The sequence below is a fragment of the Corynebacterium sp. DNF00584 genome (assembly GCF_001552965.1).
In the GTDB taxonomy this organism is placed as follows: Bacteria; Actinomycetota; Actinomycetes; order Mycobacteriales; family Mycobacteriaceae; genus Corynebacterium; species Corynebacterium phoceense.
The window spans coordinates 57,672-152,318 of sequence record NZ_KQ959754.1; the positions used below are offsets into that span (position 1 = coordinate 57,672).

At 63.5% G+C, this 94,647-nt stretch carries 90 protein-coding genes and 1 tRNA gene (1 of these 91 cut by a window edge); 58 read left to right on the forward strand and 33 right to left on the reverse strand.

Annotated elements, in window-relative coordinates; genetic code table 11:
• The 4 genes from HMPREF0307_RS07590 to HMPREF0307_RS12960 form a co-directional block, all read left to right on the forward strand.
• Nucleotides 1-987, forward strand: the 3' end of a protein-coding gene (locus HMPREF0307_RS07590; RefSeq protein ID WP_066490737.1) for an AAA family ATPase. 1,731 nt of this gene lie to the left of the window's left edge; 987 of the gene's 2,718 nt are visible here — the last part of the coding sequence; the start codon falls outside the window, past its left edge; the stop codon is at nt 985-987.
• A 270-nt stretch (nt 988-1,257) separates the two neighbouring features.
• Nucleotides 1,258-1,755, forward strand: a complete 498-nt coding sequence (locus HMPREF0307_RS07595; protein ID WP_066490745.1) for a MarR family winged helix-turn-helix transcriptional regulator — start codon at nt 1,258-1,260, stop codon at nt 1,753-1,755.
• Nucleotides 1,756-1,874: 119 nt separating this feature from the next.
• Entirely contained in the window at nt 1,875-2,174 is a 300-nt protein-coding gene (locus HMPREF0307_RS07600; protein ID WP_066490747.1) for a molecular chaperone GrpE, read from the forward strand.
• A gap of 197 nt (nt 2,175-2,371) precedes the next feature.
• A complete protein-coding gene (locus HMPREF0307_RS12960; protein ID WP_154666904.1) occupies nt 2,372-2,539 on the forward strand; it encodes a hypothetical protein in 168 nt (55 codons plus the stop codon).
• 224 nt (nt 2,540-2,763) lie between these two features.
• Here the strand turns inward: HMPREF0307_RS12960 and HMPREF0307_RS07605 are convergent.
• The 6 genes from HMPREF0307_RS07605 to HMPREF0307_RS07630 form a co-directional block, all read right to left on the reverse strand.
• Nucleotides 2,764-2,837 (reverse strand) — tRNA-Arg (locus HMPREF0307_RS07605).
• Between the two features lie 119 nt (nt 2,838-2,956).
• Nucleotides 2,957-4,555, reverse strand: coding sequence for an alpha/beta hydrolase (locus tag HMPREF0307_RS07610; RefSeq protein ID WP_066490750.1), 1,599 nt, complete (start codon nt 4,553-4,555; stop codon nt 2,957-2,959).
• Between the two features lie 225 nt (nt 4,556-4,780).
• A complete protein-coding gene (locus HMPREF0307_RS07615; RefSeq protein ID WP_066490752.1) occupies nt 4,781-5,416 on the reverse strand; it encodes a LutC/YkgG family protein in 636 nt (211 codons plus the stop codon).
• Nucleotides 5,416-6,963: a LutB/LldF family L-lactate oxidation iron-sulfur protein gene (locus tag HMPREF0307_RS07620; protein ID WP_066490754.1), complete on the reverse strand. Its 1,548-nt coding sequence runs from the start codon at nt 6,961-6,963 to the stop codon at nt 5,416-5,418. The genes HMPREF0307_RS07615 and HMPREF0307_RS07620 overlap by 1 nt, the downstream gene beginning before the upstream one ends.
• Nucleotides 6,963-7,748, reverse strand: a complete 786-nt coding sequence (locus HMPREF0307_RS07625; protein WP_066490756.1) for a (Fe-S)-binding protein — start codon at nt 7,746-7,748, stop codon at nt 6,963-6,965. The genes HMPREF0307_RS07620 and HMPREF0307_RS07625 overlap by 1 nt, the downstream gene beginning before the upstream one ends.
• 405 nt (nt 7,749-8,153) lie before the next feature.
• The gene (locus tag HMPREF0307_RS07630; RefSeq protein ID WP_066490769.1) at nt 8,154-9,806 is read right to left on the reverse strand and encodes an L-lactate permease; all 1,653 of its coding nucleotides are present in this window, start codon (nt 9,804-9,806) and stop codon (nt 8,154-8,156) included.
• Between the two features lie 226 nt (nt 9,807-10,032).
• Here HMPREF0307_RS07630 and argS point away from each other — a divergent pair, with 226 nt between their 5' ends.
• From argS to thrB, 4 genes are all read left to right on the forward strand, one after another.
• Entirely contained in the window at nt 10,033-11,685 is a 1,653-nt protein-coding gene (gene argS, locus HMPREF0307_RS07635; RefSeq protein ID WP_066490772.1) for an arginine--tRNA ligase, read from the forward strand.
• A complete protein-coding gene (lysA, locus tag HMPREF0307_RS07640) occupies nt 11,686-13,029 on the forward strand; it encodes a diaminopimelate decarboxylase (protein ID WP_066490773.1) in 1,344 nt (447 codons plus the stop codon).
• 184 nt (nt 13,030-13,213) lie between these two features.
• Nucleotides 13,214-14,551 (forward strand): homoserine dehydrogenase, encoded by a 1,338-nt coding sequence (locus HMPREF0307_RS07645; protein ID WP_066490774.1) that lies wholly within the window; start codon nt 13,214-13,216, stop codon nt 14,549-14,551.
• Nucleotides 14,552-14,575: 24 nt separating this feature from the next.
• Nucleotides 14,576-15,505, forward strand: coding sequence for a homoserine kinase (thrB, locus tag HMPREF0307_RS07650; RefSeq protein WP_066490776.1), 930 nt, complete (start codon nt 14,576-14,578; stop codon nt 15,503-15,505).
• A gap of 99 nt (nt 15,506-15,604) precedes the next feature.
• On the opposite strand, the gene HMPREF0307_RS07655 is transcribed toward thrB, so the two are convergent.
• The 4 genes from HMPREF0307_RS07655 to HMPREF0307_RS07670 form a co-directional block, all read right to left on the reverse strand.
• Complete coding sequence (locus HMPREF0307_RS07655) at nt 15,605-16,354, reverse strand: helix-turn-helix transcriptional regulator (protein ID WP_068801654.1); 750 nt, start codon at nt 16,352-16,354, stop codon at nt 15,605-15,607.
• A gap of 163 nt (nt 16,355-16,517) precedes the next feature.
• Nucleotides 16,518-18,353, reverse strand: a complete 1,836-nt coding sequence (locus HMPREF0307_RS07660; RefSeq protein ID WP_066490778.1) for an ATP-binding cassette domain-containing protein — start codon at nt 18,351-18,353, stop codon at nt 16,518-16,520.
• 27 nt (nt 18,354-18,380) lie between these two features.
• Nucleotides 18,381-19,211, reverse strand: a complete 831-nt coding sequence (modA, locus tag HMPREF0307_RS07665) for a molybdate ABC transporter substrate-binding protein (protein ID WP_369799440.1) — start codon at nt 19,209-19,211, stop codon at nt 18,381-18,383.
• A 134-nt stretch (nt 19,212-19,345) separates the two neighbouring features.
• Nucleotides 19,346-19,606, reverse strand: a complete 261-nt coding sequence (locus tag HMPREF0307_RS07670) for a DUF2249 domain-containing protein (RefSeq protein WP_066490781.1) — start codon at nt 19,604-19,606, stop codon at nt 19,346-19,348.
• 64 nt (nt 19,607-19,670) lie between these two features.
• Between HMPREF0307_RS07670 and HMPREF0307_RS07675 the strand changes: the two genes are divergently transcribed.
• From HMPREF0307_RS07675 to HMPREF0307_RS07685, 3 genes are read left to right on the forward strand one after another with little or no spacing between them, the layout of a single operon-like run.
• The gene (locus HMPREF0307_RS07675) at nt 19,671-20,807 is read left to right on the forward strand and encodes a hypothetical protein (RefSeq protein ID WP_066491115.1); all 1,137 of its coding nucleotides are present in this window, start codon (nt 19,671-19,673) and stop codon (nt 20,805-20,807) included.
• Nucleotides 20,764-22,011 (forward strand): beta-carotene 15,15'-monooxygenase, encoded by a 1,248-nt coding sequence (locus HMPREF0307_RS07680; RefSeq protein WP_066490783.1) that lies wholly within the window; start codon nt 20,764-20,766, stop codon nt 22,009-22,011. The genes HMPREF0307_RS07675 and HMPREF0307_RS07680 overlap by 44 nt, the downstream gene beginning before the upstream one ends.
• Nucleotides 22,008-23,420 (forward strand): multicopper oxidase domain-containing protein, encoded by a 1,413-nt coding sequence (locus tag HMPREF0307_RS07685; protein ID WP_066490787.1) that lies wholly within the window; start codon nt 22,008-22,010, stop codon nt 23,418-23,420. The genes HMPREF0307_RS07680 and HMPREF0307_RS07685 overlap by 4 nt, the downstream gene beginning before the upstream one ends.
• 211 nt (nt 23,421-23,631) lie before the next feature.
• Here HMPREF0307_RS07685 and narI read toward each other — a convergent pair whose 3' ends face one another.
• The 5 genes from narI to HMPREF0307_RS07710 are packed head-to-tail and all read right to left on the reverse strand — an operon-like array spanning nt 23,632 to nt 31,916.
• On the reverse strand, nt 23,632-24,414 hold the full coding sequence (narI, locus tag HMPREF0307_RS07690) for a respiratory nitrate reductase subunit gamma (protein WP_066490788.1): 783 nt from the start codon (nt 24,412-24,414) through the stop codon (nt 23,632-23,634).
• A gap of 9 nt (nt 24,415-24,423) precedes the next feature.
• Nucleotides 24,424-25,230: a nitrate reductase molybdenum cofactor assembly chaperone gene (gene narJ / locus HMPREF0307_RS07695; RefSeq protein WP_066490793.1), complete on the reverse strand. Its 807-nt coding sequence runs from the start codon at nt 25,228-25,230 to the stop codon at nt 24,424-24,426.
• Entirely contained in the window at nt 25,231-26,826 is a 1,596-nt protein-coding gene (gene narH / locus HMPREF0307_RS07700; protein ID WP_066490795.1) for a nitrate reductase subunit beta, read from the reverse strand.
• Nucleotides 26,826-30,563 carry a nitrate reductase subunit alpha gene (locus HMPREF0307_RS07705; RefSeq protein ID WP_066490798.1) on the reverse strand — a complete coding sequence of 1,246 codons (3,738 nt, stop codon included), beginning with the start codon at nt 30,561-30,563 and terminating at the stop codon, nt 26,826-26,828. Before HMPREF0307_RS07705 ends, narH begins: the two co-directional genes overlap by 1 nt.
• Nucleotides 30,564-30,590: 27 nt before the next feature.
• Nucleotides 30,591-31,916, reverse strand: a complete 1,326-nt coding sequence (locus tag HMPREF0307_RS07710; RefSeq protein ID WP_066490801.1) for a nitrate/nitrite transporter — start codon at nt 31,914-31,916, stop codon at nt 30,591-30,593.
• Between the two features lie 235 nt (nt 31,917-32,151).
• On the opposite strand from HMPREF0307_RS07710, the gene HMPREF0307_RS07715 reads away from it, so the two are divergent.
• Entirely contained in the window at nt 32,152-32,628 is a 477-nt protein-coding gene (locus HMPREF0307_RS07715) for a MogA/MoaB family molybdenum cofactor biosynthesis protein (protein ID WP_066490803.1), read from the forward strand.
• Between the two features lie 43 nt (nt 32,629-32,671).
• Here HMPREF0307_RS07715 and HMPREF0307_RS07720 read toward each other — a convergent pair whose 3' ends face one another.
• The 5 genes from HMPREF0307_RS07720 to HMPREF0307_RS07740 all read right to left on the reverse strand — a co-directional run bounded on the left by HMPREF0307_RS07720 (nt 32,672) and on the right by HMPREF0307_RS07740 (nt 38,149).
• Entirely contained in the window at nt 32,672-33,238 is a 567-nt protein-coding gene (locus tag HMPREF0307_RS07720; RefSeq protein ID WP_066490805.1) for a molybdenum cofactor guanylyltransferase, read from the reverse strand.
• Entirely contained in the window at nt 33,238-33,738 is a 501-nt protein-coding gene (moaC, locus tag HMPREF0307_RS07725; RefSeq protein WP_066490814.1) for a cyclic pyranopterin monophosphate synthase MoaC, read from the reverse strand. The genes HMPREF0307_RS07720 and moaC overlap by 1 nt, the downstream gene beginning before the upstream one ends.
• A 30-nt stretch (nt 33,739-33,768) precedes the next feature.
• Nucleotides 33,769-34,995: a molybdopterin molybdotransferase MoeA gene (locus HMPREF0307_RS07730; protein WP_066490815.1), complete on the reverse strand. Its 1,227-nt coding sequence runs from the start codon at nt 34,993-34,995 to the stop codon at nt 33,769-33,771.
• Nucleotides 34,996-35,006: 11 nt separating this feature from the next.
• Nucleotides 35,007-36,125 (reverse strand): GTP 3',8-cyclase MoaA, encoded by a 1,119-nt coding sequence (gene moaA, locus HMPREF0307_RS07735; RefSeq protein WP_066490819.1) that lies wholly within the window; start codon nt 36,123-36,125, stop codon nt 35,007-35,009.
• Nucleotides 36,126-36,376: 251 nt separating this feature from the next.
• Nucleotides 36,377-38,149: a long-chain fatty-acid--CoA ligase gene (locus HMPREF0307_RS07740; protein ID WP_066490830.1), complete on the reverse strand. Its 1,773-nt coding sequence runs from the start codon at nt 38,147-38,149 to the stop codon at nt 36,377-36,379.
• A 358-nt stretch (nt 38,150-38,507) separates the two neighbouring features.
• Here HMPREF0307_RS07740 and rho point away from each other — a divergent pair, with 358 nt between their 5' ends.
• The 22 genes from rho (at nt 38,508) to HMPREF0307_RS07845 (ending at nt 60,225) form a co-directional block, all read left to right on the forward strand.
• Nucleotides 38,508-40,535 (forward strand): transcription termination factor Rho, encoded by a 2,028-nt coding sequence (rho, locus tag HMPREF0307_RS07745; RefSeq protein WP_066490832.1) that lies wholly within the window; start codon nt 38,508-38,510, stop codon nt 40,533-40,535.
• Nucleotides 40,535-41,611 (forward strand): peptide chain release factor 1, encoded by a 1,077-nt coding sequence (prfA, locus tag HMPREF0307_RS07750; protein ID WP_066490834.1) that lies wholly within the window; start codon nt 40,535-40,537, stop codon nt 41,609-41,611. Before rho ends, prfA begins: the two co-directional genes overlap by 1 nt.
• 3 nt (nt 41,612-41,614) lie before the next feature.
• Nucleotides 41,615-42,469 carry a peptide chain release factor N(5)-glutamine methyltransferase gene (gene prmC / locus HMPREF0307_RS07755; protein ID WP_066490837.1) on the forward strand — a complete coding sequence of 285 codons (855 nt, stop codon included), beginning with the start codon at nt 41,615-41,617 and terminating at the stop codon, nt 42,467-42,469.
• 73 nt (nt 42,470-42,542) lie between these two features.
• Entirely contained in the window at nt 42,543-43,205 is a 663-nt protein-coding gene (locus HMPREF0307_RS07760; protein WP_066490840.1) for an L-threonylcarbamoyladenylate synthase, read from the forward strand.
• Between the two features lie 93 nt (nt 43,206-43,298).
• Nucleotides 43,299-44,474, forward strand: a complete 1,176-nt coding sequence (locus tag HMPREF0307_RS07765; RefSeq protein ID WP_066490844.1) for an MraY family glycosyltransferase — start codon at nt 43,299-43,301, stop codon at nt 44,472-44,474.
• Nucleotides 44,475-44,523: 49 nt separating this feature from the next.
• A complete protein-coding gene (locus HMPREF0307_RS07770; protein WP_369799432.1) occupies nt 44,524-45,015 on the forward strand; it encodes a hypothetical protein in 492 nt (163 codons plus the stop codon).
• Nucleotides 45,016-45,545: 530 nt separating this feature from the next.
• A complete protein-coding gene (gene atpB, locus HMPREF0307_RS07775) occupies nt 45,546-46,319 on the forward strand; it encodes a F0F1 ATP synthase subunit A (protein ID WP_230384023.1) in 774 nt (257 codons plus the stop codon).
• A gap of 104 nt (nt 46,320-46,423) precedes the next feature.
• Nucleotides 46,424-46,663: an ATP synthase F0 subunit C gene (locus HMPREF0307_RS07780; RefSeq protein WP_066490849.1), complete on the forward strand. Its 240-nt coding sequence runs from the start codon at nt 46,424-46,426 to the stop codon at nt 46,661-46,663.
• A 44-nt stretch (nt 46,664-46,707) separates the two neighbouring features.
• Entirely contained in the window at nt 46,708-47,268 is a 561-nt protein-coding gene (locus tag HMPREF0307_RS07785; RefSeq protein WP_066490850.1) for a F0F1 ATP synthase subunit B, read from the forward strand.
• A gap of 6 nt (nt 47,269-47,274) precedes the next feature.
• Nucleotides 47,275-48,093 (forward strand): F0F1 ATP synthase subunit delta, encoded by an 819-nt coding sequence (locus tag HMPREF0307_RS07790; protein ID WP_066490852.1) that lies wholly within the window; start codon nt 47,275-47,277, stop codon nt 48,091-48,093.
• 85 nt (nt 48,094-48,178) lie between these two features.
• Nucleotides 48,179-49,819, forward strand: coding sequence for a F0F1 ATP synthase subunit alpha (gene atpA, locus HMPREF0307_RS07795; RefSeq protein ID WP_066490863.1), 1,641 nt, complete (start codon nt 48,179-48,181; stop codon nt 49,817-49,819).
• A gap of 56 nt (nt 49,820-49,875) precedes the next feature.
• A complete protein-coding gene (locus HMPREF0307_RS07800; RefSeq protein WP_066490870.1) occupies nt 49,876-50,850 on the forward strand; it encodes a F0F1 ATP synthase subunit gamma in 975 nt (324 codons plus the stop codon).
• Between the two features lie 3 nt (nt 50,851-50,853).
• Nucleotides 50,854-52,302, forward strand: a complete 1,449-nt coding sequence (gene atpD, locus HMPREF0307_RS07805) for a F0F1 ATP synthase subunit beta (protein WP_066490872.1) — start codon at nt 50,854-50,856, stop codon at nt 52,300-52,302.
• A gap of 10 nt (nt 52,303-52,312) precedes the next feature.
• Nucleotides 52,313-52,684, forward strand: coding sequence for a F0F1 ATP synthase subunit epsilon (locus tag HMPREF0307_RS07810; RefSeq protein ID WP_066490883.1), 372 nt, complete (start codon nt 52,313-52,315; stop codon nt 52,682-52,684).
• Nucleotides 52,685-52,954: 270 nt separating this feature from the next.
• The gene (locus HMPREF0307_RS07815; RefSeq protein ID WP_231725114.1) at nt 52,955-53,458 is read left to right on the forward strand and encodes a DUF2550 domain-containing protein; all 504 of its coding nucleotides are present in this window, start codon (nt 52,955-52,957) and stop codon (nt 53,456-53,458) included.
• An 81-nt stretch (nt 53,459-53,539) separates the two neighbouring features.
• Nucleotides 53,540-54,232, forward strand: coding sequence for an endonuclease NucS (gene nucS / locus HMPREF0307_RS07820; protein WP_066490892.1), 693 nt, complete (start codon nt 53,540-53,542; stop codon nt 54,230-54,232).
• Nucleotides 54,232-54,516, forward strand: coding sequence for a hypothetical protein (locus HMPREF0307_RS12575; protein ID WP_068801669.1), 285 nt, complete (start codon nt 54,232-54,234; stop codon nt 54,514-54,516). Before nucS ends, HMPREF0307_RS12575 begins: the two co-directional genes overlap by 1 nt.
• A 38-nt stretch (nt 54,517-54,554) precedes the next feature.
• Nucleotides 54,555-56,657, forward strand: coding sequence for a RecQ family ATP-dependent DNA helicase (locus HMPREF0307_RS07825; RefSeq protein WP_066490900.1), 2,103 nt, complete (start codon nt 54,555-54,557; stop codon nt 56,655-56,657).
• Nucleotides 56,658-56,725: 68 nt separating this feature from the next.
• Nucleotides 56,726-57,037 (forward strand): thiamine-binding protein, encoded by a 312-nt coding sequence (locus HMPREF0307_RS07830; protein WP_066490903.1) that lies wholly within the window; start codon nt 56,726-56,728, stop codon nt 57,035-57,037.
• Between the two features lie 3 nt (nt 57,038-57,040).
• A complete protein-coding gene (locus HMPREF0307_RS07835; protein WP_066490908.1) occupies nt 57,041-57,952 on the forward strand; it encodes a tetratricopeptide repeat protein in 912 nt (303 codons plus the stop codon).
• A gap of 320 nt (nt 57,953-58,272) precedes the next feature.
• A complete protein-coding gene (locus tag HMPREF0307_RS07840; protein WP_066490913.1) occupies nt 58,273-59,712 on the forward strand; it encodes a cation:dicarboxylate symporter family transporter in 1,440 nt (479 codons plus the stop codon).
• A 105-nt stretch (nt 59,713-59,817) separates the two neighbouring features.
• The gene (locus HMPREF0307_RS07845; RefSeq protein ID WP_066490914.1) at nt 59,818-60,225 is read left to right on the forward strand and encodes an arsenate-mycothiol transferase ArsC; all 408 of its coding nucleotides are present in this window, start codon (nt 59,818-59,820) and stop codon (nt 60,223-60,225) included.
• A 110-nt stretch (nt 60,226-60,335) separates the two neighbouring features.
• Here the strand turns inward: HMPREF0307_RS07845 and glgB are convergent, their stop codons facing one another.
• Both glgB and HMPREF0307_RS07855 read right to left on the reverse strand, forming a co-directional pair.
• Nucleotides 60,336-62,456, reverse strand: coding sequence for a 1,4-alpha-glucan branching protein GlgB (glgB, locus tag HMPREF0307_RS07850; protein ID WP_066490926.1), 2,121 nt, complete (start codon nt 62,454-62,456; stop codon nt 60,336-60,338).
• A 129-nt stretch (nt 62,457-62,585) separates the two neighbouring features.
• The gene (locus HMPREF0307_RS07855; RefSeq protein WP_066490928.1) at nt 62,586-64,631 is read right to left on the reverse strand and encodes a maltotransferase domain-containing protein; all 2,046 of its coding nucleotides are present in this window, start codon (nt 64,629-64,631) and stop codon (nt 62,586-62,588) included.
• Nucleotides 64,632-64,698: 67 nt separating this feature from the next.
• Between HMPREF0307_RS07855 and HMPREF0307_RS07860 the strand changes: the two genes are divergently transcribed.
• The 9 genes from HMPREF0307_RS07860 to HMPREF0307_RS07900 are packed head-to-tail and all read left to right on the forward strand — an operon-like array spanning nt 64,699 to nt 75,318.
• Nucleotides 64,699-65,526 carry an ABC transporter ATP-binding protein gene (locus HMPREF0307_RS07860; RefSeq protein WP_066490930.1) on the forward strand — a complete coding sequence of 276 codons (828 nt, stop codon included), beginning with the start codon at nt 64,699-64,701 and terminating at the stop codon, nt 65,524-65,526.
• 22 nt (nt 65,527-65,548) lie between these two features.
• Nucleotides 65,549-66,409 carry an NUDIX hydrolase gene (locus HMPREF0307_RS07865; RefSeq protein ID WP_066490937.1) on the forward strand — a complete coding sequence of 287 codons (861 nt, stop codon included), beginning with the start codon at nt 65,549-65,551 and terminating at the stop codon, nt 66,407-66,409.
• On the forward strand, nt 66,406-67,560 hold the full coding sequence (locus tag HMPREF0307_RS07870; protein WP_066490951.1) for a THUMP-like domain-containing protein: 1,155 nt from the start codon (nt 66,406-66,408) through the stop codon (nt 67,558-67,560). Before HMPREF0307_RS07865 ends, HMPREF0307_RS07870 begins: the two co-directional genes overlap by 4 nt.
• Nucleotides 67,561-67,602: 42 nt before the next feature.
• The gene (locus HMPREF0307_RS07875) at nt 67,603-68,391 is read left to right on the forward strand and encodes an electron transfer flavoprotein subunit beta/FixA family protein (RefSeq protein WP_066490956.1); all 789 of its coding nucleotides are present in this window, start codon (nt 67,603-67,605) and stop codon (nt 68,389-68,391) included.
• Between the two features lie 12 nt (nt 68,392-68,403).
• On the forward strand, nt 68,404-69,348 hold the full coding sequence (locus HMPREF0307_RS07880; RefSeq protein WP_066490961.1) for an electron transfer flavoprotein subunit alpha/FixB family protein: 945 nt from the start codon (nt 68,404-68,406) through the stop codon (nt 69,346-69,348).
• A complete protein-coding gene (locus HMPREF0307_RS07885; RefSeq protein WP_066490962.1) occupies nt 69,348-70,466 on the forward strand; it encodes a cysteine desulfurase family protein in 1,119 nt (372 codons plus the stop codon). Before HMPREF0307_RS07880 ends, HMPREF0307_RS07885 begins: the two co-directional genes overlap by 1 nt.
• A 60-nt stretch (nt 70,467-70,526) precedes the next feature.
• The gene (locus tag HMPREF0307_RS07890; protein ID WP_066490963.1) at nt 70,527-71,798 is read left to right on the forward strand and encodes an alpha/beta hydrolase; all 1,272 of its coding nucleotides are present in this window, start codon (nt 70,527-70,529) and stop codon (nt 71,796-71,798) included.
• Nucleotides 71,785-74,130 carry a bifunctional lysylphosphatidylglycerol flippase/synthetase MprF gene (locus HMPREF0307_RS07895; RefSeq protein WP_066490964.1) on the forward strand — a complete coding sequence of 782 codons (2,346 nt, stop codon included), beginning with the start codon at nt 71,785-71,787 and terminating at the stop codon, nt 74,128-74,130. The genes HMPREF0307_RS07890 and HMPREF0307_RS07895 overlap by 14 nt, the downstream gene beginning before the upstream one ends.
• A 48-nt stretch (nt 74,131-74,178) precedes the next feature.
• Complete coding sequence (locus HMPREF0307_RS07900) at nt 74,179-75,318, forward strand: glycoside hydrolase family 25 protein (RefSeq protein ID WP_066490973.1); 1,140 nt, start codon at nt 74,179-74,181, stop codon at nt 75,316-75,318.
• A gap of 90 nt (nt 75,319-75,408) precedes the next feature.
• Here the strand turns inward: HMPREF0307_RS07900 and HMPREF0307_RS07905 are convergent, their stop codons facing one another.
• Both HMPREF0307_RS07905 and HMPREF0307_RS07910 read right to left on the reverse strand, forming a co-directional pair.
• Entirely contained in the window at nt 75,409-76,272 is an 864-nt protein-coding gene (locus HMPREF0307_RS07905) for an endonuclease domain-containing protein (RefSeq protein WP_066490976.1), read from the reverse strand.
• A gap of 43 nt (nt 76,273-76,315) precedes the next feature.
• Nucleotides 76,316-77,149 (reverse strand): spermidine synthase, encoded by an 834-nt coding sequence (locus HMPREF0307_RS07910; protein ID WP_066490983.1) that lies wholly within the window; start codon nt 77,147-77,149, stop codon nt 76,316-76,318.
• Between the two features lie 94 nt (nt 77,150-77,243).
• Here HMPREF0307_RS07910 and HMPREF0307_RS07915 point away from each other — a divergent pair, with 94 nt between their 5' ends.
• Together HMPREF0307_RS07915 and mnmA are read left to right on the forward strand one after the other, a co-directional pair.
• On the forward strand, nt 77,244-77,756 hold the full coding sequence (locus tag HMPREF0307_RS07915) for a VIT1/CCC1 transporter family protein (RefSeq protein WP_066490987.1): 513 nt from the start codon (nt 77,244-77,246) through the stop codon (nt 77,754-77,756).
• Nucleotides 77,757-77,783: 27 nt separating this feature from the next.
• Complete coding sequence (mnmA, locus tag HMPREF0307_RS07920) at nt 77,784-78,869, forward strand: tRNA 2-thiouridine(34) synthase MnmA (RefSeq protein ID WP_066490989.1); 1,086 nt, start codon at nt 77,784-77,786, stop codon at nt 78,867-78,869.
• Here the strand turns inward: mnmA and HMPREF0307_RS07925 are convergent.
• Entirely contained in the window at nt 78,866-79,228 is a 363-nt protein-coding gene (locus tag HMPREF0307_RS07925; protein WP_066490995.1) for a PH domain-containing protein, read from the reverse strand. The two genes, mnmA and HMPREF0307_RS07925, sit on opposite strands and share 4 nt — an antisense overlap.
• A 31-nt stretch (nt 79,229-79,259) precedes the next feature.
• Between HMPREF0307_RS07925 and HMPREF0307_RS07930 the strand changes: the two genes are divergently transcribed.
• The gene (locus HMPREF0307_RS07930) at nt 79,260-80,183 is read left to right on the forward strand and encodes a uroporphyrinogen decarboxylase/cobalamine-independent methonine synthase family protein (protein WP_066490998.1); all 924 of its coding nucleotides are present in this window, start codon (nt 79,260-79,262) and stop codon (nt 80,181-80,183) included.
• Here the strand turns inward: HMPREF0307_RS07930 and HMPREF0307_RS07935 are convergent.
• From HMPREF0307_RS07935 to HMPREF0307_RS07950, 4 genes are all read right to left on the reverse strand, one after another.
• The gene (locus HMPREF0307_RS07935; RefSeq protein ID WP_141628778.1) at nt 80,126-80,416 is read right to left on the reverse strand and encodes a hypothetical protein; all 291 of its coding nucleotides are present in this window, start codon (nt 80,414-80,416) and stop codon (nt 80,126-80,128) included. The genes HMPREF0307_RS07930 and HMPREF0307_RS07935 overlap by 58 nt on opposite strands.
• Nucleotides 80,413-81,399 (reverse strand): serine hydrolase domain-containing protein, encoded by a 987-nt coding sequence (locus tag HMPREF0307_RS07940; RefSeq protein WP_066491004.1) that lies wholly within the window; start codon nt 81,397-81,399, stop codon nt 80,413-80,415. Before HMPREF0307_RS07940 ends, HMPREF0307_RS07935 begins: the two co-directional genes overlap by 4 nt.
• Entirely contained in the window at nt 81,399-81,896 is a 498-nt protein-coding gene (locus HMPREF0307_RS07945; protein WP_066491127.1) for an ArsR/SmtB family transcription factor, read from the reverse strand. Before HMPREF0307_RS07945 ends, HMPREF0307_RS07940 begins: the two co-directional genes overlap by 1 nt.
• Nucleotides 81,897-82,097: 201 nt before the next feature.
• The gene (locus HMPREF0307_RS07950; protein WP_066491007.1) at nt 82,098-82,766 is read right to left on the reverse strand and encodes a 3'-5' exonuclease; all 669 of its coding nucleotides are present in this window, start codon (nt 82,764-82,766) and stop codon (nt 82,098-82,100) included.
• A gap of 234 nt (nt 82,767-83,000) precedes the next feature.
• Between HMPREF0307_RS07950 and HMPREF0307_RS07955 the strand changes: the two genes are divergently transcribed.
• Nucleotides 83,001-83,237, forward strand: coding sequence for an alcohol dehydrogenase catalytic domain-containing protein (locus HMPREF0307_RS07955; RefSeq protein WP_309473687.1), 237 nt, complete (start codon nt 83,001-83,003; stop codon nt 83,235-83,237).
• On the forward strand, nt 83,238-83,420 hold the full coding sequence (locus HMPREF0307_RS07960; RefSeq protein WP_066491012.1) for a hypothetical protein: 183 nt from the start codon (nt 83,238-83,240) through the stop codon (nt 83,418-83,420). It abuts the gene before it with no gap.
• Nucleotides 83,421-83,432: 12 nt separating this feature from the next.
• Here the strand turns inward: HMPREF0307_RS07960 and HMPREF0307_RS07965 are convergent, their stop codons facing one another.
• Genes HMPREF0307_RS07965 through HMPREF0307_RS13550 form a run of 3 tightly spaced genes read right to left on the reverse strand, consistent with a single transcriptional unit; the run spans nt 83,433 to nt 84,565 of the window.
• Complete coding sequence (locus HMPREF0307_RS07965) at nt 83,433-83,696, reverse strand: Txe/YoeB family addiction module toxin (RefSeq protein WP_066491014.1); 264 nt, start codon at nt 83,694-83,696, stop codon at nt 83,433-83,435.
• 5 nt (nt 83,697-83,701) lie between these two features.
• Nucleotides 83,702-83,956 (reverse strand): type II toxin-antitoxin system Phd/YefM family antitoxin, encoded by a 255-nt coding sequence (locus tag HMPREF0307_RS07970; RefSeq protein ID WP_066491016.1) that lies wholly within the window; start codon nt 83,954-83,956, stop codon nt 83,702-83,704.
• A gap of 60 nt (nt 83,957-84,016) precedes the next feature.
• Nucleotides 84,017-84,565, reverse strand: a complete 549-nt coding sequence (locus HMPREF0307_RS13550) for a putative glycolipid-binding domain-containing protein (RefSeq protein ID WP_196131145.1) — start codon at nt 84,563-84,565, stop codon at nt 84,017-84,019.
• 150 nt (nt 84,566-84,715) lie between these two features.
• On the opposite strand from HMPREF0307_RS13550, the gene HMPREF0307_RS07975 reads away from it, so the two are divergent.
• The 5 genes from HMPREF0307_RS07975 to HMPREF0307_RS07990 all read left to right on the forward strand — a co-directional run bounded on the left by HMPREF0307_RS07975 (nt 84,716) and on the right by HMPREF0307_RS07990 (nt 89,662).
• Nucleotides 84,716-85,414 carry a helix-turn-helix domain-containing protein gene (locus HMPREF0307_RS07975; protein WP_082723281.1) on the forward strand — a complete coding sequence of 233 codons (699 nt, stop codon included), beginning with the start codon at nt 84,716-84,718 and terminating at the stop codon, nt 85,412-85,414.
• Nucleotides 85,411-86,160, forward strand: a complete 750-nt coding sequence (locus HMPREF0307_RS07980) for a hypothetical protein (RefSeq protein ID WP_066491022.1) — start codon at nt 85,411-85,413, stop codon at nt 86,158-86,160. Before HMPREF0307_RS07975 ends, HMPREF0307_RS07980 begins: the two co-directional genes overlap by 4 nt.
• A 226-nt stretch (nt 86,161-86,386) precedes the next feature.
• Complete coding sequence (locus tag HMPREF0307_RS12970) at nt 86,387-86,758, forward strand: hypothetical protein (protein ID WP_141759213.1); 372 nt, start codon at nt 86,387-86,389, stop codon at nt 86,756-86,758.
• Nucleotides 86,759-86,823: 65 nt separating this feature from the next.
• A complete protein-coding gene (gene ligA / locus HMPREF0307_RS07985; RefSeq protein ID WP_066491024.1) occupies nt 86,824-88,848 on the forward strand; it encodes an NAD-dependent DNA ligase LigA in 2,025 nt (674 codons plus the stop codon).
• A 19-nt stretch (nt 88,849-88,867) separates the two neighbouring features.
• Nucleotides 88,868-89,662: an HAD hydrolase family protein gene (locus HMPREF0307_RS07990; protein WP_070594229.1), complete on the forward strand. Its 795-nt coding sequence runs from the start codon at nt 88,868-88,870 to the stop codon at nt 89,660-89,662.
• Between the two features lie 100 nt (nt 89,663-89,762).
• Here HMPREF0307_RS07990 and HMPREF0307_RS07995 read toward each other — a convergent pair whose 3' ends face one another.
• A complete protein-coding gene (locus HMPREF0307_RS07995; RefSeq protein WP_066491031.1) occupies nt 89,763-90,515 on the reverse strand; it encodes a hypothetical protein in 753 nt (250 codons plus the stop codon).
• A 163-nt stretch (nt 90,516-90,678) separates the two neighbouring features.
• Here HMPREF0307_RS07995 and HMPREF0307_RS08000 point away from each other — a divergent pair, with 163 nt between their 5' ends.
• The 5 genes from HMPREF0307_RS08000 (at nt 90,679) to HMPREF0307_RS08020 (ending at nt 94,570) form a co-directional block, all read left to right on the forward strand.
• Complete coding sequence (locus tag HMPREF0307_RS08000) at nt 90,679-92,259, forward strand: ABC-F family ATP-binding cassette domain-containing protein (RefSeq protein ID WP_066491036.1); 1,581 nt, start codon at nt 90,679-90,681, stop codon at nt 92,257-92,259.
• Nucleotides 92,260-92,357: 98 nt separating this feature from the next.
• Nucleotides 92,358-92,765, forward strand: a complete 408-nt coding sequence (locus HMPREF0307_RS08005; RefSeq protein ID WP_141629304.1) for a hypothetical protein — start codon at nt 92,358-92,360, stop codon at nt 92,763-92,765.
• A 2-nt stretch (nt 92,766-92,767) separates the two neighbouring features.
• A complete protein-coding gene (locus tag HMPREF0307_RS08010; protein ID WP_066491053.1) occupies nt 92,768-93,712 on the forward strand; it encodes a hypothetical protein in 945 nt (314 codons plus the stop codon).
• 115 nt (nt 93,713-93,827) lie between these two features.
• On the forward strand, nt 93,828-94,274 hold the full coding sequence (locus HMPREF0307_RS08015) for a hypothetical protein (protein ID WP_066491057.1): 447 nt from the start codon (nt 93,828-93,830) through the stop codon (nt 94,272-94,274).
• Nucleotides 94,265-94,570 (forward strand): winged helix-turn-helix domain-containing protein, encoded by a 306-nt coding sequence (locus HMPREF0307_RS08020; RefSeq protein WP_066491060.1) that lies wholly within the window; start codon nt 94,265-94,267, stop codon nt 94,568-94,570. The genes HMPREF0307_RS08015 and HMPREF0307_RS08020 overlap by 10 nt, the downstream gene beginning before the upstream one ends.
• Nucleotides 94,571-94,647: the final 77 nt, after the last annotated feature.

The following is a 94,647-nucleotide window of genomic DNA, read 5'->3' on the forward strand; positions in this document are numbered from 1 at the left end:
GCCCGCAAGGAAACACACGACGCATTTGAGACCGCTGACGCCGAGGTCGACAAGGCCGCGGCCCGCCTTGAACCGCTGCAACGCCGCCAGGCGCAGGCGGAACTTATCGCGGTGCAACAGAACGAAAAGGCAGTCCGCGAAAACGTTGAGCGTGCGCAGAAAGCCGTGGCTGCAGCCGCAGAGGCCGGCAGCGTCAAGGATCTGCAGGCGGCGGCGGAGGCCGCGAAGACGGCGCTGAGTGAACTGGAGGAACAGCTGGAGACGGTTGAGCGCGAGCTTGCAGACAACGACCCGACGCTGGCACAGAAGCTGGTGGTGGGCGCACAGACGCGCGTCGAGACTCTGGAGAACACCATCAGCACCGCCGAGAAGGAGATGCTCAGGATGGAGTCTTATATCTCGGCAGCCTCCGGCGCGGCAGAAGAACTTGAGCTTGCCCTTGCTGCTGAAGAGCTGGCGCAGCAAAAGCTCGCGGCCGTGCAGCGTCGCGCTGCTGCCGCGCGTCGTCTCTACGAAGTGCTCCAGGAGCACCAGACGGCCGCACGCCAGCGGTACGCGGCACCGTTTGCTGACCGCCTGGGACAGCTCGCGCGTTCCCTTTTCGGCGGCGACATCACATTCGACCTGGATGAGGAACTGCGCATTGCCAGCCGCACACGCGGCGGCGTCACGGTCGACCTCGACGCGTTGTCCGGTGGTGCGAAAGAGCAGCTGGGCATTCTCACGCGTCTGGCTATCGCCGACATGGTGGGCGATGACGCGGAGGGTGGGGGAGAGTCGAATGCTGGTGTGCCTGTCATCATTGACGACGCATTGGGTTCCACGGACTCGCAGCGCCTAGAACTCATGTCCACCATCTTCGCGGATGCCGGGCGTCACAGCCAGGTCATTGTGCTCACGTGTATGCCTGAGCGTTATGAGTGGATCCCTGGTCGCGTCGAGTTCGACATCGAAGATTTGAAACGTGTTCCACTTGCGGGTCGGTAATTCTTTGACGCCCCACCCTGGCATGCACGGCCGGCAGGGTGGGGCGAATGGTTGAATAGCACAACGAAACCTTAGATAGTCCTTAGTGAACAACTGTTTACGGTGTCACTATTGTACTCCGCGGCGACTTCATTAATTACGTTGTTATGATATGTTTTCTGAATTTAAGGTAAAAACTCGTTATATGAATCCGCTAAAGTCGCAGGTAGACCACAAAAGAAACTCATTTATTGGTTTGTTAAAGTGCGTTGAAGTGCTACCCTTGTTGAGGTGACTACAGAACCTCGATGGCTTAACGCGGAAGAGCAGGAGCTCTGGCGCGATATTCTCGGCACCATTCGTAAAATCAACCGCGGCATGGATGAGGCGCTCATGGCGCGTGGCGATCTCTCCGTGTCGGAGTTCTCTGTTCTTGTTTCGCTGTCTGAGGCTCCCGAGCAGCAGCTGCGTCTGCGCGAGCTGTGCGCGGATCTGGACTGGGACCGCTCCCGCACCTCGCACCAGGTCACGCGCATGGAGCGTCGCGGTCTCGTGCAGAAGATGAAGTCCGTGGGTGACGCTCGCGGTGTCGTTGTGCGCATCACCGACGCTGGCCTGGAACGCCTTGAGGCGGCTGCCCCGGATCACGTTGAGTCCGTGCGCCAGCTGGTCTTTGACCCAATGGACATGGCTGACGTCGAGGTGTTGAAGAAGTACTTCGCCGCAGTGGTGGACCATCCGGTGGACTTCTCCTCCGGCGTTCACGTGCCGGCCCAGGGCGAAGCTTAAGTTACCGCGCGACATTGGCAAGTAGGAGCGTTCTGTAGCGCCCTGATACCCCGCGGCACCGTTTTAAAGAATAGGTAACGCGAGGTCTTCTTTTGTCTGTGTGCCATAGAATGGCGGACATGATGGGTCAAGAATTATTTGAGCACCCCCTGCGCCAGTACGCGGAGTACGGCGTGACAGAGTTGCGCGAGGAGTCGCCGCGGCTCGGGGATCCGGCGTCTTTTGAAGATGATACGGCTACCGAGGAGCAGCTCGACCTCATGGAGGAGGTCTTCGCGCGCCACGCGGAGGACGCCGTGACCTTCGACGAAGAATCTGGGCTGTGGATTGTCGGTCCCGAGGAAGATATTGAGCGCATGTTCGCGGACCGTGAGGCGTTCCTTGACGCGCTGGAAGCGGGCGAAGATCCGGGCGTGTAGGCGCTCGAACTTTCTGTCTACCCCGTAAGGGGGTTGTTAGCACTAGGTAACCGTATGGTAACGAAATATCTCCGGATCGATAGGGAGATATGGGGCGCCACCTGCTACTCTAATAAGGGTTATTAAGAGACCAGAACGTCATCGAAGTGCCGTTGCGGCCTTCCTGGTCTTAAAGGATGAACGAAAGGAATGACGACATGAGCACTCGTCTGGAAACCGAAAAGCAAGAAGCTGCCGCCCGCGAAGCTGACAACGGCATCGCGAAGGAATTCCTTTTTGCCATCCCGATGTTCATCCTCTCGGCCATCGTGTGGATGGCCGCTCTCATGGGTATGCACTACATTGAGATGGGTTCCCTCTTCTAATTAACCTTGAGCTTTAGCGCGTCGGCTCCGGCACTTGCCGGGGCCGTTCGTTGTCTTGGCGCACTTCTCTTTCGTCCCTGAACCCCTACATGACACAGCTGCATAGCGAGCAGCGTTGAGCGGTTGCTCGCTGGCCGCGTGATAGTGGCGAGGGGCCGAACGTTGAGACGTGCAAACAAAATCCCGTTGGCCAACATTTCTGCTGGTCAACGGGATTTTTATTGTGCCCCCGACAGGGATCGAACCTGCGACCTTCGGTACCGGAAACCGATGCTCTAATCCGCTGAGCTACGGAGGCATGTGCTGTGCGCAGCACCGCCGGGCACTGCGCACGCAACGAGGAATAGTCTAACTCACGCCCTTCCCGGATCAGGAATTGCCCCGGGGGTGGCGTGGTGGTTGGACTGAGCGGAAGTCCTAGTGCAGGCCCGGTGCCGAGGTAGCGGCGGTATGACCGGTGCGCAGGTAGTCCACCACGATGTCATCCACGGCCTTGTTGCCGAGAGCAAAGTGGCCGTGGCCCGGACCGTTGACGGTGACCTGGTGGGCGCCCATGGCGTCACGGATTTCGCCTTGGTAGCGGTACGGCGTCTGCGGGTCGCGGGTGCCGGAGAGCATGAGCGGGCGGGTCGCCAGGTGTGCGCCGCTGAGCTTGACCGGGGTGGCTACCGGGCCGCGGCCGCTGCAGGCGGTGCCAGAGCCCCACAGCGCCGGAAAAACGTCATTGAAGTCGCCCGTCACGAAGTTGGACCAGACGAGCAGCGGCAGCTGCGTGGGGTCGCCAGGAACGGTGTTCTCGTTGCACATGATGAGCGCCTGCATATTTTGCGCTTGCATGGTCGCGTCCACCAATTTCTGTTGGTCCTGCTCGCTGAGGCCGTCGATACCTTCCGCGGCCATGTCGCGCTGTCCTGCGAGGTGTTCGGCGAACTTCTCCCACGTCTCGGGGCGCGGGCCGACCTCGCGTGTGATCGCGAAGGTCGTAGACGTCACGGGCACGGAATTGGGATGCGTCACCTTGTCTGCAAGGAAATTGGCGTTGGCGCGCAGCGCGCCCGTGGCCGTCATGAGATCGGCGCCGGGCTGGCCCACGACCTCAAGACCGGGCGGTAGGTCGCCAATCTTCGCGTTCGGCGGGAGCGTGGTGGGGCGCACGCCGGATTCGCGCTGGATGCGAGCAGCCCAGCGCTCGTAGACCGCCAGAGGTGTCGTGCCGAGGTGGAAGCGTGCGTCGTTGGCCGCGATGTACGCGAAGAGATCGTGGTAGGCGCCCTCATAGCCAGCACGCTGTGCGGGCAGGAGGCCGTTCCACGTGAGGCTCGTTCCCATGGCGGAGTCGAGCACGACGCGGTCCGTGTGCTGCGGGAAGAGCGTGGCATACGTCGAGCCCAGGAACGTGCCGTAGCTGAGGCCTGCGATGGAGATGCGGTCCTCGCCCAGGGCCTTGCGCACTTCCTCCCAGTCACGCGCGGTATTTTCCGTGGTGAGCGAGTTCGTGTAGCCCGGCGTACCCTTCTCACAGGCGTCACGCACTAGCTTGCCGTAGGCAAGGAAAACGTCAGCTTCGCTGCCTCCTGCTTCCTCACAGCGCACTGGCGTGGAGCCGGGCAGGCCGCGGGGCTGGACGCCGATGACGTCCCACTCGTCGCGCACGGCCTGTGGCCACGCAATTGCGTCATTGCCAGCCCACCCGTAGGCGTCGCCGCCCGGGCCGCCCGGGTTGGTAAAGAGCGCACCACGGCGTGCAGAAGGATTGGCCGCGGGCACCTTGACGAAGCCGACGGAAATCGTGCCGCGATCTGGGTGACCGTAATACGTGGGGACCGTGACACGGCCACACTGCGCGCGGTCGATAGTGACCTCAGCGGGGCAGTCTTCCCACGCGATGGCTGGCCGATTCTCAGCCTGGGGTTGAGCCTGTGCGGCAGGTTGAGCGACCATGCTCGGGGAAAGCAGCGTCGCGGCTGCCGCCAGAGTGGCGAGCAGGCCGCGGAGAGGACGGGGACTAGTAGACACACAACTCCTTGCAAGACGGACCGTTCCCGCCGCGGGCGTTGTGGTGGCCCGGGAGACGGGACGACAGAGACTATTGGAACTACTTTTTACTGTAACAAAGCTGGCTACATGGCGCAGCTGACCCGTGCCGTGCGGGGCGCCGCGCGACAGCACAACGCCCCGCCGGCGGCATCGGAAAGATGCGCGAGCGGGGCGTGGTGACCCGTGGCGGGTCGCGGAGGCGTTTTACTTCACGAGCAGCACGATGAGGTCACGCGGGCCGTGGACGCCCTCCACGCGGGAGAGCTCGATGTCCGAGGTGGCCGACGGGCCGGAAATCCACGTGGCTGGGTAATCCGGGTTGATACGGGAGACCATCTCCGGCACGCCGTAGACAACCTGGTCCGGGCGCACGATGACGAGGTGGCGGTCCGGCACGAGCGAGAGAGCACGGCGGCCGCAGAGCGGGCCTGCCTCGAGCACGATGGTGCCGGTCTGCGCGGAAGAGACGTGGGACTCGGTGACGACGGCATCGACGTCGTTGAGCTCACGCGGGTCGGATTCGCGGGAGTCCGGAGTAGCGTGGCCGCCCGCGGCATTGAAGGCCTCGAGCAGGGAAGCGTCCATGCCCTCGGCGTAGCGCACGTCGGAGCAGCCGCGCTGCTGGAGGATCTCTGCGATCTTCTGCGGCAGCTCAGACTCGGCGGCCTCGTGCACGTCCGCCTTGTAGTCTACGAGGCGGTCGATGAGCATCTCATGCAGCTCCTGCGCGTTGAGCGTGCCCTTGGTCTGGTACTCGCGGGGGATCTCTACGTGGTCGGGGAGACCTGCCTGCTTCTGGGCGGTGCGGATGCGCTGCAGGATCTCAGTCTTGGCGTCCATTACTTGTCTTCGCCTTTCTGGGGAGCGTTCGAGAGGGCATTGGTGGGCAGGCCCTCGGCACGCGCCTGGGCGAGCAGGTCCTTGGCGTCCTCGGTTTCAAACCATTGACGGAAGGACTTCTTTGGCGGCACCGCGGTGTCGCGGCCTGCGGACCAGCCGGATAGGAACAGCGGCAGGGATTCCATGACGCCGTTGAAGCCGCCGAGCACGCGGCCCAGAGCGACGACGCGGGTAACTTTGTCCCACAGCTGCGGGTGGTTCCAGAGCAGGCCCACGGCGCCGAAGAGCTTGGGCTCGATGGGCGGGGCGGCGTGCTCAACCTTCTGGTGGCGGTTTTCGAGGATGACCTCGGTGAGCGGAATCTTCACCGGACAGACTTCGTCACAACGACCACACAGCGAGCAAGCGTACGGCAGGGAGGCCGACGGATCGTGGTGGTCCTTGATGCCGGTGAGCTGCGGGGTAAGCGAGATGCCGATGGGGCCCGGGTAGACGGAGCCGTAGGCGTGGCCGCCGGCGCGCTCGTAGACCGGGCAGACGTTGAGGCACGCGGAGCAGCGGATGCACTTGAGGGCCTGGTGGCCGATGGGGCTCGACAGGGCGGCGGTACGGCCGTTGTCGAGGAGCACGATGTGGAAGTTTTTCGGGCCGTCGCCTTCCGTCACACCCGCCCACATGGAGGTGTAGGGGTTCATGCGCTCTGCCGTAGACGAACGCGGCAGCAGCTGGAGGAAGACCTCGAGATCCTGGAACTTCGGCACGAGCTTCTCAATACCCATGACGGTGATGAGGGTCTCCGGAAGGGTGAGGCACATGCGGCCGTTGCCCTCGGACTCCACGATGTTGATGGTGCCGGTCTCCGCCACACCGAAGTTAGCGCCGGAGATGGCGACCTTCGCCTTCATGAACTGCTCGCGCAGGAAGAGACGGGAGGCCTCGGCCAGCTCGGACGGCTCGGCCTTGAGTTCGTCCGTGGTGTTCGGCATCTTGTTGACGAAGATATCGCGAATCTCGGCGCGGTTGCGGTGGATGGCCGGAACCAGAATGTGCGACGGCTTGTCGTCACCCAGCTGGACGATGAGCTCGGCGAGGTCGGTCTCCTGGGCGTGGATGCCCTCGGCTTCGAGGTGCTCGTTTAGACCGATTTCCTGGGTCGCCATGGACTTGATCTTCACGACATCCTGGACGTCCTCGGCGCGGATGAGGGAGGTGATGATCTCATTGGCTTCCTTGTTATCGCGTGCCCAGTGGACGTGGCCACCGCGCTTGGTGACCTGCTCCTCAAACTGGAGGAGGAGTTCCGGCATGCGAGCTGCGACGTCTTCCTTGAGGGCGGAGCCAGCGTCGCGCAGCTGCTGCCAGTCCGGGGTCTCATCGACCGCGTGCTGGCGCTTGTTACGAATGGTGGTGGTGGCGTGCTGGAGGTTGCGGCGCTGCGTGGCGTTGTTGAGGCCATCGTGCGCGGCAGGGACGAAGCCGCGGTCACCGCGGAGGTTGCCCACGCCCTCAGGGGAGCGCGGCGGAGTGGTGTCGAGGAACGTGGTCATTAGAGCATCTTCTCCTTGGAGTAGGCGGCCGACTTCGGGGTCCACGGGTGCTCCTTGGTGGACGCCAGAATTTCCGCCATGTGGACGGCGCGGATGCCGGAGCGCTGACGGGACAGGGTACCGGCGATGTTCATGAGGCAGGAAGAGTCGCCGCCGGTGACGTATTCAGCCTCCGTCTCCTTGATGTGGCGAGCCTTGTCGAAGGACATGGACTGGGAGACCTCGGGGTTCTTCAGCGAGAAGGTACCGCCGAAGCCACAGCACTCTTCCGCGTTCTGCAGCGGGACGAGGTCGATGCCTTCGACCTGCTCGAGCAGCTGGTACGGGCGGTCGCCCAGTTTGAGGAAGCGTAGGCCGTGGCAGGAGGAGTGGTACGTCACGCGGTGCGGGAAGAAGGCACCGACGTTGGTGACACCTGCGATGTCCACGAGGAACTCCGGGAGGTCATACGTCTTGCCCGCGGCCTTCTTCGCGCCGTCCACGTCCGCGGCGGTGCCGTGGCGGTCTGCGAGCTGCACGTGCTTCTCACGTACGGCGCCCACGCAGGAGCCGGAGGCGGCGACGACGTAGTCGATGGACGGGTCTGCGAAGGCATCCGCGTAAGAGCGGATCATGCCCAGCGACTCCTTCTGGTAACCGGTGTTGAAGTGCATCTGGCCGCAGCAGGTCTGTTCCTCCGGGAAGACAACCTCGTGGCCGAGGCGCGAGAGGATGAGGGCCGTGGCCTTGTGAGCATCTGGGAACAGGGCGTCGCCGATGCACGTGGAAAACAGTGCAATACGCATGTATGCGCTCCTTTGGGTTCCAGCAGTACTGCCTGTTGTCTCGATGAGGGCTGAAGCCAGCATTTTCCACGGAAACGGACACTGACCGCTGGGTTGTACGTGTTATGGGGTTATGTATGAAATAGTACCGCGCATGGTGTGTAAATTCGACGCAAAAATAGGCTTCTAGCTGCGCTTATTCCGCAACATTAGTGTTGCGGAATTCGCTACCTGCGCGCCCGCTATTAAAAGACGGGCCGGGAAGCCGGATTTCCGAACGGGCGTGAGGATTTCATCACAAGAAAACGGGGGTAATTCGGGAGGGCAATCCATAGTATGGTCGTCTTGGAACCGCCAAGAACGCACAAAGCCCGCCCGCGCTGGCTGAAGGAAAGCCAGTGTGGGCGGGGCGTGCGGAAAGTGCTTTTAGGGAACCAGGAAGCCGAGCGCGTTCGTCATGAGGAAGACAATAACGCAGACCACCACGAGGAAGAGCGCGGAGTAGCCCACGACGGCCTTGAGGATCTTGGACTCCTGGCCTTCCATTTGGACGGCGGTCGCGGCAATGGCGAGCGACTGCGGGGAGATCATCTTGCCCACGACGCCGCCGGCGGTATTCGAGGCGAGCATGAGGTCCGGGTTCACGCCAATATTGTTGGCGGCGGTGACCTGGAGGTTGGCGAAGAGGGCGTTGGCGGAGGTATCTGAGCCTGTCACGGCGGTACCGATCCAACCGAGGACAGGGGAGAAGAGGGCGAAGATGCCGCCGGCCGAGGCCACGAACTCGCCAATCGCGATGGTCTGGCCCGAGTAGTTCATGGTGTAGGCGAGCGCTAGGACCAGGATGATGGTGAGGGCCGACCATTTCATGCGGTTGGCCACGTCGCCAAACTTCGTGACGGGGTCCGAAGCCTTGAGCGTGTAGCGGCCGTTTTCGTTGAAGAACATGTAAATGACCGCCACGATGATGCCAGCAATAAGTAGCAGCGAGCCCGGGTTGCCAAAGACGTTGAAGCTAAACGCGGTGTCCATGGGCTTGCCGTCCGTGGCGAGCACGGTGCCATCGAGCAGCGGCCAGGCGAACTTCACCTTGAGGAAGCCGAAGAGAGCCGGTACGGCGGTGGCCAGGCCGAAGACGGCGGTGACGACGGCATAGGGAAGCAAGGCCATCCAGATGCGGGAGCCGGTGAGGTCCGTGGAGGTCTCCTGCGCCGGCAGACCCATGCGCTCACGCAGGGCGTCGACGTTCTTGGGCTTCCACACGCGCAGGAATGCAAACGCACAGCCGAGCGAGACGATGCAGGCGATGACGTTGGTGAGCTGGTAGGCAAAGAAATTCGCCGCGAGCCACTGCGCGATGGCGAAGGAGATGCCCACGACGCCGGCGGCCGGAGCAGCTTCCTTCACGCCGCGCCAGCCATCAAGGATGAAGAGAATGAAGAACGGCACGGCGGCTGCGATGAGGAAGACGATGGAGGAGATGAGGCCTGCGATGTCCGCGGTCTGTTCGACGGTGCGGCCGCCCACCTCACCGGCGGTGGTGACGGGAATGCCCACGGCGCCGAAGGCCACCGGAGCGGTGTTTGCGATGAGCACGACGGTGGCGGCCTTGAGCGGCTTGACACCGAGCGCCAGAATCATCGTCGCGGTAATAGCGACCGGAGCGCCGAAGCCGGCGAGGGCCTCGAGCAGTCCGCCAAAGCAGAAGGCGATGAGGATGGCTTGGATGCGGATATCGCCGTCGCCGAGAAGGTCGAAGGTCTTGCGCAGATCCTCAAAGCGTCCCGAGGCGACGGTGATCTCGTAGAACCAGATGGCGGTGACGATGACCCAGACGATGGGCAGTAAGCCAAAGAGCCCGCCGCGCACGGCGGAAGAGACGGCCATGCCGAAGGACATGTCGAAGCCGAAGATGGCGATGAGAAGCGCCACGAGCAACGCGACGGCGCCAGAGGTGTGCGCGCGGGCCTTAATACCCAGCAGCATGATGAAGAAGGCGACGAGCGGCAAGATGGACACCAGCGCGGTGAGCGCCGGCGAGCCAGCTATGGCATCTGTCGTGATCTGAAAGGTGTTCATACGAACTCGCTTTCCCTAGGCAGAACAGGACACGGTGGCCCTGCTCGATCGATAAAGAGGATGGGTTGGTCTTTCTTAGACTAAACCGGGGTTAGCGATTTATTCCACATTTGTCGGTTCTATGACATCTACCTCACGCCAGACGGGGGCAGCTGCGTGCAACCTGCCGCGGTCCAGCAGGGACTAATGGTGCCCCGGCCGTGCATGACCTATAGAATTTGTCCCTATGAATCCTGCAGATCTTTCCGTGCTCATTCGCGACACCGCCGCGACCGTCATGGCCGCGCACGATCTGGACGCCTCCGTCCTGCCCGAGTCCGTGACCGTCGAGCGCCCCCGCAACCCGGAACACGGCGACTACGCCACCAACCTCGCCCTTCAGGTCGCTAAGAAGGCCGGCGCCAACCCGCGCGAGCTTGCTACCTGGCTTGCCGATGCCCTCTCGGCCGACGCCGCCATCGACTCCGCCGAGGTCGCCGGTCCCGGCTTCCTTAATATCCGCTTGGCCGCCGCCGCGCAGGGCGCCATCGTTGCTCAAGTCCGCGAGGCTGGCGCTGCGTTCGGCTCCAACGAGGAATACGCGGGCAAGAAGATAAACCTCGAGTTCGTCTCCGCGAACCCTACCGGCCCCATCCACCTGGGCGGCACCCGCTGGGCCGCCGTGGGCGACTCCCTCGGCCGCGTGCTCGAGGCCTCCGGCGCCGCCGTGACCCGCGAGTACTACTTCAACGATCACGGCCGCCAGATCGACCGCTTCTCTAACTCCCTCGTTGCCGCCGCAAAGGGTGAGCCGACCCCGGAGGATGGCTACGGCGGAGACTATATCCAGGAGATCGCGGCCAAGGTCATGGAGCAGGTTCCGGACGCCCTGGAGGGCACCGAGGACGAGATCCGCGAGAAGTTCCGCGCCTCGGGCGTGGAGATGATGTTCGCGCACATCAAGGACTCCCTCCACGAGTTCGGCGTCGACTTTGACGTCTACTTCCATGAGAACTCCCTCTTCGAGTCTGGCGCGGTGGAGAAGGCCGTCGCTCACTTGAAGGACAATGGCAAGCTCTACTTCGAGGACGGCGCCTGGTGGCTGAAATCCACCGACTACGGCGACGACAAGGACCGCGTGGTTATCAAATCCGACGGCGACGCCGCCTACATCGCGGGCGATATCGCCTACGTCGCGGATAAGTTTGACCGCGGCCACGACCTCGCCATCTACATGCTCGGCGCGGACCACCACGGCTACATCGCGCGCCTGCGCGCGGCCGCCGCGGCCATGGGCTACGACCCGAACCAGGTCGAGGTCCTCATTGGCCAGATGGTCAACCTGCTGCGCGATGGTGTCGCCGTGAAGATGTCCAAGCGCGCCGGCACCGTCATTACCCTCGATGACTTGGTCGAGGCCATCGGCGTCGACGGCGCTCGCTACTCGCTGGTGCGTTCCTCCGTCGACTCTTCGCTCGATATCGACCTGGGGCTGTGGACCTCGCAGTCCTCGGACAACCCGGTCTACTACGTGCAGTATGGCCACGCTCGTATCTGCTCCATCCTGCGCAAGGCGTCTGAGATCGGCGTGTCCGCAGAGGGCGCGGACCTCGCGCTGCTCACGCACGACAAGGAGGGTGACCTCATCCGTACCCTCGGCGAGTTCCCGGAGGTCGTTAAGGCCGCCGCGAACTTCCGCGAGCCGCACCGCATCGCGCGTTACGCTGAGGAGCTGGCCAGCGTCTTCCACCGTTTCTACGACCAGTGCCAGGTCCTGCCCAAGGCTGGCGAGGAAGCCGAGCCGATCCACTCCGCGCGCCTCGCGCTGGCCGATGCCGCCCGTCAGGTCCTCGCCAACGCCCTTACCATGGTGGGCGTGTCCACGCCGGAGAAGATGTAAGTGAGCACGACGGACTTCAACACGCTGCCGGCGCACGTGTGGCCGCGCAACGCCCGCCGCGAGGAGGACGGCGTCGTCACCATTGCCGGCGTCCCGCTGCCGGAGCTCGCCGAGCAGTTCGGCACGCCGCTCTACGTCTTCGACGAAGACGACTTCCGTGCGCGCTGCCGAGAGATGGCGGACGCCTTCGGAGGCCCGGACCACATCCACTACGCGTCCAAGGCGTTTATCACCAAGCGCGTGGTCAATTGGGTCAACGAGGAAGGCCTGTGCCTTGACGTCGCTTCGCTCAACGAGTGCAAGATCGCGCTCGCCGCGAACTTCCCGCCGTCGCGCATGACCGCGCACGGCAATAACAAGGAAAAGGAGTACCTCGAGCTCTGCGTCGACAACGGCGTGGCTCACGTCGTGCTGGACAACGAGGGCGAGCTGGCGCAGCTCAACGAGATTGCCGCCGCGGCGGGTCGCGTCCAGAACGTCATGATCCGCGTGAAGCCCGGTGTCGACGCCCACACGCACGAGTTCATCGCCACCTCGCACGAGGACCAGAAGTTCGGAATCTCGCTCGCTACCGGCGCCGCCTTCGACGCAGCCCGCGCGTGCCTCGAGGCCTCCAACCTCAACCTCGTGGGCTTGCACTGCCATGTCGGCTCGTCCGTCTTCAACGCGGAGGGCTTCAAGCTTGCCGCCGAGCGCGTGCTCGCGCTCTACAAGCGTATCCACACCGAGCTCGGCGTCGCCTTGCCCGAGCTCGATCTCGGCGGCGGCTTTGGCATTCCCTACATGGAATACGAGCAAGCCCTCGATGTCGCGTCGCTCGCCGCGGATCTGCTGGCCGCCGTAGACCGCACGGCCCAGGAGCTCGGCATCGCCGCACCCTTCGTCCTCGTCGAGCCCGGCCGCTCCCTCGTGGGCGCGTCTGCGGTCACGCTCTACCGCATCGGTACCGTCAAGGACGTGGAAACCGGCAAGGCCGAGCTGCCCATCCGCCGCTATCTGTCCGTTGACGGCGGCATGTCGGACAATATCCGTCCGGCTCTCTACGGCTCCGAGTACGACGTACGTCTCGTCGGCCGCGAGACCGAGGCCACGTCCGTCGACTCCCGCGTCGTGGGCTTCCACTGCGAGTCCGGCGATATTCTCATCGACGAGCGCACGCTCCCCGGCGACATCACGACGGGCGACCTCGTCGCTTTTGCTACGACGGGCGCGTACCAGTACATGATGTCCTCGCGTTACAACGGTGCGCTGCGTCCAGCCATCGTGTCCGTGCGCAATGGCGATGCCAGCCTCATGCTGCGCCGCGAAACCGTCGCGGATCTGCTCGCTCTCGAGGCCGACTAAAGCCCACCGCACGCAATATTTATTCACGCCCCGCAGCCTGGAATTCCCAGTTCAGCGGGGCGTCGGACGTTTTCTCCTACTGATGTGCCGCCCATCGGCGGGGGACTAGTGCGCGAGTAGACCGAGGGGTCTGTATTATGAGCGGAAGCAATTATTACACCCACTATTTTCAAGGGGACACCTCATGGCGAATAACCAGGCAGCAACCACCTATGGCCACGGCAAGGGTATCGGCGCGACCGTCGGCATCGCGCTGTTGGGTATGGGTACCGTTGGTGCCGAGGTGTTCCGACTCATCAACGAAAATGCCAACGACTTTGAGCAGCGCATCGGCGGCCCCGTCGCCGTTCGCGGCATCGCTGTCTCGGACACCTCCAAGGAGCGCCCGGGCGTTCCTGCGGAGCTGCTCACCACGGATGCTCATGCGCTCATCAACCGCGACGACGTCGACGTCGTCGTCGAGGTCATCGGTGGCATCGACTACCCGCGCGAGCTCGTCCTCGCTGCGCTCAGGGCCGGCAAGTCTGTCGTGACCGCCAACAAGGCGCTCGTAGCCGCGCACGCGGATGAGCTCGCCGCCGCCGCTAACGCCGCAGGCGTCGACCTCTTCTTCGAGGCCGCCGTCGCCGCCGCCATCCCGGTCGTGGGCATGCTGCGCCGCTCGCTGGCGGGCGACAAGATCCAGCGCATCTCCGGCATCGTCAACGGCACCACGAACTTCATCCTCGACGCGATGGAGACCACCGGCGCCTCCTACGAGGACGCGCTCGCCGAAGCCACCCGGCTGGGCTACGCTGAGGCAGACCCCACCGCCGACGTCGAGGGGCATGACGCCGCCTCCAAGGCAGCCATCCTCGCCTCCCTCGGCTTCTACACGCGCGTGACATTCGACGACGTCCACTGCGAGGGCATCTCCAAGATCACCGCCGAGGACATCGAAGCCGCCGACCGGGCTGGCTACTCCATCAAGCTCCTCGCTATCTGCGAGCGTCTCACCGCTGCGGACGGCACCGAGTCCGTCAACGCCCGCGTCCACCCGACCCTCGTGCCGAAGGACCACCCGCTGGCGTCGGTCAACAAGTCCTACAACGCGATCTTCGTCGAGGCCGAGGCCGCAGGCTCCCTCATGTTCTACGGCAACGGTGCGGGCGGTAACCCGACCGCCTCGGCCGTCCTCGGTGACCTCGTCGGTGCCTCGCGTAACAAGGTCCACGGCGGCCGCGCTCCGGAGGACAACACCTACGCGCACCTGCCCATCGCCAGCTTTGGCGAGGTTGAGACTCGCTACCACATCGACATGGAGGTCGCGGACCGCACCGGCGTGCTCGCAGCTATCTCCAACGTCTTCGCCGAGTTCGGCGTCTCGCTGCGTACCGTGCGCCAGGAGGACCGCGGCGAGACCGCCCGCCTCATCGTCGTCACGCATGCTGCGCGCGAATCTGTCCTCGCGGACATTGTCGAGCACCTCTCTGGCCTTGACGACGTCCACGCGGTCAACTCCGTGATCCGCCTCGACAACTAGTCCGCTCGACTAAGGTAATTCTTCATGAGCATTGACATTGAAGTCGGCACGACCGCCACGGTGAAGGTTCCGGCCTCCTCGGCGAACCTGGGCCCCGGTTACGACACACTCGGCATTGCGCTGAGCCTCTACGACACCGTTGAGGTCGAGGTCACCGCCTCCGGCCTCGAGGTGGAGATCTTCGGCGAGGGCGCGGACGAGCTCCCGCACGATGGCTCCCACCTGGTGGTCAAGGCCATCCGTGCGGCGCTCACCGCCGCGGACGCGCACGCCCCGGGCCTGCGCGTGGTCTGCCATAACACCATCCCGCAGTCGCGGGGGCTTGGCTCCTCGGCTTCCGCCGCCGTCGCGGGCGTCGCCGCTGGCAACGGCCTGGCGGGCTCACCGCTCACCAATGAGCAGCTGGTGCAGCTTTCTGCGGCTTTCGAGGGTCATCCGGATAACTCGTCTGCGTCTGTCCTTGGCCAGGCCGTCGTCTCGTGGACCACCGTCCCCGTCGACGGCCGCACCGCGCCGGAGTACAAGGCCGCAACCCTTGACGTTCACCCGGACATCAAGGTCACTGCGCTCATCCCGGACTTCCACGCGTCGACGCAGGCTGTGCGCCGCGTGCTGCCGTCGCACGTCACGCATTCCGATGCCGCGTTCAACGTGTCGCGTACCGCCGTCCAGGTCGCAGCGCTTCAGCACTACCCGGAGCTGCTCTGGGAAGGCACGCGCGACCGCCTGCACCAGCCGTACCGTTCGGACGTCCTGCCGGTGACCGCAGAGTGGGTCAACCGCCTGCGCAACCGCGGTTACGCCGCGTACCTCTCCGGCGCGGGCCCGACCTGTGCGGTCCTGCACACTGAGCCTATCGATGCCGCCATTCTCGACGACGCCCGCGCCGCTGGCCTGCGCGTCCTCGAGCTCGAGGTCGCAGGCCCCGTCGAGGTCACCGTCTCCCGGGCCTAGACACCGGACAGAGACGCACGACAAAAGCTCCCCTTGCCAACGGCAAGGGGAGCTGTCGTCGTGGGGCGCGAGCCGCAGCACGCCGCTCGGGCTTTAGTCTTACGCTGCGCTGCCTGCAGTCGTCATCGCAGGCTCAGCAGCGGCGGGCTCAGCCGCCTCAACGCGCTCGATGTGAACCTGGCAGATGCGGTTTCCGGACTTCGGAATGAGCTTGAGGTGCAGGCGTCCCTTGAGGTCGCGGCGCGAGAGCTCGTCGAGGTAGCCGTCGTGGACTGCACACACGAAGGGAGAGGGCTGGACGCCCGCCGCGACGAACGGGCAGGCATGCAGCTCCATCGCGGAGACGCCGGTGGAATTAAGTTCCTGGGCGTCGATGGTGGGATCGAAGCCCATGTCGCGCATCTTGCGGTAGAGCGGGGAGAGCGGATCGTCACCGTCGCGCCCGCAGTCTGTCATGGTCTGTGCCCACCGGCGGCCAATCTCGCGGGCCTGCTCGGACTGGAAATCGTCAAGGCTGTCTTTGTCCGCGAGCATCTCCGCCATGAGGCTGATGAGCGCGACGTATTCCTCGGCGATGGAGCGGTTGTCCGGAATGCGCACCTGGAAGATGAGCGACGGTCGTCCGCGGCCTTTGGCGGGCGCGGTAATCACACGCACGGCACCAGCGGCGACGAGTTCGTCGAGGTGGCCGCGGGCGGTGTTGACATGCATGTCGAGCTCGTCTGCGATCTCCGCGGCGCGTGCGCCTTGCGGGAAATCTTGCAGCGTGGTGAGAACTTCGCGCTGCTTAGGAGACAGGCGCAGGGCCTCGGGAAAGAGCTCAGTGGATGAGCGCGGCGTAGAAGGCATACTCACATCCTTGATGACAAGCGCTTGAACAGAGCGCGAAAACGTTCACTCGAAGAGATAACAGCTTTGAGATTACTCCGCGTAGAGCGGCGTACCCATTCTTCTGCGATGTTGTAATAAACATCACGAACCCCGTAAATATTACACCACCCCGAAAGTAAGGCTACGACGCTGCAGCGTAGACCTTGAGCTCTGAGGCCGGAATATGGCAGCGCACGCTCATGCCCGGAGTGAGGGCATCCGCGGTGGCAGCATCGATGGGCACGTCCACGACGCCCGCGCCGAGGTCGACGCTCGCCGTCGCATCCGCCAGTGTCGTCGCCGTGACCGCGATGACCTTGCCCGCCAGGCCGTCGTCTGAGTCCACGATGTTGGCCGCCGTCGGTCGGAACGTGGCCAACGCGGCGGCGCCTTCCGGCAGGCCATCGGTGTCGACGCGCAGTCGCGTGCCAGCGCACACGACCTCGTCGGTGCTGGTGACCGTCACATGGAGCATCCCGAGTCCCGCCAGTCCCGCGACGAACGGCGTGGGCGGCGTGCGCAGCAGCGTGTCCGTGGGGCCCGCGGTGACAACCTGGCCGCCCTCGAGTACGGCCGCGAAGGAGGAGAGTCCCGCGACGTCGAGCGCGTTGTGAGTGACCATGAGTGTCGTACGGTCGTGCGCGGTGGCATGGAGAAAGCGGCGCCACCGCGCGGCTGAGGCGACGTCCACGGCGGCGAGTGGCTCGTCAAGGATGAGCACCGCCGGACGCGCAGCGAGCGCGCGGACCAGGGCGACCTGCGCGGCCTGGCCGCCGGAGAGCGTGGGCACGCGGGCGTCGGCGACATCGGCGAGTCCGGCGGCATCGAGCATCTGTGCTGCCTTCTCGCGGCCGACGACCATAGCGACGGCTCCCAACGCCGTCGTCGTGGGCGGCAGGCCCGGCCGCTGCGTGAGCATGACCACGCGTCCGCCGCCAGCGTCCACTGTGACGTCCGCGCGCACGCGGCCGGCGATGATATTCATGAGCGTCGTCTTACCGGCGCCGTTTTCGCCGATGATGGCGGAGATCGTGCCGGCCGGGAAGACCGTCGTGTGGTCGCCGTGGGACACCGTGACCGCGGCCGCTGAGTCCGGTGCGGTGAGCTCGCGCAGGCGCGCGGAATCGAGACACCCCAGCTCGCGGGCGCGCTGGCGCGGAGTCTTGCGGACCAGCGTCGGCAGGCCAGCCACCGCGAGCGAGACGATGGCGAGCGCGATGAGGATGGCTGAGAGCACGTAGGCGTTTTCGGTGCTTACTTCGCGCTCGAGGTAGATGCCCAGCGGCATCGTGCGCGTAATTCCAGGCATGGAACCGGCGAAGGTGATCGTCGTACCGAACTCACCCAGGGACCGTGCGAAGGCGAGCGCGGCGCCCGTGAGGATGGCTGGGGCCGTCATGGGTGCGGTGATTTTGCCCAGAATCTGCCACTGCGTGAGCCCAATGCCGCGCGCCGAGGCGAGGATCTCCCCGTCGATTTGGCGCAGTGCCGTGTCGACGGCGACCACAACGAAAGGCAGCGCGACAAAGATATGCGCCAACACGACGCCGGAGAAGTCGAAGGCGAATTGGATGCCGAGGGCGTCGAGTATCGGGGCGAGCAGTCCGCGGCGCCCGAAAGCTGCGGTCAACGCGAGGCCTGCGACGACCGGAGGCATGGCCAGTGGCACGTAGACAAGCAGGCGTACGATGGATGCGCCGCGGCGCAGGTTGTGCAGCCACACGGCCAGCCCCACACCGAGTGCTACCGCGATGACTGTTGCTTGTGCGGCTGCCGCGAGCGTGATGATGAGCATCTCGCGGGTCTCGGCACGCGCGGCAATCTCGACGAAGCGTCCCCACGGCACGCGCAGGCCCAAGGCGATGATGGGCCCTACGATATACGCCACTGCCGCGATACCCAGCACGGTGAAGACGACCGGTGTCGCTACTGGAGCGCGGCGCAGGCGAAGCGGGGATTCGAGGTCAGTGGCGTTCATGTAAACAGCAGGTGGGGTATCCGGGAACTAATCAGCCGGGGTGAAACCGAACTCCGTCCACGTGGAATCGAAGTCATCGGCGAGCGTATTCAACAGCTTAGTCGCCGCGTCCTTGTGCTCGGAATCCTTGACGGTGGCGCCCAGGATGGAGTTGGTGAACTTCTCGGCTCCCGGAATCTCGATGACCTCGACGGCATCACCGGCGGCTGCGGCGTCCGTGGAGTAGACCCAGCCTGCGTCGGCCTCGCCGGAGGTGACCTTGCCCAGCACGTCCGCGACCTGGCTCTCGAGCGAGTCTGCCTTGAGGTCGAGGCCCTTGTCGTCCATGATCTTCGTCGAGACGTCGCCGCACGGCACGGTGGGGTCGCAGAGCACGAAGGTCGTGTCCTCGGTCAGGTCATCAAGGGACGTGATTCCCGCCGGGTTGCCCTTGGGCACGACCATGACCATGACGTTTTCGGCTAGCGTCTGCGGCTCGTCTACGGTGCCGTCCGCGACCGCTTGGTCCATCGTCTTCTTCGATGCCGTGAGCAACAGGTCCGCCGGAGCGCCCTCCTTGATCTGCTGGACGAGCGCAGCCGAACCACCGTTGTTGAAGGTGAGCGTGGCCGGGATGTCTGCCGCGGCCTTCTCCATGGCCTCGTTGAGGACGCGCGTCGAGGACGCGGCGAAGAGAGCCAGCTGCACGGATTCGGCGGCATCGGAAGCCGGGGTGTTAGAGGCCCCGGAATTATCGGACGACGCAGACGCGGCTGTGTCGGCCGAGCCGGTGCTCGAGTCCTTCTGCTGAGTCGGGGAGCAGGCGCTCAAGGTGACGGCGGTGGCAGAGGCTGCAAGGACGGCGAGAAGCGGACGGATAAGACGCATGAGTGAACTTTCTGCAGAGGCGAGTAATGGGTTCAAGTTTAGTGGGTGCAAATACAAATATCTGATGAAAAACGCACCATCGCCCCGCACTGTGGGGCGGGGCGATGGTGCGAAGGCAGAGGAGTTTACGCGGTGCGCGTGAACTTGATGTGCACCTCCTGCGGCTCCTTCTTGAGGTACTCGAGCTCGAAGTCCTCCTCGCGGGCCTCGATCTCGCGCAGCAGCGGGATTGGGTCATGCGGGGCGACGAGCACCATGGACTCACCCACGTTGAGGGTGCCCAGCGCACCATGAATGGCGCCGTGGCGCACGGCGTGCGGAATCGTGGTGGCGTCGAGGGTCGGGATGTCGTTGCCCTTGTGGGCGTCAGAGATGGGCAGCTGCATGGCTATGGTCCTTTCGGTTGATGTTCGCTTTTATCTTAGGCTCAATATTAGTACGATAAAACTCGTGAAAAATAATCGAGCCACGCAGAGCGTCGCGCACCGGATGGCGTTCCTTGCCGTCGCGGGCGCGTCGCTCCTCGTCGGTCTCGCCGCCGGCGCCTCGTTGCTCGGCTTGACGTGGGGGCCTGCGGGTGCGGCGGCCTCCATCGCGCGCGACCATGGGCCGCTTATGGTCTTTGGCTTCGTGGGCGGCGCCATCGGCCTGGAGCGCGCCGTCGCCGTGCGCACGTCCTGGGCGTGGGCGGGACCGGCGTTCCACGTCCTGGGCGTCGTGACGTTGCTCGCGGGCCTGCCGCGTGCCGTGCCCGCAGCCGCCTTTGCCGCTTCGTTCCTCGTCCTCGGCGCGATATACACCGAGATTTACCGCCACCGTCAGCCCATGCTCGCCGTGCTCGTGCAGGCCGTCGGCGTGCTCGGCGGAGTCTCCGCGGCCGTCCAGTGGGCCACCACCGGCGGATTCGCCGCCGCGATGCCGCTCGCGGTGCTCTACGCCGTGGCGACCATCCTGGGTGAACGCATGGAGCTCGCGCGGCTTACCATGTCCGGCGCCCGCGCCGGAGGTTCGCTCGCCGCACTCGTGTTGGCACTCGCCGCCGCGGCGGTGCTCTTCCTCGCCAACCCGGCCATTGGCTACCGCGTCATGGGGCTCACCCTCGTCGCGTGTGCGGCCCGCGCGGCCCAGCTCGACGTCGCGAAGAACCTCGTGCGGTCCACCGGCCTGCCGCGCTATACGGCCATCGCGATGCTCGCCGGCTACGGCTGGCTCGCCCTTGGCGGCGTGTTCTGGCTGGCCTTCGGGCCGGACGTGACGGGCTTTGCCTACGATGCATCCATCCACGCGGTCTTCCTGGGCTTCGTCATCTCCATGATCTTCGCCCACGCGCCGACCATTTTGACCTCGGTCATCCGGCGCAAGCTCCCGTATCACCCGGCGCTCTACGTGCCGCTCATCCTGTTGCACCTGGGACTGGCCCTGCGCATCTACGCGGATCTGCGCCAGTACGCCGGGGCCTATCAATCGGGCGGGCTCGCGACCATCCTCGCGGTGCTCGTGTTCTTAGTTACCGGCATAATTCTTACCTGGAAGGAGGCGCGTCATGGAGATAGGACTCGGCCCCAGCGCACCGCAACCACGGCTTAAAGCGCAGGCCGCGCCGTTGAGCGACGTCTCGCTCGCAGGCCGCCGCCGCTGGCACACGCTGGCCTTCGCGGTCATCGCGCTGTGGATTTTTATTGGCATGGGCTACGTCATCGCCCGCCAATTCGGCGCACCTGTCATCTGGTGGGAGCTCATCCACCCGTTTACCATCGGCGCGCTCACCACGGCGATCATCGTCTATTCCACGCACTTCGCCGAGGCGCTCACCCGCACCGCGACACAGGATTACCGCGCCGTTGCCGCGCGCGTGGCGCTCGTCCAGGTGGGACTCCTCCTCCTACTCATCGACCGCGCGGGCTATGACTGGGGCCCGCTTGCCGATGCCGCCTCGCTCCTCATCATTGCCTCCCTCGCGTGGCACATCTGGGCCATCGCGCGCGCCCTGCGCGGTTCGCTCGCCGGGTCCTTCGCCGTCACCGTGCCCTTTTACATCGCGGCCGCCGCCTTCATGATCGTCGCCGTCGTCTGCGCCGTGCTCGCCGGGCGGGGAGTGGGCAACTATTCCTCGCTCATCGCGGCCCACCAACGCGCGGCGGTCTGGGGCTTTGCCTTGCTCACCATCGTCGGCACCGTGGTGACGCTGCTGCCCACCCTCTCCAGCACGAAGATTTCGCCCACCGCCCGCGCCCGCTGCCTGCGTGCGCTCACGGTGCATTGCAGTGGGCTTTCGGCCGCCGTCGTGTGCTACGCGCTCGGCCTGCCCGTGCCCGCGGGCATTGCGCAGCTGCTCACTGTGCTCGCCAGTGCGCTCGTTATCGCCCCGGTCGTGTCGGGCGTGCTGGGCGGGGCGCCGCAGGTAACGGCGGCATCGGCAAGCGTGCTGGCCGGAGTGTTCTGGATGGTGGCGCTCAACGCTGCCGATGCCGCCTCAGTCCTGGCCGGAGCCTTCCCCCGGGCAGTCACCCTCGTGCTCATGCCGGCCTTCGTGGGCGGCGGGCTGCTCCAACTCGTTACGGGCGTGCTCACGCACCTGCTGCCCACGCTGCGCGGTGGTGGGCGTGAGGCCGTTTACGAAGGGCGTCGACGCGGCACGTTCGCGGCGCCCGCGCGTGTGGTGCTGGTCAACCTTGGCGCGCTCATTACGCTTACCGGCCCAGCACTGGCCGGGATTATCATGATGGGGTTAGGCCTCATCGGTCACGTGGCGACTATCTGCTGGTCGCTGAAAGTTAGGAAGTCCGCATGACGAATCTTATGTCCCCGCAACCCTCCCAACCGTCCCAGCCGGCTCAACCGGCGAAGTCGAACGCCAACGGCTGGGCCGCCTGGCTGCTCATTGGCCTCGCCATCGCGGCCGTGGTCGTGCTCGCCGTGGTGAACACGACGGCAACGAACAAGGCCTCATCGCCGGCGGCTCCGGTCGCGGCATCTGGAGACGATGTCGTTGTCGATGTCACCGTGGACGGCATGGCCTTCGTGCCGAATTCCGTGGACGTGCCCGCGGGCTCGCGCCTCATCGTGAACTTTACGAACACCGGCGACAAGGTCCACGACTTGAAGATCGGCGATAACGAGACCGGCCGCATCGAGCCGGGCAAGTCCGCGCAGCTCGACGTGGGCGTCATCACGGAGGACATCAAGGGCATCTGCACGATTGCTGGCCACGAGATGCAGGGCATGACGTTCATGGTGCATGCGACGGGTGCGAACTCCGAAGCCTCAACTGGTGAGCACAACCATGCCGTCGCCGGTGCCTCCAACCCGTTTGTCACCGTGCCGTCTGCCGCGGACCGCACGAAGAAGCGCGACGATTTCCAGGCGCGCGACGCCGCTCTGGCACCGTCGACGGGCACGGTCCACGAGGAGACGTGGGAGATGACCGAGGAAGTCCGCGAGGTCGCGCCGGGCGTGAAACAAGTGCAGTGGCTCTTTAACGGCCAAGCCCCGGGTCCGACGCTTCACGGTAAGGTGGGTGACACGTTCAAGATCACGCTTGTCAACAACGGCACCATGGGCCATTCCGTCGACTTCCACGCCGGCGAGGTCAACCCCGACACCACCATGGCGACCATCGAGCCCGGCGAGGAGCTCACCTACGAGTTCACCGCCAACCGCTCGGGAATCTGGATGTATCACTGCTCGACCGACCCGATGAGCCTCCACATCGCCAACGGCATGATGGGCGCGGTCATCATCGACCCGGTCGGCGACGACGCCCTGAGCGACGTTGACGGCGAGTACACGTTCGTGGCCTCCGACGTCTTCCTCGGCGACCAAGCCATCGGTGCCAACCCCGACCGCGTCGCGAACGGTGACTTCGACCTCATGGCGTTTAACGGCTACCCCAACCAGTACGACCTCGAGCCGCTGCACGCCAAGGTCGGCGAGACCGTCCGCCTGTGGGTCCTTAACGTCGGCCCGGACCAGCCGCTGAGCTTCCACGTCGTGGGCGAGCAGTTTGACACCGTCTACAAGGAGGGCACGTACCTCATCCGCGACGAGAAGCGGACCGGCTCGCAGGCCCTCGATCTCCTGCCTGCCCAAGGCGGCTTCGTGGAGATGACCTTCAACGAGCCCGGCACGTACAGCTTCGTCAACCACATCATGACGAACGCCGAGAAGGGCCAGCACGGCAAGATCATCGTCACCGAGTAGACCGCAGCCACCTGGCACCCGAGACACCGCGCCCCGGTTCGAGGCGCGGTGTCTTTGTGTCTTCCTATCAAGGGGCGGAAGTTGTGGCCGCCGACGGTGCCCAAGAGCGGCACATGTAGGGACTTAGACGGCGTAAAGACACAGGGCAGGGATCGGGAAACGCCCGCGCTCCTGTGCGAGGAGAGCGGGCGTTGGTGGGGCAGGGCGCCGGTTAGGCGCCGTGCGAAGGTGTCTCGGACTTGTCGAGCTGGGAGTGGTGGTTGCGCACCGGCTCCCAGGCGACGTGGCGGCGCATGTCCGTCGCGCGGGAATCGCGGGAGCGGTAGACCACATACGGGCGCGTGACGTAGCCGACCGGTGCGGAGAACGCGTGGACCAGGCGGGTGTACGGCCACACGGCGATGATGGTGAAGCCAGCGAGGACGTGGAGCTTGAACTGCCAGGGGACGTCAACCATCGTCTCCGGGTGGATATTGAACACGATGAGGTCGCGCAGCCACGGCGAGATGGTCTCACGGTAGTCGTAGCCTTGCGGGCCGCCGAAGACCTGGGTGGAGAACGTCGCGATGGTGCCCGAGAGCAGCGCCAGACCCAGGAAGACGTACATCACCTTGTCCGACTTCGAGGTGGACAGGAAAACGGAGCGGTTGACGATGCGGCGGTAGAGCAGGCCACAGAAGCCGAGGACCACGGCGACGGCGGCGATGGAGCCGGGGATCGTCGCGATGAGGTGGTAGGCGTGGTCGCTGATGCCGACGGCACGGGTCCAGGACTTGGGCATTGCCAGGCCCATGAGGTGGCCGATGACGACGAAGACCATGCCCCAGTGGAAGAGCGGGGAGGACAGACGCAGCAGCTTGGATTCGTAAATCTGGGACGAGTGCGTGGTCCAGCCGAACTGGTCGGTGCGCCAGCGCCAGAAGATGCCCACGAAGAAGGCGGCGATAGCGAGCCACGGGAACGCACCCCAGAGGAAGTTATTGAAATGTTCCATGGTGGATCCTTAATGAATGTCGGGTTGAGCGGTGGGGAAGGGAAGATCGGCGATACCCACCATCTCAGCGGGCGGGCCGGTGCGGATAAGGTCAACGTATTTCTGCGCGGTCTCCTCGTCGACGTCGGGCAGGGCCTTGCATAGCGCGACGATGAGGTGCGAATACGGCGAGCCAAGCTGCTCCAGCGCGGCGCGGAGCACCTCGATGCCTTCACGATAGCTGGCGAGCATCTCCACCGCGCGGGCATGCGGCTCGCCCTCGGTGTAGGCGAGTGCCTCGAGCATGACGCAGAGGTGGTCTGGCATCTCATCGGAGTCGAGCTCAAAGCCCAAAGACTTGAGCTGCTCACCGATGGACAAGATGGCCATGCCACGCTGACGCGTATCGCCCACCGCGTAGTAGGTGAGGAAGAGCGAGCAACGGCGGCGCTGGTCGAAGATCTCGACGTAGTGCTCCTCGAGCCCACGCAGGCCGGTCGAGCGCGCCCAGTCCGCAAAGGTCATGAAGTCAGTCGCAATCGCCATGGGCAGCTCACCAAGCTGCTCCTGGACGATGTCGAGGCGCTCGAGGTAATCCTCGCCCGGGTAACGCAGCAGCACGGAGGCGGCCATGGCGACGAGGCGCCGCTGGTCATCGGTGACCTCGACGGGCGCGACGAGTGTTGCTGGAACCTTACCGGTATGCGTGCGCACGGTGCGCTTGACGTCGGCGGCGCCGCCCATGCTGCCGATGCCGGCGGGCGTGCCGAAGCCTGCGGGGGCATCGTCAGGCTGGGGCACCGGCATGCGCGCGGCGAGCTTTTCGAAGATACCCATTTAGCGCTCCGGGAACATGGAGTCCGGGCGGTCGCCCGTCCAGCTGAGCAAGGAGACCTTGCCTTCCGATGCCGCCGCACCCTCGGTGTGGCAGGCTTCCGGAGCGCCCATGCCGAGGTCATGGAAGACATCGTCGCTGGCGCGGGACGGGTCGACGTTGCCGAAGGGATCGAGCGAGGCGATGCCGCGCGGGGTCTCCGGGGACGCAGTCGGGATGACGTAGCGGTCATCGTACTTCGCGATGGACAGCAGACGGTACATGGAGAGCATGTCCTCGCCGGTCATGCCGACGGCCTGTGCGATCTCTTCCTGCGGTTCGTTGCCCAGGTTGATATCACGCATGTAGGAACGCATGGCGACGAGGCGGCGCAGGGACTTCTCGACGGGCACCGTGTCGCCGGCCGTGAACAGGCCTGCGAGGTACTCGAGCGGGATGCGCATATTCGACAAGGCGGAGAAGAGGATCTTGTGGTCCTCGCCGTCGTTGCCGGACTTGGTCACCTGGTCGACGATGGGGGACAGTGGCGGGATGTACCAGACCATGGGCAGCGTGCGGTACTCCGGGTGGAGCGGCAGTGCCAGACCGTACTTGAAGATGAGGTCGTAGATGGGCGAGTTCTGCGCGGCATCGATCCAGGAGTGCGGGATGCCCGCAGCCTGGGCGGCCTTGACGACCTCCGGGTCGTGCGGGTCGAGCATGATGGACTTCTGTGCCTCGAAGAGGTCCTTCTCGTCCGGGACGGATGCGGCCTCGGCGACGCGGTCAGCGTCGTAGAGGATGACGCCGAGGTAGCGCAGGCGGCCCACGCAGGTCTCGGAGCAGACGGTCGGCTGGCCGACCTCAAGGCGCGGGTAGCAGAGAGTACATTTCTCAGCCTTGCCGGTCTTGTGGTTGAAGTAAACCTTCTTGTAGGGGCAGCCGGAGACGCACATACGCCAGCCGCGGCACTGGTCCTGGTCAACGAGGACGATGCCGTCCTCGGCGCGCTTGTACATGGCGCCGGACGGGCAGGAGGACACGCAGGTGGGGTTCATGCAGTGCTCGCAGATGCGCGGCAGGTAGAACATGAAGGAATCCTCGATCTCCTTCTTCACGGAGAGATTCATCTTGTGCAGCGTGGGGTCCGCGTCCATCGTGGTGGTGGAGCCGCCGAGGTTATCGTCCCAGTTGGAGGACCACTCAATCTTATTGATCTCGCGACCGTCGATCTGGGAGACCGGCTTGGCGGTGGGCTGGGTCTTCTGCCCGGCCTTGGCACCCATGAGGTCCTCGTACTGGTAGCTCCACGGCTCGTAGTAGTCCTGGATGGTGGGCAGGTTCGGATTGTGGAAGATGGTGGCGAGCTTCTTCAAGCGTCCGCCCGCCTTGGGCTTGAGCTTGCCGGAGGAGGTGAGCTCCCAGCCGCCCTTCCACTTCTCCTGGTCCTCCCAGGTGCGCGGGTAGCCCAGACCCGGACGGGTCTCGACGTTGTTGAACCAGATGTACTCGGTGCCTTCGCGGTTGGTCCATGCCTGCTTACAGGTGACTGAACACGTGTGGCAACCGATGCACTTGTCCAGGTTCATAATCATGGAGATTTGGGCCATGACCTTCATTAGTAGGTAACCTCCTGGGAACGACGGCGCACGCGCGTGACCTCGTCACGGTTGTTGCCGGTTGGGCCGATGTAGTTGAAGTGGTAGGTGAGCTGGCCGTAGCCGCCCGCGATGTGAACCGGCTTGATGGAAATACGCGTGAGCGAGTTGTGCGTACCGCCGCGGCGGCCAGTGTGCTCGTTGAGCGGCGTACCCACTGTGCGCTCCTGGGCGTGGTTCATAATCATCGTGCCCTCCGGGATGCGGTGGGAGACGATGGCGCGGGCGGAGACGACGCCGTTGCGGTTGTAGACCTCGACCCATTCGTTGTCCGCGACGCCAATCTTCTTGGCGTCCTTGTCGGACATCCACACGACCTGGCCACCGCGGGAGATGGACAGCACGTGCAGGTTATCGAAGTACTGCGAGTGGATGGACCACTTGTTGTGCGTGGTGAGGTAACGCAGGGTCACCTCGGCCTCGCCGCGCTCGTTGGTCAGCTGCTGACCCGGCTCAAATTCGCCGTGCATGCGGAGGTGGTCGAGCGGCGGGCGGAAGACCGGCAGCGACTCGCCGTAGTCCATGAACCAGTCATGGTCGATGTAGTAGTGCATGCGGCCAGTGATAGTGTGCCACGGCTTGTCGAATTCGACGTTGATGCTAAACGCCGTGTAGCGACGGCCATTGCGCTTATCTGCGGTCCACTCCGGGGAGGTGATGATCTCGGTCGGACGCTCCTTGATGGAGTCCCATGTGATGCGCACATCCTCGTCAGCGGTGCCGAGCGGGGTGAGGTCCTTGCCGGTACGCGACGAGAGGAACTCGAAGCCCTGCTTGGCGAGCTCGCCGTTGGAGACGCCGGACAGATGCAGGATGGCGTCGATGACCTTGGTGTCCTTCGTGAGATCCACGAGCTCGCCCATGGAGGTCTTCTCGGTGCCGCAGATGAGCTTAAGCTCTTCGACCTGCTTCTCCACGTTGAATTTCGTGCCGTGGACGCCGGTGCCGGCCTTGGCCGACAGCGGGCCCAAGTGGGTCCACTTCTCGTAGATCTTCGTGTAGTCGCGCTCGATGGTGGCGATCTTCGGCATGGTCAGCCCCGGGACGAGGCCGACTTCCTTGATATCGGGGACGATTCCGCGGGCCATGCCCATCTCATCCGGGGTGTCGTGGTGGCTCGGCTGCGTGACCACGTCGGTTTGCGTGCCCAGCCACTTCACAGCCATCGCGGACAGCGAGGCAGCGAGGTCACGGAAGACCTCGAAGTCCGTGCGTGCCTCCCACGGCGGGTTAATCGCCGCGTTGAAGGAGTGCAGGTACGGGTGCATATCCGTCGAGGACATGTCGTGCTTCTCATACCAGGTGGCGGCTGGGAGCACGATGTCGGAGACGAGCGTCGTGGATGTGTTGCGGAAATCCGTGGTCAGCATGAGGTCGAGCTTGCCCTCAGGCGCGTCGTCGACCCAGGTGATGGACTTCGGGCGCTCCTCCGGGGAGAGCTCGGCCGCGGTGGCGTCCGAGTCCACGCCCAGCAGATGGCGCAGGAAGAATTCCGTGCCCTTGGCGGAAGAACCCAGCAGGTTCGTGCGCCAGTTGAGCAGGATGCGCGGCCAGTTTTCCTTGGCCGACGGGTTGTTGTAGGAGAACTCGAGGTCGCCGGATTCCAGCTGGTTGACAACGTAATCCTTGATGTCCTGGCCAGCGGCCTTGGCCTCGTCCGCGAGGAGCAGCGAGTTCTTGTTGAACTGCGGGTAGGAGGGCATCCAGCCGCGGGTCATGGCCTCGACCATCGTGTCGGCGACCATCTTGTCTTCGATGGAGCCGTGGCTAGCCAGCGGCGAGCCCAGGTGCGAGGCGTGCGAGTTGTCGTAGCGGTACTGCTCCGTGGCGAAGTAGTAGAAGCCGGTGGAAATCATGTGGCGCGGCGGACGTTGCCAGTCCGTGCCCATGGCCCACTGGGTCCAGCCGTTGATGGCGCGCAGCTTCTCCTGGCCCACGTAGTGAGCCCAGCCGCCGCCGTTAACACCCTGCGTGCCACACATGGAGGTGAGCGTCAGGAATGTGCGGTAGATAGTGTCCGCGTGGAAGTAGTGGTTGACGCCGGCGCCCATGATGATCTGGGAGCGGCCCTGTGAATCTGCGGCGTTCTGCGCGAACTCGCGGCCGATGCGGATGCAGGTCTCAGCGGCGACGCCGGTGAGCTCTTCCTGCCAAGCCGGGGTGCCGACCTCGGAGGCATCGTAGAAGTCCTTGGGCCAGGACCCCGGGAGATTGAGCTCCTCGCGGTTGACGCCATAGTGGGCGAGCAACACGTCGAAGACGGTGGTCACGAGCTGGCCGTCGACCTCGCGGACCGGGACGCCACGGTGGACAACGCCGGCGCCGATCGGCTTATCGGTGCCCACATCGCTCGGGTCAGCATCGAGGTCGAAGCGCGGGAAGAGCACCTCGGCGGTGGAGTAGGAGTCGGTCTCCGCGATGGACATGACCGGATCGGCGTTGCCCAATGAGAGGTTCCACTTGGAGGATTCCATGTCCCAGCGGTCTGCCATCGTGCCGCCCGGGTCGACGACCTTGCCGTCTTCTTCCATGACGAGCGTGCGGTAGGCGGCATTGGGGGAGCCGTTGAGGGAGGCATCGGAAAGCTGGGCAGCGGTGAGGAACTTTCCTGGGGTGTACGTGCCATCCCCGCGGTCCTCGAGGGTGATCAGGAACGGTGAGTCCGTGAACTTACGCATGTAGTTCATGAAATACGGTTCCTGGCGCTCGACGTGGAACTTCTTGAGAATGACGTGGCCCATGGCGAACGCGAGGGCGGCGTCGGTGCCCGGGTTGATCTGCGCCCACTCGTCGGCGAACTTCGTGTTATCTGCGAAGTCCGGGGAGACAACAACGACCTTGGTGCCGCGGTAGCGGGACTCGACCATGAAGTGGGAGTCCGGCGTACGGGTAACCGGAATGTTGGAGCCCCACATCATGAGGTAGGACGAGTTGTACCAGTCGCCTGACTCCGGGACGTCCGTTTGGTCGCCGAAAGTCTGCGGGGAGGCCGGCGGAAGGTCGGCGTACCAGTCATAGAAGGAGAGTGCTACGCCGCCGATGTGCTGAAGGAAGCGCGAACCAGCACCGTAGGAGACCTGCGACATGGCCGGAATAACGGTGAAGCCGAAGATGCGGTCTGGGCCGTGCTCACGAATGGTGTAGACGTGTGCCGCGGCGGCCATCTCGATGGCCTCCTCGTAGGTAATGCGGATGAGTCCGCCCTTGCCGCGCTGCGAGATATAGGCCGTGCGCTTGTCCGGGTCTTCCTGGATGGCGCGCCAGGCGAGGACCGGGTCTCCGGTCTTCTTCTTTTCCTCGCGGTACATGTCGACGAGCACGCCACGGGCGTACGGGTAGCGCACGCGGGTGGGCGAGTAGGTGTACCAGGAGAAGGATGCACCACGCGGGCAGCCGCGCGGTTCGTATTCCGGCATGTCATTGCCGGTGGTGGGGTAGTCCACTGCCTGGGACTCCCAGGTGATGACGCCGTCTTTGACATAGACCTTCCACGAGCAGGAACCGGTGCAGTTCACGCCGTGGGTGGAACGGACCATTTTGTCGAAGGCCCAGCGGTTGCGGTAGAAGACATCAGCCTGGCGGCCGCCCTGGAGGAACAGCTGCTGGCCGGAGTCGCTGGCCTCGCCGTGGCGCAGGTAGGCACCCAGCTTGAACAGCGGGTTGAGTTTGCCATTCTGGGGCTCAACGTGAGTAGTCATGGGTGAAAATACTCCTAGGAAGTTGGTTTAGCCGGGGAACGGAGCGTTGGGGCGGGCGTAGTAGATCCACACGAGCGCCGTGGTGATGATGAAGTAGACCACGCAGCCCCAGAAGAACGTAGCCGCAGGCATGGCGGAAAGCAGCACACCCACGACGAACGGGCCGAAGGCACCAATGGCACCGGTCCAGCCGATGACGCCGCCAGCCTGGCGGGCCGGGAGGATCATAGGCATCTGCTTGAAGGTGCCGGCGTTAGCGAGACCCGTGAAGAAGAACATGATGAGCATGCAGGTGAGGAACCACTTGAACTCGCTCGGGTCGCTCGGGTTGAGGAAGAGCGCGGAGGCTGCGGTGAAGACCGTCATGCCGAGGCAGCCGATGAAAGTCCAGATGGCGCCGCCGAACTTATCGCACAGTGGGCCCCAGAGTGCGCGGACGAGTGCGCCGATGAGTGGGCCGAGGAAGGCGTAGGTCGCGCCCTTGGGCAGGTTCTCGAAGGTGCCTGCGAAAGAGGAGTTAGCGCCGTAGATGTTGTTGATGAGCAGTGCCATCTGAGCCGCGAAGCCGGAGAACGCACCGAAAGTCATGAGGTAGACGATGGTGAGGATCCACGTGTTCTTATTGCCGAAGATGTCGATCTGCTGGCGGAAGTTGGCCTTGATCGGCACGTCCTTGAGCATGGTCCACGCGAGGATAGCTCCGACGAGGGCCCACGGCACGAGGAAGATAGCCGGGTTGTGCACGAAGATATCGCCCTCATCCGTGCGCTGCGGCGCCACGAAGCCGATGCCCAGGAGCGTAAAGCCCATGAGCCACGGCGCGACGAGCTGAATGAAGGAGATACCGAAGTTACCGATACCGGCCTGGATGCCCAGCGCGGTGCCCGACATGCGCTTGGGGAAGAAGTAGCCGGTAGACGGCATAAAACCGGAAAAGACGCCGCCGCCGACGCCGGAGAGGAAGGCCAGCACCATGAACCACCAGAACGGGGTCGAGGTGCTTTGCACGGCGAAGAACCAGCCGAGCATCGGGATGATAAACAGCAGGGAGGACAGCGTCACGAGCTTGCGCGTGCCGATGATCGGCGGCAGGAACATGAACAGCAGTCGGAACAGGCCGCAGGCGAGGCCCGAGATGGAGGTGAGCCAGTACAGCTGGCTCTTCGACAGATCAAAGCCGATCTGGTTGAGCATCGGCGCGATGGCGGATACCAAGTACCACGTGGCGAAGCCGATGATGAGGATAAAAGTGGAGAGCCAGAGGGTCTTCCACGCGATCTTGGAATCCCAGTGGTCTGGATCTTCCGGGTTCCATCCCTGAATGGTAGAACCGGAGGTATCGAGGGCGGTCATTATTTTCCTTGCCATATCTCGTAGAAAAGGGTTCCTTCCCAATTTATCGTGGTTTATGCTGGAGCATGACCTTTTTCACGGGTTCTTCCGTGTTTAATTACGGCATGAAAATGTTGCGAAAATAATTCACTCGCGCCCGGTGCAGGTTAACTTGAAGAAGGTCACCCTAAGTTTTGTTTACGTTTGAATGTGTTGAATTTGTCACACATTGTGTACGGAATTGAAGGAGTCAGATATGACGCCCACCACGGCCGCCATCATCGTTACCGCCGACAGGATTCTCAGCGGCGAAAAGCCCAATACGGCGGGTGAACTCGCGGCGTCGCTTATGGTAGATGCGGGCTTCGAAGTGGGCTCCCACGTCGTGATCGCGGAAGGCTACGCCCGTGTTGCGGAGGCGCTGCGCGCCGAGGTGCGCGCTGGCACGCACGTTATCGTCGTCATCGGCGGCACGGGCGTAGGCACCACGAATTACACGCCAGAAGTCACCGCGGAGTTCGTCACCGCGCGGCTTACCGGCCTGGAGACCCAAGTCTTGCTCAAGGGGCTGGAGTCCTCGCACAAGGCGGGGCTGTCGCGTGGAATCATCGGCATGACGGATCGCGGCGGTGGATCACTCATCATCAACTCGGCGTCCTCGCGCGGCGCGGTCGCTGACACGCTTGGTGTGGTGCTGCCACTCGTGGGGGATATCTTCCGGGACGCCCGTTAGGCCTTCAGTATTAGGTCTTCAGTGTTAGGCCTTCAGCCTTCGACTAGGTTGAGGCGCGGGCAGCCCAGGCACACAATTCGGCGGGGGTGTCGTAGTCGACTTCGGCACCAGTGCCGGGCACGCGGACAAGGGCGCCGGGGGCGGCGCGCAGGAGACGGCGCGCGGATGTATTGTGCGGCGAACCTAGCGCCGCCAGCGCGGCCGCAAGCGCGTCCGCGTTCCACAGCGCGATGAGCGGCTGGATGCGTGAGCCGGTCGTGGCGACGGCTGCCGATGCCCCCGGTGCGGCGTCGAGGGCCGCTACCAGGCGGGGAAGCATGCGCGGGGAATCGGGCGCATCGACGGAGAGCACCGCGACCCGCGGGGTGTCGAGCGCGTGGAAGCCGGTGGCGATGCCGGCGACGGGACCGCCAAAGAGCGGAGACTCGCAGACTTGCGGCAGACCCAGCGGGTACGGCGAGACCACTGCGGTGGGCGTGCCGTAGGGCAGCGCGGCGAGCACGTGGTCAATAAGGCGCGCGCCGCGCGCGGTGACGGAGCCTTTATCCACGCCGCCCATGCGTGTGCCGCGTCCGCCGGCGAGGACGATGACTCCGGTTGTGGGGCGCATTACTCAGCGGCCGGGATTTCGGCGAGCTCCGGCAGCTCGCGAGACCAATCGCCGGAGCGGCCGCCGGACTTGGCGACGATGCCCGTACGGCGAATGTAGGCGGCGCGGTCGACGCCCTTGACCATGTCGATGACGGCGAGCGCCGCGACGGAGACGGCGGTGAGTGCTTCCATCTCTACGCCCGTGCGGTCTGCGGTGCGCACGGTGGCTTCAATGAAGACGCAGTCCTCGCGCAGCTCAAGGTCGACCGCAGCGCCGTGGACGCCGATAGTGTGGGCGAGAGGAAGGAGCTCCGGAACCTTTTTCGCCGCGGCGATGCCGGCCACGCGGGCGACGGCGAGGACGTCGCCCTTGGGCACCGTGCCGTCGCGCAGCGCGGCAAGGACCTCCGGCGAGCAGTAGACCTCGCCGCAGGCGGTGGCCGTGCGCACGGTGGGCTTCTTTTCCGTGACGTCGACCATGTAGGCGGCGCCGGCGTCGTTGAGGTGAGTGAACTTCATGAGGGCTCCAATCAGTGGGAAATCTGGGGGTTAGTAAAAGTAGACGTCGACGGATGCGCCGTCTGGGAGCGTGGACTCGAGGACAGCGTAGCCGTGTGTGCCGGCGAGCGAGCCGACGAGGTGACTGCCCACGTGGCGGCCGCTAAAGGGCGTGGCTCGCGGCGGCGAGACGGTGAAGTCCAGGCGCACGGGCACTATGAGGACGCGGTCGCGTACGCGCGGGAATTCAGCGTCGGGCTGGGCGACAACGCGCGGGGCAGGGGCGTTGGGCAGACCGCGCAGGCGCCGCAGGACCGGCGCACCGTAGAGATGGAAGGACACGAAAGCCGCCACGGGATTGCCCGGGAAGGAGAGTACGGGCACGCCACGCCACGTCGAGGCACCCTGTGGCGCGCCGGGTTTCTGGCAGACCTCGCCGAACCAGGCGTCAGGCGAGGCGCCGAGGACCTCGTGAACAACGTCGAAGGCACCGGCGGACACGCCACCGGAGGTGATGATGAGATCGACCCCGGCAGCGGCGAGCGAATCGAGCTCCGCCGCGAGCGCCTCGGGTGAGTCCACGACGTGACGGTACGTGACCTCACTGGCGCCAGCAACGCGGGCGAGCTCAGCGAGCATGGGGCCATTGGAATTGGGAAGCGCCCCAGCCGGGAGCGAGGAGAGCGCCGCGGCGTCGGTCGCCGTGAGCAGCTCGGAGCCGGACGTCACGACGGCGACGGACGGCGCCGGGTAGGCAGAAACCGAGGCGACGCCTGCCGACACGAGCGCGGCGAGGGTGGGCGCATCCGCAGGCGTGCCAGCAGTCGCCGCGGGGTGGCCGGGCTGGAGGCTATCGCCCGCGCGCCGGATATGCGAGCGCTCGCCCAGCCTAAAAACAGTGACCGACTCTGGCAGCGGGTGCGGGCCGGACGGAATGTTGGTGTCCTCGACCGGGATGACGGCAAGTCCGGAAGGATCTCCGGTGGGTGCGCCCGTCATAATGCGCACGGCGTGGCCAGCAGGCACGGACAGCGGCGCGGAGCCCGCGGGGACATCGCCTGCGACGGGCAGCGTCCACGGGCCTTTGCCCTTGAGATCGGCACGGCGGACGAGGAAGCCATCCATTGCCGAGTTATCGAAAGGCGGGACGGGGAAACGTGCAGGAGCGTCAGCAGCGAGAACGCGGCCAGGCAGCTCCGCGAGCGGTGTGTCGACGGGCATGGCCGGATGTGCTAGCGCGAGGACGCGCGCGCGGTGCGCAGCGATGGTAACGGACATAGATGTCTACGTTAGCCGCCAATGGCGGACATAGGACGATCTGGTTGCAAGAAGCCTTCGTCGTTGACGCCGTGGCCCGGCAGCTTGGCCCACATCTCGCCGGCCCAGGCGGTCATGAGCTCCTCGTCGGTGGCACCCGCACGCATGAGGTCGCGCAGGGACGTCTCCGAGTTGCCGAAGAGGCAGTTGCGCACCGCGCCATCCGTGGTAAGCCGCGTGCGGTCGCAGTCGCCGCAGAAAGGATGCGTCACCGAGGCGATGATGCCGATCGTGCCGTGGAGGGTGCCATCGTGGGAGGTTACCTCCCACAGCTCGGCCGGGGCGGAGCCGCGCGGCTCGCGGGCCGGGGTAAGTTCCAAGTCTTCGCGCAGGTAATCGAGGATTTGGTCCGCCGTGACGAGCTGGTCGCGGCGCCACTTCTCACGCGGACCCAGCGGCATCTGTTCGATGAAGCGCAGCTGCGCGCCGTGCTCGAGGCAGAAGCGGGCGAGCGGGACGATGCCGTCCTCATTAACGCCCGGCATGACCACGGCGTTGACCTTGACGGGGTGAAGGCCCGCTTCGCTCGCGGCAGCGATGGCCTTGAAGACATCCTTGATACGGTCGCGGCGGGTGAGCTGCGCGTAGAGCTCGCGGTCGATGGTGTCGAGCGAGATGTTCACGCGGTCGAGGCCCGCCTCCTTGAGCGCTTTAATGCGGCGGGGTAGGCCTAGACCGTTGGTGGTGAGCGCGATGGTGGGCGCGACACCTTCGTCAGTGCGCAGCTGCTTGGTTGCCGCGATGATTTTCTCCAGGGACTTGCGCAGTAGCGGCTCGCCGCCGGTAAAACGCACCTGGCGAATACCGAGACGTTCGACGCCCAAGCGGATAAGGCGGATGGTCTCCTCGTCGGAGAGGGTGTGTTCCGTGGGCATCCAATCGAGGCCCTCGGCGGGCATGCAGTACGTGCAGCGCAGATTGCAGCGGTCAGTCAGGGAGACGCGCAGGTCGCGCGCGACGCGGCCGTAGCGGTCGATGAGCGCGCGCGAACCGTCCGCATGAGCTGCGGGCATATCCGCGGGTGGCGTGGGAGCGCCGCCGATGCGCGGCAGCGGAAGTGCGACGCGGGTGAGTTGAGACGGGGAAGTCATAGGGTTTCCACCATAGCTTGGACGTGGGCACGGGTATAAACAATATAACGCGGGTTTGTTCGTGTTTATTCCCTGGGCGTGTCGAGCTGCCGTAAGTAGTGCTGACCCACCGAGAGTGCTCTCCCCGCAATAACGGGATTTCGCGGAAACGGCGGCGCAGCATCCAGGCCGTCACGGCGAGCGTGGTGAGCACGGAGCCGGTGATGATGCTCAGCGTCGCCCCGTTAATGCCGGAAGCGGCGACGGCCAGCCTAGAATTCCTCCGCTTCGAACTCGTCGAACTCGGGACGGTGGGTCTCGCCCGGACCGGAGAGGCGAATGATGTTGTACTCACCTTCGGCCAGGTGCATGCGCAGGTCCTTCTTATCGAATTTATCCACGGAGGTCTTATCAATGGACTTCACGAAGGTCCAGTATTCCGGCAGCATCCAGCTGGGTAGCTCCTTGCGCATCGCGTCGCGCAGGGACTCAGCCGTCTCAATGGTGGGGGAAGTCTGCGGGTCGAGCACGGTGACGGCGAGCGGACGTTCGCCCCACTGCTTATCCGGGTAGCCGATGACGGCGGCCTCGATAACGCGCGGGTCAGACATGATGAGGTTTTCCAGCTGGACCGAGTAGATCCACTCGCCGCCGGAGCGAATGACGTCGCGGGCGCGGTCCTCGATGGTGAGGAAGCCGTCGTGTGTGACGGAGCCAACGTCGCCGGTGCGCAGCCAGCCATCTGCGGTGAACTTGGAGGCGGCGTTCTCCACAGCCTTGCCGCGGAACTCGCTGGCCGGGCCACCCGAAGAAGCCGTGGGGGAGTCGTAGTAGGACGCGGTGACGAGGTTGCCCCGCACCTGAATCTCGCCGGAGTTGCGGTCCGTCTTGGGCACGACTTGGCCGTCGTTGACCACGCGGTACTGTAACGAGGCGGGAATGCGCCCCTGGGAGATGCGGTAGGCCCAGCGCGCCGGGCCGTTGACGCCCTGCGGTGGGCGGGCGACGGAGCCCACGGTGGAGGTTTCCACCATTCCCCACACGTGGATGACGTCCACGCCGTAGCGTTCCTCCCAGACCTTGATGAGCTGCGGCGGCACCGGCGAGCCGCCCGCGTAGATCTCAGTGAGCGACATGCGCTCCGGCGGGTTTTGCATGTAGTGGACGATGAGCTGGAGCCAAATAGTGGGCGCGCCGTGCGCCACGCGCGGGTGGGTCGCAGCGATGAGCTTGGACAGCGTGGGTGCCGAGACATCCGAGTCCGGAAGAACCAACGGGGTGCCCGTCATAAACGCTGCAAAGGGTACGCCCCAGCTGAGCACGTGATAGATGGGGATGCAGCATAAGAAGGTCTCGCCGTGCGTGACGCACAGCGAATCCGAGGAACGCAGCTGCATGGCCTCCAAGTAAATGGAGCGGTGGGAGTAGACCACGCCCTTGGGCGCGCCGGTCGTACCCGTGGAGTAGCACAGCGCCGCCGCAGTGCGCTCATCGAGCTCCGGCCAGCGGTAGCGCGAGGACTTGCCGTCGAGGAGCTGCTCGTAGGAGTACGTCGCGACGCTGCGGGGCATGTGGAGGGCGGCATCGGCAAGCCCGACCGAGCCAGTAAAGACCACGGACTCGACCTCCGGCGCGCCGCTTAAGATACGCTTCAGCTGCACGGCCAAGCGCGGGTCCGCAACGATGACCTTCGCCTGCGAGTGGTTGATGATGTGGCGAATCTGGTCATTCATGAGCTGCTTATTAAGCGGCACGAAGACCGCGCCCTTACACGCTGTGCCGAAGAGAATCTCCAGGTGCTCCGCGCAATTCCACATTAGCGTGGCCACGCGCTCGTCGCCGGTAACCCCCAGGTCTTCGTGCAACGCATGCGCCCACGCCGCCGCACGCGCTCCGATATCGGCAAACGTTGCGACCTCTTGTGGCTCCTCGCCCGCGGCCGTGTCCCCACGCCACGTGGTCACCGGGGTGGCCCCGTGGACCGTGGACCCGTAGTCCAAGATGCGTGAGATATTCAGCGGCACGTCCTGCATCGTCGAAAGCATGCCCTTTATGGTAGCCGCACACCTGCCACGCGTGGGTGCCTGTTGCGACATGGGGCGAGCGGTGATCTATACTGGGTGGCGACTGTGCGGATTGTGACGGTCGCCCCCTTTGACGCGCTGCACTCGGCGTGCTCGGCTCGAAGACTCGTGGCGCCGCTGTCCCCGCGAATTTCATTCCACCAGTCACCCGATTTCTACTCATGGCCGCGTGTGTCTTCACTCACGGGTAACGCGTTTCGCACCGTGATTGCGTCCATGGGCATTCATAGACATTGTTTGAAGATGGCTCCCTGGGCCTTATCGCACGTGCGTGCGCGGCGATCCCACCCATGGCCCGGGGAGAAACGAAAGGATATCCGTGAGCACTACGGACACCACCGCAGCCGCTGACCTTGCGTCGATGAAGCTGCCGGAACTGCGCAAGCTCGCCGCCGAGCGCGGCCTCAAGGGCATTTCGGGCCTGCGCAAGGGGGAACTCATTGAGGCGTTGACCACGGGCACCGCGCCGAAGCGCGCTAAGGCTGCCAAGGCTGCCGATGCCCCCGCGACCTCCGCGCCCAAGCGCAACGTCCTAGGCGGCGACAGCCCGCGCCGCGTCCCGCGCAAGGCTGCCTCCGAAAGCGCTTCTGTCTCTGCAGCCGTAGAAAATGCCGCTGAGCAGGAGCCGCAGGAGCAGGGCAACCAGGGTGAGAAGCAGGACGGCGGCGATAACCGCACCTACGAGTCCCGCTCTCAGGCCCGCCGCGCCCGCCGCAATCGTGCGCGCCGCGAGGCCCGCAACGAGCAGGGGCAAAACGGTGCGCAGGATGATGACTCGAAGAAGTCCCTGCGCGAGCGCAGCCGCGTCGGCGACGACGAGGCTGCACAGGACTCCTCTGCCGACTCCAACGCGGGCGACAACGCTGAGCGTTCTTCCGAAGACCAGCACAACCACGACGAGCAGCGTGGCCGCGGCGAGCGCGGCAACCGCCGCGGCCGTCACGGCGACCGCAACAATGATCGCGGTAACGACCGAACTAACGATCGTGGCGAGAAGAACGACAACGACGGCCAGAACGACAAGAACGGCCGCAACCGCCACAACAACGACGACGAGGGCAACGGCCGCCGCGGTCGCCGCGGCCGTCGCAATCGCCGCAATCGCGGTGGCAACGACGGTCAGGGTGGCAACAATCACGGCGGCAACGGCGATCTGCAGGTCCGCGAGGGCGACGAGCTGCAGGCTGTGGGCGGCATCCTTGAGGTCGTCGACAACAACGTGGCCTTCCTGCGCACGACCGGCTACCACGCCGCGGGCAGCGACGTCTTCGTCAACAACAACTTGGTGCGCCGCTTGGGTCTGCGCTCCGGCGACGCTGTGACCGGCCAGGTCAAGGTCGGAGCTGGTACTAAGACGCTGGGCAACGGCCGTAACCGCCGCAAGTACAACCAGCTCGTGCAGGTCGACTCCGTCAACGGCCTCGACCCGCAGACGGCGAAGGATCGCCCAGAGTTTAGCAAGCTCACGCCGCTCTACCCGAACCAGCGCCTGCGCCTAGAGACGGATCCCAAGATCCTCACCACGCGCGTCATCGACCTCATCATGCCGATTGGTAAGGGACAGCGCGCGCTCATCGTCTCCCCGCCGAAGGCTGGTAAGACGACCATTCTGCAGAACATCGCGAACGCGATTTCCACGAATAACCCGGAGTGTTACCTCATGGTCGTCCTCGTTGACGAGCGTCCTGAGGAAGTCACGGATATGCAGCGCAGCGTCAAAGGCGAGGTCATTGCCTCGACCTTCGACCGTCCGCCGTCAGAGCACACCGCCGTCGCGGAGCTGGCCATCGAGCGCGCCAAGCGCCTCGTGGAGCAGGGCAAGGACGTCGTCGTCCTCCTCGACTCCATTACCCGTCTGGGCCGCGCGTACAACAACTCGTCCCCGGCCTCGGGCCGCATCCTTTCCGGTGGTGTGGACTCCAACGCGCTCTACCCGCCGAAGCGCTTCCTGGGTGCTGCGCGCAACATCGAAAACGGCGGCTCGCTCACCATCATCGCCACCGCGATGGTGGAGACCGGCTCCACGGGTGACACGGTCATCTTCGAGGAGTTCAAGGGCACCGGTAACGCGGAGCTCAAGCTGGACCGCGCGATTTCCGAGCGCCGCATCTTCCCGGCCGTCGACGTTAACCCGTCCGGCACCCGTAAGGACGAGCTCCTGCTCGTCCCAGAGGAGGCGCGGATCATGACGAAGCTGCGTCGCATCCTCTCTGGCCTCGACTCGTTCGCGGCCATTGACCTGCTTATCAAGCAGCTCAAGAAGACCAAATCGAATGGCGAGTTCCTCATGCAGATCGCCAGCTCCGCGCCCATGGTCGCGGACAAGGATGTGGAGGATTACGTCTAATGGCTAGCCAAGTTTCCCTCGTTGACGACATCGTCTCCGAGTACCAAGGCATCGAAATGCAGATGGCCGACCCTGAGGTGGCCGGTGATCAAAAGATGTTCCGCAAGCTGTCCAAACGCTATGCGGAGCTTCGTCCCATCGTGAGCATCAACAATGAGCTCGTACAGGCTCGCGAGGATCTCGCGGACGCCAAGGAGATGGCCTACGAGGACCACGACTTCCAGGCGGAGGTCGACCGCCTCGAGCCGCTCGTGGTCGAGCTCGAAGAAAAGCTCGCTGACTTGCTCGCGCCCCGCGACGAGCACGATGGCGACGACATCATTATGGAGATCAAGGCTGGCGCCGGTGGCGAAGAGGCCGCCCTCTTCGCTGGCGACCTAGCCCGCATGTACGAGCGCTTCGCCGATAAGGCCGGCTTCGCGTGGGAGGTCCTCGGCCTCAACGAATCCGACCTGGGCGGCGTGAAGGACATGTCCATCTCCTTCAAGTCCAAGACCCCGTCGCGCGACGGCGCCTGGTCCGTCTTCAAATTCGAGGGCGGCGTACACCGCGTCCAGCGCGTGCCGGTTACCGAATCCCAGGGCCGCATCCAGACCTCCGCGGCCGGCGTGCTCGTCTACCCGGAGCCGGACGAGATCGAGTCTGTCAGCATCGACGAGAAGGATATCCGCGTCGACGTCTACCGTTCTTCCGGTAAGGGCGGCCAGGGTGTTAACACGACCGACTCGGCCGTGCGTATCACCCACCTGCCCACCGGCCTGGTTGTGACCTGTCAAAAGGAACGCTCCCAGATCCAGAACAAGGCGCGTGCCCTGCAGGTTCTGCAGGCCCGACTGGACCAGATGGAGCGCGAGGCCCGCGAGGCCGAGGCTGGCGAGCAGCGCGCCTCCCAGGTGCGCACCATGGACCGTTCCGAGCGCATTCGCACCTACAACTGGCCGGAGAACCGCATCACGGATCACCGCATTGGCTATAAGGCCAATAATCTGGACCACGTGTTGAACGGCGATATGCAGGATCTCATCACGGCTCTGCAGACCCAGGAGCGCGCCGAGCGCCTCGAGGCCGAGGGCTAAACGGTGCCCCATACCTACGGACAGGCGCTTCGCAGTGCTGCGGAGCGCCTTCGCGCGTCTGGTGTGTCCAGCCCCGAGTGGGACGCGAGACTCATGGCCGCGTATCTCATACACACCGGACACATGGATATTCCTCTCCATGAGGAACCCATGCCCGGCTTCGACGTCGCCTATGAGGCACTCGTCGCCCGCCGCGAACGCCGCGAGCCGCTTCAGCACGTCCTTGGCGTTGCGTGGTTCGGACCCCTAGAACTCGAGGTCGGCCCCGGTGTGTTCATCCCGCGTCCAGAGACCGAGGTCCTCGCGGAGTGGGCGGTGCGCTCGCTCCGCACCGCGCGCGCAGCGAGCGGGACGCCGCTGGTGGTGGACTTGTGCACCGGCTCCGGAGCTTTGGCAGCGTATATCGCGCACGAGGTCCCGAACACCCGGGTTTATGCCGTCGAGCTTTCCGATGCCGCCTTCTCCTACGCCCAACGCAACCTCGCCGACTCCGGCGTGACGCTCATCCAAGGCGATGTCACGGATCCCGAAATCCTGGCGGAGCTTAATGGTAGCGTCGACCTCATCGTGACGAACCCGCCCTACGTTCCAGAGACCGATGACCTGGAGCCGGAGGTCTACGCCGACCCGCACGAGGCGGTCTTCTCCGGTGCAGACGGCATGACGCTCATTCGACAGATAGTGCCGGCGGTGTCCCGCTTGCTGAAACCGTGCGGCCGCGTGGGCATCGAACACGACGATACGACCAGTTCCTTGGTCCAGGCCGCGCTGCATGACGCCGGGGGATTTGCAGCAATTAAACCCCTCAAGGATCTCACGGGCACACCACGCTTCGTGACTGCCCTACGAGACGAGTAAGCTAGTCCGGGTTAACAGGAACGCACCCCATTAACCGTCCCCACACACCGTCAAGGCTGGAGAATCCTTAGACATGCAAGGAAAGATTTATAACTGCGCCGATGAGGCCACCCGTGCCGAGGGCATCGCTGAAGCCGTCAAGGCCGCGAAGTCTGGGCGCCTGGTCGTCATGCCGACGGATACCCTCTACGGCATCGGCTGCGATGCCTTTGACAACGACGCCGTAGCGAGCCTGCTCGCTGCGAAACACCGCGGTCCGGATATGCCGGTGCCGGTGCTCGTCGGTTCCTGGGATACGTACAAGGGGCTCGTCGCGTCGATGACGGACACCATGCAGCTGCTCGTCGAGGCATTCTGGCCGGGCGGACTGTCCATCGTCGTTCCGCAGGCTCCCAGCCTGCCGTGGAACCTGGGCGATACCCGCGGCACTGTGATGCTGCGCATGCCCTTGCAGCCCGTAGCTATCGAGCTGCTCCGCGAGGTCGGTCCTATGGCCGTTTCCTCTGCCAACATCTCGGGACACACTCCGCCGACCACGGCCATCGCCGCCAAGCAGCAGTTGGGTAAGGCCGTGTCCGTGTACCTTGACGGGGGAGAGGCCGCCATCGGCAAGCCGTCGACCATCGTCGACCTGTCCCAGGCGCACCCGTACCTCCTGCGCGAAGGCGCGATCTCTGCCGAGCAGATTTCTGAGGTCATCGGTGTTCCTGTGGAGACTCTGCGCACGCGTCCGTAACTGGCCGTCCGCGAATAACCATTCAGAACTGATACTGCCCGGCGCCGATCTCCCCGTGGAGTAGAGCGCGACATGACGAAGGAAGAAGGATAGATGGCTGGAACCGGCGTACCGCTGCGTGAGCTTGGTCTTGTGCTGCTCGTCGCCGCCGCCATCACGTACTTGTGCACCGGCGCGGTGCGCTCGTTGCTTGTCCGCACCGGACGCGTGGCGGAGATCCGCCAGCGCGACGCACACTCGCAACCTACCCCGCAGCTGGGCGGTGTGGCGATGTTTACCGGTTTCATCGCGGCCATCTTTCTTGCCCAACAGCTTCCAGCCTTGACGCGCGGGTTTATGCCCGTCACCCCGGAGATGACCGCGGTCCTCTGGTCGGCCGCCGCCATCGTCCTGGTCGGCATCATCGATGACCTCTACGAACTGTCTGCCATGGTCAAGCTCGTGGGACAGGTGGTCGCCGCCGGCGTCATGAGTGTGCTGGGGCTGAGCTGGACTCTCTTCTTCGTCCCGGCAGGCGATGGAACGACCATTGTCCTCGACCAAGTCCAGTCCACACTCTTTACTGTGTTCATTACGGTGTTGCTCATCAACGCGATCAACTTCGTCGATGGCCTGGATGGGCTGGCTGCGGGCCTGGGCATGATCGCAGGGGCCGCAATCCTCATCTTCTCCTTGACCGTCCTGCATGACCAAGGTGGCGCGGTCTCGGCGTACCCGCCGGCCATCATCGCGGCGGCGCTCGTGGGCATTTGTTCCGGAATCCTTCCGCACAACTTTGAGCCTTCCCGCATCTTCATGGGAGATACCGGCGCCATGCTCATCGGCTTGCTGCTCGCCGCTGCGTCGACCTCGGCCTCGGGCAAGATCAACATGTCGCTCTATGGCGGCGTGGACATGGTGGCTCTCATGAGCCCCTTAATCGTGGTGGCGGCCGCAGTCTTTGTGCCCGTGCTCGACCTCGTGTGGGCCGTCGTACGCCGCGTCTCGCACGGCAAATCCCCGTTCGCAGCGGACAAGCTCCATATCCACCACCGCCTGCTCTCCCTGGGACACACACATCGCCGAACGGTGCTCGTGCTCTACATGTGGGTCTCTGCTGTGGCGTTTGGTGCAGTGAGTTTCTCTATCGTGCCGCCGGCGGCTGCGGTGACTTTTACCATCGTCGCGCTAGTCCTCGCTTTCGTTGCGACGCTCATTCCGCTGCGACAAGGCAAGATCGGTCGAAAGCGTCGACCGACAACGGTCGTGGAGCACGTCCATCCGGCCTAAGCGACTTAAGCATTGGGGGAGTGCGAAGGGTGCGGTATTATCGTCTCCCGTGTCTGAATCCACCGCTTCCCACAACGACAACTCCGCGGACAATTCCGCGGACACTTCCGCGCAGCTGCCTCCGCTCAACAGTGTTGAGGGCATTGATGACCCGCGCCGTCCGCTTCAGCGTGCCGTGAGCTTTGGCTGGAAAGGCCTTGTAGCTATCACGATTGTGTCGCTCGCTATCTGGGGCGGCGTAGCTGGGCTGCCGGGTATCTGGGGAGTGCTCATCGGAGCGGCCATCGGCGGCGCATTCGTCTTGATGACGGCAGCGTCGGTGCTTTTTACCTCCAATACGACGCCTAATACGACCCTTGCTGTCGTATTCGGTGGCTGGTTGCTCAAGCTTGTGCTCTTGATTATTGTCATGGCGGCTATTCGTGATCTCGAGTTCTACCATCACGTGGCCTTGTTCATCACCGTGGTCGCCGTTCTCGTGGTTGTCCTGGCCTCCGAGGTGTGGGGAGTTATGACTTCGCAGATGTCGAATGTCTTCTAAAAATTAGCTCAGCACTGGTCCACGCCCGTCCCCGAAGAAGTGGGGGCGGGCATTCGGTGTTGATACGTGCTTTAAGAGTTTAATCCCCCGGTTAGGGGCGGGTTGAATAAGTGCAGCTACCCCCATTTACTGCGGGATCATCTCCTTTGTGACGCATCTTACTTATGTCAGGTGAGCAGGGTAAATCGCGTGCTCAGTGACACGGGTTTGTGATAAAAGTCGCTATGCGTTGTCAGGCGAAACAAAAGCGCGCCCCCGCGGGCGAAAACCCCTTACCAACCTGATATTATTTAGCGCGGGTTACCGCAGATTCGACATTTTCACCGCATAACCTGCGAGGATGACGGATCTTGGTTGGTAAGTCCCTGCCACAACGTGTGATGTGCGACGGAGTCCAAGGTTGTGGCAGAGAGCTTGAGACGTCCATCGCACCGTGCGTGAGTTTTCACGAACTACGTACGGCCCAAACACGGGAGAGAACGCTGAGCGTTACAACTTTGGCCCTAAGTGGCCACTTCCACGAGCCCAACTTGGGTGAGGAATTCTTCCCGGGGCAAATTAATCCTTCTGAGCTGTTCCTTCGGGACTTTGCTGGCGGCGCGTTTGCGTTCGACCGCCTTATGTTCGTTCGCGTTTTGATGACGCTCGTTCTGGTGGTCCTTTTCGCGCTGGCTTTCAAGAACCCGAAGCTGGTTCCTAAGGGTCTGCAGAATGTCGGCGAGCACGCGGTCGATTTCGTCCGCATCTATATTGCTGAAGACATTCTGGGTAAGAAGGAGGCGAAGCGATTCCTTCCGATTATCGCGACCATCTTCTTCGCGGTCCTTTTTATGAACGTACCGACCATTATTCCGGGATTGAACATCTCTCCTAATGGTCGTATCGGCATGCCTATCGTGCTCGCCGCTGTTGCGTACATCGCCATGATTTACGCAGGCGCAAAGCGCTACGGCTTTGGCAAGTTCATCAAGTCGTCGGTGGTTATTCCTAACCTACCTCCGGCCCTGCACTTGCTCGTTGTGCCGATCGAGTTCTTCTCGACCTTCATTCTTCGACCGGTCACTCTTGCCATTCGTCTCATGGCGAACTTCCTGGCTGGACACATCATTCTGGTCCTGCTGTTCTCTGCTTCGAACTTCTTCTTCTGGCAGCTGAATGGTTGGACGGCTCTCTCGGGTGTCACCATCATCCTGGGTATTGCTTTCAGCTTGTTCGAAATCATCGTCATCTTCCTGCAGGCGTACATCTTCGCTCTGCTGACGGCGGTGTACATCGAGCTGTCCCTCCACGCGGATTCGCACTAGGGCGAAGGTCGGCTACACGACCTAAGAATTCTTTCAACTCCATCAACATCTTCATCCCGGACTGATACACAGGCCGGGGAACACGAAAGGGAACGACTTTCACCATGAACGAAATCATCCTGGCTGCTGACGCTGCTACCAAGTTCACTGGCTTCGGCACCATCGGCTACGGCCTTGCTGCTATCGGCCCGGGCATCGGCATCGGCATCGTCGCCGGCAAGACCGTCGAGGCAATGGCTCGCCAGCCCGAAATGGCCGGCCAGCTGCGTACCACCATGTTCCTGGGTATCGCCTTCACCGAGGCCCTCGCCCTCATCGGCCTGGTCGCCGGCTTCCTGTTCTAAAAAGTTCGCGTTAACCACACCAACCTTTTTAAGACTGGAGACCAATGAACAACGTCTTTTATTTGGCTGCGGCCGAAGAAGGGAACGAGGACTCGTTCTCGGTTCTTCTCCCCGCGACTTATGACATCGTCTGGTCTTTGATCTGTTTCGTAGTCATCTTGCTCCTGTTCTGGAAGTTCGTTCTTCCGGCGTACAACAAGATGCTCCAGGCACGCGAAGACCAGATCGAGGGCGGCCTGAAGCGCGCCGAGGCTCAGCAGGCTGAGGCCAAGGCTGCACTCGAGAAGTACAACGCTCAGCTGGCTGATGCCCGTGCCGAGGCTGCCGAGATCCGTGAGCAGGCGCGTGAGCGCGGCAAGCAGATCGAGACCGAGGCAAAGGCTCAGGCTGAAGAAGAGTCCCGCCGCATTGTCGCCGCTGGCGAGAAGCAGCTGGAAGCTTCCCGTGCACAGGTCGTTACCGAGCTGCGTTCCGAAATCGGTCAGAACTCCATCAACCTCGCAGAGAAGCTGCTGGGCGGCGAACTTTCGGACGCCACCCGCAAGTCCTCCACGATTGATGCTTTCCTGTCCGAGCTCGACACTGTGGCACCGGCCGGAAAGTAGGCAGACATGAAGGCAGCTAGCCGCGAAGCACTCGCGACCTCGCAGACCACCTTGGACTCTGTCCTTTACGGTGGCGACGCGGTCGCAGACTTTGCACGCACCGGCCTCGATCTGTTTGAGGTTGTCGAGGTTCTCGATGGCGACCGCGAGCTGCGCGGCGCCCTCAAGGACCCGGCTGCTTCTGCAGATGCTCGCAAGGCGCTCGTGAACACCCTGTTTGGTTCCAAGGTTTCGGACCGCGCTCTGCGCGTGCTCGAGGACGTTGTGACCCACCAGTGGTCGTCCGCTCGCGACCTCGTGAATGGCTTGGTTAATCTCGGCCGTCGCGCTCTTCTGCGCGGTGCCGAGGCTCAGGGCCAGTTGGGCCAGGTTGAAGACGAGCTCTTCCGCCTGTCGCGCATTCTGGACCGTGAGGGCGAGCTGACCCAGCTGCTTACCGATCGCACTGCTGAGTCTGCGCGTAAGCGCGGACTGCTGGCGAACGTGCTCTATGGCAAGGTCACGATGTTCACTGAGGCGCTTGCGCTTCAGACCATCGCTCGCCCCGAGCACAACCCGATTGATGACATTGCCGGTTTGGCATCCCAGGCAGCTGAGCTGCAGGGCCGCTCCATCGCCTATGTCACCTCCGCGGGCGCACTGAATGACAATCAGCAGCAAGCACTCGCCGACAAGCTGGGCAAGATTTACGGTCGTGCGATGTCCATTCACTCCGAGGTTGACGAAAGCATCCTTGGCGGAATGATCATCCGCGTCGGCGACGAGGTCATCGACGGTTCCACTGCGGGCAAGATTGCTCGTATGCGTACCGCGATGTCGAAGTAAAGGCTTTAGCCTTTCCTTCAGCTCGTCTTCGATGACGACACAACTTTAGAAATTATTGGACGATACTACCGAGAGTAGGAACAACATGGCGGAGCTGACGATCTCCTCCGATGAGATCCGTAGCGCGATTGCGAACTACACCTCGAGCTACTCCGCGGAGGCCTCCCGTGAGGAGACCGGCGTGGTGATTTCGGCAGCCGACGGTATTGCGCAGGTTTCTGGCCTGCCTTCCGTTATGGCTAACGAACTTCTCGAGTTCCCCGGCGGCGTGATTGGCGTCGCACAGAACCTCGACACCAACTCGATTGGCGTCGTTGTCCTGGGCAACTTCGAGTCCCTTACTGAGGGCGACGAGGTCAAGAGGACCGGCGAGGTTCTCTCCATTCCTGTGGGCGAGGCATTCCTCGGCCGCGTTATCAACCCCCTGGGCCAGCCGATTGACGGCCTTGGCCCGATTGAAGCCGAAGAGGACCGCGTCCTCGAGCTGCAGGCACCTTCCGTTCTCCAGCGTCAGCCGGTGGAAGAGCCGATGCAGACCGGCATCAAGGCTATCGATGCAATGACCCCGATTGGCCGTGGCCAGCGTCAGCTGATCATTGGCGACCGCAAGACCGGTAAGACCGCAGTCTGCATCGACACCATCCTGAACCAGAAGGCTAACTGGGAGTCCGGCGACAAGAGCAAGCAGGTTCGCTGCATCTACGTCGCTATCGGCCAGAAGGGTTCCACCATTGCTGGCGTGCGCCACACGCTCGAGCAGCACGGTGCCCTGGAGTACACCACCATCGTGGCTGCTCCGGCTTCTGACTCCGCAGGTTTCAAGTGGCTGGCACCGTTCTCCGGTGCTGCTCTTGGCCAGCACTGGATGTACCAGGGCGACCACGTCTTGATCATTTACGATGATCTGACCAAGCAGGCTGAGGCCTACCGTGCGATTTCCCTTCTGCTGCGTCGTCCGCCGGGACGCGAAGCATACCCGGGCGACGTCTTCTACCTGCACTCCCGTCTGCTGGAGCGTGCTGCAAAGCTCTCCGACGACATGGGTGCTGGTTCTATGACGGCTCTCCCGATCATCGAGACCAAGGCGAACGACGTCTCCGCCTTCATCCCGACCAACGTTATTTCCATTACCGACGGCCAGGTCTTCCTGGAGTCCGACCTGTTCAACCAGGGCGTCCGTCCGGCAATTAACGTCGGTGTGTCGGTGTCTCGTGTCGGTGGTGCCGCTCAGACCAAGGGTATGAAGAAGGTTGCCGGTAACCTGCGTCTGGACCTCGCGTCCTACCGCGACCTGCAGGCCTTCGCCGCGTTCGCGTCGGACCTTGACTCTGCTTCCAAGGCTCAGCTGGAGCGCGGTGAGCGCCTTGTCGAGCTGCTGAAGCAGTCCGAGTCCTCCCCGCAGCCGGTTGAATACCAGATGGTGTCCATCTTCTTGGCCGACGCCGGCATCTTCGACGTCGTTCCCGTCGAGGACGTTCGCCGCTTCGAGCGCGATGTGCAGGAGTACCTGCGTTCCAACGCGCCGCAGGTCTTCGAGCAGATTGCTGGCGGCCAGGCTCTGACCGACGAGTCCAAGGAAGCGCTTCTCGCTGGTGCAAAGGACTTCACTCCGACCTTCCAGACGACCGAGGGCCACAACCTCGGCACCGAGGCTCCGGTGGAGCCGCTGGCAGAGGCGGAGCACAAGAAGACCGAGCTCAACGTCTCCCGCAAGACGGCCAAGTAAGTCACACATCCAACGACTTTTAACCGTCTAGATTAAAGAAGGGAGGAGCGAACACCATGGCAAATCTTCGCGAATTGCGCGACCGTATCCGGTCCGTGAACTCGACCAAGAAGATCACCAAGGCTCAGGAGCTCATTGCTACCTCGCGCATTACCAAGGCGCAGGCTCGCGTGGAAGCGTCCCAGCCGTATGCACAAGAGTTGAACAACGTTATGAATCGACTCGCTGCGGCTAGCTCGCTCGACCACCCGATGCTTACGCCGCGTGAAGACACGCGTGTAGCTGCCATTCTCGTGGTCTCCTCGGACCGCGGTATGTGCGGTGGCTACAACAACAACGTCTTCAAGAAGGCGGCCGAGCTGGAAGCGGCGCTCAAGCAGCGCGGCCTCGAGGTCGTTCGTTACGTCACCGGCAACAAGGGCGTGGGCTTTTACAAGTTCCGCGAAGATCCGGTTGCAGGTGCCTGGACCGGTTTCTCTCAGGATCCGTCCTGGGAGGCAACCCACAACGTGCGCCGTCACATTATTGATGGCTTCCTCGCGGGTTCGAATGGTACGGCCAAGTCGCGTGAAGGCGTCAACGAGGGCCAGCCGGTCCGCGGTTTCGACGAGGTTCACGTTGTGTTCACGGAGTTTGAGTCCATGCTGTCTCAGACTGCGCGTGCGCAGCAGCTGCTGCCAGTCGTTCCGGTCATCCAGGAAGAGGATTTGCAGCTTCCGGAGTCCGCCACTGCGGCGACGACGGAAGAGGTTACTGCAGACTACGAGTTCGAGCCGGACGCAGACACTCTCATGAATGCCCTGCTTCCGCAGTATGTCTCGCGTACGCTGTTCTCCATGTTCTTGGAGTCTTCGGCGTCCGAGTCCGCTTCCCGACGCAACGCTATGAAGTCTGCAACTGATAACGCGACGGCCCTGGTCAAGGACCTGTCGCGTGTGGCCAACCAGGCCCGTCAGGCACAGATTACCCAGGAAATTACAGAGATTGTCGGTGGCGCTGGCGCGCTATCTGACAGCGCAGAAAGTGACTAGATTATGACTACAGCTCTGCAAGAGCAGAATGCACAGGATTCGGCGGTTGCCGGTCGCGTCGTGCGCGTCATCGGTCCGGTCGTCGACGTGGAATTCCCGCGCGGCGCACTGCCGGCACTGTACAACGCACTGCACGTCGAGATCTCCCTCGAAGCTGTTGCAAAGACTGTCACCCTCGAGGTCGCTCAGCACCTCGGTGACAACCTCGTCCGTGCCGTGTCCATGGCACCGACTGACGGCCTCGTTCGCGGTGCCGTCGTAACCGACACCGGCAAGCCGATTTCGGTTCCCGTCGGTGACATCGTCAAGGGCCATGTGTTCAACGCCCTCGGCGACTGCCTCGACCAGCCGGGTCTGGGCCGTGACGGCGAGCAGTGGGGCATCCACCGCGAGCCGCCGGCATTCGACCAGCTCGAGGGTAAGACCGAAATCCTTGAGACGGGTATTAAGGTCATCGACCTTCTGACCCCGTACGTCAAGGGCGGCAAGATTGGCCTCTTCGGCGGCGCAGGTGTGGGTAAGACCGTTCTTATCCAGGAGATGATTACTCGTATCGCACGCGAGTTCTCCGGTACCTCCGTTTTCGCCGGCGTCGGCGAGCGTACCCGTGAGGGCACCGACCTCTTCCTCGAAATGGAAGAGATGGGCGTTCTGCAGGATACGGCCCTTGTGTTCGGCCAGATGGACGAGCCGCCGGGAGTTCGTATGCGCGTGGCCCTGTCCGGCCTGACCATGGCGGAGTACTTCCGCGATGTCCAGAACCAGGACGTGCTGCTGTTCATCGATAACATCTTCCGTTTCACCCAGGCCGGTTCTGAGGTGTCGACCCTTCTGGGTCGTATGCCTTCTGCCGTGGGTTACCAGCCGACCCTGGCTGATGAGATGGGTGTTCTGCAGGAGCGCATTACCTCCACCAAGGGTAAGTCGATTACCTCCCTGCAGGCCGTCTACGTCCCGGCGGATGACTACACTGACCCGGCACCGGCGACGACCTTCGCCCACCTTGACGCCACGACCGAGCTTGACCGTGGTATCGCGTCCAAGGGTATTTACCCGGCCGTGAACCCGCTGACCTCGACGTCTCGTATCCTCGAGCCGTCCATCGTCGGCGAGCGCCACTACGCAGTTGCGCAACGCGTCATCGGTATTCTGCAGAAGAACAAGGAACTCCAGGACATTATCGCCATCCTTGGTATGGACGAGCTGTCTGAAGAGGACAAGATCACCGTTCAGCGTGCACGTCGTATCGAGCGCTTCCTGGGCCAGAACTTCTTCGTCGCAGAGAAGTTCACCGGCCTGCCGGGCTCCTACGTCCCGCTGTCCGAGACGATCGACGCTTTCGAGCGCATCTGCAATGGCGAGTTCGACGCTTACCCGGAGCAGGCTTTCAACGGCCTGGGTGGCTTGGACGACGTCGAGGCTGCGTACAAGAAGCTGACCGAGAAGAAGTAGGGAGACGCACATGGCTGACATCACCGTGGAACTGGTTTCCGTCGAACGCATGCTGTGGACTGGCAAGGCCACCATCGTCACGGCTGAGACCACCGAGGGTGAGATCGGCGTGCTTCCTGGCCACGAGCCCATGATCGGCCAGCTGGTCGAGAACGGCGTCGTGACCATCCGTCCGGTCGACGGCGACCGTCGCGTCGCCGCCGTGTCGGGTGGCTTCCTCTCCATCAACGCAGACAAGGTGACCGTCCTTGCCGATTGGGCCGTGTGGTCCGACGAATACGGCAAGGACACCACCGTGGGCAACGAGCACACCAGCGAATGGCTGGAGAATGCTCGTAAGACCGCCGGTGAGCGCGCCGTCCGTCGTGCCCAGGAGTCTTAAGACTCTGCGGCTGGAGAGATGACAAGGGCAGCAAGGCCCTTCCTGCTCTCGCTTGAGTCGCATCCCGCCTGTCCTTCCTTCGGGAAGGGGAGGCGGGATTCGTCGTTTTGGCAGTCGGACCGGGTGCGTCTCTCGGCGCAACGAAATGCCCCGTGCCCACCACAAACGGGCCAGTACGCGTGTGATCCTTGACCCGCATTCGGTCATTTTTTAGCGCAAGGGAATGCGAACGCGCTAGAGTTGCCTCTAACCCCAATTTAGATTTATCTCTTGCATGGAGGTGGCACCGCCGTGGAGACCGTGATGACCATTCTGGGCTGGCTTGTTCTGCTCATCGTCGTCGTTGTGGTGCTGCTCGCCGCCGTGCGCTTCTTTGCTCTGCGTTCCAACGGCACCCAGGTGCTTCTGCGCACCGTGCCGGCCAAGGATACGCACAATTGGCGCCACGGCCTGCTGCGCTACCGTGGTGAGCTCATGGAGTTCTACAAGCTGCGTTCCGTATGGCCGGCCGCCGATCTTACGCTAGGTCGCCTCGACATCGAATTGTTGGGTTCTCGCACCCTCGACGATGACGAGGCTTCTTTTATGACGGAGGCCACCGAGGCCGTTCATTTCCAGGCCGCCGGCCAGGAGTACGAACTTGCCACGGATCTCCATGGGGCGATGGCGCTCAACGCTTGGGTTGAGTCGGCGCCGTCCAAGCGGCTTGAGCGCGTGGACATTAAGAAGCTGCGCGAGCGCGTGCAGCGGGATAAGCGCCAGCAGGGACGCTAAGCCAGCCTGCATGGCTGGGCACAAGGGGGCATCGGAAAGCCGATTGCAAGGGCGCGCGCCGTCCGCGCTAGGGTAGTCAGCATGCGTTTAGTCATCGCCCGTTGCTCCGTGGATTATGTTGGCCGTCTCGATGCACACCTGCCGCTCGCAGACCGCCTGCTCATCGTGAAGAAGGACGGCTCCGTGTCCGTCCACGCGGACGATCGCGCTTATAAGCCGCTCAACTGGATGCAGCCGCCGTGCACGCTCGAGGAGTCGCCCATTACGGACCTCGACGGCGAGGACACGGGCGAGATTCTGTGGCTCGTAGAAAATCCCAAGGGGGAGCAGCTGCGCATCACTATCCAGGAAATCCTCCACGAGTTCGCCTATGACCTCGGCGAGGACCCAGGCTTGGTGAAGGACGGTGTCGAGTCCCACCTGCAGGAGCTGCTCGCCGAGCACATCACGACCCTCGGTGAGGGCTATACCCTCGTGCGTCGCGAGTACCCCACGGCCATCGGACCCGTGGACATCATGGCGCGCGACGCTGAGGGCCACCACGTGGCCGTGGAGATCAAGCGCCGCGGGGGCATCGATGGCGTGGAACAGCTCACGCGCTACCTCGACCTGCTCAACCGCGACGCGCTGCTGGGTAAGGTCCAGGGCGTATTCGCTGCCCAAGAGATTAAGCCACAGGCTCGCACCCTCGCCGAAGACCGTGGCATCCGCTGCGTCGTGCTTGACTACCAGGATCTGCGCGGCATTGAGAGCAACGAGCTGCGCCTGTTCTAATGCCACGTCGCAATAGAAGAATCAAGACCGAACCACGCTACCTGCCTGCCGATGGCTCTTCCTTCTTCGGTTCCCAGACCGTCGAGGGGCCCAGCTGGACTCACGGCGAGCCCTACATTATGCGACACATCGGCTCGGCTGCTGCGAAGAAGTTCTATATCTGCCCCGGCTGCAACCAGAACATTCCGCCCGGCGTCGCGCACATCGTGGCATGGCCACGCGATACCGGCGGGCGCGCGGATGACCGCCGCCACTGGCACCGGCATTGCTGGGAACGCCGCTAGGGCGTGACGCTTCGCGCACGCCGATAGACTTGGAAGGCATGAACCCCGCAACCCGTGAAGAAGCCGACGTCCTCCTCCAAGGCATCGCCGGATCCGAGGCCCATCTGCGTGACGACCAGTGGACCGCCATCGACTCGCTCGTCAATCAGCGCCGCCGCATGCTCGTGGTGCAGCGCACTGGTTGGGGCAAGTCAGCCGTGTATTTCATCGCGGCCAAGTTGCTGCGTACCCGTGGCTTTGGGGCCTCGGTCATCATTTCGCCGCTGTTGGCGCTCATGCGCAATCAGGTGGAGGCCGCCGCCCGCGCGGGCATCCGCGCGGTGACCATTAACAGCGCGAACATGACGCAGTGGGATGATCTCCACGCCGCGATTGCTGCGGGGGAGGCTGACCTCGTGCTCATCTCTCCCGAGCGCCTCAATAATCCGTCCTTCCGCACCGCGGTGTTGCCCCAGCTTAGCCGTGCCGCCGGCATGCTCGTCGTTGACGAGGCGCACTGCATCTCCGATTGGGGCCACGACTTCCGCCCGGACTACCGGCGCATCAAGGATCTGCTCGCTGGCCTGCGCCCAGATACGCCGGTGCTGGCCACGACAGCGACGGCGAATGACCGTGTCGTCGCGGATGTTCAGGCACAGCTGGGGGAGAACACCGGCGTGCTGCGCGGCGGGCTCGACCGTGAGTCGCTCTACCCGGCGGTGCTGCGCCTCGAGGATACGACGCAGCGCCCGGCCTGGCTCGCGACGCACCTGAATGAGTTGCCCGGCTCGGGCATTATTTACTGCCTTACCGTCGCCGCGGCGGAGGACCTCGCGGAGGTGCTGCGCGGTGCCGGCTTTGAGGTCGCCGCCTACACCGGTCGCACAGAGGCCGAGGAACGCGAGCGCCTTGAGCAGGCACTCATCCACAATGAGCTCAAGGCGCTTGTAGCGACGTCCGCGCTGGGCATGGGCTTCGACAAGCCGGACCTGGGCTTCGTCATCCACGTCGGTGCACCCGGCTCGCCGGTGTCTTATTACCAGCAGATCGGCCGCGCGGGCCGCGGCACCGATCACGCGGAAGTCCTCCTTTTGCCCGGCGTTGAGGACCAGGACATCTGGGGCTATTTCGCGTCGCTTACCTTCCCTCCCGAGCCGGTCGTGCGCCAGCTCCTCGAGGTCCTCGCGAACACGGACGGCCCGTTGTCCACGGCGAAGATTGAGCCGCACGTGGACCTTAACCGTTCGCGTCTGGAACAGGCGCTCAAGGTCCTCGATGTCGACGGCGCCGTCCAGCGTGTGCAAGGCGGCTGGCAGTCCACCGGGCAGCCGTGGTCTTATGACTCGGCCCGCTACGAAGGTCTCGCCGCCGCGCGCACAGCGGAGCAGCAGGCCATGCTTGACTACGAGGCGACGACGGAATGCCGCATGCTCTTCCTACGCCACCAGCTCGATGACGCCACCGCGACCGACCCCTGCGGTCGCTGCGACAACTGTACGGGCAGACGCTGGGATCCGAGCGTCGACGCCGCCGTCGGCCAGTTCGTTAGGGCGCAACTTACCGCGCCCGGCGTCGCACTCGCACATCGTAAGATGTGGCCGACGGGTATCACCCGGCCCGTCGCGGTCAAGGGCCGTATCAAGGGCGTGGGTGAAGGCAAGGCGCTCGGACGTCTCAATGACATTGGGCGTGGCCCGGCGCTTACCACGCTCGTCACGGAGCGTGCCTGGGTGCCCAGCCAGCCGTGGCAGCAGGACCCGTGGTTGCCGCAGGTCGTCGAGGTCCTCGCCGGCTGGGACTGGCAGACGCGTCCCACCTCCGTCGTCGCACTGGGCAACGTGGACCCGGAGACCACGGCGTTCGTCGAGCGCCTCGCCCAGGCGGTCGCAGGACTGGGACGCATGCAGTTCGCCGGCACCCTGCGCACCGCGCCCGGCGTCACGGAGGTCACCGCGCAGAACTCCGCCTACCGCGTCATGGGGCTGCTACAGCACTATGACTTTGCGAGCATCAATCAGGACGTCCTCACCGCGGCGGGCGGACCGGTGCTTCTCGTGACCGATCTCGTGGACACGGCGTGGTCCGTCACCGTCGCGGGCAGCGGCATTTTCACAACAACGGGGGCAGAAGTCCTGCCCTTTGCACTCGCGGCTCGGGGGTGATCACAGGGCTGATCGTTGAGTGCGATCCACCCGGCGGTGGGGTGGCTCGCGCGCGTAGAATCGCACGCATGATTGTCGCTTTTTCTGTCGCGCCCACGATTGTGGAGTCGCCCACCGCAGAGATGTCCGAGGCCGTCGCCGCCGCCGTGAAGGTCGTGCGCGAATCCGGCCTTCCCAACGAGACGAACGCCATGTTCACGCTCCTGGAAGGGGAGTGGGACGAGGTCTTCGCCGTCATTAAGAAGGCCACGGACGCCGTACGCGCGGTTTCGCCGCGTACGGGTCTTGTGATTAAGGCCGATATTCGCGAGGGCGTGACGGGCCAGCTCACCAGCAAGGTCGAGGCCGTCGAGCGCCACCTGAAGAATGGGGAGGTTTAAGCCATGACTATTCCGAATCGTTTCGTCGGCGGTGCCCTGGATCTGGGCGAGCTTAAAGCACGCAATGACGCGCGCGCCAAGGCGGCATCTGCCCCGCAGCCAGGTGGCTCGTCTGCCGGCGTCCAGCCCTTCTTCCAGGTGACCGAGGCCAACTTCGAAGAAGACGTCGCGCGCCGCAGCGCCCAGGTGCCCGTTGTCGTCCTCGTGGGCACGGCGCGCTCGCCGCAGTCGGAGCAACTGAAGGCCGATTTCGCGGAGCTCGCCGCGGCTGGCGGCCTGAAGTTCGTGGTCGGCTACGTCGACGCGGATGCCACCCCGCAGGTCGCGCAGGTCTTCGGCGTACAAAACCTGCCTACCGTCATTGCGCTCGCCGCGGGCAAGCCCATCACCCACTTCGAGGGGGGCCAGCCGCGCGAGAGCCTCGAGCAGTGGGTCGCCGCCCTCGTCCAGCAGGTCGGCGCCCAACTGTCGGGCATCCCGGACGCGGGGGATACGCCCCAGGAACCGGAGCTCGATCCGCGCGTGACGCAGGCCGAGGACGCGCTCAACGCGGGCGACTTCGACGCAGCCATCGCGGTCTACGACTCGATCCTCGCGGACGACCCGAAGGCAACGGACATCAAGCAGGCGCGCGACACCACGAAGCTGCTCAAGCGTATCTCCGGCGTCGAAGACCCCATCGCCGAGGCAGAGACCGACCCTTCGCCGGCCGCGCAGATGCATGCTGCGGACGCCGAGGTCGTCGCCGGCGTGCCGGAAAAGGCCTTTGACCGCCTTATTAACACGATGAAGGTCACGGCGGGTGACGAGAAGGCTGCGTTGCGCGACCGCCTGCTCGAGCTCTTCGGACTCTTCGACGCGGGCGACCCGCGTGTCCTCGCGGCACGTACCAAGCTGGCGAGCGCCCTGTACTAGGCGAGTGTGACCAGCTGCACGCTGCGGCGCGTCCAACAGCCACGATAACGACCTGGCTGTCGGGCTATCCCCCGCACGGGTGAGAGAAATGCTCACCCGTGCGGGGCTTTGTGTTCGCTTGGCGAATTTCGCGGACACCCCTTTCCTAGCCCCGGGGTTAAAACCACATTAACCCTGTACTTCCTAGGTTTCGCGACAGAAAAGAGCGGGTCTAGTATCCCTATATCACCCGTACGTGAGCCGCTTCACGTTTGGTGCAGAAGACGATACATAACTCTGTGCGCTATCGAGCGGCTCACACTTTCAAGAAAGGGACGGCTATGGTTTCGCCAGTTACCACCACCCCAAAAATTGCTCAGGCGAAGGGTCCGAAGAAAGACCGCACGCACTGGCTCTACATTGCTGTCATCGTCGCGGTCGTCGGTGGCGTGGTTTTCGGCCTCGTCGCGCCGGAGGCCGCCGCGCCGTTTAAGATCCTCGGCACGATGTTCGTGAGCCTCATCAAGATGATCATTGCCCCGGTCATCTTCTGCACCATCGTGCTCGGCATTGGCTCCGTGCGTGCCGCAGCCTCGGTGGGCAAGGCCGGCGGCATCGCCCTGGCGTACTTCATCATCATGTCGACCTTCGCGCTCGGCGTGGGCCTCCTCGTCGGTAACTACATCGAGCCGGGCACCGGTTTGGACATCTCTGCTTCGCAAGGCGCTGCGGATTCCTTTATTGCTCAGGCAGAAGAGAGCCACGAGGGCCTCACGGGCTTCATTGCGTCTATCATCCCGGACACGCTGTTCTCGTCCTTTACGTCGGGCTCGGTGCTCCAGGTTCTCTTCGTCGCGCTACTCTGCGGCTTCGCCGTGCAGTCCATGGGCCCGTCGGGTGAGCCCATCCTCGCGTTCATTGCGCACCTCCAGCGCCTCGTGTTTAAGCTGCTGTCGATGATCCTCTGGGTCGCGCCCATCGGCGCGTTCGGCGCGATGGCCGGCGTGGTTGGCGCCACCGGCTTCGATGCCGTGAAGTCGCTCGCCATCCTCATGCTGGCGTTCTACATCACGTGTTTCCTCTTCGTTTTCCTCGTACTCGGTACCATCGCCCGCGTCTTCGGCGGCATCTCCATGTGGAAGCTGTGCAAGTACCTGGGCCGTGAGTTCCTCCTCATCCTCGCGACCTCGTCCTCCGAGTCCGCGCTTCCGAACCTCATGCGCAAGATGGAGCACCTCGGCGTGGAAAAGCCCACCGTCGGCATCGTGGTCCCGACTGGTTACTCCTTCAACCTTGACGGCACCGCCATCTACCTCACGCTGTCTTCCATCTTCATCTCGGAGGCCATGCACATGCCCATGAACCTGGGCGAGCAGATCGGCCTGTTGGTCTTCATGATCATCGCCTCCAAGGGCGCGGCCGGTGTCTCCGGCGCCGGCATCGCGACGCTGGCCGCGGGCCTGCAATCGCACCGCCCGGAGCTCCTGCACGGCGTGGACATCATCGTCGGTATTGACCGCTTCATGTCCGAGGCCCGCGCGCTGACCAACTTCGCGGGCAACGCCCTGGCCACGGTCCTGATCGGCCGCTGGACGCACTCTGTCGACATGAACCGCGTTCACCAGGTGCTCGACGGCCAGCTGCCTTATAAGGAGACCGACCTCGACAGCGACGTCGACCTCAAGCTGCCGGACGTCGTCAACCCCGCCAACGAGACGCTGCAGCCTACGCAGCAGATTGACCTGGACAACTACGAGAAGGGCTCGGGCATCTACAAGTAAGAGCTCAACCCCACCCGCCCGCGCTGCCATTCAACCGGCCGTGCGGGCGTTGTCATGTCTACAATGACCCACATCAACCGTGTTCTGTACTGAAAGGTGACCACCATGCTCTCCGTTTACTTCCTGTGCAATAGCAACCGTGGCAAGTCCCAGATGGCCGAGGCGCTGGCGCGTAAGCACGCTCCGGAGTGGGAGACGTACTCCGCGGGCGTGAAGGTCACGAAGTCGGGTGCCGAGGGTGAGGTTAACCAGGAGTCCGTCGAGGCGCTCGCCGAGGTCGGCGCGGACATGACCCACGGCCGAGTCGAGGCCGTGGACCCACAGTTGCTGCGCAGCGTCGACCACGTGGTCATCGTGGGTGGCGCGGAGCTGGACTGGCCGGAGGACGCGACTGGAAAGCTGGAGCGCTGGGAGGTATCCGAACCCGTCGATCAGGACATCCACGGCATGGAACGCATGCGGATTATCCGCGACGAGATTGACGCGCACGTGCGCGGGCTCGTGGGGAAGTAGTCCGGAGATCTGAAAATGACCACAACGTCCGAATAAGCCTGAAAAGTTGTGATTTTTGGGACCTTATTCGGGCGTTGTGGTCATTGCGTCTCAGGGCGAGACTGGAAGAACTAGCCGCGGTAGACGTACCACTGCGCCGAGTTGGCGGGCAGGTGCAGCCAGGCACCGTCGTCGCCCGCGGTGAACTCGGAGGGCAGGTTGTTGCCCGCGCCCTCGTAGCTGGAGTCATCCGTGTTGAGGACGAGCTCCCAGCAGCCCGGACGGGTGGGGTGGAGCTGGTAATGAGTGTGGGAGGAACCGGAGAGGTTGATGACCGCGAGCAGCGCGGAGCCGTCCTCGCCGTAGCGCTCGTAGGCGAGCACGCTGCCGTTGGCATCATCGCCCACGACCCAGTGGAAGCCAGAGGGATCGAAATCGCGCGTGTAGAGCGCCGGAGTGTTCTTGTATAGAGCACCGAGGTCGCGCGAGAGCTTCTTGATGCCCTGGTGCCACTCGTGGCCCCAGCCTTCCAGGTTGGACCAATCGACGGAAGAAGACTCGTTCCACTCGGTGGTCTGGCCGAATTCCTGGCCCATGAACAGCAGGTTCTTGCCGGGGTGGGAGTACATGTAGGCATACAACGCGCGCACGCCGGCCGCCTTGTTCCAGTCATCGCCAGGCTGGCGGCCCCAGATGGTGCCCTTGCCGTGGACGACTTCGTCATGGCTAAACGGCAGGATGTAGTGCTCGGAGTAGGCGTAGACCATGGAGAAGGTGAGCTCACCGTGGTGGTAGGAGCGGTGGACCGGCTCGCGCTTGAAGTACTCGAGCGTGTCGTTCATCCAGCCCATGTTCCACTTAAAGTCGAAGCCCAGGCCGCCGTCGGAGGTGGGGCGGGTAACACCATCCCAGGAGGTGGACTCCTCAGCGATGGTCCACACGCCCGGGTGGGCGCGGTGGAGCGTCCCGTTGGTTTCCTGGAGGAACTGGACAGCCTCGAGGTTCTCGCGGCCGCCGTACTGGTTGGGCAGCCACTCCTCGCGGGAGTAGTCGAGGTAAAGCATGGAGGCCACGGCGTCGACGCGCAGGCCGTCGACGTGGTATTCCTCGGCCCAGTACAGAGCGTTGGCGACCAGGAAGTTGCGAACCTCGTTGCGACCGAAGTCGAAGACGTAGGTACCCCAGTCGGACTGCTCGCCACGTCGGGGGTCCGGGTGCTCGTAGAGGGCTTGGCCGTCGAAGCGGCCGAGCGCGAACTCGTCCTTGGGGAAGTGCGCGGGGACCCAGTCGATGATGACGCCAATGCCCGCCTGGTGGAGGGCATCGATTAGCGCCTTGAGATCCTCTGGCGAGCCCCAGCGCGCGGAGGGCGCGTAGTAGCCGGAGACCTGGTAGCCCCAGGAGCCGCCGAAGGGGTGCTCGGCGACGGGCATCAACTCGACATGCGTGTAGTTGTGCTCCAAGAGGTAGGGGATGAGCTCCTCACGCAGCACGTTGTAATTCGAACCGATCTTCCAGGAACCGACGTGGACCTCATAGATATTGACCGGCACGTTGATATCGCCGGTGCGTGCGTCGATCCATTTGTGGTCGTTCCACTTGTAGGTGGAGCGGGCGACGACGGAGTCCGTCGCCGGCGGGGCAACGGTGGCCTTGGCGAGCGGGTCGGCCTTGTCGATGCGGCCGGAGTGCTTGGTCTGGATGGCAAACTTGTAGCGCTCGCCCACGCCGATGCCAGGGACGAAGACTTCCCAGATGCCCGTGGAGCCTAGCGAGCGCATGGGGTATTGGGTGGGGTTCCATCCGCAGAAGTCGCCGACGACGGCGACGCCCACGGCGTTGGGGGCCCACACGGCGAAGGCGACGCCCTCGACGACGCCGAGATCCGTCTCATAGGACTTGAGGTTCGCGCCGAGCACCTCCCACAGGCGCTCGTGGCGGCCCTCCCCGATAAGGTGCAGGTCAAAGGTACCGAGCGTAGGGAGGAAGTGGTAGCCGTCGGCCACCTCGCGGGCGGGCTGGCCCGGATAGGTCACGCGCAGGCGGTAATCGGCCTCGCGAACCAAGCAGGCTTCCCAGATGTCATTGCCCACGTTCGTCATGGCAATGGTTTTCTCGGCCGTGACGAGCTCGACCGACTCGGCACCCGGCTTGCGGGTGCGCACGACGCCGTCGTGCCAGCCATAGAAATCGTGCGGCGCCCAGTGGCGGCAGGAGTTGAGGAGATCGAGGTCAGACTGCGGGATGCTCATAGAGTCAAAAGTACCTTTATAGAGGGGTGCGTGCAGGCGATGTGAGTTTTCTCTTGATCGGCACCGAGCGGTTGATATTGTGCCCGCGGACCCTGCTCACTCGAACGGGCGTGCAGGGCCTGGCTGGCACTAGGCGCGGTAGGTGTCCTGCGGACGCCAGGCCAGCTGCGTGCGGCGGTCCTCGGCGACGGTGGGCAGCACGAGGACGTGGGCGACGTCGCCCTGCGGGGCGAGGCGCACGAAGTTGTGCGGCCCCCACGTGAATGTCTTGCCCGAGATTTTGTCGTGGACCTCAAAGCTTGCGCCTTCGTCCTGGCCGATGGCCGCGTAATTGATGTGGACGGTGGCTTCCTGGGTATTGCGCGGGTCGAGGTTGACCACGGTGAGCACGACGTTGCCCGTGGCGGCGTCCGCCTTGGAGTAGGCCATGACGTTGTCATTGTCTACCTCGTGGAAGGTGAGCGCGCGCAGCTGCTGCAAGGCCGGGTTTTCGCGGCGGATGCGGTTGAGCATCCCGATGTAGGGCTCGAGCGAGTCGCCGGAGTTGAGCGCCGCCTGGAAGTCGCGCGGGCGCAGCTCGTACTTTTCGGAGTCGAGGTATTCCTCACTGCCGGGCTTGACGGCCTCGTGCTCGTAGAGCTCGAAGCCGGAGTACACGCCCCATAGCGGGGAGAGCGTCGCGGCGAGCGTGGCGCGGATGGCGAACATGGCGCGTCCGCCGGTCTGCAAGGACTCGTGCAGGATGTCTGGGGTGTTGACAAACATATTGGGGCGGCAGATATCGGCCTGCTCCAGGTGGTGCTGAACGAACTCCGTGAGGTCGTACTTGGAGGTCTGCCACGTGAAGTAGGAGTAGGACTGCGAAAAGCCCGCCTTGGCCAGGCCCAGCAGGCGCGGGGCGCGCGTGAACGCCTCGGCGAGAAAGATGATGTCTGGGTGCGTGGCATGCACCTTGGCGATGAGCCACGCCCAGAAGTTGGCAGGCTTGGTATGCGGGTTGTCCACGCGGAAGGTCTTTACACCGGCGTTCACCCAGATCATGACCATGTCGTAGATGGCCTCGTAGATGCCGTCTGGGTCGTTGTCGAAGTTGAGCGGGTAGATGTCCTGGTACTTCTTGGGTGGGTTCTCTGCATACGCGATGGTGCCGTCGTCGAGCACCGTGAAGAACTCCGGGTTGGACTGCGCCCATGGGTGGTCCGGTGCGCACTGGAGGGCCAGATCGAGGGCGACCTCGAGGCCGAGCGACTCGGCGTAGGAGAGGAGGTCCTTGAAGTCCTCCATCGTGCCCAGCTCCGGGTGCGTGGTCGTGTGGTCCTGGATGGCCCACGGGGAACCCACGTCGCCCGGCTGTGCCGTCACCGCATTGTTGCGGCCCTTGCGGTGCACCTCGCCGATGGGATGAATGGGCGGGAAGTAGACGGTGTCAAAACCCATCTCCGCCACGCGGGGCAGCGCGCGCTTCGTGGTCTCAAAGGTGCCGTGGACGGGGTTGCCATCTGCGTCCCAACCGCCGGTGGAGCGGGGGAAGAGCTCGTACCAGGAGCTGTAGCGGGCCTTGGCACGCTCGACGTCGACTTCGTAAATCTCGCTTTCGGTGATGAGCTCGCGCAGCGGGTGGTGCTCGAGAATTTCGGTGACCTCGGGGGAGAAGGCGGGGGCGACGCGCTCGGTGAAGGGGGCATCGGAAGCAAGTGCCTTGGCCGCAGCGAAGAGCGGGCCCGCCTGGTCCGTGGGGGTCTGGAGTGCGGCGCGGGTAAAGAGGTCGGCGCCGTGGGAGAGATCGTTGGCGAGCTCCTGCTCGGATTGGCCGGCGTCCATCTTCTTCGTCACGGCGTTGCGCCACGTGGCCATGACATCGCTCCACGCGTCGACGCGGAAGAACCAGCGGCCCGGGGTGGCGGGGGTAAAGACGGCATGGACGCGATCCGGGTTGACGGGGTCGAAGTCCATGGTCGTCGAGGAGACCGTGGAGGCCTCCGCATTCCACACAGACAGCGTGGCGGCGATGGCGTCGTGGCCTTCGCGCCAGACCAAGGCCGTGACGGGGATGACCTCCCCAACGGTGCCCTTGGAGGGCAGCTTCCCGCCGGAGATGACGGGGCGGACATCGTCAATGCCCAGGCGGCCGAAAGCGTGGCCGTATATGCGCGGGGAGGAGGTGGGAGAAGTCATGCCTTTCAGCCTAACCTAGCTGTGTCACTTTCACCGGGGAAGTGGAACGTAAGGCACTATAGAGGGCATGACTGCGCAAGAGATCGCCGAACCTGAATACGTGGCTGACCCCGACCTTCTGATCGACTTCCACGGCGTGGAGCTGCGCCGCGGTGGACGCACCCTTGTAGGTCCCATCGATTGGCAGGTAGAGCTCGACGAACGATGGGTCATTATCGGCCCCAATGGCGCGGGCAAGACCTCCCTTGTCCGCATGGCCGCGGCGGAGGAATTCCCGTCCAAGGGCACGGCGTTCTTAATGGGCGAGCGCATCGGCAAGACGGACATGCGCGACTTGCGCGCGCTCATCGGCATTTCCTCGGCCGCCGTGCAGCACCGCATCCCGGACAATGAGCGGGTCGACGATCTGGTCATCTCCGCCGGCTACGCCGTGCTCGGACGCTGGCGTGAGGAATACCAGGATATGGATTTCGGCCGCGTCGAGGAAATTCTCGCCCAGGTGGGGGCGACCCACCTGGCCAAGCGCACGTGGGGCACCTTGTCCGAGGGTGAGAAGAAGCGCGTCATCTTGGCCCGCGCCCTCATGGTCAACCCGGAGCTGCTCATCCTCGACGAGCCCTCCGCGGGCATGGACTTGGGCGGCCGCGAGGACCTCGTGGGTTACCTGGGGGATTTGGCGCTCGATCCGGACGCCCCGGCGATCGTGATGATTACCCACCACGTCGAGGAGATCCCGTACGGCTTTACTCACGCGATGATCCTCGACGAGGGCAAGGTCGTGGACATGGGCCTTATCAATAGCGTGCTGACTTCTGAGAACCTCTCCACGGCGTTCCATCAGCCTATTCAGGTTGACCGCATTGGAGAGCGCTATTTCGCCCGCCGCGTGCGCTAGGTTGCGGTAATCTGGCTTCACTATGCCAACCTATCGGGACCCTAACCGGACTTATTTCCGTGATGGCGTCGGTGAGCACGACGCCATCGACCACGCGGACCATACCGGTTTCAACGGCGGCAAGCTGGCTGCCACCGTCCTTATCGTTCGCGATGGCGAGGACGGACTCGAGGTCTGGGTACAAGAACGCGTGTCCACCATGCGCAATTATCCGGGGCATGTCGTATTCCCCGGCGGCGGCGTCGACCCCCGCGACTTCCCGCCGCGCACGTGGGATTCCGGCGAGCTGTGGTCCGGCGCGTCCACCATTTCCATGGCCCGCAAGATGGGCGTGACCCGCTACAAGACGCACGCCCTCGTCTTCGCCGCTGCCCGCGAGCTCTTTGAGGAGGCCGGCACGCTTCTGGTGCGCGGCCTGTCCGGCGAGGTTCTCGAGGATGCGCGCCGCTATCACGACGAGCGCCTTGAGCTCGAAAACCACACCATCTCCTTTACAGAGTTCCTCTCGCGCCGCCGCTTCAAGCTCGACGCAGATATGCTGCGCCCCTGGGCGCGCTGGGCGGGCGTCGATAAAGGCCAGTGGTTCGACACGTTCTTCTTTATCGCGACGCTGCCTCCGGGCCAGGAGCCGGACGCCACGACCTTTGAAGCCGCTGACGCCAACTGGTTCCCGCCCCAGCTCCTCCTCGACGGATGGCGCGCCGGGCTCGTGCGCCTTGCCCTGCCCACGTGGCGCCAGCTTGCCCGCCTCGCGGAGCACGACAGCGTCTCCGGCGTGATCAAGGCCGCGGCCAATGCTGACCTGCGCCCCGTCATCGGCGACCCAGTCGACGACCCACACTACAGCGACTACTTCGAGACCAACCCGGTGGACCGCATATGAGTTTTACCCTCGACGAGGTCGCCTTCCTCGCGGCCCACACCTTCGACCACGATCTTGAACTCACTCCCAAGACCCAGCTCAAGGACGTGGAGTTCCTCCGCGGGCTCTACGGCGAGCACGCCCGCGCCGTCGCCGAGCTCCTCCAGGCCCGCCGCTCGGGCAAGCTCCCTGCTCACTGGCTTGCCGATGCCACCTCGGTCCAACAAGCCACCCCACCCGCCGTCGCGTCCTTCCGCGCCCAGCACTTGGCTGCGCTCGGCGTTGAGTTCGTCCACGACGTCACCTGTTCCATCGGCACTGAGGGGGCATTGCTTCGCACTGCCCGAATTGACTATGTCGGCTCCGACCTCGACGCCTCACGCTTGGCCATGGCCCGCCACAACGTGCCCGACGGCTGGTTCGTCCGCGCGGATGCCTTGGCACCCGTGACCAACTCCGGCGTCGTCGTCGCCGACCCCGCCCGTCGCGCGGGTGGGCGCCGCATTACCGACCCCGCCAAGCTTCTTCCTCCGCTGCCAGACCTCGTCGCCGCGTACCCCGGCCGTCCCCTGGCCATCAAGTGCGCGCCGGGCCTCGACTTCTCCGAGTGGGACGGCGGCGTGGACATCGTCTCCGTCGACGGCGGCGTCAAGGAGGCCTGCCTCTACACGCCGGACCTCGCCGCCGCTCGCCGCCGCGCGGTCATCCTCCGCGACGGCCACACGGACATCGTCACGGACGCGCCCGTCGATCCACCCGCGCCCGGCGAGCCCGGCCGCTTCATCCTCGAGCCCGACGGCGCCATCATCCGCGCCGGGCTCGTCCAGCATTACGCCGCGCGCGAGGGGCTCTGGCAGCTCGACGAGCACTTGGCCTACCTCACCGGCGACCGGCTGCCCACGGGCACCTCGGGATTTGAATTCATCGAGCAGGTCCCCCTCAAGAAGCTCAAGGCCGCGCTCGCTTCGTACGACTGTGGCCGCGCGGAAATCCTCGTGCGTGGCGTGAACGTCGACCCAGACCAGCTCCGCAAGAAGCTCAAGCTGCGGGGCCCCGCAGCGCTCACGGTGGTGGTGGCGCGCGTCGACGACGGCCTCGCGGGCTCGGCCGCCGGAAGTTCGCGGCAGGTCGCATTTATCTGCGGCCCCCGAGTATCATCGAGCAAGGTTTAGCTAACTTTCATAACACACGCATGACGGAAAGGGACACGACACATGCCAACCATCGTGGCGCTGGTCAAACACGTACCGGATACCTGGTCGACGAAGACACTGGGGGAGGATCACCGGATTAACCGCGACGTGGACAACGTCATCGACGAGGTCAACGAATTCTCCGTCGAGCAGGCCCTTCGCCTGCGCGAAAACAATCCGGACGCCGGCTTCCGCGTCGTGGCTCTCACCATGGGCCCGGCCCAAGCCGACGAAGCTCTGCGCAAGGCGCTCGCCATGGGTGCGGACGCCGCTGTGCACGTCGTGGACGATCAGCTTGCTGGCGCTGACGCACTCTCCACCGCCTGGACCTTGAACGCCGCGCTCACCAAGCTCGCCGAGACCGACCCCGTCCAGATCGTCGTCGCCGGCTCCCAGGCCTCGGACTCCCAGACCGGTTTGCTCGCAGGCCTGCTCGCCGAGTACCGCCAGCTGCCCGCGCTCACCGGCGTGAAGACCCTGAACTTCACCGGCGACAAGCTCACCGGTACCCGCGAGGACGCCCGCGGTACGTGGGAAATCGAGACCGCCCTGCCGGCTCTCGTCACCGTTACAGACAAGGCGGACAAGCCGCGCTTCCCCAACTTCAAGGGCCTTATGGCCGCGAAGAAGGCCGAGGTTACCGAGTGGTCCGTCGCAGACCTTGGCATCGACGCCATTGCGCCGGCCACTCAGGTCACTGACTCCCAGGAACTGCCGCCGCGCACCGCCGGCGAGGTCATCTCCGGCGTCTCCGCCGAAGAGGCCGCCAGCCAGATCGCCGACTTCCTCGCCGCCCGCAACCTCATTTAAGGAGCACCCACCATGTCGCACGTTTACGTTCTTGTCGAGCACGAGGCGGGCCAGCTTTCACCGGTCACCGCCGAGCTCATCACCGCCGCCCGCCCGCTGGGCGTCGTCTCTGCCGTCGTCGTCTCCGCCTCGCCTGCAGGATTTGAGAAGGAGCTCGCCGAGCTCGGCGCCGCCCAGGTCGTTGAGGCCACCACGGCCGACTACGGCCAGCGCCTCATCACACCCGAGGTCGACGCCCTCCACGCCCTCGGCGCCGCGAACCCCGCGCCCATCGTCATCGCCGCGACGCCCACCGGCAACGAGATTGCCGGCCGCGTTGCCGCACGCCTGGCCTCCGGCGTCCTCGCGGACGTCACGGCCATCAACCCGGATCACTCCGCCACCCACGTCATCTTCGGTGGCACCTTCCAGGCGACCTCCACCGCCGCGGGCGCCTGCCCGGTCTTTACCGTGCGCCCCGGCGCCATCAAGGCCGAACCGCAGCCGGCCGCGGGCGAGCTCGCCCCCATGCCGCTGCCGGGCGCCACCGAGCGCGACGTCACCGTCACCGGTTTTAAGCCCGCCGAGCACTCCGCGCGCCCCGAACTCACCGCCGCCAAGGTCGTTGTCTCCGGCGGCCGCGGCGTTGGCGACAAGTTCGCCGAAGTTGTCGAGCCGCTTGCCGATGCCCTCGGGGGCGCCGTCGGCGCCACCCGCGACGCCGTGGACAACGGCGCCTACGACCCCGCGCACCAGGTCGGCCAGACCGGCGTCACCGTCTCGCCGGATCTCTATATTGCACTCGGCATCTCTGGCGCCATCCAGCACCTCACAGGCATGCGTACCTCGGGCACCATCGTCGTGGTCAACCAGGACCAGGACGAGCCCTTCTTCGAGATCGCTGACCTCGGCGTCGTGGGTGACCTCCACGAGATCGCCCCGGCGCTTACCGCCGAGATCAACTCGCGTCGCGGCTAATGTCACACTATTTCGACTACGCGGCGACCCAGCCCATGCGCCAAGCGGCCGTGGACGCCTGGGTCGCCGCGTCGGGCGCTCTCAACGCCGGCGCGACGTATGCTTCGGGCCGCCGCGCGCGCAGTGTGCTTGACGATGCCCGTGAGTCCATCGCCGCCGACCTCGGCTGCGAGCCCATCGAGGTCATCTTCACCTCGTCTGGCACCGAGGCGGACAACATCGGCATCCAGGGCCTTTATCGCGCCCGCGTGGCTGCCGGTGCGCCGGCGCGCGTTGTCTCCACGCCCATCGAGCACCCTGGTGTCCTCGAGACCGTTGCCGCCCTCGCTAAGGAAGGTGCGACCGTTGACCTGCTGCCCGTCGGCCACGACGGCCATCTGAGCGACCTCGCGGCGCTCGACGCCCCCGCTGCCGTGGCGACGTGCATGTGGGCCAATAATGAGACCGGCGCCCTCCAGCCCGTCAAAGAAGTCATCGACCGGGCGGGCGAGACCCCCGTCCACATCGACGCCGTTCAAGTCATGGGCAAGCTGCCTATCGACTTCCACGCGCTGGGTGCCACAACGTTGGCCGCCAGTGCCCACAAGTTCGGCGGTCCGCGTGGCGCAGGCCTCCTGCTCGCGCGCCGCTCGCCGGCACCGCAGCCCATCGCCTACGGCGGGGGACAAGAGCGCGGCATCCGCCCCGGCACCGTCGACGTGGCAGCCGCTTCTGCGACGGCGGCCGCGCTCCACGAGTCGCTCGCCGAGCTCGAGTCCGAGGCCGCCCGCGTGCGCGTACTGCGCGACGCTCTCCGCGATCGCCTATTGGCCGCCGTGCCCGACGCGATCTGCAACACGCATGAGCCGGCGTTGCCCAGCCACCTGCATCTCACGTTCCCGGGCACGGACTCGGATAGCTTGCTCATGCTGGCCGACGCTGCGGGGATAGAGGCATCGGCAGGCTCCGCATGCCATGCCGGCGTGTACCGCCCCTCGCACGTCCTCGAAGCTATGGGGATCGACCAGGACCACTCCGGTGGTCTGCGGTTTACCCTCGGCCCCGGCACCACGCAGGCGGACGTGGATGCTGCCTGTCAGGAAATTCCCAGCATCGTGGAGCGAGCTCGCAGTGTATAAGTAGGAAACTCGTGGGCTTTCGCCCGTAACGTTCCAGCAGGCGGGAACTACTGTTATCTCGTGCAATCAGTTATCGATTTTGTGCGGGAGATTCCGCTCACGGGAACCGCGGCGGGCGTCATCTACGTGGTGCTACTTGTCCTCGGCGCGGATGTCGTCCTCTGGGCCGGCTGGAAGCGGTGGCACCGCACGGGCCTTACCCTCGCCGTGGCGCTCGCCGCTGTCTCCGCGGCATGGTTTATTCTCCGCCATTGGGATATTCCCCTCTACCTTTTCGCCGCTGGGCTCGTCTCGGTGCTCGCGCTCGTGGGCGTGGCCGTCCTGCCGCGCCTGCGCGTGCTCCTCGCGCTCGTCGCCGTCGTCTCCGCCGTGTCCACCGCGGGCCTGGCCAACATGGAATACGGCACGTATCCCACGGTCGCCTCGCTCGACCCGCAGCCCGTAGCTCCGGAGATGACGCTCGATCAGGTCAAGGCTGCGTCGGCGACGGACGGCGCCCACGGCGCGCTCGTTACCTTCCCGGTGTCCTCCGCGGTCTCGGGATTCACCTCGCGCGACGCCACGGCGTATCTGCCGCCGGCGTATTTCACGTCGAACGCCACGTTGCCGGTTATCGTCTTGCTCCACGGCAACCCCGGCGGACCGGAGCAGTGGTTCGGCTCCGGTGAGGCAGCGCAGACCGCGGACCGCTTCCAGGCCGCCAACGGGGGAGTAAGCCCGATCGTCATCGCTGTCGATGCCACAGGCTCCGAGAACGCCAACCCCATCTGCGCCAACTCTTCGGTCGCCACAGTGATGACGTACCTCACGACGGACGTGCCGAACACGATTAAGGCAGACTTCCGCGTGGATGCGGATCAGAAGCACTGGACGGTCGCTGGTTTGAGCTACGGCGGCACGTGCACGCTGCAGATCGCCACGACGCACCCGTCCGCATTCGGCTCGGTCATCGATCTGTCCGGCGAGGCGGAGCCGACCATCGGCACGCATGCCGCGACGGTTGAGAAGTTCTTCGGTGGCGACGAGTCCAAGTACCAAGCACAGAACCCGGCTAGCCTGCTTACCGCACACAGCTACAAGGATTCGGGGCTGGCCGCCGTTTTCATCGCGGGCACCGCGGATGAGCATGCGAAGAGCGCGCTCACAGACCTCTCGGCCAAGGCGCGTGCCGCCGGAATTCCGGCGTGGTACGGCACACTCGAAGGTGGACATTCCTTTGACGTGTGGCGCCCTGGCCTGCAACGCGCCTTCGCGTGGGCCGCGCGCCGCGGCGGGCTCACTGTAACGACCGATCCCTTCGACGGACTGAAAGATTCCGATGTCACGCTCTAAAACCTTCCTGCGTCGCAACCCAGTGACGCTCCTCCTCATCGTCATCGTGTGGGCTCTGTGGATTCTTGGTGCCTCGGATGGGCTGCTCGATGACCTGTCCGTCCACACCGCCGGCGGGGCGTTCATGCTCACGCTGCTTGCCCTCGCCGTGGACATCCCAGCCGAGCGCACCCTGGGGTGGAAACGTTTCCTCGCCGTGGGCGTGGCAAGCCAGCTCATCGTCGTGCCGCTGTCCCTCGTGATTGCCAAGGGCATTGAGATTGCCGGTCTCAACCGCTGGGGCGATGATCTCCTGCGCTCGACTCGGATGACGCTCATCGCGTTCATCATTGGCACCGCCGGTTTCGCCTCCGCGCGGCTTCCCCGGCTCTGGCGCCGCCGCGTGCGCCTAGTCATCCTCGTGCTGCCCGCCACCATGGCCTTGTATTCGGGCACGCTTCCCGATGTCATCGGCGTGACCGCCGCCGTGTTGTCCATCGCCGCGGGAGCCTGGTGGGCGAAGGAAACCCGCGGCGCGGGGGCATCGGCAAGCGAGAAGCGCGTGCTCACTGCACTGGTGGTGGGGATCGTCGCGCTCGGTCCGCTCTTTGTCGCGCTCAATCCTGGCGCCGAGGGCCCGTTTAGCCCCGTCACCCAGCTCATGTGGTCCGGCGGTGCTTCCGATGCCCTCACCGCCGGTCTATGCCACTCCCTGCCCGGCTCGCAGGAGTGCCAGGACGCCCTCAGCTGGTCGCGTGTCTACGGCCTGGGCCCGGCCGTCGCGGACCTCATCCCGCTGCTCATCCAACTCGTGCTCTGTTATGGGCTGTGGAAGGGCCGCCTCGCCGCGTGGTGGGGTTCGCTTCTCGTTCAATTCGCTGCCATGGCCGTGCTCGTCACGCAGCTCTTCGACTTGGATGAAGACGGCGTGGCGCTCTACGGCATCAACCTAGCGGCGGTTCTCGTGCCGTGGCTGGGGTGTGCTTGTGTACTCGTCTGGAACCGCCGCGTGTTCAGCGTGCGCGAGAATTCCGCCTCGGTCCTCCGCGTACTGCTGCGCCTCCTGCTCGCTTTCGTTGTAGTGAGCGCCGTGTGGTTCGTGGGTGCCTGGCTTCTGAGGGCTTCCTTTGACGACGCGTCCTTCGGCTCTATCGCGTTTGAATGGCCGTTGCGCTTCTTCCCGCCCGTTGTTGCGCTGCTCCTGCCGTACGCGCTCGTGCCGGGCACCTCGGCGGCGTGGGCGCTCTACGAGTGGGTGGGCACGGTCTTCTGGCTCTATGCCGCGTGGCAAGGCTGGCGCATATTCGCTCGACCTGCTGACCCTTCCGGTGATGCCACTCACGCGCGTGCCATCCTCGAGTCCGGCTCTGGCGACCACCTGTCGTTCATGACTCTGTGGGAGGGCAACCGCTACTTCTTTAATGCAGCGGGGGATACGTATGTGGCCTACCGCGCCTCCCGAGGGGTGGCGTTGTCCTTGGGCCAGCCTGTGGGACTTGACCCCGAGGGCTGCGCCGCCGAGTTCGAGGCCTTCGCGCGTGAGAATTCGCTGCGTCCGGCGTGGTACTCCGTTTCCGAAGCCTTCGAGCGCCCGGGGTTCCGCCGCCTCGAAGTCGCCGAGGAAGCAGTGCTGCCGACCGACAACGTGGAATTTAAAGGCAAGAAGTTCCAGAACGTGCGTACCGCGCGTAACAAGGCTGGCAAAGAAGGCGTGACGACTATGTGGACGACGTGGTCGGAACTTTCGCTCGAGCTTCAAGCGGCCGTTATCGCCCTGTCTGAAGAATGGGTCTCCGAGAAGTCTTTGCCGGAGATGGGCTTTACTCTGGGCTCGCTGCCGGAGCTGCGTGTGCCCGGTACCCGCTTGCTGCTCGCCGTGGGTTCTGACGGTTCTTTGCATGGCGTGACGTCATGGTTGCCGGTCCACCATTCCGGCGAGATCGCGGGGTACACGCTCGACGTCATGCGCCGTTCCGAGCATGGGTTTAAAGGCGTCATTGAGCTGCTTATCTCCGAAGCGCTCCTGCAAGCCGCTGCCGAGGGCTGCGAGTGGATTTCGCTCTCGGGCGCGCCGCTGTCCGGCAGCTCGTCCGAGCCCGGTTTGCTCGACGCGCTGCTCTCGCGCGTGGGCGAGGAGATGGAGCCGCTCTACGGCTTCCGCACGCTCGCCGCGAGCAAGCGCAAGTTCCAGCCGACGGAGCACGCGTGGTACCTCGCGTACGACGATGAGTTGGCACTGCCTGCTATCGCCGCCGCGGTCGTCCACGCCTATGTGCCGTTGCTCTCGGCTGCGGATGCGGCGCGTGCCGTGCGCGCGTGGCTCGCCGCGCGATCCGAAAAGTTAAAGCAGTAACGCGTGTTGTGTGTGTGACTCGTGTGATTGATGTGTAGTGTCGCAGGCATGATCTCTGCACGCCGTATCGTCGCGGCCCTTACGGCTGCCGCACTTGCTCTGTCCACAGCCACCGTTTCCAGCACCGTCGCTCAGGCCCAAGACCTGGGCGGCCTCGTTGCACCCAGCGGCATCGATGTCTCTGGACACCAGCACACCACGCTCGCCGGCATTGACTGGAACGCCGTGAAGTCGGACGGCCAGTCCTTCGCGTTCGTCAAGGCCACCGAGGGCGAAGGCTGGGTTAACAGCCACTACGTCGGCGACGCGAACGCCGCGAAGATGGCCGGTCTCAAGGTCGGCGCGTACCACTACGCCCGCCCAGCAGCGGATCCCGCTCGCCAGGCCGCGGAGTTCGCTGCACAGCTCGCCCTCGTCCCGGGCCAGACCCTGCCGCCGGTCCTCGACCTCGAGGTCTCCGAGGGCAAGTCCCCGGCCGAGCTCGTGGCCTGGACGCGCACCTTCACCTCGGAGCTGCAGCGCCTAACCGGCCGCACCCCGATGATCTACACGTACAAGTACTTCTGGCTCCACGAGATGGGCAACACGACGGAGTTCTCCGAGTTCCCGCTGTGGCTCGCCGCGTACCAGGATCAGGCCCCGGAGCCGGTGGGCGGCTGGGACCGTATCGCCTTCTGGCAGCGCTCTGACTCCGGCCGCGTGGGCGGCATCACTGGCCCGGTGGATATGAACATCTTCAATGGCACCCAGATGCAGCTCGAGACGTTCTCTGCCGGTAACTACATCGACTTCGGCGGCATCCTTGAGAACCTCGTCATCCCGGGCGTTGACCTGTCCGGCGACGCACGTGCCGTCATTGCTGCCATCCTTGCTTTGTCCGTCGGCGCCGCCGTCGCTCCTGCCCTCACCGAGGCTGCCGGAGGGGACCAGTTTACAGATATGGCCAAGGCACTCATCGCCAACGACGCGCTGCCGAAGGAGAAGCTCGAGGAGATGCTGAAGAACGGTGCCACCCTCTCCGACCTCGCGCTGCTGCTCGACAACGCGGCGCACCTGTCCAACACCGAGGTCGACGCCGTCGAGGTCGACCACGCGCAGAAGGCCGCCCGCGAGGCTGGCGTGCAGTTGCCGCAGCTCGACTCCGGCGCCGTCGCGGCGGCCGTGAACCGGATGCTCGCCGGGGCTTAAACGGCAGCGCTGACAATAGCCACAACGTCCGAATAAGGTCTCGATTTTTCACATTTCGACTCCTTATTCGGACGTTGTGGCTATTTCGCGTCAGTCATGCACATCCCACGGGTCGCTCCGCGTACTAAACCACCTGTGCCACTGCCGGACCGGTGTGTGGACTTTCGCCTCCAAGTCGGGATTCAGCGCCGTCGAGATTTGCCGGAGGATATCGTCGCGGTGGTACGTCACACAGCTTCCCGTATAGCGCAGCGGACGCCAGCCGCGCAGCACTGCGTCGTTTGTCTTCCACGCGTCGCGAATGGTCTCGGGTTTCCGGGAGTGGTACTCGAAGCCGTCGATTTCTACGGCAAATCCCAATTTGGGCAGCACGATGTCCCAGAGATAGGGGCCGATGAAAACATTGGATTCAGTGTGCAGGCCGAGCTCGCGCAATCCGCGAACGATACTTCTTTCTGCGCCCGAGTCGGTCCCGAGTGCCGCGCGATCGAGGAGCGCCCGCGAGCGTTTCGGGAGGCGAGCAATCGACTCCATATGCTCTTCGAGCCGGATTTTTCCGGGCTGACCGGCATATGCGCGCTCGAGGTATTTCAGGCCCAGCTCGTCGTCATCTATGCATGCGACCGCGAGAATTGGGTAGTGAATGCGTGCCTTGCTGTGGACGTCGTTCGCAAGCTGCGTTGTGCGGTGCGCAACGAAGAACTGCGAGTGGGGAAGAGTTTCTGAATACGCGACGTGGAGCGGCAGCGTCAGCGGCTTTCCATGAGCTATCTGTCCTGCGGTGATCCCAGTGAGAACGAGGTCCGGCGTCCGGTCTTGAAGGATGACAGCTAACTCCGCCGCTGTGGGCGTGCGGCTCAGATACAAGCCTCTGCAGATGGGCACGGCCTTGCCGTTCTTGACAAGCGTGCGCAGCTTCGAGCGGCTGAGCTCCGAAAGGACGAGGTCATCCATGATAATCCCCCTTGAATGTGTGGTCCCCGTCCCGGAGCTTAACCTACTCGGCGGGATCGCGCAGTGCGTCCGTCCCCTTGAAAAATTTCCGGGTCCAGCGTTCGTCCTCGTAACGCGCGGGCACGGCGCCGGCGAGCAGTGGTTTTGTAAGCGCCGCAAACTCCGGTGAGCCCTCTACAGGAAGCTCAGTATCGGAGGCGATGAGAATGATGTTCCCGTAGCGGCGGCCCTTGAGCATCGGCGGATCCGCGATGACGGCCACATGAGAGAAGACCTGCGCCAGGCCGGCCAGCTCCGCCTTCGCCACCCGCAGCGAGGAGTGGTCGCCGCAGTTCGCGACATACAGGCCGCCCGCGCTCAGTGCCGAGTGAGCCGCCTCGAAGAACTCGACCGTGGTGAGAGGGCGCGGGGTTGTGGACCCCGCGAAGACGTCGCGGATGATGACATCGCAACGCCCCGGCGGAAAGCCGAAGGTCACCGCGCGCGCCTCCCCGGCGCGGATCTTGACGGTGGGGGCAGACGGGATATCGAAAAGCTCACGCACCAACTGTCCGAGCTTGGCATCAAGCTCTACCACGGTGTTGTGCGAGTTAGGCCAGACGGAAGCGAAATAGCGCGCCAGCGAGCACCCCGCGCCGCCCAGATGGACGAGTCGGCGACTAGGAGCCAGCGACTCGACAGCCGCAGCGATCCAGCGCATGTACTCGAACTCAAGCTCCTTCGGTTCATCGATCACGATGTGCGAGGACGGCACGCCGTTGACGTTGAGGATATACGCGCCCTCCCGGAATGGGTCGGCTTCGACGGAAGCCGAGCCCGTGGAAATCTCGTAGGTGCCGACCCGAGGGTCGGAGGAGTGCGCGCGTTGTCTACCCATGCGCTATACCTTACTAAGGGCAGGCTCGTCGGACGCATGTTAGGTTAGGTTTTCAAGCCTAGACCAGCTCTTATAGGTCGTGCATAATGAATGCATGGTCACTGTTAATTCCTTGCGCGCAGCGGTGCTTGGCGCGAACGACGGCATCATCAGCAATGCCGCGCTTCTCCTCGGCGTTATAGGCTCCGGTGCTTCCGATGCCGCCATTCTCACCGCCGGCATCCTCTCCGGCTACGGCATTTCGGATAAGACCGCGCACAAGGCGGCGCAGGAGATTGGAGAGGGCGACCCGCTCACCGCGCACCTGCAGATTGAGTACGGCCTCGATGGCGAGAAACTCACTAATCCCTGGGAGGCAGCCGCGGCTTCGGGCGCTTCCTTCCTGGCCGGTGCGGCGCTGCCGTTGGCATCAGTGTTCTTCTCCTCCAACTCTGCCCTCGTCGTCTTCGCGACGACGTTGCTCGCGCTGGTGATTACGGGCTTTACCTCGGCCAAACTCTCTGACACGGATCCCGTGCGCGCGGTACTCCGGCTCGTGCTGGGTGGCGCGCTCGGCCTGGCGGTGACATACGGCATCGGCACAGCGTTCGGCGGGGTCGTGGGATAATTTGCCTTAAGGGATAAACTGACCTCCATGCGAGTTCTAGTAGCAATGTCCGGCGGCGTCGATTCTTCTGTGGCGGCCGCACGCGCCGTGGACGCCGGCCACGAGGTCGTGGGCGTGCACCTCGCGCTGCACAAGGACGCACAGCAAACCCGTGAGAAGGCCCGCGGCTGCTGCTCGCTTGAGGACTCCGCGGATGCTCGCCGCATCTGCGACAAGCTGGGCATTCCCTTCTACGTGTGGGACTTCTCGGAGGAGTTTAAGGAAGCCGTCATCGGCGATTTCGTGGACTCATACGCCCGCGGCGAGACCCCTAACCCGTGCCTGCGCTGCAACGAGAAGATCAAGTTCGCAGCCCTCCTGCGCAAGGGCATGGCGCTGGGCTTCGATGCCGTCGCGACCGGCCACTACGCCACCATCGACTCGGACGGCTACATGCGTCGCTCCCTCGACGAAAACAAGGACCAGTCCTACGTCCTGGGTGTCATCACGAAGGACGAGCTCGACCACTGTTTCTTCCCGATTGGGGACACACCCAAGCCGCAGATTCGCGAGGAGGCTAAGCGCCACGGCTTCTCCACCGCGACGAAGCCGGATTCCTACGACATTTGCTTCATCCCGGACGGCAACACTCAGGCGTTCCTGGGCTCCAAGATCGGTCTGCGCCCGGGCATGATCATCGACAAGGAAGGGCACGAGCTCAAGGAACACGACGGTGCGTGGAACTTCACTATCGGCCAGCGCAAGGGCCTCGATATCAAGGCCCCCGCTGCCGATGGTCGCCCGCGCTACGTCACGGACATCGATGCCGCCACCGGCACCGTCACGGTCGGTTCCCGCGAGGATCTTAAGGTCACGCGCATCACCGCGGACCGTCTTAAGTACCTGCACCCGGCCATGGACGGCGAGTTCGACTGCGACGTCCAGGTCCGCGCCCACGGCTCCGTCGTGCGCTGCCACGCCGTCGTCGATCGCGCGAATGACACGATGACGCTCGAACTCGACGAGCCGCTCGACGGCGTGGCCCGCGGTCAGGCCGCCGTACTCTACCTGCCCAGCCCGGACGAGCTCGGCGACATCGTTATCGGGTCTGGCACCATCAACGGGACTAACTAAGCTCCCAGCACGCAGCGGCTGATCAGCTGGTCCAAGGCGCGGACATCGACCTTTTTGCCTACGCTGACCTTGATGCGCCCGGCACGGGTCCACAACTCGAGTTCTGCGTCGAGGTCGATCTTGCCTGCATTCTCAGATGACCACATCGTGATGGAGGAGTACGGCAGTGAGTAGATTTCCTTCTTCTTGCCTGTTAGGCCTTGCGCGTCGCGCACGATGAGCCGCTTCGTGGTGAAGACAGCGACGTCGCGCAGCGTCGTATACGCGGCGATAGCTTCTTCGCCGGGCACGAGCGGCACGTCCGCTGGAATGTCGGTTTCGTCGTTGAACCACCATGTTGCGATACTGTCGTAAGCCATAGCCACCAACCTAACAAAAGGATGCGCACCTATGACCGGTTTCGGATTAGGCCCCATGCCGGGCACTTCCATGTCTGAGGCCGCCGATATCGTGATGGGGGAGACCGGCGCCCTTCCGCATCTGCCGCAGCTGCCGGACCGAGGCCTGGGTTCTGATGCTATCGGCCGCACCGCCGGCCTCCTCGAGGCGCTCACCGTCGACCGTGGCCCGCGCTCGTGGCAGATGACAGCCCGGCCGCAGCGCGAGACTCGCCGCGTCTGGGACCGCATGGAGCGTGACCTCGACGCCATCGTGGAGGTCTGGGGCGAGCATGTTCCACGCGTGAAGATCCAGGCCGTGGGTCCGTGGACACTCGCCGCCGCTGTTGAGTTGTCTAACGGTCACCGCGTGATTACCGACCGCGGCGCCCGCGAAGACCTGCATGCTGCGCTCCTCGAAGGCATCCAGGCTCACTCCGCGGAGGTAGCCCGCCGCTTTAACTCCGAGGTTGTCCTCCAACTCGATGAGCCTCAGCTTGCCGATGCCCTCGCAGGCCGCATCCCAGGCACCACCGACTTCGACCCAATCCGGGCAGTACCGGAGGAGGTCGCGATCGCGAGGCTGGAGGAGCTCAGCGCGGATTACCTGCGCGCCGGGAATCTCTGGCCGCTGGCCTCGGCGGGCACACTGCTTGTCGACTTCGCGGGACTCGATACGCCAGCGAACCTCGACGGCTTGGGCGAGCACCTCGAGGCTAGCCGCCGTGTGGGCCTGGCACTCGATCCGCGCACCTTCACCGATGCCCGCGCCGCCGCGATCGCCGTGGCCCAGCACTTCGACCGCCTGGGACATAGTCGCGAGCTGCTCGTCACGCACGTCGATATCAACCCGTGGCCCGTCCGGGACGCCGCGCGCGACTACCGCTTCGCGGCTGAGGTCGCGGGCATGCTTGAGCGTGACGCAGGGGACTTATAAAACAGCTGGTAGGCACCAACGCCGATGCGTAGAGTTACGGCGGCGACGAGGATGTACCACGCCCACAGGGCGCCGGGGTTCCAGGCGAGCGCGCGGCCGAAATAGAAGGCGAGCGCGATGTCGAAGAGCGCGTTGGCTAGAAAGTTCAGGAGGGATAGCGGCCGCGTGCGCAGGCGCCAGGTGCTCCAGAGCAGTCCTGCTGAGTAGGCGAGGGCGATACCGATGGCCATCATGCGTGCTCCTTAAATAGCGCGCGGGCAAGGTCTTCGACGCCGGTCATGCCGTCATTGCTGGCGTAGGCGGCGCGGTGCTGCTCGGGCTGGATGATGAGCATCGTGCTGTAGCCACCGGTGCCGCCGTTGTGCCAGTAGGTGCAGTCACTGTTGTCTTCCTTCTCCCAACCGAGATCGAAGTGTCCGTGGTCGCACATCCAGGCGGCGAATTTCGCCATGTCTGCGGCGGTGGATCGAATGCCGCCAGCAGGGGCATCGCCGTCGAGCTCCCACGCTGCGGCGGTGCGGCCATTGGGGGCGAGGCCGCGCGGGGCATCGGCAGGCACGGTGCCGGGGAGCGCGACGTAGGACTCCGTCATGCCGGCGGGCTCAAAGATGCGGGTGCGCACGAGTTCCTCGTAGGGAGTGCCGGTCTTCTCCGCGAGCAGGGCGCCGAGGAGCGCGTAGCCGAAGTTGGAGTACTGCTCCGTACCGCGGTTTTCGAGTTTCGCGGTGCGGGCGGCATCGAGAATATCTTCGGTTGTCTCACCCGCATAGGGATTTCCGTTTCTGACCATTGTGACGAGACTGCGAAAGAAGTCGGGGTTGGCGAGACGCGGAAGGCCTGAGGTGTGGGTGGCGAGTTCCTTGACAGTGATGTCGGCGGCGGGGGAGTCCCCGAGGTCAAGGACTTCGCCGACACGAGTGTCGCGGGAGAGTACTCCTTCCTCGATAAGCTGCTGTGTGATTTCGACGGTGAACATTTTGGTCACGGAGCCGATTTCAACCTCAGTGTGCTCGTCGGCGCCGAGGCCGCCGAACTCGGGCGTGCCGTCGGTGAGGAAGAAAGCGGCGAGTTGATGATGGCCGCGCTCCGCGTGGCTTGTGAGGTCGAGCGTGCCGGTACGACGTGACTCGGTGGCGATTCCGCGGGGCCCGGAGCTGATGAGTACTGCGGCGACGAAGACTGCGGCAACAACGGATGCAATGATTCGCTTATTCATTAGTGGTCCTCTCCTGCGATGATGATGGTCATCAGCGGAATGACGCGGCTGGCGCGGATTTCAAACGTGGACGCTTTGGCTTTGGTAATCCAGCCGGCGGAGCTGAGCTCGTTGAGATGGTGGTAGGCGGTGCTCGTGGAGCTCACGATGCCCTCCTCCACGAGGTCGGCTGCCGTCGCAGGGGCCGCGAGGAGACGGCGGAGAATTTCCGCGCGCAGGGGGTGCGCGAGCGCAGAAAGGCGGGTAATGGCGTCAGTCCACGGCTCGTCTGTCACGGCGTGGGTGGGGCGCTGCCATTGGTATTGGTAGCTGCCTCCGCCGAGCTGGACGTCGCCGCCGAAGGCGACGGAGCCATCCGGGATCTCGGGACCGGCTTGAAGGGCGTCAAGGAGCCAGAAAGTGTCGGCTGACGCGGGTTGCTGCTTTGCAGAGGGCTTGTGCTCCAGAGCATCGAGGCGTCGCTCCACCTCGGCGAGGCGCTGTACGAGGTCTGTCATGGTCATGTATTCCAAAATTCCAGAAAATTCAAAAAACTTCAAGAATTATGGAAATTGGGACGCGCTCGTGACAAAAGGAACGCCGCACGGCGGTGAGCCGTGCGGCGTTTGGGGAGGGAGGTTTTCTCGAACGTGAACGTTAAATCGGCTGATTTGGCGCTGAATCTGCTGGTAATCGGGCTGTCGAGAAATTCGAGAAGTTTAGCTAATCATCGGCCACGCGGTGGAAACGTCCGAGGCGTCGCGGCCCTTGCCCTCGAGATACTTCTTAAAGCTCAGGCGGTCCTCGTGCCACTTAACGGCTTGGAATTCCATGAGCTCGTCCATGTCCATCTCGGTCAACTCCGGGAACTTGCGGACCTGCTTCCAAGCAACGCGGGCGGCAGCGAGGGCATCGGCAGTGGCTTCGTGCGCATTGCCGATCTCCACGCCGTAATGGGCGGAAACATCCGTCAAAGTGCGCTTGCCCTTGCGGAACTTGTCCATGACGCGGTCGATAACGAAGGGGTCGAAGACCGGGCCGTCGACCGTGAAGTCGCCGGTGAGGGCGCGCAGCACCGAGAGATCATATTGCGCGTTGTAGACGATGAGCGTGAGTCCATCAGCCCAGGCCTGCTTGATTGCAGAAACGGTTTCGGCGAGGACTTCATCGTGCGGGCGGCCCTCGGCCTGGGCCTTTTCGGTTGTAATGCCGTGGACTGCGGCGGCTTCCTCAGGGATCGGCACGCCCGGGTCGGCGAGCATCTCGCGCGCGTCGACGTCGCGTCCATCAATGCGCACGAGCGCGGAGGTGACGATGCGGGCTTCCTTGGGATTAACGGAGGTGGTCTCGAGGTCGAAAGAGAGCATGCGGCTGGCGTCGAAGTTCATGGTTTACACCTTAGCGCCCCGCCTCGACATGAAGACAGGAACGTCAAAACTGCCGGACATGAGACTGCGATCGCGAGGTGAGAGTGCCAGCGTATCGTCTCGCGGATCCTCTGGGGACACTCCCACGATCTCATAGAGAAGAAAGTCATTTTGCGCGCAGTAGTCATGCACGAAGCCGGATTCGTCCGCGTCGTCGAACGCTAGTATCCAACGCTCGAAGCTCCGACGGACGCCATCATCAAGATGGAGCTGACGCGCGTGTGCAGTTCCGGCTTGTGGGCCTACAGTGGCCTCGGTGGCGAGATTCAGGATCGCGTTATGGGACACGAATACGTCGGCGTCGTTGAAGAAGTTGGGGCTGAGGTCAAGAACGTCAAGGCCGGCGCTCTCGTGGTTGGGCCCTTCGTCGCCTCGGACAACACGTGCGAGATCTGCCGGGCGGGCTATCAGTCGTTCTGCACGCACGTGTAGATGGTTGGCGGCGTCGGCACCCGGGCCGAGTACGCGCGCATTCCGCACCTGATCGAGCTCATCAAGGATGGCACCATCGACCCCGGCGTGGTCTTCGGCCTCGAATTGCCGCTTGCCGATCCCGCTACGGCTTACGCTGCCATGGACGAACGGCGCGCGACGAAGGCGTTGCTGAATTTCTAATGGTCGTCCGCGCTAGCATTGCCCGTAGTGATAACGGCACATGGCGATAAGCACGGCATCGTCGGTGACTTTAAAGACCAGGCGATGTTCATCGGTGATACGCCGTGACCAGTAGCCTACAAAATCATGTTTGAGCGGTTCCGGCTTTCCGATGCCCTCGTTTCCGTTGCGCTCAATGTCCTTGATGAGGGCATTAATGCGCTTGAGGACCTTGCGATCTTGGGTTTGCCACCATACGTAGTCCTCCCACGCGTTGTCGTCCCAGACGAGCTTCATGGAGGCTAGTCCTCGACGAGAGCGTGCTCGGTTCCGCTGCCGTTTTCTAGGCGCTCAATTGCATCGAAGAGGCGGCGGGCATTGGCAGGAGAGCGCATAAGATAGGCGGTTTCCCGAAGTGAGTTGTAATCATCGAGCGAAACAATAACGGCTGATTCTTTGCCGTTTCGAGTAATGATGACCTCTTCTCGGTCATCCACGACGGAATCGAGTACCTCGGCATAATGAGCTCGAGAATCGGAGTAAGTCATGGTGCGCATCGTAAATCTCCTTAACGTCTGGGATTGTACAAAAAATTGTACGTTTGCTCTTTTTGTGCGTCAACTGCTGCTGTCAAGTTCGTTAGACTCGGCACTAACGATGAGGGGTCCGGGAGTGATGCGCGGTCGAGACTCACCGTGCGAGAGCGGGATAGTCGAAGGCATCTCCGTTGACGTCGACTTTGAGGAGGACGTTGACGTCCCGTGTTCCTGACTCGTAGCGCACGGAACTCTTGGTTGCTGAGGGAGAGTAGTGGTCGCTTGCGATGACGCGCAGAGAGGCATATCAATCCACGCCATGATGAATGGCGTGCGGACAACGTCGTCCTCAAGCCGGCCGAGCCACCGAATGGGCATCCTGTTCGTCATTGGGCAACGTCCCAAATCGATGTCTAATGCGCTGGAGAGATCTACTCCAGCGTCGAGTCCTGACGCAGGGAGTCCCGTGGGCTGATTGCCTGAAGCCGCGATGGAGGACGACCAATTATCCTTACCCTGCACCGTGGCGCTGAAGCTGAAGTGCGAGGTTGTCCAATTAGACGGTGCCGTGAGCTGCCAACGCGCAACGTATTTGTCTGTGAGTTGTAGGCCTTGGGCGCGGAGCACCACCGAGAAACTCGATGTCGTAGTTGTCAACCTGTTGGCTGTCGATACGGCTGCGCCACGTGTAGGAAACCATGTGGCAAAAATACGTGAACCTTTAAACCGTAGCCGTTCGTGCCTTGACCTTGACGCGACGTCATAGTTTATAAAAGCCTTATGAGTATCTCTGAAGTCGCCCGAGCGCTAGGCTGTAGTGTTCGCACCATTCGTCACTATCACCAACAGGGTGTGGTTCCGGAACCTGAGCGGAAAGCGAATGGGTACCGGGACTACTCTCTTGCGGACCTCGCGGCTCTAGTGAAAGTTCGACAACTGGTCGTGGCAGGAATTCCGCTCAAATCCGTGGTCGTTGATTCCGAAGACGAGTTGTATGATGCCGCACTTGCCGAAATTGATCGCAAAATTGTTGAGCTAGGTGAGCAACGTGTCCGGCTCCTTCGACTCAGGGACAATCCACCGATGCCGGCACCTCGTGAGCTTATGGCTGAAGTGGAGAAGGTGCTTGCAGCCGGTGGATTGTCGGAACAGGACATTGCACAGGAGATCGATGCGTGGAATCTCATGTCCTATTCGGGGGTCGCCACCGACCAGACGTGGCGAGTGCTCCAAGCCAACGTTTACTCGGCAGAGTGTGTTTCCGCAGTGAGGCAGCACCACCAGCTGTGGGTACAACTGGGGGAAACCGAGCCTGGCCCGAAGTGCGATGCGCTCGCGGAACAGTGGTTTGCAGCCTATTCCGACGGCGTCATGAACGGGATTATTGAGACGTTAACCCCGGGGTATTTAGACCTCCAACCGAACGACATCGCAGCACATAATGGACAGGTGGTGGCTCTGGAGTTGATACGGCGATGAAAGCCCGTGCAGTCCTTATATCAGTACTCTTCGGCACTGTTCTTGCGGTAGAACTATTCATCGTTGTCGCTGGGCTCGGACAAGGATCCGAGATAGTCGCGGGATTTATTGCTCTCGAACTTTTTCTTGCAGGCCTCTTTCTCTTTGCCAATCGTGACAAGGATTTGGTGCCAGTTCGGGCAGTGAAATCGGAGCTTCAGGTGCTGACGACCGGTGTCTTGCTGCTTCTGCGACAACGACGCTACTCGGGAGTGGCCCTTGATTCGTATCGCGGGTGGTGGGTAATTCCGGCTGCGGTTACAGGTGCAACGGGGATTGAATGCATTGCAATCGAGCTCCTGGTGCCGTGGGTCTGGCTGCGCGCAGTCATCCTCGTAGTTTCCCTCTATTCGCTCGTCTTGCTGTGGGGCGTGTTTGGGGCAGCTTTCGTCTATCCACATTTCGTTGATGGAGACCTCGTACTGCGGCATGCGGGGCGAGATATCGCACGTATCGCCCCAAGTGCAGTCGCGAGCATCGTGCAGTCGCGTGGCTATTCACATGAGCGGCACGCTGTCGACGTAGATACATTGATTCTAGGGAATGGCGATGGGACGAACATCCATATCGAGCTGGCGTCTCCTGTGCTTGTTTCAGCACCGAGATGGCCGTGGCAAAAGGAACATGCCGTATCGATCAACGACGTGCGGGTCTGGTGTGATGCTCCGGCAGAAGCAGTCGCGACCATTGTGCGAAGGATTGGTTAGTCCGAACAGTTGAATCAAGCGGCTCTCGAACACTGCCTAGTTGGCGCGTACGATACGTATTTTGATCGGCGGAACCCCGGCGGATGTGGCATGAGCTGACATGGAACGAAGACATCGAGGCACATATCGCTCGGCACAATATCGTTCCGAGGGAAGTAGAAGAAGTTTTGGGCTCGCACCCCAAGAAATATCTCGATGGCCGGAATGAAATCATGCTTGTTTCGGGATGACCAATGTTGGCAGATACGCCATGGTGGTACTAGCTCGAAGCGAGCGACGGTCGCGAAATGATTTTTCTGCGGAAATTGAAATGTCGGCTGATAGCGAGCCTGAGAACGGTGCACACGATAAAGCAGGCCATAATGCTGCGGAGCCTATGAGCGCCTTTACGGTCAGATTGCCAACGAGCGTTTCTAACAAGGTTCGTGACATTGCTGCACAACGCGGTGAAACCACTGGCCTAGTACTCAGAGTAATTTTCGAAACAGCAGTTGCCTACGCTGTCGATGATGACGCAACTATTTCTGTTGCAGAGCTTCGAAAGCTTATTGCTACGGCTACAGATTCGGAAAGTTTGTGGGAGCGTCCCGCGGTGTAAAAAAGATGCCACGGGAGGCCGATGTAGTTCGAAGTCATGTCCGCCACTTCACTAGACTGTCCCTCGTGACTAACCCAGTTGATATCCAACGCGAATGGTCCGAGCTCGCCCAAGAGGTGCGCCGCCACCGCGAGCTCTACTACAACGACCAGCCCATCATTCCGGACGCGGACTTCGATGCGCTGTTCCGTCGTCTCCAGGAGCTGGAGGCCGAACATCCCGAGCTGGCCGTGCCGGATTCGCCGACCCAGGAAGTGGGCGCGGCACCGGAGGGTGCAGCGGATATCGAGCACCTCGAGCGGCTCATGAGCCTGGATAACGTCTTTAGCGAGTCCGAGATGCAGGACTGGCTGGACCGCACCCCGGCGAAGACGTACCTCACCGAGTTGAAGATCGATGGTCTGTCTATCGACCTAGTCTACCGCGACGGAAAGCTCACGACTGCCGCCACCCGTGGCGACGGCCGCGTGGGCGAGGACATCACGAACAACGCCCGCGTTATCGAGGATATCCCGCACGAGCTCACAGGCACCGAGGAGTATCCGGTTCCGGCGCTTGTGGAAATCCGCGGCGAGGTCTACATGCGCCCGGAAGAGTTCGGCGCGATTAACGAGGAGCGCCTCTCCGACGGCAAGCCGGCGTTTGCCAACCCGCGCAACGCGGCGGCGGGCGGCCTGCGCATGAAGGATCCTGAAGACGTGAAGAAGCGTCGTCTCCACATGGTCTGCCACGGCATCGGCGCGCGCGAAGGCTTCGCGCCCACGAGTCAGCACGACGCCTACAAGGCGATGGAGGCCTGGGGCCTGCCGGTCTCCCCATACACGGAGCAGGTGACCTCCGCCAAGGATGTCCAAGACCGCGTGAAGTATTGGGCGGACCATCGCCACGACGCCATCTTTGAGATGGACGGCCTCGTGGTCAAAGTGGACGACTTGGCTTCGCAGCGCGCGCTGGGTGCGACGTCGCGCGCGCCGCGCTGGGCGATTGCGTACAAGTACCCGCCGGAGGAAGTGACCACGAAGCTGCTCGGCATCGAGGTCGGCGTGGGGCGCACCGGTCGCGTGACCCCGTACGCCGTGATGGAGCCGGTGTTCGTCTCCGGGTCGACGGTCTCGCGCGCCACGCTGCACAACCAGTCCGAGGTCAAGCGCAAGGGCGTGCTCATCGGGGATACCATCATCATCCGCAAGGCCGGCGAGATTATTCCGGAGGTTCTCGGACCTGTCGCCGAGAAGCGCGACGGCACCGAGGAAGAGTGGCATTTCCCGGCTAACTGCCCGTCCTGCGGCACGAAGCTCGCCCCACAGAAAGATGGCGACGCAGACTGGCGCTGCCCGAATACCCGCAGCTGCCCGGCGCAGCTTTCCGCGCGTCTGGAATACTTGGCTTCCCGCAAGGGACTTGATATCGAGGCGCTCGGTGAGGAAGCAGCTCGCGACCTCATCGAATCCGGTGTGCTCCACGACGAAGGCGATCTCTTCGACCTCGACGAGGACAAGCTGCTGGGAACCAGCGCTTATACGACCAAGGCCGGCAAGCTTAACGCGCCGGGCAAGAAGCTGCTAGAGAACCTGAAGACCGCCCGGAACGCAGATTTCTGGCGCGTCCTCGTCTCCCTGTCCATCCGCCATGTTGGTCCTATCGCCGCGCGTGCGCTGGCCACGCGCTATGGCTCGATGGAGGCTCTGCGCGCGGCGCCGGTGGAGGACCTCGCGGAGACCGACGGCGTGGGCGGCATTATCGCAGAGAGCTTCAAGAGCTGGTTCGACGTCGACTGGCACCGCGAGATCGTGGAAAAGTGGACGAACGCCGGCGTGTCCATGGAGGTCGCCGAGACCGACAAGAAGGAGCAAACCCTCGAGGGGCTCACCATCGTCGTTACCGGAACCCTGGAGAACTTCACGCGCGACAGCGCCAAGGAAGCTATTCTCACCCGCGGTGGTAAGGCCTCGGGCTCGGTGTCGAAGAAGACTAACTACGTTGTGGTTGGCGAAAACGCTGGCTCCAAGGAGCAGAAGGCCCGCGACTTAGGGCTCACGATCCTCGACGAAGCCGGCTTTCAGAAACTATTGGACACGGGCGAGGCCTAAACTCACTACAGTGTTGTCCATGAAGATTGCGGCATTCGATATGGACGGCACCGTCTACATCGATCACGCGATCGCGCCTGAAACGGTCCAGGCCATCAAGGACTGGCGCGCCGCGGGCAATCTTGCGGTCTCCGCGACGGGCAAGTCCATCGACTCGGTCCGCCGCGCGCTCGAGCCCTTCGGCGTCGACATGGACTACCACGTCCTCTACAACGGCACCGTCATCACGGACGCGGACTACCAGGTCCTCTACGAGCACCACTTGGACGCAGAGATCGTCAATGAGGTCGCCGCGCACCTCGAAGGCACACCGGGGCTCAACCTGTATTGCACGACGCTCGACGGCGCGGACGGCATCGTCACGCAAGGCATTCCGGAATCCTCCAACGCCTTCATCCAGTGCCCGCGCGTCGTCTCTCGTGCGGAGCTCGAAGACGAAAAGGTCGTGCTGCTCTCGGCCTACATGCCGGACAATCAGCCGCTACAGAATCAGATTATCCCGTGGATCAACGAGCGCTACGACGTCTCGACCTCGCTTAACACCGGCTTCTTCGACATGATGCCGCCCGGCCATACCAATGGCACGGGCCTGACCTGGCTCCTCGAACATCTCGGCCTGCCCCGCGCCGAGGTTGAGCTCTTCACCTTCGGCGATAGCTTTAATGACCTGCCCATGCATGAGCTTGCCGATGCCTCCTTCACCTTCCCGCATGCACACCCCGACGTACAGGCTCGCGCTCATCACGTGGTTGCCGACGTACCTGCTGGTCTGCGACTCGCCAGAGCGGGGCTCTCAGCGTCCGGAGGCGACTGAGTCCTCCGTTTATTGCGATGCTTGCGACGAAAGCCCCGGAGTGATCCTCGCGCGACATGCGCATATCACCGGGGTGGTGCTTCTTCCGTCGCGATGAGGCTTACTCGGCGAGATTCGTCGTTAGCGTGTCGAGCTGCTCCACCTGGCCAAGGATCGTGCAGTCCGGATCCGTGCGGTCGGGCAGGAGCGCCGCGGCCTCGTCGGCCGAGGCCTCACACAGGGCGTAGCCGACCCACAGGTGTTTTGCTAAGGGGAACGCGCCGTCGCCGACGCCTGCCGCAGTGTGCGTCGAATTGCGGACCCACAATGGCCCGGCGATTTTAGGGTTTTCGGAGCTGATGCAGCCCTCGGTGTCCTCGAGATAGGCGAAGGCGGCCACTTTCTCAATGAACTTTTGGAAGGTCTGAGAGACGGTTGTGGCGTTCGTCTCTTGGCTGAGGAACGAAATCCGTAGGTAATTGAGCTGACCCGGCATCCGCTCTGGTGCGGATTCCGGGAGTTTCACACTGGGGCTCTGAGAGACTTGGCCAGGGAACACCGTGGGTTCGTCGTGGTCCTCGAAGAAGAACTTCTCGTGCACGCGATCGAAAATTTTATCGTCGTCGCTGTTGTAGCGCACTAGGCTGCGCAACTCGAAGAGCTCCATCTTTTGCGGCTGTGTGAGACGGTAGAAGGCGGCCTCGGAGCGCAGCTCCCACAGCGTGTAAGGGTCATCGGTGACTGGGCGCGGGTGTGTGGACTGGGCGAGGACGGCGGCATCGGCAGCGTTCGCTCGAGTGCGATAGAGCTCATAGGCTTCCGTGAGCCGGGCGGGCGGTGCGACAAACAAGGTGGTGATCAGGACTGTATCCATGATGCCGAAGCTAACATGCCGGTGGCCCGAGCTGATACAGTCTTAGGTGTCCGAATTATCGAACAAAGGAAGACCAGTGAACAGCGAAGTGCTTGTCAAGTAATTCGCTGAAGCGCCGAGGCACGGCCTTCAGCTTGTACACCAACTGCTGAAAGGCTCACTCATGGCTGCCAACTTCTTTCATTCCGTCGTCTCTACGGATCATCTTTCTCTTACCTGGCCAGACGGAACCCAGTGCTTCGCAGAGGTCTCCGTGGATATCAATCGCCGCGTGACAGCGATTGTCGGCGATAACGGCTCTGGGAAAAGCAGTTTCCTCAAGATACTCGCAGGCGAGCTTATGCCGAGCTCCGGTTCGTTCCGCGTGCCCGAACGCCGTGGATATTTGCCGCAACATGCATCAGTGGAAGGGCACTCGGTTCTTGACCTCTTGGGTATTCGGGACATCGTGGAAGCTCTGGAGCGCATCGAAAGCGGTGGCGTTGATGAGCACGATTTCGAGCTGGTCGAGGGGCACTGGGATATTCGTGAGCACGCAGAGACGGTACTGTCCGATGCTGGAATTTCCGAGCCTAAGAATCTGTCGCGTGCTGCTCAGTCTCTTTCGGGCGGCGAAGCCGTCAAGGTCGCGCTTGCTGGATTGCAGCTGCGCACGCCGGAGCTGTATGTGCTGGATGAACCGACCAATAATCTCGACCGCGCAGGCCGTGAGGCTGTGTATGAGTTTCTGGCCAGATCGACGGTACCCGTTGTGGTGGTGAGCCATGATCGCGAGCTGTTGAACATGGCGGACGAAATTATTGAATTCTTTGCCGGCCGCGTGCGTAGTTTCCCCGGGAATTATTCGGCGTATGAATCGGTGATTGCCCGTGAACAGGACAAGGCGGTACAGGCCTGGACGGAGGCGCGGTCGCAACGAAAGCAGGCTGTGCGCAAACGCCAAGAGATGGAAACTCGACTCGCGCGTGATGCTCGTCGCGGAAAGAAGTTTGCTGCGTCGAAGCGTAAACCTGGCATGGCGATGGGGCTTGATAAACAACGCTCGGAACGATCGGCAGCGCGCCGTCACTCGTCGCACGCCGCGTCGGTGGAGGACGCGCGGCGCGAGGAGGCCGAGGCACAATTGCGCATTCGCGATGACGCTTCAGTGTTTCTTCACTTGCCGGAATCGCGATTGCCACAGGGAACGAAGGTGGTGGAGCTGACTCCGCGTGGGGGAGAACGCTCGCTCATCGTTACCGGGCCCGAACGACTTCGGCTGGGCGGGGCAAATGGTTCCGGAAAGACGACGCTCCTCCGAACCATAGCGGGTGATGCGGATGCAGCTGCGCGGTCCAATTTCCAGGTGGCCTACGCACTTTCCGACATCGGCTTCGTTCGCCAACTCATCACTCTGCCTGCTGAGAACACCGTGTGGGACGTGGTGCGAGCGGCAAATCCGGAAGCCGATCCCCAGTGGCTACGGGACCACCTTGCACAGTTACTCTTCGTCAATGACGATGTTTCCAAGAAGTGCGGCGAACTGTCGGGCGGTGAGCGATTCCGCGTAGAAGTCGCGCGGACATTGTTGGCCCAACCGGCGCCACGGCTGTTGCTCCTCGACGAGCCCACGAACAACCTGGATCTGAGCACGGTGCAGTGGTTGGTGGAGACGCTCGCAGGCTTTGAAGGTGCACTCATTGTGGTGAGCCATGACGAGAAATTCTGTGAAGACATTGGACTCGAAGGGTGGGTTGACCTTTAACTTCATTCGCGTTGAGGCGGTTGGAAGCAGGAAATCGAGACTGAAACGTAATTGCATAACGGTGTCATTTAGTCGAAATGCTTGTTAGCGTGTCTGACGTGAACAACGACGAAGTCTTCGACATCGAACAGGAATCGGTTGCGCATCCCGTCCCCACCGAGGATGCGGAGGAAGAGGAATCTGAAGAAAAGCGCACCGGCTGGCACTGGGTGATTCCAGTTGTGCTGGTAGCCGCACTAGTTTTCGCGCCGTGGATAATCAGCGTGCTGGTCCCTGCTAACGCCGCTGGATGGACGGTCGTTGCTGCTTATCTTGTGCTCACGGCGGTGTTGTCGTTCGTTGACGCGCGCGGATTCCGTCCTTCGTGGACGCTGCCCATTCTTGTTGGTGTCGCGACGTGGGTGGCGTCGCGGATGTACTTTAACGACGGAGCGTGGATCTACATTCCGATCTTCATGGTCGTCGCGTGGGGTTTGGGCAAGCTTGGTGGCAGGGGAACGAGGTAGTCATGGAGACGTGGAGCCTTAATCACCCCGATGTAGGCCTTATCGAGGTCGAGCGTGGTTATGACGCGGAATTCAAGGAGCTCGATCCGTCGTGGCCGCAGGCCGTCCCGACTGGCGACGACGGGAATCCGACTCCCTATACGGATCCGCCTCTCGATGCCGATCTGCGCGAGCGCCTCAAGGCGTGGGCGTCCAGCCCACCGGTGCGTCTACGTGTGAAGGTCGACGGGGACGTGTGGGGAAGGTTTGATTCCGCATCGAACGGCCGGATACCGCTGCGCCGCCACAGCGGAAAGAAGCTTTCCTCAATGACCACGTCCGGCACCGCGCGCACGAAACCGCATCTTCGCGTGCAGACCAACATGTTCGGCGAGCTCCTCGACGTCGATTACCGCAACGGGACAGAGGTCGTGGAGTTCGAGCCGCCCGCGGGCTCGCGCGGGGCCAAGCGTCGCGCGGCAATGGAGTCGTCGACCTTCAAGCGCGTGGCGTTTCCCATTGCGACCGGTTTGGGCAAAGGCGGCTGGGCGCTCGCAGTTCTTGTACTCGGGCCGATCGTCAAACGATTTATCGGGTGGCTGCTGAGCTTTATCCCCGATGTTGATTTTCCGGACTGGCAACTGCCCTCGCCGCCGGCCGTCACACTGCCCGTGCCGCATTTCCCGCACATCGATCTGCCGACTATCCCCGTACCGGACTGGGAGTTCCCGGAGTTTGATATACCCGCGTGGCTCGACTTCCTGCTCGAGTACACGAAGATTTGGGTGCCGATTGTCTTGGGCATCATCTTCGCCATCACGGCGGTACGCAAGCACCGGAAGTCGGAGCAGAAGAAGGCGCAGTGGTCGGAGCTTGACGCGGATCGTGAAGATGGTGCCGAGACTCTCGAGGCCGTGCGGGGCGAGGGGCCGCACGGTGACAGTGCGCGGCGTGACGCCGACGAGTGACGTTGCATGTGCTCTTTTCTCCTGGCAGTAACGATTTGTCAAGAGCTTCACGAATCGTTAAGCGCTTGCTACTATGGAAAGTGAAGGTATGGTTCGATAAGGAAAGGGGCAGATCATGGACACTCGGGAAGGCGGACGTTTTAGCTCGGCGGCGAAAGCCGCTACGCCGCTCGCGCACGTCAATAAGCGTGAAGGCATTCTCTTGCTCGTGTTGGCGGCAAGCTCCGCTGTGCTCCTTGCGGTGAACTTTCAGGCGGCCAATTGGGAATGGGGTGGGCTCATCCGTGCCGTCGTGGTCGCGCTGTACCTCTTCGTTCTGTGCCTCGTAATTGTGCTGTTGCAACAGGCGAGGAAGGCTCATCCTCGAGGATTTATGACCAAGCTTGTTGCTGCCTTCGGATTTATCGTGGTCTCCTTCCTGTTCTTTGATCTGGTGTGGCCGCGGTGGGTAGACCCGCACGACACGCACTGGGCGGTGACCACGCTTGTCGCGGTGCTCTGCGCTGCGCCTGCGGGGTGGTGCGGTGTCTACCTGCTGCGCAAGGGGGAACTGTGGAGCTAAGCGAGGCACGCCAGGCCCTTGGCACCCCCATTCACTCGCCGGTGCGGCTCAGTGTCATGGCGGCGCTCAATAGCGTGGATTCGGTGGATTATCAGACCCTCAAAGACGAGTTGGGGGTGAGCTATTCGTTGCTCACGAAGCATGCGACGCTCCTTGAGGAGGCCGGCTTGTTAAAGATTTCAAAAGATTTCGAGGGGCGCACACCCGTGACACGTCTTCGACTCACTCGTTCGGGTCGCCGGGCCTTCGCACAGTACCTGGAAGCACTGGACCGCCTCGTGGCGGGGCTTACTTAAACAACGGGGTTATCTGGGATACGGGAAAGCCAGTCATGCAGGGCGTTGCCACAACATCCAGGAGTCCAATTGTTTCA

What these genes read in the sequence shown, in the direction of transcription:
- HMPREF0307_RS07600 (WP_066490747.1), top strand. Translation starts at nt 1,875, where the DNA reads ATGATGGGTCAAGAATTATTTGAGCACCCCCTGCGCCAGTACGCGGAG.
- HMPREF0307_RS12960 (WP_154666904.1), top strand. Translation starts at nt 2,372, where the DNA reads ATGAGCACTCGTCTGGAAACCGAAAAGCAAGAAGCTGCCGCCCGCGAA.
- HMPREF0307_RS07615 (WP_066490752.1), bottom strand. Translation starts at nt 5,416, where the DNA reads ATGGACGCCAAGACTGAGATCCTGCAGCGCATCCGCACCGCCCAGAAG.
- HMPREF0307_RS07620 (WP_066490754.1), bottom strand. Translation starts at nt 6,963, where the DNA reads ATGACCACGTTCCTCGACACCACTCCGCCGCGCTCCCCTGAGGGCGTG.
- HMPREF0307_RS07625 (WP_066490756.1), bottom strand. Translation starts at nt 7,748, where the DNA reads ATGCGTATTGCACTGTTTTCCACGTGCATCGGCGACGCCCTGTTCCCA.
- HMPREF0307_RS07630 (WP_066490769.1), bottom strand. Translation starts at nt 9,806, where the DNA reads ATGAACACCTTTCAGATCACGACAGATGCCATAGCTGGCTCGCCGGCG.
- argS (WP_066490772.1), top strand. Translation starts at nt 10,033, where the DNA reads ATGAATCCTGCAGATCTTTCCGTGCTCATTCGCGACACCGCCGCGACC.
- HMPREF0307_RS07645 (WP_066490774.1), top strand. Translation starts at nt 13,214, where the DNA reads ATGGCGAATAACCAGGCAGCAACCACCTATGGCCACGGCAAGGGTATC.
- thrB (WP_066490776.1), top strand. Translation starts at nt 14,576, where the DNA reads ATGAGCATTGACATTGAAGTCGGCACGACCGCCACGGTGAAGGTTCCG.
- HMPREF0307_RS07655 (WP_068801654.1), bottom strand. Translation starts at nt 16,354, where the DNA reads ATGCCTTCTACGCCGCGCTCATCCACTGAGCTCTTTCCCGAGGCCCTG.
- HMPREF0307_RS07660 (WP_066490778.1), bottom strand. Translation starts at nt 18,353, where the DNA reads ATGAACGCCACTGACCTCGAATCCCCGCTTCGCCTGCGCCGCGCTCCA.
- HMPREF0307_RS07670 (WP_066490781.1), bottom strand. Translation starts at nt 19,606, where the DNA reads ATGCAGCTGCCCATCTCTGACGCCCACAAGGGCAACGACATCCCGACC.
- HMPREF0307_RS07680 (WP_066490783.1), top strand. Translation starts at nt 20,764, where the DNA reads ATGGAGATAGGACTCGGCCCCAGCGCACCGCAACCACGGCTTAAAGCG.
- HMPREF0307_RS07685 (WP_066490787.1), top strand. Translation starts at nt 22,008, where the DNA reads ATGACGAATCTTATGTCCCCGCAACCCTCCCAACCGTCCCAGCCGGCT.
- narI (WP_066490788.1), bottom strand. Translation starts at nt 24,414, where the DNA reads ATGGAACATTTCAATAACTTCCTCTGGGGTGCGTTCCCGTGGCTCGCT.
- narJ (WP_066490793.1), bottom strand. Translation starts at nt 25,230, where the DNA reads ATGGGTATCTTCGAAAAGCTCGCCGCGCGCATGCCGGTGCCCCAGCCT.
- narH (WP_066490795.1), bottom strand. Translation starts at nt 26,826, where the DNA reads ATGAAGGTCATGGCCCAAATCTCCATGATTATGAACCTGGACAAGTGC.
- HMPREF0307_RS07705 (WP_066490798.1), bottom strand. Translation starts at nt 30,563, where the DNA reads ATGACTACTCACGTTGAGCCCCAGAATGGCAAACTCAACCCGCTGTTC.
- HMPREF0307_RS07710 (WP_066490801.1), bottom strand. Translation starts at nt 31,916, where the DNA reads ATGACCGCCCTCGATACCTCCGGTTCTACCATTCAGGGATGGAACCCG.
- HMPREF0307_RS07715 (WP_066490803.1), top strand. Translation starts at nt 32,152, where the DNA reads ATGACGCCCACCACGGCCGCCATCATCGTTACCGCCGACAGGATTCTC.
- HMPREF0307_RS07720 (WP_066490805.1), bottom strand. Translation starts at nt 33,238, where the DNA reads ATGCGCCCCACAACCGGAGTCATCGTCCTCGCCGGCGGACGCGGCACA.
- moaC (WP_066490814.1), bottom strand. Translation starts at nt 33,738, where the DNA reads ATGAAGTTCACTCACCTCAACGACGCCGGCGCCGCCTACATGGTCGAC.
- HMPREF0307_RS07730 (WP_066490815.1), bottom strand. Translation starts at nt 34,995, where the DNA reads ATGTCCGTTACCATCGCTGCGCACCGCGCGCGCGTCCTCGCGCTAGCA.
- moaA (WP_066490819.1), bottom strand. Translation starts at nt 36,125, where the DNA reads ATGACTTCCCCGTCTCAACTCACCCGCGTCGCACTTCCGCTGCCGCGC.
- HMPREF0307_RS07740 (WP_066490830.1), bottom strand. Translation starts at nt 38,149, where the DNA reads ATGCTTTCGACGATGCAGGACGTGCCGCTGAATATCTCACGCATCTTG.
- prfA (WP_066490834.1), top strand. Translation starts at nt 40,535, where the DNA reads ATGGCTAGCCAAGTTTCCCTCGTTGACGACATCGTCTCCGAGTACCAA.
- HMPREF0307_RS07760 (WP_066490840.1), top strand. Translation starts at nt 42,543, where the DNA reads ATGCAAGGAAAGATTTATAACTGCGCCGATGAGGCCACCCGTGCCGAG.
- HMPREF0307_RS07765 (WP_066490844.1), top strand. Translation starts at nt 43,299, where the DNA reads ATGGCTGGAACCGGCGTACCGCTGCGTGAGCTTGGTCTTGTGCTGCTC.
- HMPREF0307_RS07780 (WP_066490849.1), top strand. Translation starts at nt 46,424, where the DNA reads ATGAACGAAATCATCCTGGCTGCTGACGCTGCTACCAAGTTCACTGGC.
- HMPREF0307_RS07785 (WP_066490850.1), top strand. Translation starts at nt 46,708, where the DNA reads ATGAACAACGTCTTTTATTTGGCTGCGGCCGAAGAAGGGAACGAGGAC.
- HMPREF0307_RS07790 (WP_066490852.1), top strand. Translation starts at nt 47,275, where the DNA reads ATGAAGGCAGCTAGCCGCGAAGCACTCGCGACCTCGCAGACCACCTTG.
- atpA (WP_066490863.1), top strand. Translation starts at nt 48,179, where the DNA reads ATGGCGGAGCTGACGATCTCCTCCGATGAGATCCGTAGCGCGATTGCG.
- HMPREF0307_RS07800 (WP_066490870.1), top strand. Translation starts at nt 49,876, where the DNA reads ATGGCAAATCTTCGCGAATTGCGCGACCGTATCCGGTCCGTGAACTCG.
- atpD (WP_066490872.1), top strand. Translation starts at nt 50,854, where the DNA reads ATGACTACAGCTCTGCAAGAGCAGAATGCACAGGATTCGGCGGTTGCC.
- HMPREF0307_RS07810 (WP_066490883.1), top strand. Translation starts at nt 52,313, where the DNA reads ATGGCTGACATCACCGTGGAACTGGTTTCCGTCGAACGCATGCTGTGG.
- nucS (WP_066490892.1), top strand. Translation starts at nt 53,540, where the DNA reads ATGCGTTTAGTCATCGCCCGTTGCTCCGTGGATTATGTTGGCCGTCTC.
- HMPREF0307_RS12575 (WP_068801669.1), top strand. Translation starts at nt 54,232, where the DNA reads ATGCCACGTCGCAATAGAAGAATCAAGACCGAACCACGCTACCTGCCT.
- HMPREF0307_RS07825 (WP_066490900.1), top strand. Translation starts at nt 54,555, where the DNA reads ATGAACCCCGCAACCCGTGAAGAAGCCGACGTCCTCCTCCAAGGCATC.
- HMPREF0307_RS07830 (WP_066490903.1), top strand. Translation starts at nt 56,726, where the DNA reads ATGATTGTCGCTTTTTCTGTCGCGCCCACGATTGTGGAGTCGCCCACC.
- HMPREF0307_RS07835 (WP_066490908.1), top strand. Translation starts at nt 57,041, where the DNA reads ATGACTATTCCGAATCGTTTCGTCGGCGGTGCCCTGGATCTGGGCGAG.
- HMPREF0307_RS07840 (WP_066490913.1), top strand. Translation starts at nt 58,273, where the DNA reads ATGGTTTCGCCAGTTACCACCACCCCAAAAATTGCTCAGGCGAAGGGT.
- HMPREF0307_RS07845 (WP_066490914.1), top strand. Translation starts at nt 59,818, where the DNA reads ATGCTCTCCGTTTACTTCCTGTGCAATAGCAACCGTGGCAAGTCCCAG.
- glgB (WP_066490926.1), bottom strand. Translation starts at nt 62,456, where the DNA reads ATGAGCATCCCGCAGTCTGACCTCGATCTCCTCAACTCCTGCCGCCAC.
- HMPREF0307_RS07855 (WP_066490928.1), bottom strand. Translation starts at nt 64,631, where the DNA reads ATGACTTCTCCCACCTCCTCCCCGCGCATATACGGCCACGCTTTCGGC.
- HMPREF0307_RS07860 (WP_066490930.1), top strand. Translation starts at nt 64,699, where the DNA reads ATGACTGCGCAAGAGATCGCCGAACCTGAATACGTGGCTGACCCCGAC.
- HMPREF0307_RS07865 (WP_066490937.1), top strand. Translation starts at nt 65,549, where the DNA reads ATGCCAACCTATCGGGACCCTAACCGGACTTATTTCCGTGATGGCGTC.
- HMPREF0307_RS07870 (WP_066490951.1), top strand. Translation starts at nt 66,406, where the DNA reads ATGAGTTTTACCCTCGACGAGGTCGCCTTCCTCGCGGCCCACACCTTC.
- HMPREF0307_RS07875 (WP_066490956.1), top strand. Translation starts at nt 67,603, where the DNA reads ATGCCAACCATCGTGGCGCTGGTCAAACACGTACCGGATACCTGGTCG.
- HMPREF0307_RS07880 (WP_066490961.1), top strand. Translation starts at nt 68,404, where the DNA reads ATGTCGCACGTTTACGTTCTTGTCGAGCACGAGGCGGGCCAGCTTTCA.
- HMPREF0307_RS07885 (WP_066490962.1), top strand. Translation starts at nt 69,348, where the DNA reads ATGTCACACTATTTCGACTACGCGGCGACCCAGCCCATGCGCCAAGCG.
- HMPREF0307_RS07895 (WP_066490964.1), top strand. Translation starts at nt 71,785, where the DNA reads ATGTCACGCTCTAAAACCTTCCTGCGTCGCAACCCAGTGACGCTCCTC.
- HMPREF0307_RS07900 (WP_066490973.1), top strand. Translation starts at nt 74,179, where the DNA reads ATGATCTCTGCACGCCGTATCGTCGCGGCCCTTACGGCTGCCGCACTT.
- HMPREF0307_RS07905 (WP_066490976.1), bottom strand. Translation starts at nt 76,272, where the DNA reads ATGGATGACCTCGTCCTTTCGGAGCTCAGCCGCTCGAAGCTGCGCACG.
- HMPREF0307_RS07910 (WP_066490983.1), bottom strand. Translation starts at nt 77,149, where the DNA reads ATGGGTAGACAACGCGCGCACTCCTCCGACCCTCGGGTCGGCACCTAC.
- HMPREF0307_RS07915 (WP_066490987.1), top strand. Translation starts at nt 77,244, where the DNA reads ATGGTCACTGTTAATTCCTTGCGCGCAGCGGTGCTTGGCGCGAACGAC.
- mnmA (WP_066490989.1), top strand. Translation starts at nt 77,784, where the DNA reads ATGCGAGTTCTAGTAGCAATGTCCGGCGGCGTCGATTCTTCTGTGGCG.
- HMPREF0307_RS07925 (WP_066490995.1), bottom strand. Translation starts at nt 79,228, where the DNA reads ATGGCTTACGACAGTATCGCAACATGGTGGTTCAACGACGAAACCGAC.
- HMPREF0307_RS07930 (WP_066490998.1), top strand. Translation starts at nt 79,260, where the DNA reads ATGACCGGTTTCGGATTAGGCCCCATGCCGGGCACTTCCATGTCTGAG.
- HMPREF0307_RS07935 (WP_141628778.1), bottom strand. Translation starts at nt 80,416, where the DNA reads ATGATGGCCATCGGTATCGCCCTCGCCTACTCAGCAGGACTGCTCTGG.
- HMPREF0307_RS07940 (WP_066491004.1), bottom strand. Translation starts at nt 81,399, where the DNA reads ATGAATAAGCGAATCATTGCATCCGTTGTTGCCGCAGTCTTCGTCGCC.
- HMPREF0307_RS07945 (WP_066491127.1), bottom strand. Translation starts at nt 81,896, where the DNA reads ATGACAGACCTCGTACAGCGCCTCGCCGAGGTGGAGCGACGCCTCGAT.
- HMPREF0307_RS07950 (WP_066491007.1), bottom strand. Translation starts at nt 82,766, where the DNA reads ATGAACTTCGACGCCAGCCGCATGCTCTCTTTCGACCTCGAGACCACC.
- HMPREF0307_RS07960 (WP_066491012.1), top strand. Translation starts at nt 83,238, where the DNA reads ATGGTTGGCGGCGTCGGCACCCGGGCCGAGTACGCGCGCATTCCGCAC.
- HMPREF0307_RS07965 (WP_066491014.1), bottom strand. Translation starts at nt 83,696, where the DNA reads ATGAAGCTCGTCTGGGACGACAACGCGTGGGAGGACTACGTATGGTGG.
- HMPREF0307_RS07970 (WP_066491016.1), bottom strand. Translation starts at nt 83,956, where the DNA reads ATGCGCACCATGACTTACTCCGATTCTCGAGCTCATTATGCCGAGGTA.
- HMPREF0307_RS07975 (WP_082723281.1), top strand. Translation starts at nt 84,716, where the DNA reads ATGAGTATCTCTGAAGTCGCCCGAGCGCTAGGCTGTAGTGTTCGCACC.
- HMPREF0307_RS07980 (WP_066491022.1), top strand. Translation starts at nt 85,411, where the DNA reads ATGAAAGCCCGTGCAGTCCTTATATCAGTACTCTTCGGCACTGTTCTT.
- HMPREF0307_RS12970 (WP_141759213.1), top strand. Translation starts at nt 86,387, where the DNA reads ATGACCAATGTTGGCAGATACGCCATGGTGGTACTAGCTCGAAGCGAG.
- HMPREF0307_RS07990 (WP_070594229.1), top strand. Translation starts at nt 88,868, where the DNA reads ATGAAGATTGCGGCATTCGATATGGACGGCACCGTCTACATCGATCAC.
- HMPREF0307_RS07995 (WP_066491031.1), bottom strand. Translation starts at nt 90,515, where the DNA reads ATGGATACAGTCCTGATCACCACCTTGTTTGTCGCACCGCCCGCCCGG.
- HMPREF0307_RS08000 (WP_066491036.1), top strand. Translation starts at nt 90,679, where the DNA reads ATGGCTGCCAACTTCTTTCATTCCGTCGTCTCTACGGATCATCTTTCT.
- HMPREF0307_RS08010 (WP_066491053.1), top strand. Translation starts at nt 92,768, where the DNA reads ATGGAGACGTGGAGCCTTAATCACCCCGATGTAGGCCTTATCGAGGTC.
- HMPREF0307_RS08015 (WP_066491057.1), top strand. Translation starts at nt 93,828, where the DNA reads ATGGACACTCGGGAAGGCGGACGTTTTAGCTCGGCGGCGAAAGCCGCT.